Below are 115,343 nucleotides of genomic sequence, written 5' to 3'. Positions count from 1 at the left end.
TGTTCGCTACTCAAATTAAACGTTAGGAGGGAGTTCATGCTTAAATCGAACTATTTCATCCGTTGGTTTCCTGCCATGCTCGTCATATCTTTTGCTCTAATGATCCTTGCTACATGGACTCCTTCCATCTCTAATCGGATCGTTGAACAAGTACTACAGTATGCCTCTCTTGGATTGATTGCTTACTTTATTCTTACTGCTTATCGTAAGGAACAAACATTGGTCGTACCCAGACGAAAGTTTTGGCTGATCGCTTTAGGATCACTGGCTTTATCCTGCATCGGTTCCGTTCTTGAGACATTACATTTCTTCGATCCAGACTTTCCAGTTCCATCTATTTATAGCCTGATTTTATTTTCAATATCTCATTACGTATTCTTATACGCGATTTTTTACCGAATCATCACAAAACGGACACTCGGACAACACGTGCTCGCTTTCGTCGATGCCGCGATCATCGTCGTTTTCATAGCACTTGTTGCGTTTCATGTCCTCAATGAATTGACGAATCCGGGACTGCAAACTGTTCCTTATGCCATCATCGTCATTACGAATACATCACTCGGTTTATTCGTCTTCTTCTATTTCACGTTCATTCAAGAAACTCATTGGGTATCAAGGATGGCATTATTCTTATTGTTCTTATCCATTTTCATTCGCGGTATCTACGAAGTCTCAAGTGTTTATTTCCCGGACTTCTCAGCAAATTATCTATTGTTTTTCCCGATCTTGATCCGTTTGGCGCAAAGTGCAGCTATTTTATGGCATATTGATCATATTGAAGAAGGAACCACTCGAACGAAGGTCATTCCCCGTTCCTGGCTCCCTCTACTGGCCGTTCCTTTATTCATTCACTATATGGTGGAACAAGAAGGCGGGAAGCTCGATATCTTCATCATTTTAGTTTTACTAATCATTCGACAAATCTTGATTGCTCGTCAGCATAGGTTGATCGTTGCACAATTACACGAACGGAATGAACAACTCGCTTCACGCATCGAACATCGCAAACAACAAATCAAAGATAGTGAACAGCAAGTCATTCCACTCTTTCTCGGTCATCCTGACCCGATGATTCGACTCGATCAATCTGGAACGGCACTATACGCAAATTTAGCTGCCCAACGTCTGTTTCATTTACCCGACATGACGATTGAACATATACCTCGTACGATGCGTCACTTATTAGAAACACTTGAGACAGATATCGATGAGTATGAAGATGAACAACACAGAAAGTATGAGATCATTGATATTCCGATTCAGATTGCTGCCACCTCGATGGGACGTTTCACGATTTTACATGACGTCACTGAACGAAAGCTCCGGCAAAAAAGGATCGAATACCACGCCTACCATGACGCCTTGACAAGTATCGGAAACCGTCGTTCGTTGGAGCGAGATTTTTCAAACCATCTCCTCGAGATGAATTATCTTGCGGTAGTCGATTTAGACGGTTTTAAGCAAGTCAATGATACGTATGGTCATGAAGCAGGTGATTACGTATTGATCGAAGTCGCGAAACGATTGAGCGAGCATACGAATTCTTTAGAACAGGTGTATCGACTTGGTGGAGATGAGTTCGCGATCCTCTTACACGCCGATGATGAACTGTCCTTACGTCGAAAATGTAAATCCTTCTTACACTTTTTAAGACGTCCTTACGTTTATAAAGGACAATCCTTATTCGTTTCTGCAAGCATCGGTGTGACCGCGTGTCATAAGGCTGATCTTGAAACATGCTTAAAGCAAGCCGACCTTGCCATGTATCGCGTGAAACATCGGGATAAAAACGATGTCGCCCTATATCGAGCAGATTCATGAAAAAAACCTAGAATACGTTGACCATAATCAGGTCATGTATTCTAGGTTTTTTCAATTATTCTTCTGGTCTCGGTGAAATATTGCCTTCTTCGATATCGAGGAGTAAGTCAATCAATTCCGCACAAAATTCTGGATACTGACGAAGCAACGCGTCTTCTCCTACTTCATCCACGAAGTCCGTCAACAAAGCGAGGACTTCTGGTACCAGTGCGCGCGCTACTTTCATATAGGCAATCGCAAAGCGCCATTTCCCAGAAATGTAGAGCAGTTTTCCAATCAACAAATCACCTGGTTCGACTTCAATCTCAGACAAATCCGTTTGATACGTCTGTTTTGACATTAAATCAACGACACCATCCGCCTCGACTTGAAACAACGAAGGCATCGGGTCCGCTAATCCACGCAAGGCGCGGTAGAGGCTAGGCGATAACTCTTCTTTGACCTGCTCAAGAAAACGACCGTGCGGCGTTTTTCCTTGATCATCCGTCTCATAGAAGATTGCCCAATCTACGAATAAGTCCCGGAACAATTCAGCATCTTTTAAATACCAACGTCCCTCCGTCGCAATCTCTTCAATGAAAGCGACCCAATCCGTACTACGCGCTGTCGCTGCTTCTTGATACATCTTCTTCAAGGCTGCATTCATTTCCGCTTCAGAAACCGTCGTCGGAAACGGAATTACTTTTCGATCGTTCTTCATTTCGATCGCCCTTTCCGGTGAGGAGTAGCCGGTCGTTTAATCGTCTGAGGTGCTGTGAATTCACGTTTTGGAATGACTTCCCCACGATAAATTTCCATCGCTTCCATCTCGACGCCCATTTGCTTCGCAAGTGTTTTTAAGTGTTTTAAGTCTTGATCCGTAACAAGAGCAAGTACCATTCCGTTCGCGTTTCCACGTCCCGTCCGACCTGAACGGTGTACGAAATCGTCAAGCGACTCCGGCAAATCATAATGGACGACATGCGTGACTGCTTCGATATCTAACCCACGTGCCGCAAGACCTGTCGTGACGAGTAAAGGAAACTCTCCCTTTTTATAAGAACGCAATGTCTCCATCCGCTCTCGTTTGCCTTTTTCAGCGTCTAAAATCCGGTATTTCAATGAGAATTTACTCAACTCGCCATTCAATGGTCCGAGGAAGGAACGGTTATTAATGAATGTCAGTACTTTTGATCCTTGCATGTTCGCCAGACGACGTAACAATTCCGGCTTCTGACGACGTGAAGTCTCCAAATAACCGAATGTCACTTGTGTACTGACGGCACGCTCAACTCGAATCGTCTCAGGGTTGTTTGCAAGCGTCCGTCCCCATTCTGCTGTCCGTTCCGGTAATGTCGCGGAGACGAATGCTAACTGACGATCGCGTAGTGCACTGTTTGCGATTCGCGTCGCCGAGTCACTCATACCACTCTCATAGATTTGATCCGCTTCGTCCAAGACGATCAATTTCACCTTATGCATCTTCAGCTTCTTCGAATCGATCAACTCAACGAGACGCCCTGGCGTTCCAACAATGATTTGTGGTTTTTTCTTCAATCGTTCATATTGTCGTTTTAATTCAACACCACCAATGAATGCACCGGATTTGATACCACTTCCTTGAGCAAACAATTGAATGACTTGATGAATTTGCATGACGAGTTCCCGTGTTGGTGCCGTGATCACTACTTGCACGTGTGGTTCTTCTACTTCAATCTTTTCTAAAGCTGGAATGACATAGGCAAGCGTCTTCCCTGTTCCTGTCGGCGCTTCCGCCAGGACATCTTTTCCTTCGCGCAACAACGGAATCGCTTGTTCTTGAACAGGCATCAACTCCGTAAAGCGTGCGCGTTCCCATGCTTCCTGTAAAAATGGTTTTGTAAAGTTCATAACGATTTCTCCTACTCTCTTAATTCCATCATGCCGTTACGTATTCGACATGATCTCCTGATGCATCACGGTATCCCCGTAATGTCTGTGTATATTCATTTCCTGCGTCGAGCAATCGAATATGGAATCGAATCTCGCTTTCACCGGCTTCTTCTTCTAAAATTTCGAATCCTTGGATGACACGATCCTGTAATTCTGCAGCGAGTGCCGGGTACTCCGCAAGACTCGCATACGTCGCTTTTACGTCAACCGGACGACGAACAAGCGCAATCCAATACGATTCATCATAGCCGATAAAGTCTTCATAATCAAAATCATCTTCAAACCGAATCCAGAATCCATCATTTTCGAATTCCGTGATCATTCCCGTTCGCGTTGAACCGTCCGATCCGATTTTCAGCGAGACCCAGTCTCCTGACTGATACTCTCCTTGTTGTGTTAATGATACATACTCCATTTGGCACACCTCCACGTTCTATATTCCCTTTTTCATTGTCAACGATACGTCTTAAAAATACAAGGCACCGTAGCGTGACATTCCTCACAGTTTCAACTGTTCTAGTGAATCTTTTTCAAATCAACTCATACAGTTTCCAAAAAACCTTGAATTAGCAATCTAAAACTGTTTTTTTTAAACTATTTTCATATGAATACAGAAATAAAGAAAGCCCGTCATATCAACGTTTGTCCACTTGTTAAAACATTCACATGAACGTAAAGGGAATCACCCCTTCCTTTTGTTACACTATTCACATAAGGAACTGATGATTAGCTCAATATTAAAGGAGTGGTATCCATGTTATTAGAAAAAACGAGTGCTTGGACGAACTTTACGTCTGGTGAATGGGTAAAGACGATTGATGTCGCAGACTTCATCCGACTCAATCGCACGGAATATACAGGAGATGATCACTTTTTAGTCGGTCCGACGCAAGCAACGGAACGTCTCTGGCAACAAATTCTACAGCTGACGAATGAAGAGCGACAACGTGGTGGTGTGTATGCCGTCGATGCTAAAACACCATCAACGATCCTCTCGCATGATGCAGGGTATCTGAATCGTTCACTCGAAAAAATCGTCGGTTTACAGACAGACGAACCGTTTAAACGTTCGATTCATCCGAACGGTGGGATTCGGATGGTGAATGATGCCCTAGCTGCGTATGGCTTTGAAGCAGACGAGACCGTCACGAAAACTTTCAGCGAGTACCGGAAGACACATAACCAAGGGGTTTTCGATGCCTATACCCCTGAGATGCGCGCTGCACGTAAAGCCGGTATTATCACCGGATTACCTGATGCTTATGGTCGCGGACGGATCATCGGTGACTATCGTCGTGTTGCTTTGTACGGAACGGCACGCTTGATCGAAGAACGTAAGAAGGATTTAAAGGCACGTGGCGGGTTCTTATCTGAATCGATGATTCGCGACCGTGAAGAGATGAATGAACAGTTGCGCGCATTAACGGAATTGACCGAGCTTGGAGCTCGCTATGGTTTCGATCTCTCCCGCCCTGCAGAAACAGCACAAGAAGCATTCCAGTGGGTCTATCTTGCCTATCTTGCTGCCATCAAAGAGCAAAACGGGGCAGCCATGTCACTCGGTCGAGTCTCGACGTTCCTTGATATTTATGTCGAACGTGATCTTGCGGCTGGTCGCTTGACGGAAGAGACTGCACAAGAACTCGTCGATCATTTCGTCATGAAGCTTCGGATCGTTAAGTTCTTACGGACACCAGACTACAACGATCTGTTCTCAGGTGATCCGACGTGGGTAACGGAATCAATCGGTGGAATGAGTGAAGATGGACGATCAAACGTCACGAAAAGTTCATTCCGCTTCTTACACACTCTCTCGACACTTGGTCCGGCACCGGAACCGAATCTAACCGTTCTCTGGTCTACTCAGCTTCCACGCGGATTCAAGGAATTCTGTGCGAAGATGTCGATCGTTTCAAGCTCGATTCAATATGAAAACGATGATTTGATGTTACCGGTTTATGGAGATGATTACGGCATCGCTTGTTGTGTCTCCGCGATGAAGATCGGGAAACAGATGCAGTTCTTCGGTGCGCGAGCAAACCTGGCAAAAGCATTACTCTATACGATCAATGGCGGAATGGACGAGAAGCTCAAAATCCAAGTTGCCCCAGCTACACCACTGATGCTCGATGAAGTACTCGATTACGAAACCGTCATGGCGGCTTATGATCGTCAACTCGATTGGCTCGCAGAACTGTACGTCAACACACTGAATGTCATCCACTACATGCATGATAAGTATAGCTACGAACGGATTGAAATGGCTTTACATGATCCAGAAATCTTACGGACGATGGCATGCGGTATCGCTGGTTTATCGGTCGTCGCTGACAGTCTATCCGCCATCCGTTACGCAACAGTTCGTCCAATCCGAGATGCGGATGGGATTGCAGTTGATTTCAAGATCGAAGGCGAGTTTCCGAAGTTCGGGAATAACGATGAACGGGTGGATCAGATGGCGGTCGATCTCGTCACACTGTTCATGGAGAAAATCCGTAAACATCCAACGTATCGCAATGCCCTTCCGACGCAGTCTGTCCTGACGATTACTTCAAACGTCGTCTACGGTAAAAAAACAGGAAATACGCCAGATGGACGCCGTGCGGGTGAACCATTCGCACCGGGTGCTAACCCGATGCATGGACGTGACACTAGAGGAGCTGTCGCCGCACTGACATCTGTCGGAAAATTACCATATGAACATGCGCTCGACGGGATTTCCTACACGTTCTCGATCGTGCCAAAAGCACTTGGTAAGGATGAAGACACACGCATTCGCAATACAGTCGGATTACTTGACGGATATATGGGTGGTACGACTTCAAAAGGACACCATTTGAATGTCAACGTCTTTGACCGTGAGACGTTACTCGATGCCATGGAGCATCCAGAAAAATATCCACAGTTAACGATTCGGGTATCCGGTTATGCCGTCAACTTCATTAAACTGACGCGTGAACAACAGATCGATGTCATCAATCGAACGTTCCACGGTTCTCTCTAAAATGATGTGTAGTATGTGAAAGGAAGTGAGCAGGATGACCTATGGTATGATCCATTCCGTTGAATCATGTGGAACAGTCGATGGTCCTGGCATTCGATTCATCGTCTTTACGCAAGGATGTCCACTACGATGTCAATACTGTCATAACGTGGATACATGGGAGTTCGGTTGCGGACGGCGTGTCTCAGCAGACGAAGTCGTAAAAGAAGCGATCAGCTATCGCTCCTTTTTCGAGGCCACGGGTGGCGGAATCACCTTCTCTGGAGGTGAACCGCTCGCTCAGCCTGAATTCTTGGAGGCTGCTTTAACAGAAGCAAAACGCCATGGACTGCATACGGTCATCGATACCGCGGGATCCGTCGTCCCGAAAAACATCGATGCGATTCTCGATGCGACAGATCTAGTACTACTCGATATCAAACATATCGACGATGCCGCTTGTCGCGTCTTGACTGGACGGAGTAACGCCAATACACTCGCCTTCGCAAAACGCCTAGCCGAGCGAAACATTCCCGTCTGGATTCGCCATGTCCTCGTTCCAGGTATTACGATGTCAGAACATTTCCTCCGTCAGACCGGCGAGTTCATCCGGACGCTCGGAAACGTCGAGCGCGTCGAAGTACTCCCGTATCATCAACTCGGTGTCTATAAGTGGGAAAACCTCGGTCATGCATATCCGTTAACTGATGTGCTTCCCCCTTCATCAGAAGAAACGGATACTGCGCAAACCTTACTTGAATCGTACTTGTGTTAACGTTTCCAGTTTGTTACAATGACGGCATAGACTATGAACAGGAGGTACAACACCGAAATGAAGCAATCACTCGTACACGTCGCTTGATGAATGAAATCATCTCTTTCGCAATGCAGTTGCGGATGTCTGACGCTACGAGTCTGCTCTTTTTCGGTGTGACCAACCTCTGGCCAGCACCTTCTTTGAGTTACACTCCGGCACACCATCCGCTCGCTTCGGATGGTGTGTTTTTCATTTCATCTTATCGGAAATGAACACTAAAGGAGCTGCTTTTATGCCTACTGAAACACTTACGATCCAACACCTATCGATGGACTACGACGAACGACGTCTTTTCTCGGACGTTTCTTTTCATATTCATACCGGTGAACATGTCGCCTTAATCGGTCCGAACGGCATCGGAAAAACGACACTGTTACACTTGATCGCTGACCAACTTCAGCCGACTGACGGTTCGATCAAGCGTCATTACAAAAAACTCGGTCTACTATCACAACACTTCGTAGCGGGCGATCACACCGTTCTTGATGTCGTCGAACGAGCGGATGCGGTTCGTTATCAACTTCGCGCTAATGCCATGAATGGTGACTTGACGATCTATCAACAAGCACTCGATCAGGACGCCTTCTCGCTTGAAGCAGATGCAGCACGCGTCTTAAAAGAAGTCAAATTAGAGGAAGCACTCTGGACACACAAAGCATCCAGTTTAAGCGGTGGTGAACAGACGCGCCTCCAACTTGCCTGCCTGCTTCTGTCACGACCTGATTTCATCATTCTCGATGAACCGACGAATCATCTGGATCAAGAGACACTCGAGTGGCTCACGGAATGGGTCAACATGTCACGGACCTCGATTCTCTACGTCTCACACGAACGATTCTTCATCGACGCAACGGCTGATGCCGTCATTGAATTATCCGAATCAGGGGCAACGCGATACAGCGGAAACTATCAGTCCTATAAAGAACAAAAGGAACATCAAGCTCTGTCGCAACAACGAGCGTACGAAAAACAAGAACGCACCCGTAAAGAGCTGACACGCATGATTCAAGGATACCGGCAATGGCATCAAAAAGCCTCGAATCAAGCGAGTGAACGGGATCCGTATGCGAAAAAGAAGGCTGCTAAACATGCGACGAAGGTCAAGGCAAAAGAGCAGCAACTCGAGCGTCTACTCGAGGATCGTGTACAAAAACCACAGGTTGCACCGACTGTTCACGTCGCATTCGAACATGAAGCAATTCGTGCGAAACGACTGATTTCGTTCGAACGTGTCTCATTCGTGCATGAGACGAAACCGATCCTAAACGACGTTTCGTTTACGGTAGAACGTGGTGACCGAATTGCTGTCATCGGACCGAATGGAAGCGGGAAAACGACCTTACTGCGTCTCATCGAGGGCGAATATGCTCCTCATCAAGGGAACGTAATCCGTCATCCTCGATTGAAGACCGGCTATTTTTCACAAGCCCTTTCCCACTTACCGACATCCGGTACGTTGTTAGAGGCGTTACTTGAGTACGGCACGATGAGTGAAACGGACGCCCGGACGTTGCTCGCCTGCTTTTTATTCCGTCGCGATGATGTTTACCGGTCGATTTCCGACGCCAGTATGGGTGAGAAATGTCGGATCGCTTTCTTACGTCTGTATTTTTCTGGTGCTCACTTGCTTATTCTCGATGAACCAACGAACTATTTGGACCTTGCGACTCGTGAACAAATCGAAGCCGCCCTCGATGTTTTCCCTGGTGAGCTCATCTTCGTCTCTCACGATCGTTATTTTACCGATCGGCTGTCGAATCGGACGTTTGATTTAACGACTGGATTCAACGATCATCCGGTCGGAACGGCCACGGTACGAAACGCGCGCCGAAGTGACCCTGAAGCGATTCAATCCGACTTACATCGTCTTGATGCGTTGACGGGTAACGTGCCGTTCCATACAGAAACAAATGAATCACTTTCAAAAGAATAACGAGAAAAAAGCATCTGCATAGAAAAAGAGACTCCTTTTTCCGTTGCAGATGCTTTTCATATATCAATCGTATTATCGCTTTTGATACTTCACTTTCGTATGCGCTTGGGCCTGCTTGTGGATTTTTTTCCACTTTTCTTTCTCCGCCGCCTGCAACGCCACGTTTTGCTTGCGTTCCGCATAGGCGATTTCTCGTTTTAGCTTGACGAAGCTGTTCCAGCGCTCAGCAGTTAGTGTGCCATCTTCTAAAGCTATCCGAACGGCACATCCCGGTTCCTTATCATGTTCACAGTCTCGGAAACGACAGTTTTCAGCAAGCTCCTCAATATCGGAAAACGTCGACGATAAACCGTCACTGCCATCCCATAAGGCCAATTCTCGCATCCCCGGTGTATCAACAAGCAATAGACCGTTCGATAGTCGTTTCAGTTCGCGATGTGTCGTCGTGTGACGTCCGCGTTCATCGTCTTCTCGTACGCCACCCGTCTCCATTAACTGTTCTCCAGCTAAAGCATTGACGAGCGTCGACTTCCCGACGCCGGACGACCCAACTAACACGATTGTCTGCTTGATTTGTAACTGTTCACGCAACTCCTCTAATCCGTCACCAGTTAAAGAATCAACGGCAAGGATTGGTGTTCCGAACGCGATCGCTTCGACAGCCTGCAGTTCCGTTTCAATCGACGGCATCAGACTTTTTTTCGTCAGGACGATGATTGGTGTCACCCCTGCATCCCAAGCAACCGTTAAATAACGTTCCAGTCGACGGACGTTGAAGTCATGTCCAAAAGCCATGACGAGCAAGGCAACGTCGACATTCGCGCAGATGATTTGTTCCTCAGTCTCCGTTCCTGCCGCTTTTCGGGAAAATTGAGAAGATCGTGGTAAGACACGTTCGATTCGTCCTTTGCCTGGCTCTCGCTCTGTTTGGATGATCCAGTCACCAACCGCTGGCAATTCAGCTTTCGTTCCCGATTGAAAACGCAATTTACCAGACAGTTCGCTCAGCGATTCTCCTGTTTCCGTCATGACGCGATAATGTGTTTGATAGACGGCTGTAATCCGTCCTAATCGTTCTGTTCCTGTCATTTCGTAGACAGGTGGTGTACCCCATTCGTTCAAATGGTTTCCTCCTCTGATTTAAGGGAGGGAAACCCCTCCCTGGTTTCCGACACATGTTACTTGGTTTACGTTGATTGTTGCACTCATCAACATCACTCCTCTCGATTCGATTCCCTTATAGAGTATCACATGAATCATTGGTGCTGATAGCGCTTCCCTTAAAGTCAGACCTTCTCTCCGCCTTAAGCCCGAGAGCAAATACGGTCCAAAGAGTGTCGTAGGAATAGAAGGACTCCCGTATCATAAAGGTATCAACACAAGGGAGGCTTCCTCATGAAGCAATCGAAAGGAAAACAACTGGTGATGATTCTCGCCGGACTGGCGTTACTTGCCGTCGTCATCGGAACATTACCGCATATGATCGGACTTGGTTTAGGGGCGTTACTCGCGTTCTATTCGATCAGTAAGTTCATGCAGTCGAACAAATGGCCAGCGAAACTCGGCTTCGGATTCCTAGCAGCCATCGGAATCGGACTTGCCCTCTCGAACATCTGGGCAGTCATCGGAATCGCAGCAGCCATCGCATTGTACGTCGGTTACATGCGTATGAAACTACAACGTGTCAATGTTCAAGATCTCTTCAACCGTCGCCGTACATCAACGACACATTTCGAAGCAGACTGGAAAGACCTAGACGAAAAACGTTTCTAATCAAAATGTGTGACCCGATATCATTCGCCACTTCCAAGGAGGAATTTTTTCATGAAAAACGTATTTGATCAACTCAACGATTTTGCGACACAAATGATGACAGAAGTCAAAAAAGCAGCCGAACAGGGTGAAGTACCTGCTAAAAAGCTCGTTCGTCATATTCGATCTACAGAAGCTGATCTAAAAGAGATTGATCGACTTCTCGAGCGTCAACGGACATTACTGCAAGAATTAACGCATAAACAAGAAGAAGCGAAGGATTTAGCAGATAAACGCTTCAAGCAAGTCGAAATCGCAAACGAAGCCGGTGAACAACAACTGGCTGAGCGCGCAGCCATCGAATCGAAGCATTATGGGGAGCAATACCGCTTCTTCGAAGAACTCGTCGCTGAGACGAAACGCGAGCTGAATGAATTGGAACGTGAAGCCCTCGAGTTGAAGTTGAAGCTCGAAGATCTACAAAACAAACGGTACGAATGGATGATGCGCGAAAACGTCTCGAACTTAAAAAACAAGATGAACCAGGTGCTAGATCGCGAACCAAATGCTACTATAAAAGAAGAAGCACATCCGTTCACGGCGGAAGAGCCTGAAGCAAAACAACCAGCCGTTGATGAAGATGATATCGATGCGCGTATCGCTGAACTCGAACGCCGCATTCACCAATAAGCAATTAATGATGAAGGAGGCGTATGCCTCCCTTTGTCATGTTAGAAAGGAGATTGATCGTGCGACGATTAAGTACGAAACAACTGGTCGGTTACGTATCGATCCTGTTCGCCCTCGGTCTGTTCTATGACCTATTGTCTGGTGCAGGAAATGTATTGTTTGGTGTCTTATTTCCGTTCCTGCTGTATTATGTCGGGATTCATTTCCGACGACGTAATCATGAAAAATTAGCAATCCTCTTTTACATCGTCGGTACGATCATTCTTGCTGGCGTCGTCCTTAGTTCGGCTGCCATCGGTTTTGTCATTGCTGGTATCTTGCTCTATCTTGGGATCATTCTCGTGACACGACATTCTGTCCGCGAATTTTTATTTTCACGGATTGCTCCGCATCAATATGAAGAGGAAGGGATCAAGATTCAACCCGCTTACTCCTTCTCGACTCAAGCCGATGCACCGTACGTCTTACAGGATTTGAGCGAACAGTTCATCGTCAAGGATTTAGAAATCGATTTGACGCACGCCTATGTTCCAGAAGGCGAGACCTTGATCGTCGTCAGTGGTGTCGTCGGGGACGTCCGAATTCTTTTACCGTCCGGCTACGACTATACACTCGACACGTCAATCGGCTTCGGAAGCGTCAAGACGGACATCCGCCGGATTCCGACCTTCTTCAATCGACGCATTCAATTCCGGGCACCGGAATACGGTGAAGCGACGCGGAAGGTTCGCATTCATGTCATGCTCGGTATTGGCAACGTGGAGGTGTCTTCGATATGAAGCGTGATCAATTCCCGCTTGGTGTCATTGCACTCCAAGTCATGACGGGCTTTTTGACTGCCGTCATGACGACGTTGTTATTCTTAAGTACACGACAAGTCGATTGGCATGTCCTATTCGTCCGTCAACAAGATTTCCCTGTCCTTCTACTCGTCATCGGACTCTCGTTATTACTACCGCTTGCCATTGGTAGCATGCATTACTTTTTCTTGCGACGTGACTTCAAACGTGTCACGACTGCCATCATTGAACTCGAGCAAGGAAAAGATGTGACGATCGTTCCGGGTCCCTACTTTCATACGCTGACGCGCTTGTCGCGGATTGGAAAACGTATCGACGAACAAGTCGAGACCGTCCAAAAAATCAGTACACGTCCGCAACATGTTGAACAAGTAAGAGTTCAAGCCGTCACGGAGGAACGAAAGCGACTCGCACGTGATTTACACGACTCCGTTTCGCAACAGCTCTATGCCATCTCCATGATGACGACAGCAGCTAAACAGACGATTCTGTCTCAACCTGAAGCTGCAGCCAAACAGATCGAGATGGTCGAGACGATGGCGCAAACGGCGCAGTCTGAAATGCGCTCCCTCTTACTTCAGCTTCGCCCTGTCGAACTCGAAGGGATGACGTTACAACAAGGACTTTCGCAACTGCTCGAAGAATTATCTAGAAAGCAGTCCACACAATTGAGTTGGAAGTTAGAAGAGATGTCACTTCCACGACAAATTGAAAACGAGTTGTTCCGAATCGTTCAAGAAGGATTGACGAATGCATTACGTCACGCGAAAGCGTCTCATATGGATATCGAACTCCGACAATTCAACGAAACGATCATTTTAAGCATGAATGATGATGGTGTTGGATTCGTCGTTGATGAAAAAAAACTTGCCTCTTATGGCATTAATTCGATGCGGGAACGGACGGCTGAGATGGGCGGAACGATTCGTCTCGTCAGTGTTCCGGGACAAGGAACCCAAATCGAAGTCAAACTTAGAAAAGATCGGATGGTGCAAGTATGATACGCGTATTATTAGTAGATGATCACGAGATGGTCCGGGCCGGTGTGTCTGCTTTCCTTTCCACACAACCAGACATCGAGGTCGTCGCCGAAGCGTCGGATGGTCAAGCAGGAGCCTTGCTTGCGCTTGAACACCGACCGGATGTCATCTTGATGGATTTAGTAATGGAACCAGTCGATGGTGTCGAAGGAACGCGACTGATCCGCAAAGACTGGCCGGAAGCAAAGATTCTCGTCGTGACGAGTTTTCTTGATGATGAGAAAGTTTATCCTGTCATTGAAGCTGGTGCGATGAGTTATGTCTTAAAAACGGCTAGCGCCTTTGACATCGCAGAAGCGATTCGCAAGACGGCAAACGGTCAATCCGTCATGGCAGCACAAGTGACTGGTAAAATGATGGAACGTCTTCGTCGTCCTACGACACACTTACATGATGATTTGACGGAACGTGAGCAGGAAGTTCTTCAATTGATGGCTCGTGGTATGGCGAACCAAGAAATCGCAGACGAATTATTCATTTCCTTAAAAACCGTTAAGACACACGTCTCGAACATCTTATCGAAACTCGATGTCGTAGACCGTACACAAGCTGTCGTCTATGCCTTCAAGCATAATCTCGTCAAATAAGATTTAGCCCTTCATTACTTATTCCTTAAGCTCACGCAAATAAGGGGCTGACTCAAAAGTCAGTCTCTACAAAGATAAGGGAGGTAGATTGATGATCTGCCTCCCTTACCTCGTAATAAAAAGAATGACGCGTCACACGCAACTCCTACAGGAAAAAACGCTTTTATGCGTTGTCAGAGACGAACAAGACCCGCTTTCCCGCTTAAATGAAGCAGGAAAACTGGCTTGTGTCTCGCCTGAGGAAAGGGCGTGTACAGACGCGTCATTCTTTTTTTGAAGCCCCTTATTGCCTTACCAGAGTCTCCATCCGGGAGCTCCTGGAGGGGCATTTTCAATCATATGCCAAATCGGCACCGTGTACGCAAACGCAATCAAAGCGAACGTCACGAAAATCCATAGCTTCCAATTTTCAAAGAAGAGTGGCGTTGCCATCGCCTCTTCTTCCGTTTCAGCAATCGGAAATTCTTCCGTTCCTTTTGGCGCTCGGAATGCAAGTTGGAACATCGCATAGAGGAATAGCAGAATCGAGATGAATAAAATCGTTCCGCCGATCGCCATTGCGACATGATATGGAATCCAATCAGCGACGATGGAATCCTTGAAGTAGGTGGCTGGTCCCGTCCGTCGTGGATTACCGAGTAATCCTGAGATGTGCATCGCAGTCGACATGAAGAGCATTCCGATCGTCCAGGCAGCCGTTTGAATAAGTCCAAGACGATTCATTGCTGCTGTTAACGTTCGACCACGTAAGAGCGGGACAAGCCAGTAGGCTGTTCCGAAGAACGTCAGTGCGACGGCGGCACCGACCGTGATATGAAAGTGTCCCGTGACCCACAATGTGTTGTGAACGATGATGTTCAGCTGATGCGATGCATTAATGACACCACCTGCACCTGCTGGAATGAAGAATAACATCCCGATGAACGGTGCAAGGAAACGGACGTCGCGATATGGCATTTTCTTCACCCAACCAAATATGCCAGTTGCTCCCTTCCGGCGACCTGCTAGCTCAAAAGTCGCAAACATCGAGAAGGCAGTCATCAATGATGGAATGATGACGAGGAATGTCAAGACGACTTGGACATACTTCCAAAATGCAGAAATCCCCGGCTCTAACAATTGATGGTGAAAACCAACAGGGAATGAAAAGAGTAGGAATAACAAGAACGACATGCGTGCTAACGCGTCAGAAAAAATCTTCCCACCAACGATTTTCGGAATGACCGTATACCAAACGATATAAGCAGGTAATAACCAAAAATAGACGAGTGGATGACCAAAGTACCAAAATAGCGTCCGAGATAGTTCGATCCCGACCTTATCCGTCCAACCAAGAGATAAAGGAAGGAGTTGAAAGAGAATCGTTGCCGCTACGCCGAGTGTCGCAACCACCCATAACAAGGCAGTCATAATGCTCATGTAGGCTTGAAGCGGTGGATGAACACCAGGGTGTTCCCGCTTATAATCAGCATACATTCGGAACATGGCACCAGACGCGATCCACGTTCCGACGACGAAGATGACGAGTCCGATATAAAATACAGGATGTGCCTTGAGTGGTGCATAGAACGTATAGAGGACGGAAGCTTCACCTGCAAGCACCATCCACGTGACGAGGACGACACCAAGAATCATGAACCAGAACCCGACCCATCCGAGACGTCGCGGAAACTCTTCGAAGCGTCCGAACGATTGACCTAAAAATGAGAACAATAATCCGAAAATGAATAACGTCGTAAAGACGATTGCAAGCATCAATCCGTGAGCAGTCAGAAGCTCATAGTATCCGATTCCAGCGATTTCTGGAATGGCACCTGTCCGTACCATTGTTTGTAGTAATCCACATAGACCACCGATCAATAAGGCGACAAGTGAAAAACTAACATGTGCAAAGGCCAGTTTCGCTTCCTTGACTCCGATGACGGTAGCGGGTAGACCACGCTCCATCTCGAACTGTCTTAGTTTATTTGATATAGCATTCATCTTATTCCACCACCTTGATTTTCGTTGCCATCATATGATGGGCATTACCACAATATTCATTACAGACGACGAGATATTCGCCTGCTTCCTTGAACGTATACTCAATCGAATTAATATGTCCGGGAACGACCATCATGTTGACGTTCGTCTTAACGATTTCAAATCCATGAACGACGTCCTTCGATGTCACGAGAAAATCGACTGTCGCCCCTTTAGGTATGACCATATCTTTTGGTGTAAACTGAAAAGCTTGTGAAACGATGACCGCTTCGTATCGGTCATCATCAATCTTTTTTAGTCCTGGTTTATCAAACGGTTTCGTCTGATCGACTTTCGTCGGATCAATCAATGTCGCATCGGATGGTGGTTGATTGCCCGATGCAAAAGCGGATACACCGATGATGGTCAAGAAGACCGCTAGCATCGCTACTCCGAAGATCAGCCAAATTTTTTCTAAACGATGAATGTGCATCGTGATTCCCCCTTAACGTGATATGAACAATAGAAAGATTGAACTCCACATCCCGATGATGACACCTGCTACGATCAGGACGGCAACGAATGTTCCTTTTAGGTTCGATTCTGTCTTTTGACTCATCGTGATTACTCCTTTCCTACTCTGAACTTGTCTTTATTGTAAGAATTCAGCAAGTCTGGAAACTGTGATAAATATCACTTTAAATATGAAAATTCCGCACTTTTCATTTCGAAAACACACAGAAAATTCACATCTAAGCGAGCTTAGAAAAAACTTCTATACACAAAAATAACGCGAGACAGGAAAGTCCTGTTTCGCGTCGGGATGATTCGTACATCTTATTAAATTCGACAAACACCTGCTGGACATCCTTCACAATGACACAGATCCCGTAGATATTGCGGATCGTGAATGATGATTTCTTTTGCAGTCATCGAAATGATCCCTTCTTTTTTCCACTGAGAAAACATACGATTAACGGTCTCACGTGGTGCACCAATCAATTGACCAAACTCACCGTCGGATGGTCGCTTCGCAAGACGATACGTTTCTCCCACTTGTTCCCCTTCCATCGCAATCAAGCGAAGTAACGTCGAAGCTAATGCCCCTGGTTTTCCAAACAGTAGTAAGTCACGTAATTTCGTTTCCGTTTGCTTCCGCATTAATGCTTGCCATCGCATGATCTCAAGCGCAAAGGCACCGTCTTTTTTCATAAGCTCTTCTAATTGGTTTTTCGATAAGAATCCGATGATGCTATCTTCCATCGTTTCAATACTGTAGGAACTCGGAAAAGCTTCTCCTACATCAAATTCGCCAAACAAATCTCCTTTGAAATATAAAAACATGAGTAATGGACTGCCTTTTTTCGTCAACTTCGATAGTTTGACGCCTCCTTGTTTCACATAAAACAACTTATCGTTCATTTCCCCTTCCCAACAGACAATGGAATCCTTTTTGAACGTCGTTTCTGTCATGAAGCTCTCAAGCAACGTTCGCGTTTCGGGTGATAAGACGAACGTATTGGCTTCAGTCGTTCCACAAGTTAGCATATCCATTTCTCCTCTCCTCTTCTTCTGCTTTTAGTATAGAACATCACAGTCGAAAAGAATGGATTTTCAAAAGATTGTCAAACTTTGTTCAACATTTCACATTATTATTTTTAAAATGACCTGACGACTCTTTTAAGAATACAAAAGGAATCGTCAGGAGTGATGTCATGGATTTATATCATAGTAATGATGAACAATTCGATTGACTGCTTGACCCGGCGTCTGATCATACCAGTTCTGTTGGAACTTCTGCATGTGTTGACGACATTCTTCAAGTATCACATCAGACGTGATCCACTCCATCAACTGCTCCATCCGTTCTGTCTGGCGGACAGGTAGCGGTTTCGGATACTGATCCACGAGCCCTGGTAGTTGTCGGTATGTGTCGATATCCGGTGTATACAAGAACGCCGGAATGTTGAGGAGACAGCTTTCAAATGGAATGGAAGAATAATCAGTTACGAGCACATCTGTGATTAGCAAGTAATCATTGATCTGATACGTATCGTCCAAAAGATGGATATGGCTAGAACGATAGGTAGAAAGAGACCGAATCGTTGGATGTAATTTAACGAGAATCGTCCATCCCGCTTGAGCAAGTTGTTCGAACTGTTGAATCGTATGATCTTCTGTTCCTTTGTATTCCCGGTATGTCGGTGCATACAATAAGATCCGACGATCAGTCTTTACATATTGTTTTCTTAATTCCAGTGTTTTCTGCTTTCGTTGCTTCTCATCAAACCAATAGTCCGTTCGTGGCATGCCGAATGGTTTAAAGTGAGACCGTTTTAAGTCGTGTGGTGCCATGAACTGTGTCGCACAGCGCATCCCTGGTACGATGAAATCACCATATTCTTGATAAACTCGTCGAAAACGATTTCTTACTCGTTCTGATACGAACAGACTTTTGGAAGAGGTCAGTCCAAACTGCTTTAATGTTCCTGCCGCATGCCATAGCTGGATACGTCGTGTTCCTCGTCGCGTTGTTGCGACACTGAATTCTGCGACATAATTATCGACGAAGACCGTCCGGGAGGTCGCAAGCAAATACGCCAATCGGACGAATCGTAAACGACGAAAGCGAAGAGTCCGATCTGACTTCCACAGATCCGGCTGCTTCATGAAATGATGATCATATACCAGATACCGTTTCTCACTTGGCAATTCCTGCGCTAAGCGATCATTAACAGGTTTTGCGTTATCACCATACGTCATCCAAAACAAAGTGACTGGTCGAAGCGGTAGCCATCGAAAGACACCATAACAAATACGAAACAACAATAAATAGACCCATACGATACCTTCTCTAACCACTTTCATCCTGCCCTTCTACGAAGAAAGACCGCACGTCGATCGTGTGGTCTCCTCTTCAATCACTTCGAAGCTAATTCCGTTTTAATCTGGCTTGTAGAGATGCCTTCAGTCCGACTGAGGTAAACGACTTCACAGTGCTCCTTCAAGAAGTCGAACTCGCCTTTCCAGTCGTCACCCATGACGAAGAGATCAACATCATGTTTTTTCACATCTTCTACTTTTTGATCCCAGCTGTTTTCTGGAATAACTTCATCCACATAACGGATGGCTTCAAGGATCATCTTCCGATTCTCAAAGTTATGGTAAGACTGTTTATGTTTTAAACGATTGAATTCGTCTGTCGAAATCGCGACGATGAGGTAATCGCCCATCTCTTTGGCACGTTTTAAGATGTTGATATGACCCCAGTGCAATAAATCAAATGTTCCGTACGTAATAACCTTCTTCATGATTTTGCTCTCCCTTTTATCCGTAAATTCTCTTTATGATCGTCTTCATCGCCCGTTCTGAAGCCTGCCCATCATCCCATTGACAATACGTCTCTTGGAACGCTCGGAATGCTGACGCATACCGTGTGTGCCAATCATCCAACTGATTCAATTCTTCAAATAGTGCTGTCTCAGTGGATAATAATGGTCCCGGTGCCCCCTGTTCAAAATCGAAGTAAAATCCGCGCAACTGATCGCGATAATGTTCTAAGTCATACGTATAGAATAAAATCGGACGCGATAAATGCGCAAAATCAAACATGACAGAAGAATAATCCGTGATCAAAGCGTCTGACGCCATATAGAGCTCCGCGATATCCGGGTAGTCCGATGCATTTCGAACGGATGGATAAGCAGTGACGTCGAGACGACTTCCGACTAAATAGTGCATTCGAATAAGCAGGACATATTCATCCCCGAATCGCTTTTCAAATTCCTCTAACGAAAAGGGCAGCTCAAATGAATATTTCCCTTGACCTTCGAACGCATTATCTCGCCAAGTAGGTGCATACAGCAAGACTTTTTTCGAAGAATCAATCTCATAGTGGCGATAAACCGTTTCTTTGATTTTAGCATGCCGTGCCTCTTGATAAAATATATCATTTCGAGGGTATCCAATTTCTAGCATCTCACCTTCAAAAGCAAATGCCCGCCGAAAGATTGAACTAGAGTAGGCATTCGGGGAAATTAAGCCGGACCATTTTGCAGTCTCTTGCTTAAATCCTTGCTTGTACCGCTCCGTCGTCGTATTCGCCATTTGGACATCATCCATATCAAGCGCAAGCTTTTTGAGCGGTGTGCCGTGCCATGTCTGGAGATAATACGTTTTTTTCGGTTTGATCAACCAACCCGGTAACCGACTGTTTGATACCCAGACCCGTGACGTCGCGAGCAAATAAATCCAGCGAAACGTCAACCGATCTACCGTCTTGACGTCTCGTGGAAACGTAACACCTCGTTGTTTACTAAAAATCAACTCACATTCCGGATGCATCGTACGCATCAATTCGTAGATGGCACGCGGACTGTCACTATATTGCTTTCCGAGAAAACTCTCGAAAAGGACTCGATTTGATTTTTGTGGCAACCACGTAAAGACTTTCATGATGGTTCGCAGACTGCGTTCAATCAAGCCTGTTCGTTTCATCCACTGTTTTACTTGATCTTTCAAGTGAAGAGCTCCTTCTTAAGTCAATTAATCACAGCTCATCATAACAAAAAGCGCATCCATTTGGAATTGCTATTTGTTCGCATGTAGCGGAAAGGTAAATCGAACGCCGTCGTGTTTTTGACGATTCCTTTACGATGGCTGAACGTCTCGAAACTATACTTGCCATGATATCCACCCATACCACTCGCCCCGACTCCACCAAATGGTAGATGATGCTGTGCGACGTGCATCAATGTGTCATTGACACATCCACCACCGAATGAAATCCGTTCAAGGATACGATGTTCGACGGCTTTGTTCTCTGTGAACAGATAAAGTGCAAGCGGTTTGTCACGATCATTGACGAACGCGATGACCTCTTCGATTTCACGGTAGGTCAACACCGGCAGGATCGGTCCGAAGATTTCGTCTTGCATCAATGGAGCATCCACCGCTACATTCGTCATGACGGTCGGCGCCATCTTACGCGTTTCCGGATCGACTTGTCCACCGAATTCGATCGTCCCTTGCGACAAGTAACTGCTGAGGCGATTCAGATGATCGTCCGATACGATTTTGACGTAGGATGAGACGCCGACGCCATTCCCGTACTGTTTGAAGGCTTCTTCTTCAATCAACTGCAAGAAACGTTCTTTAACGTCCTCATGAATCAATACGTAATCCGGGGCGATACATGTCTGTCCGGCATTCAGCCATTTTCCCCATGCGATCCGCTTCGCTGCTAGACGAAGATCCGCATCCTTGTGAACGATTGTCGGTGATTTCCCACCCAGTTCAAGTGTGACCGGTGTCAAATGCTTCGCTGCAGCTTGATGCACGATTTTTCCGACGCGTGTGGAACCCGTAAAGAAGATATAATCAAAACGTTCGTTTAATAAAGCGCTACTGACTTCAGCATCTCCTTCTATGACGATTCCGAATCGTTCATGGAATGCCGTTTCAAAAACTTCTCGTAATACACGAGAGACGTTCGGTGTCAGCTCGGATGGTTTAAGGACGACCGTATTCCCCGCTGCAATCGCACCAATGACCGGAGCAAGTGCCAGCTGGAAAGGATAGTTCCATGGCGCGATGACAAGAACGTTGCCATAGGGTTCGTACTGGATTTCACTTTTTGAGCCGATATGCAGAAGCGGTGTTGCGACACGCTTTGGACGTGCTAGTCGACGGAGTTGTCGCTCCATCCGTTGAATCTCTCCATAAACGAAACCGATTTCCGTCGTAAAAGCATCATGCTGTCCTTTATTGAGATCTTGTTTTAATGCCTCATAGATCGCTGCTTCATGCGTTTCAATCGCTTGGCGTAAGAACGTCAGCATGCTTAAGCGAAAAGCTAGACTACGTGTTGCACCTGTTTGGAAAAAGTGACGCTGTGTCTCAAGGCGCTCTGAAAGCACTGTCTCTGTCATCGTTGTCTCCATCCGAGAATCTCCCCTTTAACTGATCTATAACACTGCCTTTATCTTACCATATCTCTTTTCGACTATGAAAAAAGACGGAGAGGCTTCTCCGTCTTGCTTCTTATAATTGAATCGCTGTTTCAAGCGCGACTTTCATCATATCGTTGAATGTCGTCTGGCGCTCTTCCGATGTTGTTTCTTCACCTGTCAACAGATGATCTGAAATCGTCAGGATCGTCAGTGCGTTTACTTTATGTTTTGCTGCAAGTGTGTAAAGACCTGCCGCTTCCATCTCGATTGCGAGACATCCGAAATCCGCCCATTTTTTGAAGTGATGGAAATCATCTTGATAGAACTGATCCGTCGTGAAGATTTGACCGACTTTTGCATCGATACCTTGTTCTTTAGCTGCTGTATATGCTTTATGCAGCAGATCAAAAGAGGCTGTCGGTGCGTAGTCTAGTCCATTAAAACGGACACGGTTCTGTGCCATGTCATGCGAAGCACTCATCGCGATGACGACGTCACGAACTTTAACGTCTGGCGTGATCCCACCGGCAGTTCCGACACGGATCAAGTTCTTCGCACCGTATGACTGAACGAGTTCGTTCGCATAGATCGACATCGATGGTACACCCATACCTGTTCCTTGAACCGAAACTTTTTTCCCTTTATAAGTACCTGTGAAGCCATACATGCCTCGAACTTCGTTATAAAGGACGACGTCCTCTAAAAACGTCTCAGCGATGTATTTAGCACGTAACGGATCTCCTGGGAGTAAGACCGTTTCGGCGATTTGTCCTTCAGCTGCATTAATGTGTACACTCATGTACGATTCCTCCTCGATAGTCGTTTAAATCGACAACAATTCACGAAACTCATTCGGTGTCATACCGAATTGTTTTTTGAACACTTTCCGAAAATACTTATCGTCCTGATATCCGACTTCAAGTGCGATTTCGTAAATGCGCGCGTCCGTCTCACTCAATAATTCCTTCGCCCGATTCAAGCGAATCGTTTGGATGTAATCAGATAAGTTAACGGAAAAACGCTGTTTGAAGCGTCGTGATATATACTCTCGGCTCAAGTAAAACCGTTCGCTCATGAATTGCAGTGTCAATTCTTCCGCATAATGCGTTTCGATGTATTTGGCGATTTGATCAATCGCTTCTCCTGATTCCACTACCGGATGGATACATTCCATCGCGCGGGACAAGGCATCATTGAGTACATCTGGATCAACCGGCTTCAATAAATAATCAAAGGATTGATGCAAAATGGCACGTCGCATATACGTATAATCATCATACCCTGTCAGCACGATCGTGACGACCTTTGGATGATGATTTTTTGTCCATTCTAGTAATGTTAATCCGTCGAGTCCAGGCATTTCGACATCTGTCAGCATTAAATCGATCGTTCCGGTATCCAGTAATCGTTTCGCTTCTTCCCCATGTTCCGCCTCGTAAATATGTGAGACCTGCCAACTGTCCCATTCTCCGAGCAATTTGACCGCTTCCCGTACATGTCGTTCATCGTCTACGATCAACACGTTCATGCCAAGTCCCCCTTCTCATATGGAATTCGAATCACGATTTTGAATCCTCCCTCTACCGCTGAAGAAGAGAGCGTCATATTTGCTTGCTCCCCGTAAAAAATCAAGAGTCGTTCATAAATATTATGGAGACCAATGCCGCTCGTCTCGAGATCTTCTGGGCTACGATGCATGCGCATTTTTCGATCAATCGCTTCAAGTCGTCCTGTTTCAAGAATGGCACCGCTATTCTCGATTTGAATAATGAGGCGTCCGCCATCCGTCCGGACTTTGTAAGCAAGATAGTTCTCCGTCGCTGCTAATTGCTGTCGAAAGCCGTGTTTGAAGTAATTTTCAGCGAACGGTTGCAAGATCATCTTCGGAACTTCAATGTCATTGAGATGCCACGGGACGTCAACAATATAACGGAACCGTTCCGGAAAACGTTGCTGTTGCAAACGAATATACGCTTGAAGATGATCGACTTCTTGTTTTAGGGTTACGATCGTCTGCTCATTATTCATCGAGTAGCGCATCATTTGTGATAATCCGGTGATCGAGCGGTACGCGATCTTCCGGTCTCCTTGTAACGTCGTCGTTCCGATCGATTGTAAGGCATTGAATAAGAAGTGCGGATTGAGCTGAGATTGTAATGCACGTAGCTCATTCGTCCGGTTTTCAAGTGCCAGTCGATACTCCCGTTTGATTAAACGATCAATCCGTTGAATCATGCGTTGGAACTGACGGTTGAGTAATCCAATCTCGTCATTCGTCGTCGCAACGAATGATGCTGATAAATCCCCTTGTTCGACTCGCCAGACGTTTGCTGTCAACTGTTTGATTGGTTTCGTGATCTGCATGGCAACGAGACTTGCGGCAATGATCATGACGAACAGTGAGACGAGACCGATCAAAACAAGAATCAATGCCGTTTCATTCGCCCCTTGGATGACTGACGCATACGGAATCCGTTTGACGAGTATGAGTGGAACACCATTCGTCATCGTCTTTGAGTAGACGATGAACGATTTTCCGACACGTAAACTCCCACTCTGCCCAGTGAATCGATCGACCGGTAGTTCCATCTCTGCTCCAGTCTGTGCCAATACACGCTGTTCTGTCATCAACCATAACGACTCTTCCGGATCATTCTCGAACAGTTTCAATTGTTGTTCGAATACACGGACTGGAATATCCACTGAAAGGAAGCCGAGTGGCTCATCTGTTTCGACACGATCGATACGATAACGAAAACTAACGACTTGTTTCTCATCAAGAATCATCGTGTGCACATTGTATGGTTCAATCGTGTGCGCTCCGTCAATCAACCAGCCACTTTTTTGTTTCATCAATCGAAAATAATCCGTTTCTTGCATCCAATCAAACGTTCCCCGACTCGTCGTTTTCATGTTGTAGACCGAATACTCCGAATAACCATTTAAGATGACGAAATGTAACTGCTCGATATCCTGACGTGATAAAAACAGACCTAACATCGCCCGCGAAACGACTCCATCAGATTCGTCTAATTCCTGATCTGCTCCGACGCGCATGATGTTCATCAACGAACGATTCGCATACAGACTTGTCGAGAGACGGCGGATATCCTCTATGTAATGGGTCACCTGTGTATTTCCTCGCGTCAACACGTTCAGGCTAGAACGTTCTGCCTGTTCAATGTTTTGGTGCCGTACATACAAGTAGGAGATCGATGTCGCGAGGGCTGTCGGAATCAAGATCGCTAGGACGACGAGACGAATCAAACGTGTCCGGATACTTTTCATGAAAGGCGCCCCCATCCTTTTTCTTGTAATCAATCGTATCATAACCTTGAATCCGCTTACATCATTTCCTGATATTCTCTTTCATGATTCCTATAAAAAATTCTTTTTTGTTTCGACTTGATTCCGAATGAATTTTACTATAATATCATCAATGTTCGTTTTTTAATCAATTTGTTATGAAGGTGGTCCTTTTACCCATGTTTAAACTTGCCGCACATCAAACAACCGTAAAACGTGAAATCCAAGCTGGATTCGTGACGTTCATTACGATGGCATATATTCTGCTCGTCAATCCGACGATTTTAGCAGATGCCGGTATCCCCCAAGCCCAAGCATTTTCTGCGACGATCATCGCGACATTGATCGGTACGCTCCTGATGGGGCTTTATGCGAATCTACCAATCGCAGTCGCACCCGGAATGGGACTCAATGCGTATTTTACTTATACACTTGTCGTTGGTGAGAAGATTCCATATCAGACAGCACTCTCAGTTGTTTTCGTTGCTGGTGTCATTTTCTTATTGTTATCACTCTCACCAATCCGTACGAAGCTGATTGAAATCATTCCGATGACATTAAAGCTTGCGATCACAGGTGGAATCGGTCTTTTCATTGCTTCACTCGGTCTCAAGATGTCAGGAATTCTCATCGCTAGTGAAGATACACTCGTCACGATTGGCGCATTGACGTCACCAGAAGCATTGATCACACTCATCGGACTATTAGTTGCAGCCATCTTGACGATCAAACGTGTACCAGGTGCTATTTTATATGCCATGATTCTCTCTGGATTGATTGCATTCCTGACAGGTGAATTGAAGTTTTCCGATTCCTTCGTTGCGTTACCGACTTTACCAGAAGGATTGATCATCACGAATCCGTTCAACGCCATTCAAGACGTGTTCCAATACGGTCTGTTCAGCGGTGTCCTCTCCTTCGTTCTCGTGACGATGTTTGATACGACAGGTACGATGGTCGCTGTCGGAGAACAGGCTGGATTGATTGAAGAAGATGGATCATTGAAAAACAGCGAACGTGCCCTATTATCTGATTCGACTGCGATGGTCGCTGGTTCATTGTTCGGAACAAGTCCCACAACCGCTTACGTAGAATCTGCAGCGGGTGTCGCTGCTGGTGGACGGACTGGACTCACATCCGTGACGGTCGGGATTCTATTCGCATTATCTGCCGTCTTTGGACCGTTCGTTCAATCGATTTCGAGCGTCCCTGCGATTACTGCGCCAGCATTGATTTTAGTCGGTGCCTTCATGATTCAAAATATCAAACAGATTCCATGGGATGATTTCAGCGAAGCTTTCACGGCTTTCCTCGTCATCTTGATCATGCCATTATCCGGTAGCATCGCAACCGGTATCGCATTCGGTTTCATCGTCTATCCAATCATGAAAGCTATCCAAAAAGAGCGTGTCCATCCACTCATCTATGTGTTCGCGCTTCTCTTCTTCATCCAATTATTCTTCTTATCATAAAAAAACATGCCTGTTCCGTCAGTTAATCGGAACAGGCATGTTTTTTTGAATCACTTCTTATTTTTTCATTTTATCCCATGTTTTCGTGAAGTCCTGCAGCATCTCGTCAGCTGTTTTTTGCTTACCAACATATGCTTGCATGATCGCTCCGAACTCGTTTACAGCACCATCCGGATACTTGAACCAGTTCCATGAGATCGTTTTTCCGTCTTTCGAGTACGCTTGAATATCATCTGCAAGCGGTCCTAGATCCTTCGCTTCGATTGATTTGAAGGCAGGGATGAATTTAAATTTATTGACCATGTAGTCTTTTCCTGTCTCAGACGTCGCCATCCACTCGAGGAATTTTTTCGCTTCTGCTTTGTTCTTCGAGTTCTTATTGACGACCCAGTTGTTTGGTACGCCAACAGGAAGACGGTCCATTTTTTCTTTATCATCATTGATCGGCATCGGGATGAAGCCCATGTTGATGTCCGGATTGACGTCCGTAATCAATTGTTGTGCCCAGTTCCCTTGTTGAAGCATCGCTGTCTTACCTTCAGCAAATTGGGAAACTTGTGTGTTGTAATCCGTCGTTAACGGATTTTTATTACCGTACTCAATCGTTAAATCAAATAGATTCATGAAATCCTTGAACTGTTTGTTATCTTCGAACTTTCCTTTTCCAGAATTCAAGTCTGCGATGAACTGATCTGGATCATCCTGCTGTGCGACCGGAATGTTCAACAGGTGATTACCGAGAATCCACCACTCCCCGTACCCAATCGAGAATGGCGTCACCCCGTCTGCCTTTAGCTTCTTTGAAGCTTCCGTCAATTCAGTTAATGTTTTCGGAAGTTCCGTGATACCAGCTTTTTTGAAGATATCTTTATTGTAGATAAAGCCATACCCCTCAAGGTTCATTGGCATACCATACAATTTACCATCAATCGTCATTGGCTCTTTTGATAGATCCGTTAGATCGCCGACCCACTTTTCATCTGACAAATCTTCTAACTTATCCTGCCATGTCTTTGCTTCCGTAAAGCCACCGTTGTTAAAGACATCTGGTTCATTACCTGAAGCGAACTGTGATTTCAGAGCCGCGCCATAGTCCGATCCACCACCGACTGTTTGCACGACGACTTTCGTTCCGGTTTCTTTTTCATACGCTTTTGCCATCTTTTCCATGTCTTTTGCGATTTCAGCCTTGAATTGGAATACGTTGAGCGTCTTACCGTCTTTTGAACCACTATCTTTCGAGTCATCGCTATTCAATGTACCGCCACCACATGCTGCCAAAGCGACGACCATCGCCGTCGTGACGACAGGTAATGCTGCCCATCTTCTTTTACGCATTCGGATTCCCTCCCTGATTTCGTTTCATTTCGTGCTACATCTTCACAATAAATGAAAACGCTTGCAATGAAGAGAGAGAAAGTTGTCCGGTGTGGTGGAAAATATTGAACAATCGTTATCCGAGTCTTTTCATCGGAATTGTTGTATCATGAAACTAGAGATTCTTTTATGAATAGGAGTTTGATGCCATGTCCTTGCAACTCACGATTTTATTGATTGGTATATTGCTGTTTGCTGCCGTCTGGACGACGAAGTTATCAAGTCGTCTGAATATTCCTGCTCTACTGATTTTTATCGCCCTTGGTATGATTGCTGGAAGCGACATTACGGGGTTCATTCGTTTTGACGATGCAGAACTGGCTCAGCTTCTTGGAACCGTCGCCCTCATCATCATCTTATTCGAGGGTGGTCTGCAAACGGTTTGGAAGGAAGTGCGTCATGAATTAGCCCCTTCCCTCTCGCTTGCGACGTTCGGGGTCTTCATCGCTACATCCATCGTTGCCGTTGCTTCCCATTATATTCTGGGCTTCAGTTGGGCGAATGCTTTTTTACTCGGGGCAATCGTTGGTTCGACGGATGCCGCTGCTATCTTTTCTGTCTTGAGTGGTCAGCCGATTCGACGGAAAGTCGGATCAACACTCGAAGTTGAGTCCGGTACGAATGACCCGATGGCCGTCTTTTTGACTGTCTTGTTCCTTGAGTTCGTGACAAACCCTGAAGAAGCATCGCTCTTATCGGGACTTGGATCACTCGTTTGGGAAATGGCGATGGGACTTCTGATTGGTTTGTTCATCGGATGGGCAGCTTCGACCTTGATCAATCGGATCGATTTGTCCTCTTCTAGCTTTTATCCGATCATGCTCATGTCGTTTGCTTTCCTGTCTTTCGGTTTAGCTGATACGTTCCATGCCAGTGGATTTTTAGCCGTTTATGTCACAGCGATCTACATCAGTAATCATGAACTCGTCTACCGACAGACACTCGTCCGTTTTACGATGAGTATGGCGCATCTTGCCCAAATCGGAATGTTCATCGTGCTCGGTCTACTCGTCTTTCCGAAACAATTGCTCGATGTCCAGGTCATCCTGTCTTCCATTGCGTTGGCGCTGATCTTAATTTTCATCGCTCGTCCTTTGTCAGTCTGGGTGAGTCTTCTTCCGTTTCGTTATTCGTGGCAAGAGAAGGTTTTCATTTCTTTTGCTGGTCTAAAAGGAGCGGTACCGATCATTCTCGCGACATATCCTCTCGTTGCGGATATCGAGAATGCATCGATGATCTTCAATATCGTGTTTTTCACAGTCTTATTATCAACGCTAATTCAAGGAAGTATGTTGACGTTCCTTTCCGAGCGGTTACGACTGAACGAAACACAGACTACTGCTATCCATACCGTCATTGAATTCATGTCAATCGGTAAACCGAATGCGGAAATCATTGAATTGACGTTACCGATGTCCCATCCATTCATTGGAACGACGATCTCAGAGATTGATTTGCCTCAGGAATTTTTGATCACGGCCATCATCCGTGATGATCAAATCATTACACCACGTGGAGACACTGCCCTAGAAGGCAATGATCAGCTACTACTCCTTACCCCAAAACATCGGATCAAGACACTGAAGCGATTCCTGTTTCCTCCCGCTTGATCTGTTCATGAAACAACGCAGTGGATCCTGAAGATCCACTGCGTTGTTTTTTTACATATTCATGAATCTTGTTGTTTCGTTTGTGTGTCTTGCTTCTGTTCTTTACGCTTCGCTTTAGCACGACGGTAGAGAACGTATCCACCAAGAATCACGACGATTCCACCTAAGATCCACCATAACTCCTGTTCTAATCCTTTTAGCATGGATTCAGCACGTTCTACTCCGAATCGTTCACCGACCCAGATGTAAAAGAAGGAAACCGGAAAAAGTCCAATACTTGAAGCGAGTAAATAGCGCTTGAACGAAAGACCAAACAAACCACACGGAATCGAGACGACCGAGCGCACGACGGGGAAAAAGCGGCCGAACAAAGCAGACCATGTTCCGTATTTCCCGACGATGCGCTCCCCTTGCTCAATTTCTTTTTCTTTAATCAGTAACCATTTGCCGTACCGGATAAGTATCGGACGACCTGCATAACGACCTAGAAGATAAAAGACCGTCGCGCCCATCAGACTTCCTAAAAAACCGACCAGAACAGCAGCTGTCCAGCTGACCGTTCCGTTCGACACATATAGACCGAGCAACGGTAAGCCCACTTCTGCCGGAATCAATTCTGTTCCAAGACCAACGATCATAATTCCTAAAAACAGCCAGAGATTGGATTCTCCGGCTGAAAACAACCATTCCAACATACGAGTAACCCTCCGTTCATCCTCTCGCTGGACGGAGGAGATAATAAATGATGACGACTAACGTCGTCCAGACGCCTGTGAAGATTCCGATAATCCCGACAATGAAGAAACCGAGTGCAACGATTGAGCCTGTCTGTTTATAATCCCGCCACATCGTCCGTAATCCTTTAATGTTGAACCAAAGGAATACGAGGAATAATACAGGGATGAGTAATCCTACGATCAATAAAGAAGACATGTCTTCACCTCTTTCTTATTTATTGTTATCCCCATTCTATCAGGAATCGACACGTCTTTCCTCCGCCTGAGGTCTTACGAACCTAAAAAAAGAACACGCTTCTGAATCGAAGCATGCCCTTTGCTTTATAAAGCATCCTGTTTTGACGCTTTCTTACTATATATATGTCAGAGCAAGTGGATGCCTTCCGCTTGGAGACTTTTACGCGTCTCTTCTGACCAGACAGAAGCTTGGACTTCACCGATGTGACGTTTTTTCAATAAGAACATCGCCATACGGGATTGACCGATTCCTCCACCCATCGTTAACGGTAGACGCTCTTCGAGCACACCTTGATGGAACGGGAACGCCAATTTATCCTCTTCTTGAGCAATCGCTGTCTGTTTTAAAAGTGCTTCACGATCAACGCGAATTCCCATTGAAGACAATTCGAATGCTCCGATTTCTGGGTGGTGTACTAAAATGTCACCGTTGAGTGTCCAGTCATCGTAGTCAGCCGCTCGACCATCGTGCTTCTCACCTGAAGCCAGTGCGCCACCGATTTGCATGAGGAAAACTGCGCCATATGCTTTCGTGACTTCTGTTTCACGTTCTTTCGTCGAAAGTGTCGGATACGCATCCTCTAGCTCTTGCGTCGTCATGAAATGAATCGTTTCCGGTAAGATCGCTGAAATGCCGTATTCCGCTTCCACTTCTTGCTCAACTTGACGAATCGTTGCATAGATCGCTTGTACCGTTTCTTGTAAATAAGCACTCGTCCGTTGTTCTTTCGTAATGATACGTTCCCAATCCCACTGATCGACGTGAATAGAGTGTGTCGCATCCAGCATCTCATCGCGACGAATCGCATGCATCAACGTGTATAAGCCTTCTCCTGCTTCAAATCCATACGTATGAAGCGCTTGACGCTTCCATTTTGCAAGAGATTGTACGATTTCAAGGTCTGCTGTGTGGTCCAAGGCATCGAAGCGAATGATGCGCTCTACGCCGTTTAGATGATCGTTGACACCGAGTGTGCTTTCTACGAACAATGGTGCTTCGACACGTGTCAATCCGAGTGTCGTCGAAAAGCGTTCTTCAAAGCGTTTCTTTACGAGTGTGATAGCTTCCTGTGTGTGTTTCATCGATACGAGTGTTGTCATGGTGGTGTTCCTCCTCAATTGTGTTTTGAAAAAGAAGCCATAAAAAAGAGCCCTTCTTTCCCAAGAATATGGGACGAAAGACTCGGTTCCGCGGTACCACCCATGTTAGCAACGATGTTGCTCACTCAAAAGACGAATCACTTCATCTTCGGCCATATGATAACGGACAGGCAACTCCGGCTACGCCTACTGACATTCGGGTTCGGGTAGCGACTCCGGGAGGTTCTTCGCATCTTGCTTCCGACTGGGCTCTCACCATCCCCAGCTCGCTATACGGTCGTACAAGGTGTTACTCTTCCCTTCAACGTCGTTGTTACAATTGAATTGAGAACATCGTACAACAGGTCGCAAGTGTTTGAAAAGACTTTTTTTCAAAAAAAATAAAAGTTGTCAGATTAATCTGACGTGTGAATCATGAAAAAAGCGTTCTCGCAGAAGCGAGAACGCGCTTACAAAAATTATTTGATCGACCCACTCGTAATTCCTTGAATGATCTGTTTTTGCAAAGCAAAGAAGAACAACAATAACGGAATGATCCCGAGGACGAGTCCGGCAAGTGCTAAGTCCCACTGCTTCGTATACTGACCGAAGAAATAGAACGTCGCGAGTGGAATCGTTCGTAAATCGACGTCTCGTAACATCAGCGATGGCAGTAGGAAATCATTCCAAATCCAAAGCGTGTTCAAGATGATAATCGTGACCGTGATCGGTTTGAGTAATGGGAACACGATACGCCAGAATACACCCCATTGTGAACAACCATCAATGATGGCCGCCTCCTCGATTTCTTCAGGAATCGACTTCATGAATCCATGGTATAAGAAGATTGATAATCCAGATCCAAAACCAAGATACATCAGAATCAATCCCCAATAACTGTTCTGCAATCCGAGATCACCAGACAGTTTCGATAAGGGAATCATGATCGATTGGAATGGAATGATCATCGCGGCAACGAATAAGAAAAAGATGATCGTCGACAAGCGTGTTTTCGTCCGGACGAGTTTCCAAGCCGCCATCGAACAAAAGATGATGATGACCGCGTTAGCGCCGACTGTAATGATGACGGAGTTTAAAAAGACTTTTCCGAAGTTCATGGCTTCCCATGCTTCCGAATAGTTGGACGTCATCCATTCTTTTGGTAGACCCGATGTATTCGTAAAGATATCTCCCTGCGTCTTGAATGAATTCGAGACGACGTAATAAAACGGAATCATATACAGAAGCCCCATCAATAAGGCTGCCAGTTCGACTGTTCCAAGACGGAATGAATAACGACCTCTCGTCTTTTTAGAGCGCTTCGGTTTCTCCTCTTGCGGAGTGGGTAACGGTTGTGCCGTACTCATGCTTCCACCTCCCGTTTTTTCGTCAGATAGACTTGAGTGACTGTAATCGCGGCGACAACAACGAAGAAGATGATCGCTTTCGCTGACCCGAGTCCAAGATTATTGTTCGTAAACGATTCTTTATAAATGTTTAAAGCAAGCATTTCGGTCGATTTGAATGGTCCACCATTCGTTAGGGATAAGTTCGTATCGAATAACTTGAAGGACCATGAAATCGTCAAGAACAAACAGATCGTGACCGACGGCATGATCAGTGGCAACGTAATGTTCCGTAACGTCGAGAGACGATTGGCACCATCGATTTTTGCTGCTTCAATCAGCTCTTGTGGCACGTTTTGTAGCGCTGCGATATAGATGACCATGATGTAACCGCCACCTTGCCAAATCGAAACGATGACGATACCCCAGAATCCTGTCCGGGCATCTCCTAACCATGGAAGTTCAAATATACTCCACCCTGTCAATTCACCGATCGATGCGAAGCCTTTGACATAGATGAACTGCCAAACGAACCCGAGGATCAACCCACCAATCAAGTTCGGCATGAAGAAAATCGTTCGTAAGAAATTACGCGTGCGAATATTTTGTGTCAATAAGAACGCCAAGATGAAACCAACGACATTCGTTAAGATGACGGCAACGACCGTATATTTCGTCGTCAACCAAAATGACTGCTGGAACTGCTCGTCACTCGTAAAGAGACGGACATAGTTATCAAAGCCGATCCAATTTAATTCTCCGGTTACACCGTTCCAATCCGTGAACGAATACATGACGCCATTGAAAAACGGTACAAGCACGATCACTGCGAATACAAGAAAGACCGGTCCGACGAAGAGCCAAAAATCAAGACCGCGTTTCCACTTCTTTTGTCCAGATGTCATTGTTTCATCCCTCCTCCACTCTACAGTACGTCTTTCTCTAGCACTTGAACACGTCACCATTTGACCCATTGGGTGGAAAATATTGAACGTTTTCTTTTGGCGCGTTCGCACTAGATACGCTACTATTAGAAAAAAGAGAGATCCAATCAAAGAGGGAGTCGATACCATGGAAAAGACCATTCGTTCAGACTTAGAAATCGCACAACAAACCGTCTTACGCCCGATTCGAGAAATTGCGAACCGAATCGGTTTGCAAGAAGAGGATTTTGATACGTACGGAAAGTATAAAGCGAAGTTGACAGACGGACTGTTGAACCGATTGGCAACGAAATCTGACGGTAAATTGATCCTTGTCACTGCCATCAATCCGACAGCCGCCGGTGAAGGAAAATCAACCGTCACTGTCGGACTCGGACAGGCGTTGCATCGGGCAAACCACAAGACGATGATTTGTTTACGGGAACCCTCACTCGGTCCGACGATGGGCTTAAAAGGTGGCGCGTGTGGTGGTGGCTATAGCCAAGTCCTACCGATGGAAGAGATCAATCTTCATTTCACAGGCGATATGCATGCGATCACATCTGCTCATAATACAATTAGTGCCTTGCTCGACAATCACCTGCATCAAGGTAACATCCTTGGCATCGATCCGCGTCGTATCGTCTGGAAACGCGTTCTTGATTTGAATGACCGTGCCTTGCGCCAAGTCACAATTGGTCTTGGTGGTCCTGCGCATGGCGTGCCGCGTCAAGATGGGTTCGATATCACGGTCGCTTCCGAGATCATGGCGGTCCTCTGTCTAGCAGACTCGATCACGGATCTCGAACGACGCTTGAGTCGCATCGTCGTTGCCTATACGTACGATCAACAGCCGGTTACGGTCAAAGATATTCAGGCGTCAGGAGCTGCGACGTTGCTTCTAAAAGATGCGTTTCGTCCGAATCTCGTTCAAACCGTCGAAGGAACACCAGCACTGATTCACGGTGGACCGTTCGCGAACATCGCACATGGCTGTAACTCTTTGATTGCAACGCAAACTGCACTGAAGCTAAGCGATTACGTTGTCACAGAAGCAGGATTCGGAGCCGATTTAGGTGCCGAAAAGTTCTTCAACATCAAATCACGGATTGGCGGACTCCACCCGGATGCCGTCGTTATCGTCGCTACGGTTCGTGCCTTGAAGATGCACGGAGGTGTAGACAAAACGCAACTCAGCGAAGAAAATCTCGCTGCCTTAACAGATGGTCTTGCGTTACTTGAAAAACACGTCGAGACGATGAGTCTATTCGGCGTTCCTGCCGTTGTTGCCTTGAACCGTTTCTTCACCGACACGGAAGCAGAACGGAACATGATCCTAGAATGGTGTCAGGATCGTAATATTCGTGTCGCGGAAAGTGAAGTCTTCAGTAAAGGGGGAGCTGGCGGTGAAGCACTCGTCACGGAAGTCATGCAAGCTCTTGAGGAACCGAGCCAGTTCCGCCCTCTGTATCCTGACGTCTTACCGCTTCGTCAAAAGATCGAGCGTATCGCAAAGCGTGTCTACGGTGCAGCCGACGTTCATTTTGAAGACAAAGCACTCCGCGAACTCGAACGGTGTACGGAGATGGGGTTGAATGAGTTACCGATTTGTATGGCAAAAACACCATTTTCTTTAACCGATGACCCTGCTCGTTATGGTCGTGTCGAAGACTTCACGATCACGGTCCGCGAAATCCGACCATCGGTTGGTGCAGGGTTCATCGTTGCATTGACTGGGAATGTATTAACGATGCCAGGATTACCCGCAGTTCCCGCCGCCTTCCACATGGGCGTTTCGGAAGACGGACAGGTATTCGGACTTTCTTGATGAGAGGATGAGTTACATGACGATTGATCATTCACATTGGATAGCCTCTGACGGCTATACTACGACATTGCATAGCCTCGAAGCCCATGATCCTAAAGGAGTCGTGATCGTCTTTCACGGGATGATGGAGCATGGCGCACGGTATGAGGAATTCGCCGAATTCCTCTATGCGCATCATTACCATACAATCATCGCAGACTTACGCTGTTTCGGAACTCGAGCAGCACAGCTTGGAACACTTGGACACCTTGAGCCGAATCAAGGGTTTAAACAATTGATGCAGGATGCAGAAGAACTCGTCTCTGACATCAAAGAGCGTTATCCGACGCTACCGGTGTTCATTTTTGGTCATAGTTTTGGTTCGTTGATCGCTCGCCGGATCGGTCAAACACTCGGTCATACGGTAGCCGGAATCATCGCGAGCGGCCCCCCGACGAGTACAGGTTTACTCAGTGATGTCAGTCAAAAACTCGTCGAACGTCAAATCCATCAGCTGTCAGCAACACATCCCGCTGAACGGTTTGGACAACTCGTGTTCGGTCGGTATAACTTGCGCTTCTTCCCAGCACTTTCTAAAAATGCTTGGCTCTCTTCGGATCCTCAATCCGTCATGCGCTATGATGCAGATCCATTGTCCGGTCAAACGGTCACGCTTGGGTTCTTCCACGAACTCTTGCATGCAACGAAGCTCGTCAACGCACTTGCTTCCATCTATCAGCATCCACGTCACTTACCCCTCTTATTGCTTGCTGGTGGGGATGACGCGGTCGCGTTCGACGGAAAAGGTATCCATCATTTGTTTGATATGTATAATCGTGTCCGTGTCGATGCTGTACAGCTGACGATTTATCGAGGGTTACGTCATGAGCTCTTCCATGAGTTCGAACGCATCCGCGTTTTTGCCGATATCGCGAGCTGGTTGAATAAACAAGTCAATCCTGCAGCTAAACAGTCATCTTCCCGTTCTTCTTAAGCCACATCGATCGATATAAAAAAAGGCAGCGGATCCTTGTGATCCGTTGCCTTTTGCACTTCTATCGTATCCTTCATTGAATCCAAGTCAGTGAAGAAATCATCGCTTCGATTTCTTCGATTTCAAGCGTCTCGCGTTCTGCGGAGTACGTCAATAAGACTAACCGTTCCCCGTCCGAATACGCGTAGATCCGTAAGAAGATATCTTCTTCTTTCCCATCTACTGCAAGCAACGCTTCTTTTGTTGAATTACGACGGACTTCAAGTGCTCCTGTTAGTTCGATGCCGAACTCTTCCACCAACAGATTGATTTCTTGTTCCGCCGCCTCATACGGTGTCAATTCTTCTGAATCGGACTCATAAATGGATAATTGGAGCGTACCCATTGCATTTTCATCCGTCGAATAAAAACTGACATATGTCTCTTCTTCTTGATATTCGAATACTTTTGGATATTCTAGCGTGATCCAATGATCGACTGTGTACTGTTTCATTTGAATTCCTCCATTCGTTGTATCTCTTCAAAGCGGATACCCGTCACAGCCATACGCTCGAATTGTCGAGCGAGTTGAGCAGAGACGAACATGCGATGCGTGCGCTCATCTCGCATAAGATGATGCGGACAAATCGAATCGCTGATTCGTCGCTCTGTCAAAAAATAGACGCGTCGTCTCGGGACCGGACGGAATACATCCGTCGTATGTAGATGTTCGATCCGACTGACAGATAAGAGATTGAGAAGATAGTACGGAACCACTCCGTCCTTCGTCTCAAGATGTACCTTGAGACATTGTACAGAAAAAGGCGCGTATGCTGCAATGACGCGTTGCACACGTTCCGAGACGAGCGGCAGATCGAATGTGTTTGGAAGGACATCCGGTAGCAAATCCGCATCTTGATTGATGGAAAAAGCAAGTACACCTACGTTATGGAACCACTCTCCTATCAATAAGCGATGACGATCGAATTGATGGTGACAGATCGCCTTCCATCCTTTTCCCATCGACTGTTCGCTCCAAACTCGCACTTCATTCACCAGACACTCTCTCCTCTACCCAACTTTACCCATATTGCAAATCAAGATTACCATTGGAAACGATTAACTAGTATTATTGTACACCGAATCTTAAAAGAAATTGCTTTTTTTCATAAAAGTTATGGAAATGCACTCTTTGCTATGCTACTATATTTCATGTAGCCGATACGCGGGTGTAGTTTAATGGTAAAACCTCAGCCTTCCAAGCTGATGACGAGAGTTCGATTCTCTTCACCCGCTCCAATTATGACATAACATAGGTCTAGGACCATTTCCCTCTAGAGGGCAGGCGACTCGCGACGTGCGAGTCGTCTTTTTTATTGATTCTGCTGATGATTCCAACGAATTTATGGGTATAAAACGATATAGATAGAGATTCGTAAAGGAGGATTCGTATGATTCAGATGAAAATGCCCGGCGTGACGATCTATCAAAGTACACTCATGAAAACGACTTCGACATTAATCGAGACGCCTGATTGTCTGATCGTCGTCGACCCTGGCTGGCTTCCCGATGAGATTGCAACGATTCGTCGAGACGTCGAAATCGTGCGTCGCGAACGACCATTATACGTCGTCTATACGCATGCCCATTTCGATCATATTTTAGGTGCCTATGCCTTTACGGATGCCATCGTCATTGCTTCGAAACCGTTCATCGATGTCGATCGACAAGAAGCGCTAAAAGCCGTCCAAGATTTTAATGATGAATTCTATATTGATTCTCCCGTCCTTTTCCCAGACGTGACACATGTCATCCATGAGTCTGAGACGATTTTAACGATCGGACAAACGAAGTTAATCTTCTTTTTGACGCCCGGTCATGAAGCGACTCATCTTTCCTTCATCGTCATGCCACTTCACTTGTTAGTCTGCGGCGATTACGCTTCAGACGTTGAAATCCCCTTGATCGAACACGATTCCTCTGAGTATTTGACGACGCTCGAGTTACTCGAGTCGTTCATTTATGAATATGAAGTCAAACTCTTGATTCCCGGACACGGTCACATTTGTGATGTCCGAACAGAGATGATCGAACGACTTCATCAGAGCTATGATTATATTCTTGCCCTCCGTGCCGGAAAAGAATCCGACTGGGCTCCGTCTTGGCAAACGACCCCTTTTATGAAACGTCTGCATGAAAAAAATAAGCGACAAGTCAAAAAAGAACAAGAAGAACGATTAGCCCGACGCCATTATGATTAACTTCGCTCAACCAAAAGACTCGGTCGCCAAATTGGCGACCGAGTCTTTTATGGTTATCCAAGTAATGTGACGAGCAACGCTTTTTGTGCGTGGAGGCGATTCTCAGCTTGATCGAAGATGACCGATTGCTTGCCATCGATGACGTCCTCCGTGACTTCCTCCCCGCGATGCGCCGGAAGGCAATGCAAGAAAATAGCTTCATCATTTGCTTGATTCATAATATTGGCATTAACCTGATATCCTTCAAATGCTTGCAGACGCATCGTCGCTTCTTCTTCTTGTCCCATACTCGCGAAGACATCCGTATACACGACGTCTGCACCACTCGCTGCTTCCTCAGGATCCGTCATGACGATGATGTTTCCACCCGTTTCCTTCGCAATGACTTGTGCCTCATGAACGATTTGTGGATCAGGAGCATACGCCTCCGGCGCACAGATGCGAACTTCCATTCCACTGAGCGCTCCACCAATCATCAGCGAATGTGCCATGTTATTTCCGTCCCCGATATATGTCAAAATCTTTCCGGATCGTGTTCCAAATGTCTCTTCGATTGTCAGCAAGTCAGCAAGGACTTGGCACGGATGGTGTAGATCCGTCAATCCATTGATGATTGGAATCGTACCATGTGCCGCAAGCGTGTCGACGATCTCATGACCGAACGTCCGAATCATCAGGGCATCGACGTAACGGCTCATGACTTGAATCGTATCTGAGAGCGGCTCCCCCCGCCCGATTTGCATATCTGCTCCACTTAGCACGATCGGATGTCCACCGAGTTCGACGACACCCACCTCAAACGATAGACGTGTTCGCGTCGATGCCTTTTCAAACAATAAGGCCACTTTTTTATGGCTTAATGCGTTTTGGTAGACACTCGGCTGATGCTTGATGTCTTTCGCGAGTGCCAACAGCTCCGTCAGTGCTTCCGGCGTCAGTTCCGCCATCGTCAAGAAATGCTTTAGTTGTTGCATCGTCTTCATTTTACTTCCTCCTTGATCGGCTCTGTCCATGTATGAAGTGGCTTCACAGCATAAGGGGACTTTTCTGTCGCTTGTAGATGATAATGTGCTAGTTCAGGTTCTGTCAGAACTTGTACCCCGGCAGCAAGCGCTGCTTCGCGACTCGCTTTTTCTTCTGTCACGTGCGAATAGAAAATCGCACATTGTGCCCAGTCAATCGTTTCATCTAATGCTACACCCGTTCCGAAAGCCTCTGTATCTGCTCCAGCAACGATGATGTCTCTCGTCGTCAAATGTCGTTTTGTCGTCTCGTCGAAAATGAAACGTTCCAGCGCCAGTCCGTCTGTCGTCCATTGCAACGTTTCACCTGTCGAACGCATGACGGGACCTGTTTTCGGATCAACACCCTGTAGTTTCAACGTTGAAAAAACAGGAGTCTTGACGGCATGGAAATCAAGTTTCGTCTGTTCCGTTGGTAGTGCGACCGCTTGACCGACCGCAGCTTGAACTGCCCACTGCAAGATCGGTTGACCTGTTACTTTGGCGACGATCGGTAACGTTCGGGAGGCACGCGGATTGATTTCCAGCACGTAGACTTGATCGTCATGCAAGACGAATTGGATATTGTACGCTCCTTTATAATCCATTCGTTGCCCGATCATCTGTGCGATTCGCTCGATTTCGCGCTGAACGGTAGCGCTGAGCGATACAGGTGGCAGAATCATCGTCGAATCTCCAGAGTGAACTCCTGCCTGTTCCAATTGCTCCATCAAAATCGGAACGTACGTCGTTGTTCCGTCCGTAATGCAGTCGACTTCGATTTCCTTTCCTTGGAGGTAGGCATCCACGAGGACCGGGAATGCTAATTCGGAAACGATCGTCTCTAATTGCTCTTGATCGTGGATGATATGCATTCCCTTACCTCCGATGACATAGGAAGGACGAATCATGACCGGGTAACCGATCGTTGTTGCGACTTCTATCATTTGTTCGTGCGTCGCCACTTCTTGTCCTGGAATACGATCGATACCAATGTCATCTAAAAATTGATAGAACCGCTCACGGTCTTCCATTTGATCGATGACATCTGCCGTCGTTCCGAGAAGATGATAACCGGCATTCTCCAAACCAGACGCAAGCGCAATCCCCGTTTGTCCTCCGAACTGGACTAAGACGTCTTGGCAATCCTCTGCTTCTAGCACATGCATGACGTCTTCAAGTGTCAACGGCTCGACATACAGGCGATCTGCGACTTCGAAGTCGGTCGAGACGGTCTCCGGGTTATTGTTGATCATGATTGTTTCGTAACCGGATGCTTGTAATGCACGTACCGCGTGAACGGAACAATAATCAAATTCGATTCCTTGACCGATCCGAATGGGTCCCGCACCGATGACAGCGACTTTCTTTTTCGTCGATGCTGTGACTTCTGTTTGACCACTCCAGTTTCCGTAGAAATAAGGAGTCGCACTCTTGAACTCTCCCGCACATGTATCAATCATGTGATAGACAGGAAGGATGCCTTTTTCTTTACGTGAGTGCTCGATGTCTACAGCACTAACGCCCGTCAGAAGGGCAATTTGTTCGTCCGTAAAGCCCATCATTTTTGTCTGTTTCAGAGAACTTTCATTCGATACATCGATGTTTTGTTGCTGCTCGACGAGGCGTTGAAGCACTTTGACGAATAAAGCTTGTACTTTCGTCTGTTCAACGAGTTCTTCGACGGTCGTCTCCTTGCGATCGAGTAGCGCGAGCATCGCAAGCAAGCGACGGTCCGTCGGCGCCTTTATTTCTTTCCACAATACGTCAGCCTCCGCTGTTTTCATCCATGTCGGATAAAGAGGCGATTGCTCGACTCCTGCACCGCGCCACGCCTTTTGTAACGCTTCTTCTAACGTCTTCCCCATCGCCATGCTCTCACCCGTCGCCTTCATTTGTGTTCCAAGCGTCCGGTTACTGCCGGTAAATAGATCGAATGGGAAACACGGCACTTTTGCCGTGATATAATCCATCGTTGGTTCAAAGCTCGCCATCGTTTCCTTCGTGACAGGATTGATGCAATCGTCGAGTCGCTCACCGAGCGCAAGACGTGTCGCTAATTTTGCGATCGGATATCCCGTCGCCTTGGAAGCAAGTGCCGAAGAACGACTGACACGCGGATTGACTTCAATGACGAAATAACGTTCTTCCGTCGGATGGATTGCGAATTGAATGTTGCATCCACCGATGACACCGAGATGCGATACGATTTTACGCGCTTCCGTCCGCAATTGTTGATTCATTCGATCCGAAATCGACTGAATCGGTGCAAAGACGACCGAGTCCCCGGTATGGACACCGACAGGATCGATGTTTTCCATGTTGCAGACGATGATCGTCGTATCTGCGCTGTCACGCATGACTTCGTATTCGACTTCTTTATAGCCAGCGATACTCACTTCAACCAAACACTGTGAAATCGGACTCGCTTGTAAGCCGTTCTGCGCTAACAGACGTGCCTCGTCCTTCGTCACTGCGATTCCGCCGCCCGTTCCACCGAGCGTAAAGGCTGGTCGGATGACGAGTGGTACCCCGTGTACTGCCATGAATTCCTCAAGCTCTGCTAACGACTCGATCGTTTGACTTTCCGGGAGCGGTTGCGCGAGTTCGATCATCTTTTGCTTGAATCGTTCACGATCTTCTCCGTCTCGGATCGTCTCAAGCGAAGTTCCTAGAAGTTCGACACCGTATTGTTCAAGTACGCCTGCTTCTTCGAGTGACATCGCAAGATTGAGTGCCGTTTGACCACCGACCGTCGCTAGGAGATGGGATGGTCGATCTTGTTCGATGATGGCCGTTGCTTTTTCAAGAGTCATCGCCTCAATATAGACATGATCTGCCGTGCTCGGATCCGTCATGATAGTAGCCGGATTCGAATTCATTAAGATGACCTCGCATCCCGCTTCTCGAAGCGCCTGACAGGCTTGTGTGCCGGAATAATCAAATTCTGCTGCTTGCCCGATGACGATCGGACCCGAACCGATGACGAGTACTTTCTGTTTATCCCACATATGCTACCTCCTGATGTAATACGCTATTTACGAATTGATCGAAGACGACCATCGCCTCTGTCGGTCCTGGACTCGCTTCTGGGTGAAATTGGACTGTCATGATCGGTAGTACCGGATGAATCAATCCTTCAACGGATCCATCATTGATGTGTTCGTACGCAAGTTCCATCTCAGACGCTTCGATACTTTTTACATCAACGGCATAACCATGATTTTGAGACGTCATGAACACTTGTCCGGATGCTAGATGACGTACAGGATGATTCGCTCCTCGGTGTCCGTGATGTTGTTTTAATAAGGTACAGCCGAAGGCATGAGCGAGAACCTGATGTCCCATACAAATACCAAGTGTCGGATAGCTCGTCGCCAGTTCACGGATTCCTGAAAGGAACGGGTCTAATTGTGTTGGATCACCAGGTCCATTGGAAAACAGCAGACCATCTGGAGCCAGCGCTTGAATCCGTTCCGGTGTCGTATTATATGGCACGACCGTTACACGCATATGGCGTTCAAGCAAAGCATCGATCATCGATTGTTTCACACCGTAATCGATACAGACGATGTGCCCCTGTTCGACTTCCGGTACGTATTCGATGTTTGAAGTCGTTGATACGGAAGCGATGTATGCTGTGTCGATTGAGGCAGTGACAGTCATATCTACTTGCGTCATGTCACCGAATTGATCGCCTTCCGTCCGTAATAGATGCACAAGAGAACGCGTATCGACTCCCGACAAAATCGGCACATTTGCTTCATCCAACCAACTCGCGAGCGATGTTCCTTCCCCGTCCTCAGCCAAAGTTTGAACGATGACACCAGCGACTTGAATCTGGTTGCTTTCTGACGCTTCCACTTGAATACCGTATTGACCGATCAACGGGTATGTGAAGACAAGAATTTGTCCTTGATAAGATGGATCCGTCAAGACTTCCTGATATCCTGTCATTCCTGTAAAAAAGACGACCTCTCCTTTGACTGGAGCTGTTCCTTGCCACGAACCGGTAAACGTCGTTCCGTTCGCAAGCGTTAGTTTTCCGGATTGTTTCATACGATGACCTCCTGTTGACAAACGAGTTGTATTTTTTCGATGGCGTGCATGAGTTCCTGTTCCGTTACGAACAATGATGGCAATAAGCGAATGACATGAGGCCCAGCCGAGACGACGAGAAGACCATTCTCACGCAAAGCGTCAATCAGCGGTGCAACAGGCATCGTGCACTCGATACCAATCATCAAGCCACGTCCACGAATAGAACTCACGATCGACTTGGGTAATTTATTTTCTAGTTGTTGACGTAAATATTCGCCTTTTCCTTGAACGTCTGCCATGACAGTGTCATTTAACAAGAGGTCAAGTGTTGCTTCCGCAGCTGTCATCGCGAGTGGATTTCCACCAAAGGTCGAACCATGCGATCCAGGTGTGAATACTTCCGCCGCCTCCTCCGTCGCGAGTAACGCACCAACCGCGAGTCCACTTCCAAGTCCTTTCGCAAGAGTGATGATATCCGGTACGAGGGGTGTCTGCTCAAATGCAAAACGAGATCCCGTCCGACCAATGCCGGTCTGTACTTCGTCGACGATGATTTTGACATCGTATTGTTGCGCCTTCCTCATCAACGCTTCTAGCCACGCATCGTCGGCGACGACGACTCCGCCCTCTCCTTGAATGATTTCGAGCCATACGGCAGCAGTTTGCTCCGTAATCGCTGATAGGCTCTCCATCTCGTTAAACGATAGATGTTTGAAGCCATTCACCATCTCACCGTATCCCGCTTTGATTTTCTCCTGTCCTGTTGCGCCCATCATCGCAAATGTCCGCCCGTGGAAAGATTGTTTAAATGTGACGACTTCCGTTTTCCCTGTCCATTTTCGAACGAGTTTGTACGCCGCCTCGTTTGCTTCCGCACCACTGTTACAAAAGAAGGCATGACTGAGATGACTGTCTTCCGTCAGTCGCTCGGCGACCCGCTCTTGTGCCGCGATTTGAAACAGATTCGACGTATGCCAAATTTGATTCAATTGTTCCTCTAGCCGTTGCTGAATATAAGGATGACGGTGTCCTGTGTTGCATACAGCGATTCCCATGATGAAATCCAGATACGTCTTTCCTGTCGCATCTTCTACAATCGACCCTTGTCCTTTGACCAATTCCACATCAGTACGTTGATAAGTGGGTAGTAGTGCACTCATGTAATTCCTCCTTGATTCGTGTCCCTGCAGCTAACGCATTTTTCCCAGACCGAATGACGACCTCTGGAATACCATGCTGAGTGGCCTGCATCATCGCTTCGACCTTCGGAATCATTCCCCCGTAGATTTCTCCCGACGCTATCGCAGCTTCGATGGCTGCAGACGTGATTTCTGATTGATAGTCACCGTTTACTTTTACACCCTCAACATCCGTCAACAATTCAAATCGGTCGACAGACCAAGCCTTCGCGACAGCAATGGCGCACGCGTCCCCGTTACTGTTCAATACACCTTGTTCTCCTGTGACAAGGGATGTGACGACAGGCACATAACCATTCGTACTCAACACCGTGAATAATCGTGGATGAATGTGCGTGATCTGACCGACTGCCCCGAGTCCTTTGACTTTTTTACCATGGACGCTTGCTCCGTCTAACCCGCTCATCCCGACGGCAGGAATCCCCGCTTGATTCAACTGCTGAACGATCCCGGATTGGACTTCCCCTGCTAAGATCCGTCGCGCCCCGAGTAAGACCCCATCCGTCGTTACACGGACACCGTTTCGAAACACGGGTTTGATTCCCTCTTGTTCACAGTAACTCGATAGAAGAGGACCACCTCCATGGACGATCAATAATTCGTTACCGGTTTCGACCCACGCTTTCCATTCCTCGAAATACTGCGCATCCAATTGCTCCCACACACTACCACCTAGTTTGATGACTTTTCGTTTCGTCATGTCCGGTAACTCGCATTGATTTTGACGTAATCGTACGTCAGGTCACAGCCGTAAGCGTGTCCTTGTCCTACTCCATCATGCAAATCAATGTGAATCTGTACATCCTGCTGTGCCAGTTCCTGCGATGCAACTGCTTCATCGAATAAGACAGGCATGTTCTGTTGCAACACCCACTGCGAACCAATTTTGATGTCAACGTTTGATACATCGAGTGGCTCCTTGATACTTCCGACAGCAGCGATGATTCGCCCCCAGTTCGCATCTTCCCCAAAGATGGCTGTTTTGACGAGAGACGATCCGACGACTTGTTTGGCGATCATTCGTGCTACTTCATCGGTTTGTGTTCCCGCTACCGTCACCTCGATCAACTTCGTCGCGCCTTCGCCGTCCCGCGCAATCTGTTTCGCTAAATCTTGACAGACCGTTTCGATCGCCTGTTCGAATGCTAACGCTTCGTCCGTGCCTTCAACGATCGTTGCGCCCCCTGCAGCTCCGCTCGCTAAAATCATGACCATGTCATTTGTCGAACTGTCTCCATCTACGGTAATGCAGTTGAACGTACGATGAATCGTCCGACGCAACAGTGTCTGTAAGACATCCGGTTCAATCGTTGCATCGGTCGTCAAGAAACCAAGCATCGTCGCCATGTTCGGATGAATCATCCCTGACCCTTTTGCCACACCACAGACTGAAATTTGGATATCCCCTTGCATGTATTGTTGACCAGCTGTTTTCGTACCAGTATCGGTCGTCAGGATCGCATGAGCAAAATCATCCGCGGCTTCCTTGTCATTTGTAGGCATCAGCTGTGGAATACCTGCCAGTAACGTATCAATGGCTAACGGTTGACCGATGATCCCTGTTGAAGCAATCGCGACTTGTTCTGGAGCAACATTTAAACTTTTCGCCATCGCTTGTTGCGACATATACGCATGGGATAACCCTAGTTCGCCTGTACACGCATTCGCGTTCCCGCTGTTGACGAGGACGGCATGAATACGTCCTTGTGACACCTGAATCGCTTGTTTCGTCACAGTGATTGGTGCTGCTTGCACCTGATTCGTCGTATAGACAGCTGCAGCGCTTGCTCCTGCTTCACACCAGATCAGACCTAAATCCTTCCGCTTTCGTTTCAGACCCACATGTATTCCCGATGCTTGAAATCCCTTCGGTGTCGTGATCGTCAATGGGGTCTCTACTTGTACTTGCCACACAGGCGTTCCTCCTCTTTTTTCTCTTGATTAAATGTAGATCGGCTGTTGCGTTAAACCGGATGTCTCATCAAAACCAGCTAGAATGTTGGCATTTTGAACGGCTTGTCCGGCAGCTCCTTTTTGCATGTTATCGATGACTGAAACGATGGTCATTCGCCCTGTCCGATCATCCTTATAAACGGTCAAATCACAGTGATTACTCCCGACGACGGATTTGATTTCCGGATCAGCCTGTTGGATTCGGACGAATGGTTCCGTTGCATACTGGTCCGTCAACCAGGATCGCCACTCCGTTTCCGATAAATCGATCAACGGCTGAACCGTCATAATCGCCATGATGCCTCGATTGATCGGTAGTAGTTGAGTCGAGAACGTAATCGGATGCGATGATCCGGTCCATTCGAAAAGCGCCTGCTCAATTTCCGGGATGTGCTGATGCTGATTCACTTTATACAAGCGAACGTTTTCGCTTGAATGGACATGATGTGTTTGTGCCGTCAACGTTTTCCCTGCTCCCGTCAGACCAGAAGAAGCTTGAATGATGATTTGAGATGGATCGATTTTTTTCTCTTTTAAGAATGGTGTTAGTCCAAGCAAAACTGCTGTCGCGTAACAGCCTGGATTCGCAATCCATTTGCTCGCTGTAACAGCTTGACGATTCCATTCTGGTAATCCATAAGTTGCTCTTTGTTGTAACTGGGCATCAATGGGTTCCTTGTCATACCACGTTGCATATGCTTCAGATGGAAGTCTCAAATCGCCACTTAAATCAATGACGTAACCGGACCAGTTTTGAAGTTGTTCTAAGTAATGCTTCGAAATCCCACTCGGTGTCGCTAAGAACACCATGTCCGTCTCGGTTTCCATCAAATGCTCCACCGAAAAGGAAGATAACGAGGAATATGTTTTTTTATTCATAAATGGGAATACGTCATGCATGGATTCCCCCGCCATCGAGTCACTCATCAAACAGATGATCTCAAATGAAGGATGTGATTCTAGTAGGCGAATCAGTTCAATTCCCGTGTATCCTGTTGCTCCGATGATGGTACATTTCATATCTGTACGCTCCCCTTCAAAGAATGTTATACCGATTTAAACACATGTATATTTATACTGTCAATTGAATTTTTATTAGTTTTTATACAAAAAAAGAAGCGTTGAAGCGATTGTCTTCTATAAGACAGTCCCTTCAACGCTTCTTTTATACGCATCTACTTAACGCTTTTCCGCACGTTGCGCTACGAGATGATCAATCCCAAATACGCCTGCACCCATGATCGCGACGACTACTACAAAAATCAATGTAAACATATGTATCCTCCTCATCGTTCACAAAAATGTCATTTGATACTTCTTATTGTGCAAGATTTGAGCTAAAAAAGAAAGCGTTTACGACAAAAAATCGTCACATTTCTATTTTTTTATATTTTTTATCGACACTCTTATGGTTGACGTCCTCCATAATATTCGTTAGTATTACGTTTGTTCAATGCTTTTGTGCATAAAAGCGTGTTAGTAACAGAGCGTTATCATACTTTCATATTCATATAAGGAGGTGGAAGCATGCGCATGTCATTCCGTGAATCCGCAGCTATCCTAGGAATCAGTATCATCATCTTATTGTCCGCGTTATTCGGTGCTAAAGCCGAACCGCATCTTGCCATCTTGTCTAGTCTTATTTTCGTCTCAGGATATGCCGTTTACCGCGGTTTTAAGTTCGAGGACGTCGAACACCATATGATTCAAGGTATTCGTGAAGCGATTAAACCGATCTTGATCATGTTGCTCGTTGGTATGACAATCGCGGTCTGGATGATGAGTGGCGCAGTGCCGACCCTTCTTCATTTTGGGTTATCTACCCTTTCAGCGACTTGGTTCGCACCGAGCGCTCTTCTGATCGCGATGGTCGTCTCGACCTTTACAGGTAGTTCGTTTACAACGATTGGTACGGTTGGTGTTGCCTTGATGGGCATTGCGATCGCACTGGGCGTCAACCCGGCACTTGCAGCAGGTGCCATCATCAGTGGAGCTTGTTTCGGAGATAAGATGTCACCTTTATCAGATACGACGAATTTCGCGCCCGGAATTGTCAATGTGTCTGTGTTCGATCATATTCGTTTCATGATGGGAACGACGATTCCTGCTATCACGATCACATTCATCTTATTCTTCATTTTCGGACGTAGTAGCGGAAATGTCGATTCGTCTGCTGTTCAAACGACACAACAAGAGTTAGCTCGTTTGTTCGACTTGTCACCTTGGACATTGCTTTCACCGTTGCTCGTCATGGTATTAGCATTACGTAAGATGCCGGTCGTCCCAACACTTGTTGCTGGCGTTTTAAGTGGATTGTTGTTAACAGGTCTTGTACAAGGAAACTGGAATATCTCGAACTGGATGGCCGTCATTCAGAACGGGTTAAAACTAGAATCTTCTAGTGAGACGGTCACATCCATCATTAGTAAAGGTGGATTGCAATCGATGATGTGGTCGGTGTCGCTCGTCATGCTCGCCCTTGCGTTCGGTGGTGTCTTACGTGGCATCGGTGTCATTGACGTGGTCATTGAACGGACCGTTTCTAAACTAAAACGTGATGGTAGCATCATTTCATCCGTCGCCTTATCGTCTATCGGTGTAAACTTGATGGCTGGGGAACAATACTTGTCCATCTTGCTTCCGGGTCAAGCATTCAAGAAAATCTTTGAAGAGCGTCAGATTGATCCGCGCTTCCTCTCTCGTTCACTCGAGGATGGAGGAACACTCGTCAATCCGCTTATTCCGTGGGGTGTTTCTGGGGCGTTCTTCGCTTCGACACTCGGTGTCCCAGTAACAGCATACGTTCCGTTCGCATTCTTTTTACTCCTTTCACCATTGTTTACGTTTTTACTCGCATTTCTTCGTCCAACGAAAATCGAAACAAAACAATCTCTCGCTTCTTGAGCCTATTTCATTTTAAAGATCCGATATGTCCTATCGGGTCTTTTTTTCTTTCCAATATCTCCTTTATTTCCTGTTAAATACGTCAGATTTAAGACGAAAACGGCTTGGAATCACGTTTTTTTAAAGAATCATGTGTAAAGATGAAATGAACTGGGAATATACCAAACATAAGATTAAAAATTACAGAGAATGATAGAGAGAGAGTACGTTCCTGATCGACCGAGGGATGACTTCGATGTAATTGTGGGAGGAGTTAATATGATCAAACGTGGTACGCTGGAGCGACTTGACGGCAAGTATGCTGTCCTACTATGGGAAAATGGTTCAAGTTTCATTCCACGACGTTATTTACCACCTGAAGCAAGGTTAGGCGATACGATTATTTTTGACGGTACAACCTATACGTTAGATGTCAGTAATTCATCACCCTCTTCCTTTCAAACATTTTCGTTTCGGCAAATGGGTTGATGATCGATAAAAAGCCATTCCGTATCATGCATTGACTATGGAGAAGGAATTTCTCTCATCAGTCTTTCATGAAATGAATGGCTTTTTCGCTTTATCTACGCACATATAGGGAGTGACCATCACACGATGGACAAGGAAAGTGATCAATATCGGATATTTCGATTCGTTCCAGTTCCGTCTGATCATGTGGGCATTCGTAAAGTGGTTGAACGACATCTAGTTGCAAAAATAGGGCACACCAAAATCGATTCGAAAATCGGTGACAAGTCGGACAGTGGTATAAATCCAATTGATACGGTACCCAACCATCCGCTAATTCCTCCTGATGGAGTTGATAGTGCTGAATTAATCGAAATCGATTCCAGTCGTCTACATACGTCCGCTGTAAAATCGGTTCATGCATCGACGGAACGAACCAAAGCGGGAGACCTGTCATGAACGCTTCGACCCCTTGCGTCAAGACAGCAGGAAATGTCGGCCAACCCTCTAGTTGACCGAGTTGGAATGTTTGTTGAAAGGAGCAGTTGCGGCATAGGAGTTCCATTGTCATCCTCCTGTTCGTTTCACCATCTCTTTTAACATCTGTTCCGTTACAGGACCGATGTGTTTCGAAAGAATCGTTCCTTTCCGGTCTAATACATATGTTGCTGGCATTGCTACGAGACGATAAGCATCTTCTGACGTTCCCTTTCGGTCATATAACACAGGGTATTCAACAGGTGTCTGCTTCAGAAAATCAGCAACATCCGAAACACGTCGTTCTGATGTCGTGACATTGATTCCGTAGACGGGTATATCTGTATGTCGTGCAAAGGCATTTAGTTCTGGAATCTCTTGTTTACACGGTGGACACCACGTTGCCCAAAAATTAATGACAAAGACATCATGATTGATTTCGTCTAGATCGACAGTTTTTCCTTCTTGACGCAAGGATAGATTCGGGGCTTTCATCCCGACTTCGAGACCACCTTGTGATGCTTGTTTTTGTTGTTGCTCCACTTTTTTTTGTTTTGCATCATATGTTTGATAACTTTGATAGGCAATGCCGATAATAGCAATCGCTAGGATCAGATAGATCAACGGTTTTTTCACATCTAACCCCCTCCTTCTTTGTTCAGTGTAGCAGACTTCCTCTTTTCGACTATCTACTTTTATCAACAAAAAAGCGAACTCTTCCGTCTTATACGCGGAAATGAGTTCGCTTTATTTTAGAGAATTCACGTTTTAACGAGACAAACGGTTAGTTAAAACGTGGTAATTGTTTTTTGACTTGACGGTTATCTTTAACGCTACCTACAGCTTCCGCTCCCCCTAAGGCCTCATTCAAGGATGTCTTTCCTTCCTTGACTTCTAGACGTCGATTGAATACCGATCGATTATCGACAGAAGCAACGAGGATCGATGCGACATCCGTTTCCGAAATCGTCGCGTCCTTCGTGTCCTTCAAATCTTCATCGGCTTCAATCAAGCCACGCCCTTCACCTGTTGTGATAGAAACTGGACAAATGATCGTATACGTCAAACCACTATGTTCAATCTGTTCCTCTGCTGCATTCTTAGCAGCATAGAACGGATAGACATCTTTCTTGAATTGCTCAGGTCTATCTGCACCATAAGCGCTCAGTAGCACGAAATGACGTACTCGCGCTTTTTTAGCTGCATCAATTGTTTTCAAAGCGACTGTTCGATCCAGCAGTTCGATTTCAGTTGCTTCGCCGTCTACTCCTGCGGTCGCCGCACAAATGACTGCATCCTGCCCTGCGACTCCGTGCTCAATGACTTTTTCGAGTTCTGTTTCGATATCGACGTAATGCGCCTTGACACCGAGTTTTTCGAATCGTTCCACCAGATGTTCATGACGAACGATGACCGTGACCTGATGACCCTTGGCAAGCGATTTGACGACGCGCGCTCCAATCGTACCGGATGCACCTACGACTAGTACTTTCATATGGGGGGTCCCTCCTCGATAAGTTAGTCACCTTCGTGGAATGTCTTGATGTCATGTCCAAAAATCGTCGATTTCAGAGATAACCTAAAACAATCCACCAAAGGAGCAACGTACATCAATTTATACCCGCAATGACCGGAAGGAAACCCCTCCCCTTTAGTTCTTCAATGTGCCATAAAACGTCGTATCGAGCTGATCACGTAGTTCTTGCAGTGCCTTCTCATTCGGTAAGTCATAGAAAATCCCGTTCAGTCGTTGGCTGACGGCTTCGATTTCATAATGTTTTCGTTCTGACATCAAGGCAATCGATAACCCTGCCGTTGCCATCTCGCGGACACTTAAATCAAGGTTCATCTCTTCTTTCATATACGTGTGCGCTGCTGGAATTTTCGACCATCCAGTCGGCTTCATCAAGTGTGTCGCGACGGCTTGGATGACTTCCGACTGACGATTCGCGCGCGCTCCGTCATTATCCGTTTTTCGATGTCTCGAATAGGCAAGTGCCATCGCACCATCCATATGATATTCCTTCCCCTTTTGGAATGAATACTGATTTGCTTTCCCACTCGCATCCTGCTCGGAGAACGTTCCTGTCGAGACAAGGTCGATTCCGCCGATTTGATCCACTAATCCGATGAAACTATCGAAGGAGATGACGATCTTTCCATCGATTTCTTCATCAAGTAGACCCGAAACAGCATCTTGCGTACATTCTTCTCCACCGAAGGCAAAGGCATGTGTGATTTTATCCTTCTTTCCATTCTCACAGGAAATCGGTGTATACGTGTCTCGAGGAATCGACGTCAACTGAATCGTTCGAGAAAGTGGAATGAATTGCATGACCGACAGGGAGTCTGAACGTGATCCACGCAACGATTCTCCAGGTCGTGCATCACTACCAATCAACAAGAACGTGAATGGTTGTGAAGCAAAAAGAACGAATGCGATGAGCAACAATAAAAATAGTCCAAGAAGCTTTCGTTTAAAACGACGTTTTTTCTTGATTTTTTTAGGATGAGCTTCGCGTGAAGAGACATCAGGAGTCTGCTGTACCGATTGCTCTGATCGCCCCGCCTTCCTCGAGCGTCTCGAGCGTTCCCGATTAGCAAACAACCGTGATCCGGCACTCCCGATCATCTGTGCGACCTGTTTAAGCATGCCGCTCCCGGAACGACGCGATGTACTTTTTCGATCTCGCGGTTGCTCTTCGACATACCGATGATACGTAGCCGGTTCTTGCTGCTTCTCAAAGGAGTCTTGAGAAAATGATTCGTCCGGCGCGTACGCTTTCGAAAAAGCTTCTTCTTGCCTAGCCTGCTCTTCTTGTCTAGCTTGCTCTTCTTCTTGTCTAGCTTGCTCTTCTAACTGCATACGTCGTCGCTCCAAGCGAGAGCGGTGTGGTTGATGTTCTGCCATTCAGATACCTCCGTATCAATCTTTTGCGATCTGTTTCTCTTTCAAGAACTCGCGGAGATACGTCCGTTTCGGTTCGTGCATCGAGGCAGCCATCTGTTTGACCCACCCTTCTGTCCGTTGACCACCGGTCCGTTCTCCGTAGTACGATGACGTTGACTCTTCGTATCCTGTCAGTAACTCACGCATCGTATCGTCATCAGTATACGTATTCCGGTGGAAGACCGCATCCATCGGAAGGCGGGGTTTTTTACCCGGTTGTTGATCCGGAAGACCGACCGCGACTCCGAATAACGGTACGACGTGATCTGGAAGTTGTAAGAGTTCGCTGACACGACGGGCATCATTTCGTAGTGAACCGATGTAGACCGTTCCGTAGCCGAGCGACTCAGCAGCTACGACTAAATTTTGAGCAGCGAGTCCCGCATCGACAGCCCCTACGACAAGCGCTTCCGTCGTCTCGATCGTCCGGCTCACGTCGCCTCCTGCTAGTTCTGCCGCTAACGTATGTTTGTGGTAATCCATACAAAAGACGAAGAAGTAACTGTTTTCTGCCACATATTGTTGACCACTTGCAACGTCGACTAATTGTCGTTTCAACCCTTCGTCTTCGACACCGATGATCGCATAGGCTTGCTGATAAGAGGATGTCGAGGCAGCCTGTGCGGCTTTTATGAGTGTTTCAATCGTTTCTTCGTCTAATTGATGTTGTTTGAATTTCCGGATTGACCGGTGGTTGAGTAAATGTTGAATGGTTTCATTCATGTGTAATCGTCCCCTTCTGTAATGAGTCTTCTTATTTAAGATAGTCGTCTCTGACTAAAAAGCGCAAATGAAGAGGTTCGGTTTATGAAAAAAGCGGGAATTGAATAATGTTGTACTGTGCTTTTCTTGCGAAGGAGGGCGATCATGAGAATACGGAAACTGCGACTCTTACTAGAACAATATGGCGATACGACCCTTCGCGATATCATCGTCGAAATCTATCGTCAACTCCCGAGACAAGTCATCGAAGAGAAAGAGTTTGACGCCATGTTGACACAGTTCATGAAGTATAAGGATTTGCAAAAAGAACAGGAACAACCGACCGTCGAACAGACGATTGCTCAGACGGAACGGTTTATTCAATTAGCATACGATCTCCAGTACCTTGAGCCGAATCCGATCGTACCGCTTCGCGAACAAAAGAATTGGTATATCACCGCAAAACGTCTGTTGAAGCATTTACGCCATTATGCTCATCGTAAAAACGGAACCCGGATTGCCTTTGAGGAATTTTTCTTTCTTCTTTCGTCGGCAGCCGGGGAAGAACCTTTATTTTTAAGTAATGATCCGTTTCGATTATTGAAAGTCTCGCAAGTCGATTTTTTTCAAGAATTAGTCGGCTATTATAAAAATGATAGTCATGGTGTCGAGTGGATGGAACGCGCGATCTATACAGCGTTGAAAGTTCCGATGGATGTCGATACCGAGCGCAGTGATCTTTTGCTTGCCGTACTTGCCCATTGCGAGAAACCAGAACATCAAGAAGCATACATCCATTGCTTGAATGCGCATGCAAAAAAACTACAGTCGCATGTTCGGATTGATACAGACGCTTTATCCACCTATCAAGAAATTCGTTTCGCAGAGCTACATGCTCTCATTTCCCTACGCGCGTTAGATCGAGCGGAGACGATGCTGTTCACAGAATATATACCATATTTTTCGCATCGCTCTACTCCGTTTCGCTATTACCTCGATCTCCTCGAACGCGCTGGACTCGAACAAGAACACGAACGAATGGCACGCGTTGGTCGAAAAAAGCGAATTCATTTCTAAGAGTAGATTCTTTTTAATCACACGTAGTAGACAATAAAAGGCAAGTGACGATGGAATCGTCACTTGCCTTTTATTAGTCAGATTCATCTTAATCGGAGGCATTGACGATGCCAAGTCCGACTGTTGCGAGTAGTGCAATACAAGCGAATAGGAATGCCATGTCGTTCGGTGAATCGAAGCCTTCATAGATCGGTTCCTTCCGATCAACGATGATATGATCCTCCGCGCCATGATTGCCATATGTCGTCGAACTGCTTACACCCGGTTCATCGTAATCACGTGCTTCGGCTACCAATGTATCCGCACTGAGTAAAAAGCCCGATAACCCGATGACGATCCAAAGATACTTCATGATAATTTTGCCTCGATTCTTTCTTATCTTCAGGAATCCATCTACTTTTTGTTTGAAACAGAAGATATAAATACCTTTTATTTCCTGTAATATAAAAGCAAGATATTTTCAACTTCACTTTGCTAAAGGAGGAACTTAATTTGCCTATTGTGTATTACGATCAATTGTCTCATGTTCAAAGGCGACACGTCCATCAACTTCTACAGTACCATCAAAAGGCATATGATTTTTCATTTTTTCAGCCGCTTGAAGATTACCAATGGGTCTACCTCGAATCCGGTCAGGTGAAAGCGACGCTCGGATATCATGTCGTGCATGACGTCGTTCACTTTATGAACAGCGCCTTTCATGACATCAAAGCCTTTCGTCGTCTGGCTATTTTGCTACACTTACATGCCGTTCGACAAGGATGCCGGCAGATACATGTACAAGTCTCTCCGCCGCATGATCTTTCTTTAACTTCGATTTGGAAAGAGCTTGGTTATAGTTTATATGCCGAACAGTTTCGTTTAATTGGACTCTCAGAAGGACAGCCTGCTACGCTACGTTTGAAAGCTGTTCATGCACAGAATCAAGATACTTATCTCGCACTTCGTAACGATGCCCTTCAAGGAACACATCACTTTTTTCCTTATCAGATATCTGATTTAGACAAGTTGATTCAACGAAAAGCGATTCCTTACTTAGTCTATGATAAGCAACTGATCGTCGGTACACTATTATTTCAAAAGCAGGGACAGAATATCCGTCTTCTTGAAATCACGTGCCTACCAGAGCTGAGACGTCAAGGATACGGTAGCCGCATCCTCCATGCATTTCAAGAAAAGTTACGACGTGCAAACATCCAAACGTTTGAAGTCTTTTTTCTCTCAACACAACAAGATGTATTACGCCTGTATCATCCCTCGATGTTTTGCGATATCCAGTTAACCTCTCATTGGCATACGTTCAGTACGGATCAACCTCCGTTAATCATTTAGGCGATTGACGATTCCCTTGTATTCAGGCAACACATACTCCTCATCCATTTCCCGAAAATCAACATGACCCGTTTTACGAAGCACTAGCCCCATCTCGTATAACTGTTCGATATAGGCATCTCCCCATGTCAAGGCAAGTCCGGGTTGGTGATTATGAAAAGCAAGCAAGGCATCTTCAATCATTTCAGAAGCAATGGATGCTTGCATCACACGGTTCAATAAAGATTGGAACAGTACGGTTTGTCGTCCGATCAGCGCATAAAACGGGAAATAATGTTTAGCATAAACAAACGTCGGCAAATAGGCATCCGCCTCAATCGTCTTTAGTAACAATGGTGAAGCGGGACGTTGTAATCGTTCTGCAAGTCCAACGGTCGCCTTGCATTCGCACAGCTGATCAAGCACTCGAACCGTCAACTCTTCTTCGATATCGAGCAATAAGACGAGATCCAGCAGATTCAATTCATGCGTCTCCATGAATTGATCACTGCGTTGAAGATGCATCGTATAAGTAAAGTCCAGCTTTTCAGCAACAAGTACCCACAACTCGGAATGGCGCGCCGCATATAGACCTACCGGAAAGTGAAGGGGTTGGCGGACGATCGATCGATGCCCTTCAAGTGTATAGACTTGATTGACGTCCAGACCGTATGCTAGCAGCATTTCGAGTAACTGCTGACGATTTTGACACGTGACGAGTGTTTGAAACAGACGATCGACTTCGACGAGTGGTTGTTTCATTTCAAGCGCTATTTTTAAATGAGCAGGTGAATCCTGCTCTAGCGCCCGCTTAATGAATTGTAAGGCCTGTTGTTCCGCATCGTTCAGTTGGGCAACATGTGTCCGAAACATTTCGATGTCAAGTTCCCGGAAGGCTTGTAACGCCGGTGCAATTGATTGATTTTTTATAAAGGGTTTCCACATGATTCCCTCGACCTCCTCATTCCAGTATCTCTTCGTAGTGTACGCAATATCCTACCGTCTTGAAAGCAAAAAATGGAGAATCTTCCGTCGTTTCAGGAAGATCCTCCATTTTTTATTTTTTACCGACTTTTAAATGAGCGTTTCGAAAGACGGCATCTTGTTTTCCTGTCTTTTCAACACTTGTTCCGACAGACCCCAGGTATTCGATTTCATCCTTTGGTTGAATGAACTCGTATGTGATGGCAGGTTCACCCCGAAGTCGAACGTGTATGATTTGTCGATGTCGTAAAGAGAATGATGCGCGCACTTCAAGAAAGGAGGAAGCTGATAAATCATGTTGCCGCTCTAAAATCGTCATCAACTCTTTTTCCGAGTCACGATAGTTTCCCTGCAATTGAGCATACGAAATACCGACTCCTAAAGATAGGATACCGATTAGACTAAGAGCGAAAATGACCAGCACTTTCTTCATGACTGATCCACCTCCGAAAAAAGTTCATTCTACTTATTCATCGGTTCATCCATCGTTGACGTGAAGTCTTTTTTCGAATCCTTTACGTGAAACTGCATGTCCACATGTGGAATATCATCTTCTAAATAAGGGTCGGATACGGTTTCGAAACCAAACGATCCGTAAAACCCTTCTAGGTGTGCTTGTGCCTGTAAGTAGATCGCAGCTTCTTTCTGCAAATGTACCATCGCTTTCTCCATCATTTGTCTCGCTAACCCAACCGATCGGTGATCACGATGAACAGCTACCCGTCCAATCGCTACTCCTTTTGTCGGATGATCATACATCCGAAGGCATCCGACGATTTGACCGCTCTCACTCCGTACGATTAGGTGTGTCGCTTGTTGATCTTGATCATCTAGCTCCGGATACGCGCACTCCTGCTCGACGACGAAGATATCCGTTCGTAATTTCAAAAGTGCATATAAGGTATCAGGTGTCATGTGATGAAAAGACTCGAATTCAAATTCGTACATAAAAAGCTCTCCTCTTTAGTTACGACAAAGTCGTGATAATTGTCCTGCGTAGATCGTGACGGGAATACCTCTAAAAATCGTATCTTTTTCCCAGTTCAGCCCGTTGGCACGAGCGACATTTTGCGAAGCACGATTATCGGGATGAATGATCGAGATGATTCGATCATGCCCTCGATTGAACGCCTCCATCATTAATCGTTTTGCTGCTTCGCGACCATAACCGACTTTCCAGTGCTTTGGTTCGAGCCAATAACCGACTTCTAACTCTTCTTTCCCATCCACTTCCTGCATCAATAATCCGGCAAAGCCAATCGGTTCATTCGTTTCTTTTATGAACAACAGTAAAAAACCAGTTTGTCGCTCATCCGAATATCGCTCCAACTGCCGTTCGAACCACTCTCGTGCCTCATCTTCACTTAAGGCAGTGCCTCCATTGATATAACGCATGACTTGCTCATTTTGGACAAGTGACTTATAAAAACTAAAATCCTCTTCTTCGAACGGTCGCATCCATAAACGTTCACTTTCCATCGTCATCGCCTCCTTCTATACTTCTCTTTTCCCGAGTTCTTTTCGCTTCATTCCTCTTCCTGATCCTGCTTTTCCTGTGACATTTTTCATTACTAATCGATGACATTCACTCCCTAGTGCTTGCAATTCCCGGCATAAGTCGGTATTTTGGGAACAGTATGTTGAACAACGACCGCACGATTAATGTTAAAATATATTTTGAGCGCATGAGCGCTGGGTAGGAATTCACGAAAAGGACTGAGACCATAATGACTGAACAAGTAATGACGGGACTGTATGAAGGCATTTCAAAAGAGTCCGTACTAATCAATGAACCTTTAAAATATCATACGTATACAAAAATGGGAGGAATCGCGGATTTATTCATCATCCCAACTTCTTATGAAGAAACAGCTTTTGTCGTCCGATATGCTTACGAACAAGGTATTCCCTTGACGTTGCTTGGAAACGGATCGAATCTTGTCGTACGTGATGGCGGCATTCGCGGCATTGTCCTCTCCTTTGAGAAGTTAACCGATATCTCGGTCGAAGGACATGAGCTCGTCGCTCAAAGTGGCGCAGCAATCATCGAAGCGTCTCGTGTAGCTTACGCGCATCAGCTCAGCGGTCTTGAATTCGCTTGTGGGATTCCAGGAACGATTGGTGGCGCATTGATCATGAATGCGGGAGCATACGGTGGTGAAGTCAAGGATTGTCTCCATAGCGCTACTGTATTGACACGACAAGGAGAACTATTGAACATTTCACATGATGAGCTCGAACTGGGATACCGGACGAGTTGCTTCTCAAAGAAAGAATACATCATCCTCGAAGGTCGATTTGCGTTAACAGAGGGTGACCCAGCATTGATCAAGGAAGTCATGGATGATTTGACGCATAAGCGAGAAACGAAACAACCACTCGAGTACCCTTCTTGTGGTAGCGTCTTTAAACGTCCAGAAGGCTATTTTGCAGGGAAGCTGATTCAAGATAGCAACTTACAGGGAACACGCATCGGTGGCGCTGAAGTGTCCAAGAAACACGCTGGTTTCATCGTCAACGTCGAGAATGCGTCAGCATCCGACTATATCGCGCTTATTCGTCATGTCCAAGAAACGGTTCAAGAAAAATTCGGTATCTTACTTGAGACAGAAGTGAAAATTATCGGTGAAGAAGCATAACAAGAATCTTACAAGAAAAGGTGAGTTCCGTATTCGGACTCACCTTTTTGTTCGTTTAGATTGACCAGTTTCCGTCACGCATGACTGATTCACGCGTTCCGTCTGCAAGTTCTCCTTCAATCGACAGATCCGCTGATCCAATCATGAAGTCGACATGCGTCATCGAGTCGTTCGCGCCTTGTGCTTCTAATTCTTCTGCTGAAAGGCTTGGACCATTTTCGAGACACGTCGAGTACGCACGACCAATCGCTAAGTGGCACGAAGCATTTTCATCAAACAATGTATTATAGAATAGGATACCCGAGTCAGAAATCGGCGAACGGTGCGGCACGAGCGCAACTTCTCCGAGATAACGTGCACCTTCATCAAGTGAAATCAAGTCATCTAATGCTTCTTGACCCTGTTTCGCTTCCGCTTTAACGATTTTTCCGTTTTCGAACCAGAGTGTGAACTCATCAATCAAGTTCCCACTATAGCTAAGCGGTTTTGTGCTCGAGACGTGTCCGTTGACACCTGTCTTTTTCGGTAACGTGAACACTTCTTCTGTCGGCAGATTCGCGATGAAATCAACACCATCTGCATTCGGACCACCGCCACCTAACCAAACATGACGTTCTGGTAATTCGATTGATAATTCTGTTCCTGGAGCTGTGTAGTGCAATGTTTTGTATTTCTTCTCTGTCAGGAATTTTGCTTTTGAACGCAGATTATGATCATGATCCGCCCATGCAGCGACCGGATCCGCTTGATCGGCACGTGTAGCCTTTAAAATAGCTGACCAGAGCTCTTCAACAGCATTCTCTGAATCAGGGAACACTTTCTTCGCCCAGCTTTCAGAAGGTGCTGCTACGACACACCAGCTGACATTGTCACTCATGACGAACTTCCGCCAATTAGCAAGAGCGACACCGGCTGCTTTATTCGCACGTGCGATTCGGCTCGAGTCCACGCCATTCAATAAATCTGGATCTTCACTGACGACCGATAAGAACGCTGTCTTTTCTTCTGCCAGTTGGTCGTAACGTGCTTTTAACCAATCCGGGAACGTATCAAACGACTCTTCCGGTGCATCGAAATAACGGATTTTCGTCATCTCATCATCTGACCACTGTACATATACTTGCGTAGCTCCTACTTCGTAGGCGACACGCGTGATTTCACGAACGAGCGGCAAATTTTCGATTCCTGCACGCACCTCGAGTTGTTGTCCTGGTTGTAGATTAATTCCCGTACGCACGGCTAAAGACGCGTATTGTTGTAATTCTGCTTGTGTCGGCATTATGTAATCCCCTTTCTTGTATCTTTATTTTCACGAAATAGTTGCAATTTTGCAAGAAATAAGGCGAAACTAGAAAGAGAAGAGAAGGAGGCATCACCATGGAATTCACACCCGGCGATTTTAAATCGGCTTATACGTATTTTCACCGACAGGCACTCGACCTCGTTGGTGATGAAAAAGCACAGCAAGAATTGTTAGTTCGAGCAGAAATCGGACTTGCGCACTTGACGCAAGATATCGCGTCTACAGAAAGCTCGGACATCGAACGCGAGGCAGAACTCGTCCTTTATTTTCAATTAAAACAACTGCTTGAAATGCTTCGTGCTCTCTATCAGAAAAAATTCGAAATGCATGCGGAGCAGGAACAATTGTTATTGACGGCCGTTCTGTACTTTACGTCTCCTGTTGACGCCTTACCGGACGATAACGTCCTCGGGCTCTTCGATGATGCACAAATCGTCGAGACGATTTACGAAGAACTGGCTGCAGACGTCGATCGCTTTCAACATATGGAATGAATGAAAAAAGCAGCTGTCGCGACAGCTGCTTTTTGATTATGCATTTTGTTTCGAAGCAATATGAACAGTTGTCGTGGATTGACGTGATTCATCTACTTCTAATTTTTCTTTATTCAGCCACGTATAGATCATTCCCATGAAGACTGCTCCACCAATGATGTTCCCAGCTAAAGCTGGCAACAGGTTATGCATCGCTCCGGCAAATGTGATCGTATCCGGATGTGGTACGACTAACGCAATGGAGAACAATGCCATATTGGCGATGACGTGATCAAATCCAGAAGCAAAGAATACTGCGACGAGTACCATCATCATCATGATCTGCGCCAACTCATTCTTCATGTTCTTTGGAATGAAAATCGCTAAACAGACCATCCAGTTACAGAAGATAGCTCGTGTGAAGATTTCCCACGTCGTATGGTGGATCTTCGTTTCTGAGACAGAAAATAACCAGTTGTTCATACCAAGCTCTTGGATGATTCCTGTTTGAGAAAAGAGTAGCGCAAACGCTAATCCTCCAAGTCCATTTCCAATCAGACAGATCAACCAGACCTTCATCGTATCCATCTTCGTCGTATAGCCGCGCATCGTCGCCGTCGTGAAATACATCGTATTTCCTGTGAACAGCTCTGCCCCACCGTAAACGATCAGGACGAGTGCCACTCCGAAGGTCAGTCCACCGACAAGTGTCGCAACAGGTGACTCCGCCATATATAGACCGTTAATTGCTTTTAAGGTAAAAATAATTGCAAATCCAATGAAAATTCCTGCTAGCATGGCACGAACTAAGTACTCGAGAGGACGCATTTGTAGCATGCGCGTCGACTTGATTGCTTTATTCCGTAATCCTTCTAATGCTTCTACCTCGTTCATCGTAGAAACCTCTCTTTCTTTTGTTCAACACTTCACAATGTTTGTTCATTTATTATCATACTTCCATCTTAAAAGATGTTCAAGTATTGAATAGACCTGTTTTATCGTTTTTATAAAAGAACGAGATGTAAACGATATCATTGTGTCGAGATTGTGAAAAATGCCTTTTCTTGCTTTATACAACTAATTAGTTTGAATTCGTAGTCGTGATGCGAAGCGTTCAAAGAACGTGTTTCGCCTTGATGCATCGAGCACATAACCATCAATGACAACCCGATTAAAGCGTCTAGAAGATGAAGTAGCTCGTTCGATATCGGTCGGAGTGTAGGCGTCGAATGTTTTCCGGTCCATCGTAAAATCTGCACCTGAATACGGATCCGTGTAGTGAATTTCAAGATCGGTTAAATCAGGAATCGTTGAAAATAAAACAAGCGTATGATGCATCAGAACTTTAGATAACCGAGCCTTCAAAAAATCCTGATTCACTTGTAGTGTTCCGGTATCGGTACCAATCCAAGCTTGTCGCTCTTTTCCTGTCACTTCATAGGCAAGACGTAACGATTCTCCTTCGACATCTACCTGTTTTAATTCTGATGAGAACGGAAGTTGTTCGGCTAATTGACGAACCGCTACCGTATTCATCATCGAGGCACCTACTTGTCTCGCTACAAGATCACCATCATGCCAAATGGATGATTGATTTTTTTCATTGGGTTGTTCGAAAAGACGAATCCCAACTAGTATTCCTAAGCAGATACAACCAAGAATCCATAACATTTTCTTCATTTTCATCACCTTCCTAAAAAAACGTACCCTTTTTCATCTTTTTTCATAAGAAGGGTTGAAATTTTATGCATATGAGCGTACTCTTGCATGCAGATACTCACAGAAGGAGGAGCATGAGGTCACTCATCATATTGCCATGACTACAACACACCCACAGAAAAAGAGAGTTGAAAAAATCAGTTTCTTAATCATTGGTACGTTGCTGTATTCCCTTTACATCAGCCTACTACTATCTCCAAATGATATCGGATCAGGCGGTATCATGGGGATCACGCTCATTATTCAAGAGCTCTTCCACACGCCAATTGGATTAACGCAATTGCTCTTAAACATTCCCCTCTTCCTTTTAGGTTTCCGTTTCCTACGCAAACGATTCATGTTCTTATCTGGAATTATCGTCATTGCTTCTTCCTTTTTAATTGACTGGATTCCGACTCAAATCGTTCCGGAATCTTTAAACGATCCACTCGTCGCTTCCATCTTTGCTGGTCTAGTCTCTGGTCTTGCAATGGCATTGATCTTCTTCGGTGGTGCTTCAACTGGAGGGCTTGATATTCTCGGAAAGTTTTTCTTTGCTCGTTTTCATAACTGGCCACTTCCTCGTATATTTCTGATGCAAGATCTTGTCATCTACATCCTTGTATGGTGGGTATTTGATCTTAAACACGTTATGTATGCTCTCATCATGAGCTTTGTTCGTGCCAAAGCCCTTCAGACGGTTTACAGTTTCTATTCTGCTTCTAAGCAATGTATCATCATTTGTGAGAAAGCAGATGAAATCAATGAAGTCATTACAAAAGAACTCGGTCGTGGTGTCACGATTCTCGATGCACGTGGAGGATATTCCAACCGAACGAAAAAAATGGTATATGTCGTCGTTCAAAATAATGAAATCGTCCGTTTGCAAGAAATCGTCTCTTCTGTCGAACCGAATGCATTCGTTACATTCTCGGAAATCCATACTGTCTTCGGCAATTACAAGGAACATTCGTATTCGTTTTAACACCAAGCGCAGCTTAGCTGTGCTTTTTTCATCTTCTTAAAACAGCTTCTCGTATTGCATCATCTTTCCTGCTTTTTTATGAGTATTATTCACTTTTTCAGTCATTATCCCTATTCAAAAAATAGACAGGCTTCACTTTTTTTACGATAGTAGTTAAGCTTATGACATGTCTTTTATTTAAAGGAATGATTGCATGCACTCTCTTTGGCGTCAGCGTATTCTGCTGATTTTCTTGGTCAGCTTATTCGCCTCTATCCCGATCATCTATGCGTTATCCGGTTATCGGACGATTGCAACGATGACCGAGCAAATGAAGGATCATGATATACCGTTAATCAATCAGGTAGATCAGTTGGTCGAACACAATCGAGATCGTGCTAATGCGGTTCGTGGTCTCTTATTGTATGAAGATAATCGTTATATCGAACAATATTACTTTTCAACGTCTAAAATCCATGATTTGCGCAATAGTCTGAACCAATCGTCGACTACTCCAGGGACGATTAAAGATCTTCTTCGCCGCAACAATGTCTGGGAGTCCGAAATTGAACGCGTGTTTGTTGTCTATGAACGTCAAAGTCCAACAGCCGCAAAACGTCTTGCTAGACAGTCGACTCAGACGACTCAAACGATTCTCGAAGACTTATCCCGTGTGAAAGATGATTTGTATAAAACGCTTCAATCCAAATTACAACAATCAGATACTTTAATCGCTACATATAAATGGATGTGTCTCGCTCTCTCCATCCTGTCCTTTTTATTGATTAGTGCCACGGTCTTTTTCTTCCACCACTTCGCTCCAAAAGGATCAGAACAATCGTCTTTAGAATAAACGAAAAGCGCAGCTAAAGCTGCGCTTTTCGTTTATTCTAAAGACTCATTCAGGCATTGCTTTTCCCTCTTGTACATGTTCCATCGCCATATGTACAAGCGATGACACATGATGGTCATCCAAGGAATAATAGACGACTTTACCGTCTTTTCGAAACTTGACGAGTCCTTGTTTCAACAAAGATCGAAGATGATGCGACGCTGTCGCGATCGAACAGTCGACAGAGGCCGAGACATCACAAACGCATAGTTCTTCTTCGATCGTCAGCGCATAAACGATTCGCAGTCGTGTCGCATCCGAAAGAATCTTAAATAGCTTTCCGATTTCAAGCGTCGGAATCGTATCAACGATATGTCCGATTTCAGACGCACGTTGTTCATCAATCGCAATCGTTTCACAACGGGGAATGTCCATGTCCGTCACCTCGTTTCTACTTATATTGCACCATGAGAAACGGGACATTGCAAGTTCAGCGCATTCGTCTGCGAATGAGCCAAAACACGAACCATCCTCCTACGTAATCTCCAATATCCCAGACAATTCGATTTTGATCGACAGCGCGTACGCCGATGTCAATGACTTTCGTGCTTTCTAATCGATTCGTATAACGTTGACGAAGTCGCGTCGGAATCGGTAGATGAAGAAGTGCCCGGTAATAAATATCTAAATGAGTATGTCCCCAAATTTCCGTCGCAATCGAGCTCGTTTTAATATACAACGGACGTTTGTAGCGTCTTTCATACTTTTCTTTCAATAAAAGGGCCATCTCATAAGATATACGATTAGGATGTGGAAATAAGACTTTTCCTAGATGGTAGATCCCCTGATTATCGACTCGAATGATTTGTGGTTCTAACCGATATCGAATCCAATAGCCGCGAAAACGGATCGTCTGCCATTTCAATACAATCACCTCTGAACGGATTATACCCTGTTCTGAAGTGATTGATGCCATTCACGCACAGCATCTGTCATTTGCTGCGCAGCGAGTTGCCGATCTTCTTTAGCAAAAATTTCTGAGATGACGGCATACCCTTCTAGCGGGATAGGCAGAGAGGAGACATTCGTTGCTGTGATTCCACCAATACCGATTAGGGGTAATCGTACAGCTTCCCGAATCGCCTGAAGCATCGTATGCGACATGGAATCAGCGTCCGCTTTGGATGACGTCGCAAATAGAGACCCCACGCCTAAATAAGATGCTCCGTCTCGTTCTGCTTCAATCGCTTGTGCAACGGTTGCTACCGACACACCAATCACGGCATCTGGTAAAAGGCGACGTGCTGCGGTTAAAGGAATGTCTTCTTGTCCGATATGCAAACCAGCTCCGACGAGTAACGCGATATCAATCCGATCATTGATGATCAAAGGAATGTCTTCCCGATCCGTGAGTGCTTTCAACCGAACTGCCTGATCAAAGAATTCCTTTCCTTGTGCTGTTTTTTCCCGTAGTTGCACGATCGTTGCACCACCTAAAATGGCTTCCTCAACGACCGTCTCGATCGCGACTCCAGGATGGTACCGACGATCCGTCACTGCATAGATGGAGTAATCAATTGACACGTTCTGTCACCTCCACAAGATCTTGTACCGTCATGAGGCTGATGGCATTGAACAACTCTCGTTTAAAATCACCAAGACCTTGCGCGGAGGCTGCTTGTTCTCCTGCTTTTCCCATGACGAATGTTCCGTGAACAGCCGCCTCAAACGCTGTATATCCTGCACCGAGGAAGCTCGCAATCAAGGAGGCCGTCATACAGCCAGTACCCGTGATATCTCCTAGACGAGGTGTTCCTACATGTAATTCCATTTCGCGCGTTCCATCCGTGATATAGTCGTTCGGACCTGTCACGACGAGGACAGATTTGTGTTTGCGAGCGAATGCACGAATACTTTCTCGATCCATCATTGCATCTCCCGCAGCATCGACTCCCTTAGTTCGCCCATCTTCCCCAAGTAACGTCTTGATTTCAGAAGCATTTCCTTTAATGACCGTACACCCGAGATCAATGAGTTCTTTAGAAAAGGCAGTACGTAATGTCGTTGCCCCTGCTCCAACTGGATCAAGAACGATCGGGACATTCAAACGTTCCGCTTCACGGGCTGCAAGTCGTTGAGCTGCTTGCATGTCTGCATCGATCGTACCAATGTTTAAGACGAGGGCTTGTGCGAGTCTAACCATCTCTTCTACTTCGCGAATATCTTCCGCCATGACAGGTGATGCTCCAACAGCGAGTGTGACGTTTGCGCAGTCGTTGATCGTAACCGTGTTCGTCAGATGGTGAATGAGTGGTTTGTGTTCAAGAATGGTCGTAAACATGTGTATCCCTCCAAAGTGAGTGAAAATGATGTGTCGGTCCAATACCTTGTCCGAGAGCAAATCCATGACGAATTGCCTCCGTGACATAGTTTTTCGCCTGTCGTACACTATCTTGTAAATCTTCTCCAAGCGCCATCCGTGCTGCAATCGCTGCAGATAAGGTACAACCAGTTCCATGAGTATGTTGATTGTCTAACCGTTCCGATGTGAAACGATGTTCCACTTCCCCATCAAACAACAAATCCGTCGCAGCTCCTGAGAGATGTCCACCTTTTAGTAATACTGCCCCTGTCTGTGTAGCCAATTGATGCATCGCCAGTTGCATTTCCTCTAGATTGGTCACTGATCGTCCTGTTAACCGCTCCGCTTCCGGTAAATTCGGTGTAACGAGTGTCGCAAGCGGCAGAAGTTCTGAAATCAATGCTTGTTCAGCTTCCGTCCGCAATAGGGCATGACCACCTTTAGCGACCATGACGGGATCTAATATGATAGGAACTGTCTGTTTGCCGAGATGTCTAGCAATGACACGAATCGTCTGCGCATTCGAGACCATCCCGATTTTGATCGCATCGACACGAATGTCTGAAAAAATCGACGTTAACTGGGCATCTACGATTTCTGGGGATAACTCTTCCACCGCTTGAACACCCAACGTATTTTGCGCCGTGACGGCTGTCAGGACGCTCATTCCATAAACCCCTAAAGCCGAAAAGGTTTTTAAATCTGCTTGAATCCCAGCTCCACCACCGGAGTCGGATCCTGCAATCGTCAGTACATGTTTCATGTTCTTTTCACCTTCCCATCGAGCAATGTAAGGGAGTCGTGACCGACAAAAAAAGCGTCGACCGCTGTAAAAAAGCAGTCGACGCTATACGAAAGCGTTATACACGCATTCCGGTATCCGTTCGGCTCAACTTTCCTACGCTGGTATTATCCAGTTCAGGTAATAGGGTCGAAAACAGATTGGTTTTCCTCTCAGCCGGATTCCTCCAGCTCCCCTAGTTGCTCAAGTATTCGTTTCGCCTTAACTGTAGCATAGAGAAGAAAAAAAAACGAGCCGAAGCCCGTTTTGATTACAGATATGCTAATGGATTGACTGCATTTAGAGGAGAAGAGGCACTGTATTGATATCCTCCGACATGTAGTTCGAAATGTAAGTGTGGTCCTGTTGAATTCCCTGTACTACCAAGTGTCCCGACTTGCTGACCTTGAGAGACCGTTTGTCCTGCACGAACCGATAATGAACTCATATGTGCGTAGACAGTCGTGTACACTTGTCCATCGAGGAAGTGAGAAATCATGACATGATTACCGTAAGGTCCACCACCTGATGCTGTAATGACCGTTCCAGCTGCTGCAGCGACGATTGGAGACCCGACCGAACCACTGAAATCAACACCGTTGTGAAACGTATAACCGTTCGCGCCGCTTGCTGGTCCGAATCCTTGCGACACTCCACCAGAAGATGGTCGAACGAATTTCCCTCCACTCGAAACAACGGGCGGGGCAACAGAATCAGTTGATTCTGAACTCTTACCTGCTTGTTTTGCTGCTTGAGCATTCGCTTTAGCGGCTTTTTCGGCTGCCGCTTTCTCCGCTGCTGCTTTTTCAGCCGCTGCTTTAGCGGCTGCCTTCGCTGCCGCAATTGCACGTTCTTGCGCTTCGAGAGTCGCTTGAAGTTCTTTTGCGTCTAATAGTTCTGTCGTAAACTTCGTCTTTCCTTTTCGTAATTTCTTCAGCGTAGCACTACGTTCTTTCATTTGAAGCTTTAACGCTTTCTTTTGTTCAATCAATACTTTCTTTTCTTGCATTTGCTCCGCTTTTTTCTCAACGAGCGCTTGTTTTGCTTCTGCTAATTTTTGTTGCGTTGCGATGTAATCCGAAATCATTTTATCGTCTTGCTCAGCGATTTTTTTTCCCGCCATGACACGGCTGAATAAATCACCTAAATCCTTCGATCCAAAAATGACTTCTTCCCATTTAATCGAGTTTCCATCGTTTTCTTGGAAAACACGTAAGCGATCACCGAGTAGTTCTTCCTGTTTTTGCAACATTTCTTCATAACGGACGATGTCTGCCTTTAACTCATCGATTCGAACGTTCAACTGTTCGATTTGTTTATTTTTTTCAGAGACTTGGAAAATCTTTTCGTTGATTGCTGCGTCAATTTGATTGATTTGACGTTGCTCTTTTGAGATTTTAGCTTCTTGTTTTTTGATCGCTTTTTCAAGTTTACGTTGTTCAGCAGCATTTTCAGCCTTTTTTTCTTTAATGGTCGCTGCTGCGATTGGTTGCGTTCCTGTTATAAGTAATGCTCCTAAAACAATGGTAGAAATTAGTTTTTTTAGCATATATCGTTTTCCTCACTTATGTTTTTTCATATTTTATTATAGTATTCAAGTTTCTCTCATATCTGAAATAGATTATAGCACCGTAATCGTTTCAAAAAAATTTCATTTACATTTCAAATGAAAACGGTTTTTTGTAATATACGATTTGTTTTTTGAAAATGACAAAAAAAAGAACCGTTGCATATGCAACGATTCTTTACGATTAAAACATCGACATTGGATTAACTGAGTTAGCTGGACCTGTTGCACTGTAGCTGTATCCACCAACGTGGATTTCGAAGTGTAAGTGTGGACCTGTTGAGTTTCCTGTGCTACCACGTGTTCCGATTTGTTGACCTTGGCTGACGCGTTGACCTGCACTAGCGTTCAATGAACTCATATGTGCATAGACTGTCGTATATGTCTTCCCGTTCAATTGGTGAGCAATCATGATGTGATTCCCGTAAGGTCCGCCACCTGATGCTGTAATGACTGTACCAGTTGCAGCTGCCACGATTGGCGTGCCAACTGGACCACCGAAGTCAATCCCGTTATGGAACGTATAACCATTTTCTCCGCCTGCAGAACCATACCCTTGTGTCACAGCACCAGCAGTTGGATGAATGAAGAGTCCGCCTGATGATGGTGATGGTTTAGGTGTCGCTGGAGCTGACGGCGCTGGAGCTGGCGCAGTTGGTGCTGGTGTAGATGGTTTTGGTGCCGATTGTTTCGTCGAACCAGAAGGTTTTGCTGACTGCGCTGCCTTCTCTTGTGCTGCTTGCTGAGCTGCTGCTTCTTTAGCGGCTTGCTCTTCTGCTTCTTTTTGAGCTGCTGCTTGCGCTGCTTCAGCTTCTGCTCGTGCTTTTGCTTCACGTGCAGCTTGAGCTTGACGTTCTTTTTCGATTCGCGCTTCACGTTCACGCGCTGCTTTTTCAGCTGCAATCGCTTTTTCTTGAGCAATCAAAATTTGCTGGACTTCTTTTGCATCCATCAATTGTGTTTCGAACTTTTCTTTTTTCTTACGTAGTTCTTTTAAGCGTTTGTTCCGCTCTTTTAATTGTGATTCAAGATCCGCTTGTTGACGTTTTAATTCTTTTTTCTCAACTACCAACTGCGCTTTCTTTTCTTTTACTTCTTGCTGCGCATCCGCTAATTGCTTTTGCGTATTCTGGTAATCCGTGATCATTTTATCATCTTGTTTTGAAATGGATTTCCCTGCCATGACACGGCTTACGAGATCACCAACGTTTTTAGCACCAAAGATGACTTCTTCCCATTTAATTGAGTTTCCATCATTCTCTTGCATGACACGAAGACGATCACCGAGTAGTTTTTCTTGGCGTTTTAGTTTCGCTTTATATTTCTCGATTTCTTTTCCAAGTTCAACGATTTCACGTTCTGTTGCTTTGATTTGACGATCCTTTGTTTCGACAGCAAAGATTTTTTCGTTCAACGCTTCGTCTAGTCGATTGACTTCTTGTTGTGTTTTAGAGATTTTTTGACCTTCTTGATTAACAGAAGACTCTAAGTTTTTTTGCTTTTTAGCATTGTCTTGTTGCTGTTGTTCGTTTTTGGCTTTCTGTTCACTTAAATCGTCAGCTGCTGCAAAATGAGGTGCTGATGAAAGAACCAGTGCGGAAACGATGAGCGACGCGAACGTTTTTTTCATGTAGTATTCCCTCTTTTTCTGTAGTGTATGTTTTATGATTTATCGTAGAGTATTTAAGTTAAATTTAAATTCTGTAATAGTTTTTCTTTTTTATAAGAACGTTTTTGATTATAGCATTCATTCCTCTTCCATAATATTTCAGTGATATTTCATTTTAAATAAATCTTTCCTCTTCTATGTAATAGAAACATTTGGAAGGTAACTCATCGTTGCAACTTTGGAGTGTTTTTGGGAAACTGAAGCGAACAGAAGGAGGATATCATATGAAATTAGACCACACTGGAATTGCCGTTCGCGACATGCAGGAAGCCATTTCATTTTATACAAACGTACTTGGAGGAACCTTAACAAAAGAGTACTCGAATTCTGCGCCTGGTGTCGCTTCTAATATTGCGGTCATCGAGTTCGATGATGCGCACATCGAGTTGTTGACGCCAACAAGTCCGGATAGTCCGATCGCTCGTTTTTTGAAACAACGCGGGAAGGGTGTCCACCACATTGCTTATCGGGTAGAGAATTTAGATCAAGCGATTGAAGAAGCAAAACAACAAGGCTTAACATTTTTAGAAGATACGTATCGAACGACGCCGTTCGGACGACGACTGATTTATATGAATCCTCGTCATTCACACGGCGTCATTACGGAACTCTGTGATTATCCGGAGAACCCATAAAAAATCAGCACTGCAACGTTGCAGTGCTGATTTTTTCGTTTCATGGTATTAACCGAGTTTGGCTACGATTTCCCGATTGAATGCGGGAATATCATCCGGTTGACGGCTTGAGACGAAGTTATCATCGACGACGACTTCTTCATCTGTGAAATCCACACCAGCATTTTCTAAATCGATTCGAATCGATTTATAACCTGTCATTTTTCTCCCTTTGACGATTTTTGCGTTAATCATCAATTGTGGTCCATGGCAGATCGAGAAAATTGGTTTTTTCGACATATCGAATTCTTCGACAAATGAGACGAAACGCTGGTCTTCTCGAAGTAAATCCGGTGAAAATCCGCCTGGAATCAGGAGAGCATCATAGTCTGCTGCTGAAGTCTCATCAATTGAGAGATCAACGGTTACTTTTGCCTCTTCCTGCTTCCCAACGAGTTCTGCACCTTTTTTGGCACCAATGACAGTGATTTCGTGCCCTGCTTCTTTTAATGCATCAACCGGTCCTGTGAATTCGACATCTTCAAAATGATCGGCGAGTACAACGGCTACTTTTTTAGACATGTGATTCATCCCCCAAGTTGTTTGATTTAAATCGGATCTTCTCCACGATCACGAGGAGAGACCGGATCATCTGGCATCTCGTCTTTACCTTTTAGGATTTCCTTTTGTTGCTCCTCTGTCAGTTTCCGTTCTTTTTCAGACAGTCGATCCCGTTCATCTTCCAATTTTTCATTTGGACGATCGGTTTCTTTCGGTGCCATGGGAAAACCCTCCTTTTATGATTCATCATTTATAATGAATCGACGACTTTAACAGAAAGATCTACATCGATATTTCCGCGTGTTGCTTTCGAGTACGGGCAGAAGTTGTGTGTTTTCTCAAGCAACTCTTCTGCTTCCTCTTGTGATACGCCAACGACTTCGACGACAAGTTTCGCTGCAATTTTCACACCGTTATCCGCTTCATCCTGTAAGAGGCTGACTTCTGAATTCGTCCGCGTCTCGACTCGTTTTTTTGCTTGGCGCGCCATTAAATTATAGGCACCATCAAAACAAGCGGCATATCCTGCTGCGAATAACTGTTCCGGGTTTGATGTCGGAATGTCTTCCTTGCCTTTTGTTCCTGGCATGACTAAATCGAGATTGATGACGTTATCGTCTGAAGCGACTTTCCCGTCGCGACCACCGACTGCAGATGCACGTGAAGTAAGAATGACGTTTGACATGATAGAAAACCCCTTTTCCTGTTGAATTAAAAAATGCTTTTTTTGCCACATAGACAGTAATACCCGTCAGTGAGGGAGATAAACACAAGAGGTGTCTATCACCTTAGCTGATTCATTTTTTTAATAGACAAAAAAAGACGATGAACTCGAAGTCCATCGTCTTGCACATTCTATTTCTTATCCGATATCTTCTGTTGCAGTTTCTTCTCGATCAGGCAATTGAAGATAAATTGATTTGACTTGATGATTATCGACTTCCATGACTTTGATCGTGTATTCCTGATAGCGGAATTCTTGGCCACTCGACACTTCCGTATCCTGTGCCATGACCCAGCCACCAATCGTATCGATGTCTTCTTCTTCGATTCCTAGGTTAAAGCGTTCATTTAGGTCATCAATCAAGACACGGCCTGAGATCCGGTATAATCGCTCATGAATTTGTTCGATATCTGCTTTTTCATCCTTATCGAATTCATCACGAATTTCTCCAACGATTTCTTCCAAGATGTCTTCCATCGTGATGACACCAGCCGTACCACCATACTCATCAATGACGAGTGCCATTGGCGTCCGTTCCACCTGCATTTTCAACATAGCGTCTTGAAGCGGTGAATACTCGGATACAATCGGCAAGTTGTGGATGTAATAGCTTAATGCTTTTCCTTTGTTAGCCATATGATCCGTAAATAATTGTTTTGCATTGATGAAGCCAAGGATTTTATCCTTATCTCCTTCTTCCGCTACTGGGTAACGTGTGAACTGATACTCTTCAACGAGACGAATGATGTCCTCCATCGATGCATCGTTCGAAATCGTGATTAAGTCCGTCCGCGGTAACATGATATCTTTCGCGATCCGCTCATCGAACGAGAAGATGTTCTGCATGTAGGAAAGCTCAGTCTGGTTGATTTCTCCACTCTTATAACTCTGTGTCATGATGATTTTAATCTCTTCTTCAGAATGGACTTCTTCGTGTCCCGCTGGCTCGACACCAAATAACCGAAGGATGATTCGTGCTGAACCGTTCAATGTCCAGATGAAAGGTTTCATGATTTTACCGAACCAATAAAGTGGTGGCGCGAGTAGCATCGTGATGGCTTCCGTTTTTTGAATCGCCAAAGATTTTGGAGCAAGCTCTCCAAGTACGACATGAAGAAACGTTACAATCGAGAATGCAAGAACGAACGAAATGATTGTCGAGACGGAGTTCGGAATATCAATTTCTTCGAACAACATACCGAGAATCGCACCTACCGTTGATTCTCCTAACCATCCGAGACCAAGCGCTGTCACGGTAATTCCAAGTTGACAGGCCGATAAATAATAATCCAAATTCTCAAGTAGCCTCTTCGCCACTTTCGCAGTCTTGCTTCCTTCTGTAATCAACTGATCGATTCGAGACATTCGCATTTTGACGACCGAAAATTCGGCAGCTACAAAAAAAGCTGTTAAGACGATGAGTAGTGCAATGACGAGTAGCCGAATGATGATCGTGGTCGTGTCGAATGTCTCCATTGAGTGTGTACTGTCCAATCGTTTCCCCGAAGAAAGGGGATTCACCTCCATTAATATAAAGCCAGATGCCGAGGCATCTGGTGGTTTACAGCAAAAAGAAGCTTCAGACTTTCAAAGCTTCCCTACTTTTTCATATTCATACTATAACGGAACTTTCATAAAATGTGTACTTGAAGACATCATTTCAGACCGTCAGACGACATAGAGAATAAAGATTACGATCATGAGTAACATCGCGATTCCTTTTAACAAGGCACTTGATAAGATACCAAGGACTGTTCCGATCCCGACTGAAACCGAGATTTGCCATGTCTTTTTACTAATGATTTTTTCCGTCAAGATGGCAAAGACGAACGGGAAAATTAATAATCCGATACCCGGCAAAATAAATGGTCCCGCAATCAATCCGACTGTCGTTGCAATCTTAGCCGCTTGTGAGCCTCCCCGTCGATCGACGGTGTAGGCGCTAACGAGGTAATCGAGTGTAAATAAGAGAATGATGAAAATCGCTTGAATCACCCAAAAACTAATCGATAGTTCAGAGAACCCGAATCCGAATCCATAAATCAAAAAACCAACTACTAAAATCGGCGCACTTGGGATGATCGGATACACGAGACCTGCAAAAGCGACTAGAAAACAGACGACGATCAGACTCCATAACAAGATTGTCACTTTCTATTCCTCCCTTCTTTTGATTCTCTTGCCCTTTTTACGTCGAAGGGGAGACAAAAGTTTCATTCAACGCCCGATGGATTTGATTTTGTAAAAAATCACGATCCCAATCGTTCATTGTTTCAAAACGTACTTCCGAACAAATGTATGGAATGAATCGTTGAATCGTTTCATAGTGAGCAGGTAAGGCTTGCCGCTTCATCGTTCCAAGCGACTCAAGCATCGTTGCAAGAACTGAAATATCTTCTGCTCCGTAATGTCGTAGTTGATAAAACGTCGTGTATAACAATTGTTGGTAAGTTTCCCTGACGACAATGTGTTGCTGGTCCTTTCCAACAACTAGTACCCCATCTGGTATTACGGCATACTGTCGCATTAAGTCTCCAATAATCCGAACCGCATGTCTCGCTGTATTCGGATCATTGATTCCTGGAGAAATCGCACGTAAAGCAACTTCACTTAATTTTTCAAGAACAAACGCAAAATCCTGTTCTGAAGATTTCGTCGGCCCAATCAAGATACTTTCATTGATATCCCGGCAAGTTGCCCGTCCGATGGCTTCTCCCTCTGTTACAAATGAGCCGACGGTTCGATCAATATATACCACTTCTTCATGATCAAAAGCATCATAATCGACTGCTTGAATATATCCGGTTCGAGTTGCCTGAATAATATAAGGATGATTTGTTGTCTTCTTGCTCTCAGTAATCTTTTGTTCTCCTGATTCTAGATGTTCGACTTGTCGTTTCAATAATTCGTTCCCTTCTTCGTGTAATCGATCGAGTAATGTCGTCACGCGAATCGACTGGCTGACGATATGAATGAATGCGACGAATGCCACAATCGATATCAATACGACGAGAACGGCTACTGTCGAAGCGACGACGCTCGTCTTCAAAGCCGGACGAAGAAAAAAGAGCATCGTCATCGAGTAACTGACCGCTCCAATGAATATGCCGAAAATGTGTTGCACTTGCCGATTCTCAATGAAGTTAGGCAATGTCCGTGGTGAGAATTGTGATGAATAGGTCGTCAATACGACAAGAATGGTTGAGAATGTGAACGTCATCATGGCGAGCAGTCCGGTAAAGACAGAACTATGGATTGTCTGCGCTAAGCCAAGCGTCGTTTGCCAGTCTTTTGGAAACCAGTTTGATATATACACATCTAACCACGTCACGATTCCCGTCAAACCAATCCCAATGAGACCATATAACAATGGCCACCACCAATTGATTTCTCGAGACAGGACTTTCAGCTTCTTCAAAATAAAATCCCTCCTTTTTATAGCACTATATTGATTGAATTCCTGATTTAAAGCGCTTTAAAACCCGTCTGACTGACTGACTTTGAGCAATATGTTTGGTCGAAGTGCACGGATGTGTTTTACTTCTTTTCATAACGTGAATAACTTAATTGTTATGAAAACGAATGGGAGATGAAATGATATGGCTCAACAAAACGAAGCAACATTGCATACAGATTTCACGAAGATTTATATTGATGGTCAGTGGCGCACAGGCGCAAGTGACAGCAACATGACGAACACGAATCCTTTCACGGGTGAAGAGCTTTTTACGATCTCTGCAGCAAATCAACAAGATTTAGATGACGCTTATGAAGCGGCTCAAGTCGCTCAAAAAGACTGGGCGAAAGTTCCTGCTTTAAAACGTCAAGGTCTCATCGAAAACTTCTTGAAAGTCTTGTACGAAGAGAAAGAAACGATCATCGAATGGTTAATCAAAGAGTCCGGAAGTACACGCATCAAAGCGGAAGGTGAATTCCTTGCTTCTGTCTTGATCGTCAAGGAAGCTGCGACATTCCCACTTCGGATGCACGGTGAAATTCGTCCATCGGTCGTACCAGGCAAAGAAAACCGGATTTACCGTAAAGCACTTGGTGTCATCGGTGTCATCAGTCCATGGAACTTCCCGTTCCACTTAGCTGTACGGTCGATCGCTACTGCCATTGCCATCGGGAACGCAGTTGTTGTTAAACCGGCTACGGACACACCTGTTTCAGGTGGATTAATTTTTGCTAGTCTATTTGAAAAAGCTGGATTGCCAAAAGGTGTCTTGAATGTCATCGTCGGTCGCGGTTCAGAAATCGGTGATGCTATCGTCGAACATCCTGTACCACGCTTGATTTCATTCACAGGGTCAACTGAAGTTGGTCGTCATATCGGTGAACTTGCTGGTAAACACCTGAAGAAAACAGCGCTTGAACTTGGCGGAAACAACGTCTTCGTCGTACTTGATGATGCTGATCTCGATCGTGCGGTCGAATCTGCTGTCTACAGCAAGTTCTATCACCAAGGTCAAATTTGTATGTCGACGAACCGAATTCTCGTCGCTTCTTCGATTCATGATGAATTCGTTGAGAAATACGTCGCTCGTGTAAAAGAGCTACAATACGGTGATCCATCACATGATCGGACACAAGTCGGACCACTCATCAACCAATCACAAGTTGAACGGATTCTTGAAGATCTCGAGAAAACAAAAGCTGCGGGTGCAACCGTTCGTGTCGGTGGTGAAGCAAAAGATAACGTCATCGCACCTACTGTCGTCACTGGTGTTACGAATGATATGCCACTCGCTAAAAATGAAATCTTCGGACCGGTCGCTGTCATCATCCCGTTCGATACGGATGAAGAGGCACTTGAAATCGCGAACTCGCTTCCATACGGATTGAGCGGCGCTGTCCATGGTTCTTCAATTGAACGCGCGACTGCCTTTGCGCTTGAAGTCGAGACGGGTATGATTCATATCAACGATCAATCGGTCAACGATGAGCCACATATGCCATTTGGTGGTGAAAAAGATTCAGGACTCGGTCGCTTCAACGGCGAGTGGGTACTTGAAGAATTCTCGACTGTCCAATGGTTGTCTGTCATGCACGATCGTCGTCAATACAAACCATTCTTTGAGTAATATAAGAGTAGGGTTTTCCCCTATTCTACATAATTTTGTTAAGGAGTGATTTCACATGCCGTTATTACGATTCGACGTCATTGAAGGACGTTCAGAAGAAGAGTTGAAAACGTTACTCGACACCGCACACGATGCGATGGTCGAAGCATTTGATGTGCCGGAGCGCGATCGTTATCAAATCGTGCATACGCATAAAGCGCATGAGATGGTCATTCAAGATACAGGACTCGGATTTGAACGGAGTAAAGATATCGTTCTTATTAGTGTGACGAGTAAAACGCGGACGGAAGAGAAAAAACAACGTCTCTACCAATTACTCGCCGAACGCTTACAAGCAAACTGCGGACTCGCACCGACTGATTTGATGGTGTCGATCGTCGAAAATGATGCAGCCGACTGGAGCTTCGGTCTTGGCGAAGCACAGTTTTTAACGGGTAAACTATGATCGTCTGTAAGTAGAACAAAAGGGAAGTATGTTATCGGTAATTTCCGGTAACATACTTCCCTTTATTTGTTCTTACTTCATTAAACAAGAGCGAACCTTCACATGACTTGCTCCTTCGTTTCTTCCGCCTTCTCCCGTGGATTTTCCCGTTGCAGCGGTGCTTTCCAACTAAATTGATCGGGTTCTGGAACAAAGTCAAGGCCTCCTGGATGGAACGGTTGGCACCGTAACAATCGACGCGTCGTCAAATAACTACCTTTTACCGAACCATGGCGTTCAATCGCCTCCATCCCGTAATGGGAGCATGTTGGATAGAATCGACATGTGGCTGGCTTCATGGGAGAGATGACTTTCTGATAAAAACGAATTCCTCCCATTAAGACACGTTTCATAACGTCCCTTCTTTCCTCTTTTTTTCTAGTGTAACGCATCTGTCCATCATTTTCAGATGTTCTGCCTTATACTAAAAGCAGATTTAAAAGAAGGATGTGTTGAGATGAAGGCATTAACTTTCCACGAATTCGGAGGTTCTGATGTATTACGCTTCGAAGACGTACCAACGCCAACAATCACTGAACAGGAAGTTCTGATTGAAATGAAAGCGATCGGTCTGAATTTTGCAGACATCTATCGCCGAAAAGGAAACTATCATTTAGAAGGACAGCCTCCCTATATTTTAGGTTACGAAGGTTCAGGTATCATCACTGCGGTCGGTACAGCTGTTTCAACGTTCCACGTAGGTCAACGAGTTGCTTTTGCGGACGTTCCGCTTGCGAATGCTGAGTACGTCGCAGCACCCGTCGATAAATTGATTCCGCTTCCTGATGGTATCTCATACGAAACAGCAGCTTCTGTCTTATTACAAGGGTTAACAGCGCATTATTTAACTCGAGATAGCTATCATGTCCAACCGGGAGATGTCGTCTTAGTGCATGCAGCTGCCGGTGGCGTTGGTCAGTTGTTGACACAGCTCATTCGTTTACTTGGCGCAACTCCGATTGGATTGACGTCTTCTCCTGAGAAAGCACAGATCGCTAAAACTGCGGGCTGTGAATCTGTCTATTTATATTCTGAGAACTGGGTCGAGCACGTGCTCGCGCAAACTTCTGGTAAAGGAGTTGATGTGGTCTACGAATCCATTGGTTCTACCTTAATGGATAGTTTCCATGTCACAAAAGTCCATGGAACGGTTGTTTTCTATGGTATGGCAGGCGGCGATCCCGTATCTGTCGACCCTCGCTTCTTGATGGATACATCCAAAACATTGACGGGTGGTGACCTTTGGAACGTATTAACATCTTCTGAAGAACGAATCCGTAGATCTGGTGAATTATTTGATTGGATTCTATCCAATCATCTCACCCTGTCTTCTCCTACAACATTCAGATTATCTGATGGCAAAGCAGCACATGACTTTTTAGAAAGTCGACGCAGTACAGGAAAACTACTTTTGCTTCCTTAACTCGTTTTTCCAAGACGGCTCCCTGCGAGTCGTCTTTTTTATGTGAAATTAGAATTATCGATTGATTTTTTTTAATGAAGAGAGTAAAGTAAATCTCATCAAAACCTAAAACCCAAATAAGTTTTGAGTTTTAGAAAGGGGATTTGTATTTATGTTTCGCTCAGAATGGAAGAAATTGAAGAGTCCGATGATGATTGTTGTCATTCTCGCCCTCATCCTCGTACCGTTTCTCTACAACTCCATCTTCTTATCTGCATTCTGGGACCCATACGGTCAAACAGAAGATATCAAGGTCGCTATCGTCAACGAAGACAAGGCGACGAAGTTTAAAGGAGAGAAAGTCGACATCGGGGATCAATTCGTCGACAAACTCAAAAAAAATGATGATTTTGATTGGCAGTTCTTATCTAAGGACAAAGCCGAAAAAGAATTACGTGACGGCAAAATCTATATGACGGTCGTCATCCCGAAGAACTTCTCTAAAAATGCAACGACACTACTCGATGATCATCCGAAGAAGATTGAGTTGGAGTATTACTTGAATCCAGCCAAAAACTACTCGGGCACACAAATTTCGAGTACGGCTGCAAAACAATTAAACGAAAAGATCCGAAAATCCGTGACGAAACAATACAGTAGTGCGATCTTCGGTGCGTTAAAGAAAATCGCAAACGGTATGGAAAAGGCATCGGACGGTTCTTCTAAACTAGAAGATGGCAACCATAAAACAGCGGATGGTGCCAAAACACTAGCAACGAATCTTGGAAAACTTGCGGATGGAAGTCTGACACTGTCCGAAAAACTTGGCGAAGCCAATCAAGGTTCGAAAAAACTCAGTGACGGCGTCACGACACTCGACGAAAAGACTGCCCTCTTCGCCCAAAAAACGGGTGAGTTGTCTTCTGGGTTGAACACGCTAGACGAAAATGGTGGCAAATTACAAGCCGGTGCTGCACAACTAGAAGACGGAGCAACGAAACTCAGCGGTGGCTCGACACAAGTCCGTCAAGGGGCAGAACAACTGGCTGCAGGTACGGCTCAGCTTAATGAAAAAATCCCTCAATTGACGGATGGATTAAATCAATTGGATGAAAAAGCACAAGCTGCCAACGCCTTTTTAACGCAACTTAATCAAGATGCTGAAAAAGCGAAACAAGATTTACGAGCACGTCGTGAAGCCCTTGAAGCAAACGTTGCGCAACTAAAAGAAGTCATTTCTGCTTCTGAACAGTTATCGGATGAAGAAAAACAAACGTTACTCGGTTCTATCGGTTCATTAGAAGAAAACATCCAAAATCTCGCCGCCCAAGAAGGCGCGATTGATCAGAGTCTTGCTCAAGCAACGGACGCGACGAAAAAAATTGGTCAACTGGCTGCAGGTGGTCAACAAGTCGAATCAGCTGTATCACAACTGAACGCAGGTCAAGTGAAACTCGTCGACGGTGCGAAACAAGTCGAGTCTGGTGCACAACAATTAGCAAGTGGTCAACAAACATTCAATGAAAAACTCGGTCAATATACTGCAGGTGTGCATAAAGCCGCAACAGGTGGCGCACAACTGGCTGACGGGGCTAATCAGCTTTCAGATGGCACACATCAACTCCAAACAGGTGCTAGCGCGTTAAATAACGGGTTAGGACAGTTGGCTTCTGGTTCAACTACGATTACGGACGGAATCGGCAAAACGACCGATGGGGCTTCGAAAATCGCGGATGCCAACACAAAACTTGAAGATGGTGCTAAAACATTGAAGGATGAGCTCAGCAAAGGGGCTAAGGATGCAACCGTCAAGCCGACGAAAGAGCGGGATAATATGCTCGCAGAACCCGTCGTCTTAAAAGAACATGACTATTCGACGGTCAACAACTACGGTTCTGGTTTATCAGCTTATATCCTTAGTATTGCCTTATTCGCAGGTGCCTTGATGTTCTCGTCTGTCTATCAGATTCGTCCAGAACATGGTGAAAGTCTGACATGGCGCTTCCTTGTCGGTAAATTATCACTCATCTTACCGATTGGAGCCTTACAAGGTGTCGCAGCGGCTACAGCCATCGTTTATGTCCTGGATGCTGATGTCGCGAGTGTTCCTGCGCTCTATGGATTCGCTGCCTTAACAGGTATGACGTTCATTACGATTCTGTTCACGCTCGCGATGCTACTCGGTCGCGTCGGACAGTTCCTTGCCTTCCTACTACTTCTGCTTCAAATCGGCGGTAGTGGTGGTACGTTCCCAGTCGAGATGACGCCAAGCTTCTTCCAAGCCATCCATACGTTCTTACCAATGACGTATTCAGTCGGCGGATTCCGTGAAGCTCTTGGACTTGGTGTGACAGACGCCCTCATCTCAAACAGTCAAGTCCTTGCGACCATCTTAGTCGTCGCGTTGATCATCAGCTTCGTTGGAGGGCTCGGAGCCAAGCGAATTTTACTCTCAACGAAAGTGAGACGAAAACAACATGACACAGTCTGATAAAGAAACATTGATACTGGACTCAGCGATGGCTTGTTTTTCTGAACTTGGTTATAAAGGTACGACGATTGAGCGTGTCGCCCGACGCGCTCATGTCGGGAAACCGACCGTCTATCAATTGTTCGAAAGTAAACTCAACCTGTTCGAATCACTCGTAACACGTGTGCTGCAAGAGATGAAAGAAGAAGCAGAACGCGCTTACGTCGAACATGCGACGGTAGAAGAAAATAAGCAAGCAATGATCGACGCTATCGTCTATCATCAGCAACAACATTTGTTCATTCTTCAAATCATCGAAGAAACACGTAATCTCAAATTACAAGAAATGCAAGAACTACGGACACGGATCGAACGGCATGTCGTCGAATATCTTAAAACGCTACTCGAGACTCGCCTTGGACAAGATGATCGTGACGTACCAGTCGATGTCACCGCCTTTCTGATTTTCCGGACGTACATTGCGTTAATTGCCGAATGGCCATTGATTGCTCGACCGTTAGAATTAGATACGATTCGTCGTGCCATGCTACGCATTTTATGAATCAAAAAACCGCCGATCAGCTGATTGGCGGTTTTTCATATTCTTGATTCTTTTCTAAATTCCGTGCCGTTTGACTAGAAGCAACTGTTTTTTCATCCTTCAGTGTGCCAAACAACCAATCCCCTACCGGATTCGATACACCAAACCAATAGTGTTCATTTTTGAAATGATGTAATAGATGCGTCTTTTTCATCCATTTTCCAAAGCGTGTTCTCGGTTTCAGCGGAACGTGTGCCACGTAATGTTTCCATTCATACACAAGCAACATGACGATCAATCCACTCGCGGCTGCAGCTGTCGAGACGACAGATTGTGTCAGAAGATAGGTCAGAGCCGCAAAGAAACCAAGGTTCGGCAAGGAATACCAGACAGGTAAAAACAACAGATGCAGTTCATTCGGATGCGCATGATGATCGTAATGAAGTCGTTTCAACAATTTTCGTCCAAGCGCATTTTTAGGTGGTGGTAAATGGAACAAAAAACGATGCGTCAGGTATTCACTGAAACTAAAGACGATCAGTCCAAGACAAAAGAACAGTAAAATCGACCAATGAAAAGGCTGAGCAATGGTATAACTACTTATTCCAATCAGTAGTACGAGCATGATCAAAATATCCGGAAATAGAAAAAAACGGCGATAGATGTCTGACATAGATGCCCTCTCCTTTCTTTTTTCGTTACAGCGTCTAATCGTACGTTCATCGATTCGTCATGTTTTTTACTTCAAGTCGTGTAATCATTCTCACTCTTTCCCTTATACTAAATAGGGAATGGAGTGATGATCGCTTTGAGTTTATCGACCGGAATCATCTTCGTGTTACTCGCCTATACACTCATGTCGCTCTACGACATGTGGCAGGTATATCGGACTACTAGCAAGCTTTGGATGTTTGTATTATTTCTTGCAACATTGATCAGTCTCATCGTTGCCTTTTTTGTGGCCCCTGTCCTTGCGCTATTCTTTTACTGGCCACGCCATCCATTGAAACGAAACATCGGTATCGTGTTACTGATTGTCGTGTGCCTCATCTCAATTACGACGAAGCTATCTGCTTAATCGACTTCCTTCATGAACTACTCATGAAGGTTTTTTCATGTCCTACTACCGAAGAAGAGACGGCGCATCAACTCACGTTCCGGCATCTCCGTCGTATTGAGGACGTCTAAAAATGGTCGATCATCATATGGAATCTTCAGGATTTCTGAACGGACTTGATCCTTCTCCCAATCGATAATTGCTACTGGAGCAATAGCTGTTTCCTGACATCCAAGTGCACCTGGATTAATAAAGAGCGTTTGCTCTGTCTCGACTTGTTGCGCTGGATGATGATGACCGAATCCAATGATCCGCGCCTCACTTCCAGCAAACAGGACGGATAAGTTTTCTTTCGTTCCATCCACCGCTTGCTTTAACGGCTCTTCACCAATCTTCTTCGTCTGGTCGGCATAAGCATAGTGCGTCAGGTGCATCGTTTGTTCCTGATGCATGATATTTAAGACACGCGGTAATCGTTCCAAATACTTTTGATTTTCTTGCGTCAACGTATCCGCAATCCATTGGTGGTGCTCTTTAGCATGGCGGTAACTATCGGGATAGTTCTCCCCACGGATTAAAGCAAGGACACATTCATCATGATTCCCAGAAATCGTTTGAATATCAGGTCGTTGCTTCAATAGATCAATGACTTCATTATGCTCTGGTCCAATGCCGACAAGATCACCGAGACAATAGACGGCATCGATATCTGGTTGTTGATCAAGATAGGACAATACCGCACGTAATGCTGATGCATTGCCATGAATATCTGTAAAAAGCATCACTTTCATGTAAACGCCTCCATTGTTGTTACATTGGGATTTCCTGATGATACCGTGAATTCCTGTCAGATTTCAGGAAAAAATAAATTGTCAGAAAATATTGATTATTATTCAAGAGCGTGTTAGGCTTAGAAAAATTCACAGAGAGGGGCACGATCGAATGATTCCGACGCAACAGCCATTTAACCAAGTTGGACGACTGATTATTCTATGCATGAGGGACTGAAAACTTTTCCGATGATGAAACGGAAATGATTTTTGGGCCCTTCTTTCGATGCATCGAATGAGGCGCCCGCACAGAATGAGTGGCGCCTATCCCAAAAACGGATAGGCTTTTTTCATGGCAAAAAATAGAGATAGATAGAGAGGATGACAACGTTGAAAGAATATGCGATGGATCGAATGGTAAAAGTATCAGCTGGAATGGCAAATGCCGTTCTTGTAACACTCGGTGTCGGACTCCTGATTGAGACGCTCGGAAATCTTCTACATATCCAAATGTTACTGACGATTGGTGGTGTCGCAAAAGTACTACTCGCACCTGCGCTTGGTGCCGGTATTGCCTTTCAGCTCGGAGGAAACACACTTGTCCTGTTCAGCGCGATGATCGCAGCGACGATCGGTGGTGCCGCTCTTCAATCGACTGCTTCTGGACTCGTTCTTGTACCCGGTCAGCCAATCAGTGCGTTACTCGCAGCTGCTGTCGCTGTATACGTCGGAAAACGCATGACTGGAAAAACGAAATTTGACATGATGGTCATCCCGATGAGTGCTGTCCTTGCTGGCGGCGTGACTGGAATCGGTGCTGCTGCCGTCACGACACCACTCCTTACAAAATTCAGTGCCATGATCACAGCATCCGTTGAATCATCTCCAATCGCAACTTCTCTTGTCATTGCACTCATCTTTAGCGTCTTATTGATGTCTCCTGCTTCGTCCGCTGCACTCGCTATCGCTTTGCAACTTGATCCTGTAGCAAGTGCCGCTGCACTGATTGGCTGTTCCGCTCAATTCGTCGGCTTTACGTTGATGGCATACCGTCAGACGGATCCAGGTGGTTTGATTGCTTCATTCTTTGTAACACCTAAAGTACAATTCCCGAATATCGTTAAAAATCCACGTCTTGTCGTTGCACCGTTTCTCGCAGCGATGATTTCAGCTCCTGTCGCGACGCTTCTACTCTCTTTGAAAGTACCGTACGAACTCGCAGGACTTGGATTAAATTCGATGATTGCCCCACTCAATATCTTCGTCAACCAAGGTCCTCAGGCGTTCCTCGTTTTCTTCTTGACTGGTGTCGTTCTACCTGGTGTCTTGACGCTCGTCTTCTATCGATTGACGACTGTCGCAGGGTGGACGAAGCGTGGCGATCTTCATCTCGAAATTCAATAAAACAATTTACCTCCCTTCCAACTATTCCTGATTGATTTCGGGAATAGTTTTTTTAACGCAAAAAAAATCGCCCCTTCGAAAAGGAACGATTTCGGTATGATTCTGACTGGGCTCGAACCAGCGACCTCTACCCTGTCAAGGTAGCGCTCTCCCAGCTGAGCTACAGAATCATGCTGTGTTGTTACTGGGTATGTTTTTATTATAGCAGCATATCGAAAAGTGTAAAGCCTTTTTCATAAAAAAATTATCTTTTTTCAAAAAGATCTTTTTAAATAAAAACAGTTTTAAAGTTGCGGGTTCTATGAGTGTCCTCTACTATGTAAATAAGCACATATAAAAAGAAAGGAGCGTTCATATGAACTTTTTAACCCGATTTAGTTTGAAGAACTCGGTTGCTGTCTTCATCATTGCAATCCTATTGATTTTAGGAGGCGTGTATTCCTTCTCACAATTAAAAGTCGACCAGTTCCCGGAAATCGAGTTTCCTCAGATTTCAATCGAAGCGGTTTACCCTGGTGCATCACCTGACGATGTCGATAAACAAGTCGTCTCAAAGCTTGAAACTTCTCTAAAAGGAATTGAAGGGGCTACCAAGCTAACAAGTTCTTCTTATGAAAGTATCGGTATCTTAAACATCGAATTCCCGTTCGATACTGATATGGATAAGGTCGAACAACAAATCGATGCTGCCATCCAAGATGCGAATCTACCGGAGGAAGCAACGACGAAATTGAATCGTTTGTCATTTGGTTCATTCCCGATCTATAACATCTCTTTCTTTAGTAAGGATGGTAAAGACATCGAAAAAATCCTAAAGGAAGATATCGAACCTGAACTTAATAAGATTCCAGGAATCAACAGCGTTTCGGTTGGTGGCTATAAGGATGATCTCGTTCAAATCACCGTCGATAAGGAGAAAGCGACGGAAGCGGGTCTCTCGCTCTCGAGCATCAAGGAACAAATCAATGGAAAGTATGTCTCGTTCCCATCTGGTCAGCTATCAGAAAACGATTCGAAAATTCCGATTCGCGTTGAGGAAAAACTAGAAAATCTAGATAAACTCAAAAATCTACAATTGACACCTGCTGCAGGTGCGACTAGTTCATCAAGTAACGGTCAAACAGGTGGTTCATCTGCTGGCGGTCCACCACAAGGTGCAACGCAAGGTCCACCAAGTACAACAGGTGGAGCAGCTGCAGATCAGGCGTCTGAACCTGCAGAACCGATTCGCCTAGAGGATATCGCAAAAATCGAAGCCGTCTCACAACAAAGTGAAAAAACGCGTTACGATTTAAAAGATTCCTTATCGATGGCAATCACGAAAAAACAAGATGCCAATACAGTCGAAATCGCAGATGAAGTCACGAAGATTCTCAATAAATATGACGACCAAGTCGACTATACGATTGGGATTGATTCAGCGAAGGATATCGAGGAGTCCGTTGCGACACTCGTCAAAGAAGGATTACTTGGTGCCCTCTTCGCATCACTCGCTGTTCTGTTATTCTTGCGGAATATCCGCGCGACGATCATCGCCATCGTCTCGATTCCATTATCATTACTCATCGCCGCTATCTTCTTGAACTGGCAAGATATCTCCCTGAACATCATGACACTTGGTGGGATGGCTGTTGCAGTCGGTCGTGTTGTCGATGATAGTATCGTTGTCATCGAGAACATCTTCCGGCGCGTCCGAAAATCCGAATCCGGTATGACGGATGAGATCATCGAACAATCGACAAAAGAGATTCTAAAAGCAATCACGTCATCTACGCTGACGACCGTCGTCGTCTTCCTACCGATTGGATTTGTCGGTGGTATTACTGGTAAGTTCTTCTTACCGTTCGCTTTGACGATTATTTTCTCATTACTTGCTTCACTACTCGTTGCGATCACGATCGTACCGATTCTCGCGAAGTTTGCATTCAAGAAGGTACCAGCGGAAGAAAAAGAAGGCGCTCTCCAACGTTGGTATGGCAAGCTGATTGAAAAATCACTCTCGCACAAGGCGATCATCTTGGTCGTATCGTTCATCCTTCTCGGTGGTTCCCTTGCGATCGTACCGCGTCTCGGCTTTACGTTCATTCCGAACGAAGCATCGAAGACCTTGACGGCATCGCTTGAACTTCCGGCTGCCACATCACTTGAAAAAACAAGTGACGTCTCGTTTGAGATGGAAAAAATGTTTGATAAAGAAAAAGCCATTGCTGACGTGACGACTTCTGTCGGAGCGCGTGACTTCACGACAGGCTTACGTCTCGATAATAAAGCAAGTTACTTCTTGAATCTAAAAGACGGTGTAAACGTCGAGAAAACGATCAAGTCACTTGAAACACAGATGGAAGACATCGCTCAAGATGAAAACGTCGATGTCAAAATCAGTGTGGCTGAACTATCAACAGGTGGTCCTCCGTCGAATAACAACGTCGATGTCGACTTGTTCTCGAACGACCTCGAAGCCCTTCAAGAGGCGGCAAAACTCGTCGAGGATAACATGTCGAAAAATAATGATTTGAAATATATCACGAACAACTTCAGCGAAAAACAAAAGCAGTATCTCGTAGAAATCGATCCTGAGAAAGCAAGTGATCGCGGACTATCTGGTTTCCAGATTCTCGGTACCGTTAACGATCAAACGAAGCCAGTTACGGTCGGAACGCTCAATCTCGACAATAAGGATCAAGACGTACAATTATCTTATGAAGAAGGACTCGTCTCGAAAGAAGATCTCGAAGACGTCCAACTCTTCTCAGCAAACGGTCCTGTCGCATTGAAAGATGTCGCGAACGTCAATGAAGTCGAGACTTTCACATCGATTCAGAAACTCGACGGAAAAGTATATGCTCGCGTATCTGGACAAGTCAAAGGAGACGACGTTCAAAACGTATCGAATTCCGTAAAAGCTGACGTCGAAAAAATCGATTTACCAGACGGTGTCTCATTGACAAGTGGTGGCGGAAATGACGATACGGTTGAAATCTTCCAATCACTTGGAATTGCGATCGTCGTTGCAATCGGACTTGTTTACCTGACAATGTTGATTACGTTCGGAAAAGCTCGGATTCCATTCATCATCTTGTCTTCTCTGATCTTTGTTCCGATCGGTTCACTCGTCACGCTCTTCCTTGCGAATGAACCATTGTCTGTCAGTGTCATGATCGGCTTCCTGATGTTGATCGGAATCGTCACCACGAACGCAATCGTTCTCGTAGACCGCATCGGTCAAAACGTCGGACGTGGTATGCCGATTCGCGAATCATTGATTGAAGCTGGTAAAACGCGATTACGCCCAATCCTGATGACCGCATTTGCAACAATCATGGCATTGGTACCACTCGCATTAACCACTTCTTCAGGAACATTGATCTCAAAAGGTCTTGCCTTGACGGTCATCGGTGGATTAACGACCTCTACGTTGTTGACACTTATCATCGTTCCTGTCGTCTATGAATTGTTCTTCTTCAAAAAAGCAAAAAAAGAACGTACGACTAAGTAAATGCACATGAAAGAAGCCTATCGCTTGGATCGCGATAGGCTTCTTTTCATTCTATCAGGCTTACGACTCTAACTGTTCATCCGTTCGTTCCAACGTACCATCATGTTGCGCCACTAATCCGTCGAGGACGGATGGTTCAAACTCTTCACCGATCGCGATGATTCCTGTTTGCCCAGGCGGAATGACGCCGAGTGTTCGTTTGAATGTTTCTTGGATTTCTTGATTTTCCTTCATGTCTTTCGATCCACCAATCAGCATACCCGTCATCGAACCAAGCAAGATGCCAAACGGTCCACCTAAGATACCAACGGCCATTCCGATCAATGAACCTTTGACGGCACGATTCGATCCACTTAGGTCTACAGCATCTTCAAACGAAAAAGCACCATTCTCATTTCGCTTGATGACGGCAATCTGTTCGAAATCGACTTGACCTCGCGCATGATATTTCTTCAATTCACTGAACACTTGATAGGATGTCGCTTCTTCTTTGAACGTAAACGTCATGATGTGATGTTTCGCATCTTTTTTTGCCATTCGTTCCACCTCTTTCACCTGAGACGAATAACCGACTAAGCCAACATCCTCTATTTACCATGTTTTTAAGGAGTCGAAACCTTTACTGGTTTCCATGGTGCGAGGTGGAAATACTCCTCCATTGTTAATCCACTGACTTTTAGACGAGCGGCAAGCGTTGCTCCGACATACCGATAGTGCCAGCTCTCATACGTATACCCCGTCCAAGATTCTTTACCAGATGGATAGCGGAGATGGAAACCGTAGCGGTGAGCATTCGCAAACAACCATTTTGCCTCTTTTGTTTTGGAAAAGCTAAACGTGGCGTATTTTGTTGAATCAGCGCCTCCGATATCAAACGCAAGACCTGTTTGGTGTTCACTTTTCCCAGGTTCTGCACTATACGTACTCGCCTTCTCATAACCATCCCGCGCAACATATTTATCAAACAACGTTTTTTGATAGGCATAGGAGCGATATGTACTAAACGCAACGAGCGTAATTCCCTCTTTTTTAGCCGCTACACGCATTTTCTCAAACGCTGCTCTTGCTTGTTGATTCTCACCAGGAGCGTACGTCGCGCGGAGCGCTAAGTTCTTATTCGCGATGAGGGTCTTACCGATCCGTTTCCCACCGATTTGTTCATCCGTCAGTAGGTACTTCGTACTCGCATAACCAATCTTCGTACCATATTGTACTTTTGACCACGTACCGACTTTTGAAAGTTCCGTCACATAGATCCCCGTCGGAATAACCGCAAGACTCGGTTGATCAATCGATGCTCCTTTACGCAAATGAAGAGATGTCTTTGCTTGCCGATAAGTAGAAGTCGATGCTTCGACTGTTGGTATATACACTGATGTACAGGCCGCTGTTAATGTCAACGTCGTGATGAGTGTCGTGATGTATTTCATGAATCGTATATCTCCTTTAATGCATGTTCTAATCTGCATCCATATTTTAGATTAGAATACCATTCTTTTTTTCAAACAGGGTTCTTTCGGAATGCTTGTCATGAAAATGAAGTATTTCTGAAGTTTTCTAAATGTAGCTTAAGGACGAATTACAATGGGTAAATAACGATGTATGCGTTTTCGAAACATGATTCTGATGTAGAAAGGAGTAGCGTACGTGTCACTTTGGGAATGGATTTTCAGTATTGGTAGCATCTGCTGGATTGGTGAGATGATTCGTTTCCGGAATCGCTCCGAGTCTAAGTCAGGCGCAGCAGAACAAGTGAGTTTTTATTTGATTTTCCTTGTCCTAAGCGGAACGATCGTCTGCGCTTTCCTCTTTGCGAATGAAACCGTTTCTTCTGTCATGCGCATCTCTTCATGCATTTTGTTATGGTGTGGTGTTTCCTTGCGCTTATGGGGAATTCTCCACTTAAAGCAACAGTTCACTCGTCATGTCGTCGTGGCGTCTGGTGATCAGCTCGTCAGTAGCGGTCCTTATCGCTTTTTACGTCACCCGTTATACAGTGGATTGTTGTTGATTACGATGAGCTTCCCCCTGTTCACCGGTCAGTCCGGACTCTTCATTCTCTCTGGACTTCTGATGTTCATTTTCTTGCTCTACCGGATTCGAATCGAGGAAGCGATGTTAACGAAAGGTTTTGGACCTGCCTATACGGTATGGGCTGCGAAACGAAAACGATTGATTCCATTCATCTACTAAAGGAGAAGTGATTCATTTGAAGAAACGCGCAATTGTCATTGGAGCAGGTCTTGCTGGTATGTCTGCTGCCATTCGTTTGGCTGGAGATGGTTATGCAGTCACGATGCTTGAAAAGAATGCAAACGTCGGAGGGAAACTGAATCAACGGAGTGGAAAGGGATTTACTTTCGATACCGGTCCTTCCATCTTAACGATGCCTTGGGTACTCGAACAACTCTTCTCAAGCGTTCATCGTAACTTGGATGATTACTTAGAAATCGAGCGCATTGAACCGCAATGGCGTACATTCTTTGAGGATGGAACAAAAATCGATGTCAAAGGTGACTTACCTGGAATGCTTGAAGAAGTCGAACAAGTCTCGTCACGGGCTGATTTCGTTGAATTGTTCCGGTACTCCAAACAAATGTACGACTTGTGCCTCGACAGTTTTTATAAATACAGTCTCGAAGATTTAAAGGACTTAAAAAAATACCATACGATGTCTGATTTATTAAAGATGGACCCGATGAATACGGTCGCGACCGGAACAAAGAAACATCTCAATGATCCGTATCTCGAACAGCTGTTCAACTATATGGTCATGTATGTTGGTTCCAACCCGTATCAGGCACCTGCTGTCTTCAATCAGATGATTTACGTTCAAATGGGACTCGGCATCTATTATGTCAAAGGTGGTATGTACCAAATCGCGCGTGCCATGAAACGGTTGCTTGATGAGCTCCGTGTCACGGTTCATCTCAACTCACCCGTTGAACAAATCGTCCTTGAAAATAAAAAAGCGGTTGGCGTCTTATCAAACGGAACGTTTCATGCAGCCGACATCGTCGTTTCAAACCTTGAGGTCATCCCGACTTACGAACGGATCGTACCGGAGAAAAAAGCCCGAAAACAGGCAAAAAAATTACAAGCGTCGTTTGCCCCTTCCGTTTCAGGTCTTGTCCTGCTGCTCGGTGTAAATCGTGAGTATCGCGGGCTAGCGCATCATAATTTCTTTTTCTCGGAAAATCCAGAGCGTGAATTCGCCCAAATGTTCAAAGAAGGTACCCCTCCTGAGGATCCGACGATTTACGTCGGAGTCTCGTCAAAATCCGACGCCTCCCAAGCTCCTGAAGGGAAGGATAACTTATTCGTCTTGACACACGTTCCACCGCTAACACTTCAAAAAGGTGAGGTCGACTGGGATGCGTACCGTGAAGTCGTTCTCGATAAACTGGAGCGGATGGGACTTCATGGACTTCGAGAATCGATCGAGTTTGAATATCGCTTTACCCCAGAAGATTTGAAGGAATTATACGGTCCAAACGGTGGATCGATTTATGGTGTCGCAGCCGACCGGAAGAAAAATGGTGGATTCAAGATTCCATCGAAGAGTGACTTGTACGAAGGACTTTATTTCGTCGGTGGTTCGACACACCCAGGCGGCGGTGTACCGATGGTCACATTGTCCGGTCAACTGACGGCTGACTTGATCCGAAAACATGAAGGTGCTGTTCCTACACCTTAAGATTTCTCCAATTACAAAAGAGACGGAAACTGATTCACGCATCAGTTCCGTCTCTTTTTTACTTTGTATTCGTCAAAAGTGGTACGACGTGAATGTCCGCCTTTTCTCCTGATTTCACATCCATTCGACATACGGCTGGCATCGGTAAGGACTTCCAAAATGCGTAATCGAATGTCGGATCAAATGTTTCTAAAAGTAGCACCATGATATTTCCGTGTGTTCCAAGAACGACTGTTTCGTCAGGATGCTTCTCCACTAATTCGTCGATGAATGGTCGAATGCGTTGCGACGCTTCTTTGTTCGTTTCGCCTCCATACGGATTTTCATTCGGATGTTGCCATACATATGTGACCGCTCCTTGAAAATCGTCAAGCTCTCCCGGTGCCAACAATCGCTCTCGTAGTTCCTCTACCTCAATGATTGGTTGTTGACGTGCCTCCGCGAGCGGTGCAATCGTCTCGATTGCCCGTTGATACGGGCTACTGTAGAATCTGTCGATTGGAATCCCTTTAAACGTTTCAAGTAAACGTATCGCATCTGCCTGTCCTGCATCGGAAAGTGACCGCTTCCGTTCATCTGGTGAATATGTCGAGTGTGCGTGCCGTACGAAATAGAGTGTCGTCATGTTTTGATTTTCCCCTTTATTGGTGTGTCCAGCGGTATCCGATTCCGCGAACTGTTTCGAGATGCTGTTCAATCGGAAAACCGCAAACACGTAGTTTTTCTCTTAAATGTCTGATATGCGAGTCGATCGTCCGCTCGTCTACAGACGCTTCCGCTCCCCATAACATCGTCGTTAGTTGATCGCGCGTCCAAACACGTCGTGGAGAATCTAAAAATACACCTAACAACTCAAATTCCGTTTTCGTTAACGAAATCTTTTGTTGGAGGTAACTACAACGATAGCTTTCCCGGTCATAGGATAGACCATCATACTGTTGCTGTAATAAAACTTCCATTCGCCCGATCAGTTCCCCTTCTTGAATCGGTTTTGATATGTAATCATTCGCTCCTACTTCTCGTGTCCGAATGATGTCTTCCCGTTGATTCCGAGCCGTAACCATCAAGATCGGGATGTTAGAGTGTTCTCGAATGAGACGACAACATGTCCAGCCATCCATATCCGGCATCATGACATCTAGTAAAATCAGGTCGAATACGTGCTGACGGCAGAGATCAAGAGCTTGTTGCGCAGAATCCACAAGCTGACACGTGTACCCATACGGCTGAATATACAGTTTGAGCAGTTCAAGCATTCTTGGTTCATCATCTACGATCAATACATGCGGCATTTTATTTCTCCTTCCACTGCAGTGTCACTTGTGTTCCATGTCCAAGTTGACTCTTGATGTTCAATTCTGCACCATGTGTCTGAGCAATTGCTTCAACGATGGAGAGTCCGATTCCAGTTCCTCCATGTTTTCGAGAACGAGATGCTTCCGTTCGGTAGAGCCGTTTCGTTACATGAGGTAAAGATTCTGCAGCGATCCCTTCTCCTGTATCTTCGATTTGAATGAAAGCCCCTACTGCGTTGACACCATAACGAACGATAATTTTTCCCGACGTCGTATGTCGCCGTGCATTTTCAATGATATTCACGATCATCTGACGGAGCTGCTGAGCGTCACCCATCACTTCTAATCGCTCACCTTCTATCTCGAACGAAACATTTTCTTGTTCGATGTCTGGACGCATCAATCGTATCACTTGATGAATCAAGTCTTCGACATCGACAGGTTTTCGCTCCATCATAAAAGCATTGGCGTCAATTCGTGCTAGCCAAAACAATTGCTCAATCCATTCATTCATTTGCTGACTTTCTTCTCGAATGATCGTAATGTAGCGTTGTTGTTCATCCGGCGTCAACGTTTGGCGTTCGAGAATATCCGCGTATCCCTTTATATATGTCAATGGTGTTCGTAGTTCATGAGATACGGTTGCTAAAAATTCGGATCGTTCCCGATTCAAAAAATCGAGATCTTGTTTTAATTGCTGAATCGAACACGCCAATTGTCCCAGTTCATCTTTTCGATCAATCGGCAACTCTCCACCTTCCCCATCCAATAGACGCGCTGTCGCTTTTTCCATCTGAATCAACGGACGAGAAATGAGTCGGGTCGTCCAAATGCTTGCCGCACCTGCTAATAAAAGCGCTAGCAGACCCACTTGGAGAAACTGCTGTTTCAACGGATCAAGTACGTGATCTACGATTGCTTTAGAAGCGAACATGAAGACATGACCACGATGTTCCCCGTCAATGTTGATGGGACTGTCCGTCATTAAAAAGTCACGCATCGTCACGATTTTTCCTTGTTGACGGTAATCAAAATCCGTATGCTCTAACATGCTCTTCATCTCATTCGACAAAGGTCGTGACGCTTCGAGTTGTTTTCCATCTGCATCAGTGATCACCACAGTAAACGATGAATCTGCTTCCATCATGCTGACATGGCGCATCGTCGTTTGGTCATAGGAATCGACAAGGACATCACGGTGTGTATTTCCTCGGTTCAGTAAACCGTCTACTACTTCCTGCGTTCGTGTTTGAGACAACTGATAATACAATGTCCCAAACAACACACTGCCACAAATTAAAAATGCCGCAAGCACGATTCCTCCGACTGAGTATGAAATACGACGCATGACGATTCCTCCTTTTTCTCTCCACTTTTAGTATAGCTAAAAAAAACGCGATCGACGCAGGCAAACGAAACTGTCACCTCATCTGCACACGATTTGCATATACGCTGGGTATAGTAAAGAAGACTAGTGACTTCAGGAGGGTTTTATATGAAAAAATCATTGACATTAACCGCACTTGCTCTTAGTTCTACGCTTTGGCTCGGTGCATGTGGATCCGCCAATAACGATGGAAGTAATAGTGACTCACACGATATGTCTCATGGAGATATGATGCATTCGAGCGACGGAAAGCTACCATCCGGTTTAAAGGAAGCCAGTGATCCGACTTATCCGAAAGGAAGCAACGTCACGTTGACGACGGATCATATGGACGGTATGGACGGAGCTAAAGCAACGATTGCGGGAGCTTACGATACCGTCGTCTATGCGATCAGTTACAAACCGACTACTGGTGGAAAGATGGTGAAAAATCATAAATGGGTCATTCAGGAAGAACTCGATCCCGTTCCAACTAAACCACTGCAAGTTGGTGATGAAACGACTGTCAAAGCGGATCATATGAAAGGTATGGATGGAGCAAAAGCGACGATTGATGAAGTAAAGGAAACGACGGTCTACATGGTGAACTATGAACCGACGGACGGTGGAGAGATGGTGAAAAACCATAAATGGGTCACAGAGGATGAGATAAAGAAATAATAAAAAAAGCCCGCTTTTCCTATAAAGGAAAAGCGGGCTTTCGGTATGATTCTGACTGGGCTCGAACCAGCGACCTCTACCCTGTCAAGGTAGCGCTCTCCCAGCTGAGCTACAGAATCATGTTTGCAGTACGTTATGTACTTGCTAGGACATGTATTAATATATCAAGAAACTAAAAGGCTGACAAGTCTTTTTCCGAAAAAAAATAAAAAAATTTAAAATGGGGGAATCAACCCCGCTTCCCCCATTTTGAATGACTTACAGGAAGGTTGATACTCGATCAATCGGTAAACGTAGTGCCGGACGTTTTTTCGCATCTTCAACCGCTTTTCCGACAGCAATTAGCATGACCGGTACATACCGTGACTCGGTGATGAACGTTTCCGCAAAACGTTGATGATCAAATCCACCCATTGCGAGTGTTGATAATCCACGCGCTTCTGCCGCAAGCATCAATTGCATCGCAGCAAGGCTCGCATTCGACATAGCCGCGTCGCGTCCATACGCCTCACTTTGATAAGCGCCTTCTACCTGTGCCTTGATCGAATCAAACAGATCCTCTGTCATGCCACCTGCTTCCACTGCTGGCCCGTACACCGGATTGTAGTTTCGATTAGCTTGAACATCACCTAAGATCGCAATGACTGCTGAAGCCGAAGTGATAGCCGGCTGATTGTATGCGATCGGTGCAAGCTGCTGCTTCGCTTCTTCCGAATGAAAGACCGTGAAATGCCAGTGTTGCAAATTCCAAGCACTCGGCGCGGCTGTCGTCCATTCTAATAGTTCTTCTACTTCCTGTTTTGAAAGCTTGAACGTTTCGTCGTAATGACGAACGGAACGTCTTTCTGTTAAGACACGTATTGTATCAAGTGTTGCCTGTGTCATGTGTAAATCCCCCTTATCATTATCAGATTACTTAGATATCGTAGCATGTCTCTTTTTCATTGTCCTCTATCAGTACTTCAAATGAATTAACTGTTATAAAACAATAGTTGACATTCAATTTCTGTACTAATACAATAAAATCAAGAAAAAAGATCATTGCGTTTACTTTGAAGGAGGAAAAACACATGGAACAACCCCTTTACCAAGAAGCATCTGCTGCATTCTATCGTGAGCTTCCCGTCAAGACGTGTGCCCATTGCGGAAAAGAGATGGATGAACAATGTGAATCCTATCAAACGGAATGCGATGAGTGTGCTGTAACAGAACACTAATAACACATGAAACAATCACTTACTTAGTGGTTGTTTTTTTATTTCTTTTAAACTCTTTCTAAATAAATCGATATTTTTTAGAAAAATCGATTTTCCGTCATCTTTTTGTCATCTGTTTGTTACAAAAGAAACAGTCAGAATGTTACATTATCTGTATATGATATTTTTTGACAAAAGGAGCGACAGACAACGATGGATCCATTTACCTCAAGCCACGCTAGCGAACTCGGTCCACGACCGCGTACAAAAAAAAGAAAGTTTTTCCCTCGATTTTTCTTACTTCTCACACTTGTTTTTCTCGGAGTTGGGGGATATGTCGCTTATCGATACGTTTTTACTCCTGAACAGCAATCCATTACGACAGGTAAATCCATTACTGAAGTACCTGTCGTCAATATGGAAAAAGCACGCGTGGAAAAATGGAATGGTGTGACGAAAAAAGTCGCTTATTTAACATTCGAGGATGGTCCATCCGCATTAACACCGGACTTACTTCGAACATTGGATCAACTTCAGACTCGTGCCACTTTCTTTTATCTCGGATCACAAGTAGATGCTTTTCCGCAAGAAGTCAAAGCTGCTGCTAAAGCTGGACACTATATCGGATTACACGGGGAAACACACGATTACGATACATTGTACGAAAAAGGAAAGTATGTCTCAGAGATGCAAAGTGTTCAGAAGAAAATCCATGAGTTGACGAAGCTAACACCACATTTGACACGACCACCTTATGGCTCTGATCCCGGCATCACGAAAAAAATGGCATCTGCCATTCATTCAGCAGACTTCCGTGTGTGGGACTGGTCAATCGATTCAATGGACTGGTATTACAAAGATAGTGCAAAAGAAGTAGCGAATACGGTCATTCGGCGAGCAGAGCGTCCGTTTGAAATCATACTCTTACATGAACAACCACAAGCCATCAAGGCACTTCCAGCCATTGTTGCCGGACTTCAGAAAAAAGGCTATCAATTCGCGATTTATGATGAAGATTTCCATATTCCGTACAACTTCGCGCAACACTCGAATTTATAAGGAGTTACTATCCAGATGAAAAAAACATTCGTAGCAGTACTGTTCCTGTCGAGCTTTGGACTCGCTGCCTGTTCCAACGATTCACCAGCCTCTCTTCATGAACAGCTAGAGCAACAAGTGAAAGGTGAAGAGAAGGCATTCACGCTAGCTGATCAACGTGCTCGTAAGGATGAAATTTCAGTTAATACGTACCAAGCCGTTCTTGATGCAGGTGCTGAAGAAATCAAACGCTCTCAAAATGAACGAGAGGAATTAGAAGCCTTAAATGACGAACGGCTTGCTTTATTGAAACAAGAAGAAACGTTACGTAAGGAAACGTACGCTGCACTCGATCTTGAAGAATTGAAGGATGCTGTCAACCAACTTGATGGTAAAGCAAAAACAGAAGGAACTGCCTTAGTGACAATCATCAAGGAACGCCAGCAGACATTTCAAACGTTCTCGAAAACGTATCGACAAGCGATGGACGCTGAAAAGAAAGTGCTTTCACGCTTGACGAAAAAACCGGATTTCGTTAAGATTGATGAGTCAACAGCGGATTTAAATCGTTTAACACGGAAAGCTACCGCGTCATTAAAGAAGTGGAATGCGCTGACCGTTCAGTATAATCAAACGAAAACCCAGCTGTATCGTTTGCTCGACACATCAACTCAATAAATCACACAGGTTGCAACCAAACCCTGTCCAAAAAACCTGGACAAGGCCCTGTTGCAACCTTTTTTGTGTGGTTTTTATTAAAAATGGAGGGAATTTATTCATGCATCGTTCAAAAGCAACCTTATTCGTTCTGATTGGCGCTATCAGTTATGGTGTCCTCTCAACGATCGTCAAACTCGCTTATGCCGCTGGATTTAACTCAGCAGCCGTTTCAGGTAGTCAATTTTTCTTCGGCTGGCTCATGATTTTCGGACTTGCCTTATTTACGAAAAATCTTCGTCTCGATCTCAAGACAGCTGGTCTGCTCATGCTGATCGGTATCTCAAGTGGTACAACCGGTTATCTGTACTATCAAAGTCTTCAGACTGTATCCGCATCCGTTGCGATCATTCTCTTATTCCAATTTACTTGGATCGGTGTCGTCATCGATGCGCTCGCATTCAGACGTTTACCTACTCGCGCGCATTTCCTGTCCGCGATTCTACTGATTGGCGGAGCCATTCTTGCGAGTGCCGCTTACTCGAGTCCACTCGATTTACGTGGAACATTATTCGGTCTTGGAGCAGCTGTCAGCTTCTCAATTTTCTTACTCGCTAGTGGACGCATCGCCAATCATTTACCCGTCATCAAGAAAAGTTTTTATATGATGACAGGTGGTCTTGCTTTCGTCATGACCATGTATCCACCGACGACATTCTTGTCCTCTGCGAACTTCGAAAATGGACTTCTGTTATACGCGATTCCGCTCGGTCTGTTCGCGTTGATTTTACCACCACTCTTATTTGCTGCTGGCGCCCCTCATCTTTCCCCAGCAAGCGTTTCTTTACTTGGAGCGGCTGAACTACCGACAGCAGTCATCTGTTCTGTCTTAATTTTAGGAGAACATCTGATGAGTTCCCAATGGATCGGGATCGTCATCATCTTGATCGGAATCTTTTATCCAATCTATCGCTCAAGCAAAACAGCAGCTGTTGCGAACGTACAGCAAAACGACCTTTCCTGAGCTCAGGAAAGGTCGTTTTCTTTACTTCTGTCGTTTCATCGCATCCGCAACGAACTCGACGTCCGTGCCGATGATGATTTGCACGCTAGTCGCCCCCATCTTCATGACACCTTTTGCTCCAGCCGCTTTAATCGCTGCTTCGTCAATGATGCTTGGATCTTTGACTTGAAGACGTAAACGTGTCGCACAGTTGTCAATCGACGTGACATTTTCTGTTCCTTTTAGTCCCGCAAAGATGCGTGCTGCTTGTTGCTCATATTTATCGTCTGAATCTGTCAAAACGACTCCCGTGTCTGTGACGAGCGATTCATCTTCACGACCTGGTGTCTTCAGATCAAATTTCGTGATCATGAAGTAGAACAGGAAGTAATAGACGACCGCGAACGCGAGACCAACCGGGATGAGAAGTAATGGTTTTGTGGCAATCCCGAAGTTTAAGGCGTAATCAATGAAACCAGCCGAGAAGGAGAAGCCATGTAAAATACCGAGTAAGTTAACGATTGCCATCGATAGACCAGTTAAAACCGCATGAATGACATATAAAACAGGTGATAAGAACATGAACGAGAACTCGATTGGTTCCGTGATCCCTGTCAAGAAGGACGTCAGTCCAAGACCAATCATCGCTCCAGCAACTGCTTTTCGATTTTCTTTACGCGCAGCCATAACGATCGCAAAAGCTGCAGCCGGTAAGGCGAACATCATGATTGGGAAGAAGCCTGCTTGATAAATCCCAGCTGTCGGATCTCCAGCGAAGAAGCGCGCGATGTCACCGTTCGCGACCGTACCATCTGCTTTTTCATATGAACCGAAGACGAACCAGAAAATATTATTTAAGACGTGGTGTAAGCCGACAGGAATCAAGAGACGGTTAAAGAATCCAAACAGAGCAGCGCCTCCTGCACCAAGACCAACCATCCATTCACCAGCACCGTTGATGCCTTGCTCGATGAACGGCCAGACATAACCAAAGATGAAAGCAAGTACGAGCATGACCGCTGATGTAATGATTGGAACGAAACGACGACCACCAAAGAATGCTAACCAATCCGGTAACTTAATGTTATAGAACCGATTGTATAGAAGTCCTGCGACGATACCCGCGATGATTCCACCGAATACCGCCATATTAACGGTCGAACCGAGTGTCGCCTGATTCGCGATCGAACCAAGTGTCGCTCCGTCGACCTTAGTCGAGGAATCATTGACGATCGCAGCGATCGCATCATACTTCGCCTGAATCTGTGCGCTGGAATAATCCTTGTTCATCGAGTCGACGCCATTTTTTAAGACAAGATACCCGATGGCCCCAGCAAGACCCGCTGCTCCACTCGCATCGATCGATAGACCAATCGCGACACCAATGGCAAAAATCAATGGCAGGTTATCAAAAATAGCCCCTCCTGCTGCTACCATCAACGGAATATCAAGCATATCCGCCGAACCTAACCGGAGCACGATTCCCGCAGCCGGTAGTACTGCGATTGGTAGCATCAAGGCTTTACCAATTCGTTGTAGAAACTGCAACATACCTTTCACCCTTTCCTGAATAAAACGATAATGACAGAACAATGTAAACGCTTTTACGTTTTTTATTATTCCACATAAACAACTAAATGACTAGACCTTTATACAAATTATTTCTCATCTTTTTAGGTGATATAAAATTTCATTATAGCAGACACTAAAAACCGGACTAGAGTGATTACTCAGTCCGGATTTATTTATTTATTTAGTTAAGACAGTATTAGCGACGATTCGTATCTTCGAAATTTTGTTGGACGTTACCGACGGTTTTCTTCGCCTCACCTTTTACTTGATCTTTTTTACCTTCGCGTTCTGTTGATTTATCACCTGTTGCTTTCCCGAGCGCTTCTTTCGCTTTACCTGCTACTTTATCGACGAGACCATCTGCTTTTTTATTGAGACCACTGTTGTTTGACATAACCATTACCCCCGTTTAAAAGTTTTTTTTGCGATAGTTGTCTGTTCCCTTGTCACTGATTTTCAAACGTTTCCTGAAGAAAAACCAACACTCATCCAAACAAAAACAACAGTGAACATCTCGTCCACTGTTGTTCGATGAATCTATTCATTTACTGGGCGACGGAAACACCTAACACTTGTTCAATCCGTTCGAACGCCCAATCCAATTCTTCTTTTGTAATGACGAGCGGTGGTGCAAAGCGAATGACTGTCTCATGTGTTTCTTTACAGAGCAAGCCTTTTTCTTTCAACGCTTCGCAATATGGTCGCGCTGCTTCTGTCAACTCAACACCAATGAATAATCCACGACCACGTACTTCTTTGATCATCGGGTTGTTGATTTGTTTTAGTTTCTCCATGAAGTACGTACCGAGTTCGAGTGAACGTTCCGGTAACTTTTCGTCTTCTAATACTTCAAGTGAAGCAATCGAGACGGCACACGCAAGTGGATTACCACCAAATGTCGAGCCGTGTGAACCTGGATTAAAGACAGAAAGGACATCTTTATTCGCGGCAACACACGAGATTGGGAATACACCACCACCCAGTGCTTTACCAAGAATGTACATGTCTGGTGTTACCTCGTCCCAATCAGAAGCAAACCATTTACCGGAACGACCGAGTCCAGACTGAATCTCATCCGATACGAGCAACACATTCTGCGCACGACAAACTTCTTGTGCGTCCTTCAAGAAACCATCATAAGGAATTAAGATGCCCGCTTCGCCTTGAATCGGTTCCAAGATGAATGCCGCTGTATTTTCAGTGATCGCCTGTTTTAATGCCTCAAGATCGCCATATGGAATCGTCTTGATTCCAGGAAGAAGCGGTCCAAATCCCCGTTGGTATTCTGCTTCCGTCGACATCGAGACGGCTGTCATCGTCCGACCATGGAAGTTTCCTTCACAAACGATGATTTCAGCATCACCTGGAATTTGTTTGACTTCATATGCCCAGCGTCGTGCTGCTTTTACTGCTGTCTCGACAGCTTCCGCACCTGTATTCATTGGTAACACCATGTCTTTACCCGTCAATTGTGCTACTTTTTCATAGAAAAAGCCAAGTTGATCATTGTGGAAAGCACGTGACGTCAATGTAATCTTGTCTGCCTGACGTTTTAAGGCGTCGATGATCTTTGGATGACGATGTCCTTGGTTAACGGCTGAATAGGCACTTAGCATATCCATATAGCGACGTCCTTCAGGATCCGTAACGAAGACACCCTCAGCCTCTGAGATGACGATTGGGAGTGGATGGTAGTTATGTGCTCCGAACTGTTCTGTCTGTTGAATGATTTTCTCTGTTTGATTCATCGAAATTCCCCCTCATAACTCTTTAGAAAACGCTTTCAATGTTATTATAGCAGATTCTTTCACAGAATCTTCATCTAAAAAGTATCCGAGCGAAAGGATTCTAATGCGTAAGAATTGAATATATTGGGAAAAGACAAGAGAAGTGAACCGTCATCTCTTTTCAATATAAAGGAGCGTGCGCACGTAATGGACCGTTCGACCATTGATTCCTATGAAGTCGTCATTCAAGAATTCCCTTTACCCGCTTTCATATTGAATACTGACTTGACCATCCGCTCTTGGAATGAGCTAGCCGCACAGCAATGGGGCTGGACACAACAAGAAGTCGTGGGTCAGACTGTTCCACTTCTTGAACGGGAAGACATGGCATTCAGCCAGCAGATTTGGCATGCCTTCTTGGAGCGCCGTCAATCCGTCCAATTACCGAATGCCTCCTTATTGCATAAGACGGGCACTTCTGTAACGTCAACTCTCCTTTTGTCTCCTTTACTTGATGATACAGGAACTGTCATTGCCGCTTTTGCTTGCTGTATCCCTTCAGCTGAGCAACAAACGAATATGAAACCACTCTTCCAAGGATTGATGGATTTGCGTCATGCCTTCGATCAGATTGCTTCTGTCGCCGTCTTCGACGCACGAGGAACGATCACGTACGTGAATGATCAACTCATCGATGTGACAGGATATTGCTCTGAGATGCTTCTCAACCAGCCTTGGTCACTCATCCTAGATCCATCCAGTCCCGTCGTTTCGGGGATTCGTGCACAACTTCGTGAACGAAAAGCATGGTCTGGTCGCCTTAGCCTCACTTCGCAAACGGGCGAACGAAAACATCTCCAAGCGACGCTCATTCCGATCTATGATGCGAACGGCGTTCGCTTCCAACATTTGTTCATCGGGAACGACATCACGGAAACAACAGCACTTGAAGAAGAACTCGATTTTTTAGTACATCATCATGAGATGACGCATTTATTAAATAAACGAGGATTTTTACGCGAAGGCGAAGCATTATTCCGTTCTGCCGCGTCGCATGATCCGATTGCGCTCATCTTGTTCGATATCGATCGTTTCAAAGTCATCAACGATTCGTTTGGAACACATGTCGGCGATCAACTACTTCAAGCGATGGCAACACGCCTTTTGCAACATACGACAGGTGTACTCGCCTTTCATCCGACGAGTGATCTATTTGGTGTCTTGTTACCTGCACCGTCGAGCAATCTGCTTTTCCAATATGCTCGAAAACTACAACAAGCACTGCAGCGTCCTTATTATATCAACGGTCATTCATTGATCGTTTCTTGTACGTTCGGGATCACGGTCTATCCGTCCGAAGCCAAAACATTGGAAGATTTATATCGCCGGTCGGAAACAGCTCTATACGCAGGAAAATCGATTGGTACTGGAACGATCCAGTATTTAACGCACGAGATGGACACACAATTCACACGGAAAATCCAACTCGAGCGCTCCCTTTTCACAGCACTCGAAGATCAATCCCTTTATCTTGCTTATCAACCAATCATTGAACTTCAGACACAAGCCGTCAAAGGCTTCGAAGCGTTATTACGCTGGAATCACACGGCACTCGGGAGCATTCCACCAGATGAGTTCATCCCACTCGCTGAAGAAGCTTCACTGATCACACCTATCAACAACTGGGTCATCATCGAAGCATGTGAACAGCTCGCAAAATGGCAACAGACGATTGACCCTGAACTGACGATCGCAATCAATATCTCACCGCATCAGTTCCAAAGCGACTCCTTTATTCGAACGCTGCAACATATCGTAACGGAGCGACTCGTTTCACCATCTTCCGTTACGCTGGAGATGACAGAGAATATTGCAATCTTACAGACACAACGAACGGTCGAACGCATGCACCTCATCAAGTCGCTCGGCTTCCGTTTATCAATCGATGATTTCGGTACTGGTTATTCTTCTTTACAGTATCTCAGTGCTTTTCCAATCGACGAATTAAAAATCGATAAAGTATTCATTGATGGTCTGGCGACAAATGATCATGCTTTGCTCGATTCCATCATTCAACTCGGTCGCAATCTAGAGTTGAATCTTGTCGCTGAAGGTGTTGAGACAGAACACGCGTTAGATTATCTAAAAACGACATCATGTCAGCATATGCAAGGATTTATTTTCTCTGAACCTCTATCTGTACAGGATGTCGAAAAGAGATTCTTAACACCTTAATCAAAAAAGAAGTCACGGTGGATAACAATCACCGTGACTTCTTTTGCATAGAGTTTCTTACAATTGAATTTCTCCTACAACCATTCCGTAAACAGCTACTCCTGCTAAGACAACGAGAATCATACTGGCAATCCACTCATAACGTGACATGCCCGTCCGTTGCTGTTCTCGCTCTGCTAACGCATATGCGAGAATCCCTGGCGCATAGACTAATGCCGCGATGACGATGTACCAGATACCCGACGCATAGACGAGCCAAATTGAATACGCTGATGCGATGACAGAGAAAAGTAACATTTTCTGATTGCGCTCTTCTCGCGATGTCCGAATGCTATACAACGCTGACAATAAATATGGCAATAACGCACAAATCCCAGCGATACTCGACAGGACAAGATAGGTTTGTGCTGAGAAGAGTGCGATTCCAGCGACGACCTGTGTCGCGATTTGTGTAATCAACAGCGCACCGACTGGAGCACCTTTCCGGTTCGTTTTTGCGAATGCTTTCGGAAATGCGCCGTCTTTTGCAACGAGATACGAAATCTCCGATGCGAGAATCGTCCATCCGAGAAGTGCGCCGGATAGTGAGATAATCAAACCAATCATGATGATCGTCGCACCGACCGGTCCGATCGCTGCCTCTAATACATACGCCATCGTCGGTTCTTTTAATCCAGCTAGTTGTTCTTGACTGAGCACTCCGAGTGATAAAACGGAAATTAAGATATAGATGACAAGAACGCCAACAAGTCCTGTTACTGTCGCCTTCCCGACATCACTTCGGTTTTTGGCACGGCTTGATAAGACGACAGCACCTTCGATACCGACGAAAGCCCATAGTGTGACGAGCATCGTTCCTTTTACTTGATCAAAAATCGAACCGAGTTCTGTTCCCTCTCCCCAGATATCCAAATTAAACGTTTTGATATTAAAAGCAATTCCTACTAGAAGAATGAAAATCAAGATTGGAACGAGCTTTGCGATCGTCGTAATCAAATTGACCAGCGTCGCTTCCTTGATTCCGCTCGAGACGAGCCAGAACAATCCCCAGATGACGACTATACTCATCAAAAGAAGGAATATTCGATTTTCTGCTGCGAAAATCGGGAAGAAATAACTAATCGCATTGAACACGAGCGTGATATTCGCAACTGTTCCGATCCACGCCGATACCCAGTATCCCCAAGCGCTGTTAAAACCGACGAAACGTCCGAACCCTTCACGCGCGTAGGCATAGATACCGCCTTCAAGCTCTGGTTTACTATTGGCGAGATGTTGGAATACTAGCGCGAGCATGATCATGCCAATCCCCGTTATACTCCACCCGATGAGGATAGGCCCTGCACTTGCACTTTGGGCCATTGCACCAGGAAGGTTAAAAGCTCCTCCACCGACCATGGAACCGATGACCATTGCAGCGAGCGCAAAGAATCCGATTTTTTGTTGATTCATGATGAGACACTTCCTTTTTCGTATATCTATTACATCTTACGTATATTCATTCGAAAGACACAAAAGTCATTATAACAAATCACCTTTTAAAGTAAAGAAAGGATTTGAGACAAATGAACTGGATTCATGTATTTCAGCTCGAAGACCTTCTAAAACTCCTGTTAGCCGCTACGCTTGGAATTTTCATCGGATTCGAGCGTGAAATCAAAAATAAACCGGTTGGTATACGCACTAGCCTCGTAATTACCCTGATCAGTTGCTTGTTAACCATCGTTTCCATCAAATCGGTCTTACTCTACCATGACATGGCGACGAATGTTCAGATGGATCCGATGCGTCTCGTCGCCCAAATCATTACCGGAATCGGTTTTATCGGCGCTGGTGTCATCTTACGTCGACCGCATGATATCGTCAGCGGATTAACGACTGCCGCTATTATTTGGAGTGCAAGCGGGATTGGAATCGCTGTCGGTGCAGGTTTCATCTGGGAGTCGATTTTTCTCGTTCTCTTTCTCTTCCTCTTACTGGAAGGTTTAACTCGGATGATGGGACGTATCAACAATAGTCGGTTCGAAGCAAATGTCCTCGTTGCGCATCTCTTACTTCCTTCCGGACTTGATCCGACGGACATCGTTCTTGCTCTTGAGCGTAAAGGTGTCCGTATTACGAATATGCGTTTACGTGGTAATCCCGTTCGATTGACGTTACGAATGTATTCCCCGCATAAGCTGACCTTATTCCTACTTTATGACTATTTGAAATCGCTTGGAATTGAGGATATAGACCTTGATCAGTGAGAATTATCTGAAAATTTATGTTGCATTTTTAATCACTTTCACTTAAATTAACAATATGTTCACATTTTTCTGAAATATTTAACACTAACTCTCGGGGGGTCATCGTTCCATGAATAAACCATCGAAAATCGCTTTTGCTGGACTTTCCAGCATCGCGCTTCTTGCTGTCGCTGCATGCGGGCAAGGAAATGACGAAAACACAAGCGGATCAGATTCGAAAAACAAAAAAAAGGAAGTCACACTCGTTTCGACGACGGATGTACCTCAGCTAGATCCGACGAAAACGACGGACTCGACTTCCATCATCGTCACGAACAACGTCTTTGAAGGGCTATATCGTCTTGATGGAGATAACAAACCAACACCTGGAATCGCGGAAAGCGTCGAAGTGTCGGAAGATAAAAAAACATACACATTCAAACTGCGTAAAGATGCGAAGTGGTCAGATGGATCAGCCGTCACAGCAGATGATTTCATCTATGCTTGGAAACGCGCACTTGATCCGAAGACAGCAGCAGAATACGCGTACATTTTACAAGATTTAAAGAACGCCAACAAAATCATGGCTGGCGACGCTGAACTTGATGAGCTCGGTGTCAAGAAAGTCGACGATCAAACACTTGAAGTCCAACTTGAAGCTCCAGCACCTTATTTCCTTGGTTTGACAAGTTTCCCAACTTACTTACCATTAAAACAATCATTCGTCGAAGATAAAGGCGATAAGTTCGCGACAAGTGTTGATACAATGGTCTTCAACGGACCTTTCGTCCTCGATAAGTGGCAAGCAAATGCTGGCTGGACATACAAGAAAAATCCAAATTACTGGGATAAAGCGAATGTCAAGATGGATAAAATCGATGTCAAGGTCGTCAAAGAAATCTCAACTGGCGTCAACCTGTTCGAAGCGAAAGAAGTCGACTTCGCACCAATTACGTCTGAGTTCGTTTCGCAGTATGAAAAATCAGATGATTACAAGACACGTCCAGATGCTCGGATCAACTTCCTTCGCTTTAACCAAAAGAATAAAGCTTTGAAAAATAAGAACATCCGAAAAGCGCTCGCGCTTGGTTTTGAAAAGCAAGGGATTACAGATGTCATCCTAAACGATGGATCAAAACCAGCAAACTTCATCGTCGCGAAAGACTTCACGTTTACACCAGATGGGGAAGACTTCCGCGCGAAATATCCAGATCTTCAAAGCTACGATGCTGACGCCGCGAAAAAAGCTTGGGATGCTGGCTTGAAGGAACTTGGTGTGAAAACAGTTGAACTCAGCATGCTCTCACGAGATGAAGATGCCTTTAAGAAGGTTTCTGAGTACTTAAAAGGAGATCTTGAGAAGCACCTGCCTGGTTTGACGATCAAAATCAAACAACAACCATTCAAAAACTTCCTCGAACTCGAATCGAAGGGAGATTACGATATCTCTGCGGCTGGTTGGGGACCTGACTACCAGGATCCAATGACGTTCCTCGATATGTGGTTAACGGATGGAAGCTTCAACCGGATGGAATACTCGAACAAAAAGTTCGATGATCTCATTAAAGGAGCAAAACAACAAGCAGATGAAGCGAAACGTTGGTCGGACATGCAAGAAGCTGAAAAAATGCTGTTGACAGAAGACTACGCCATCGCACCAATCTACCAAAAAGGGGAAGCTTACTTACAACGGACAAACATTGATAAATTGTACCGTCACCCATTCGGTGCCGATATGAGCTTTAAATGGATGGAAGTAAAATAACCCTTTAAAACATTGATGAACAAGTAGCGGACCTCGTTCCCTACTTGTTTTTTTATTTCCAGACGACATTCTCAAAAAACAACAAAGACCCCTTCTGACGGAGCCATCGGGGGTCTTTACTGTGCAATTTGTTTGTAAAAAGCAATCTCTTCATCCTGTCCTTCCTCAACTGCTCGGAAGAATTCAGCGAAGTATGCATAAAGAACGGTGCGTTCCTCATATGTCGGTCGAGCTTGACGAATGACGGAGAATGCAAGATTTCGCAACTGACGTTTCGTTCGTCGATGTGTCGGTAGGGCATGAAATTGACGCGTGAATGAACGGTAGACATCCGCAATCAAGGCTTCATGTCCTTCAAAATAGGTCTTATCCATAATGATGATCTCCTTTCTAACCTTGTTGTCCTACTGTTTTCTACGACCCTTCTAGATAAAAGTTTCATAGAAAGTGAGATTTCTCACAAACGATATAGAACTTACTATAACAAGCTTTCCAAAATGATTCAACATCCAAACTATTAAGTTTCATTAAGGAATTTTAGCTGTTTTGTAAAGTGGCTTTTTTTGATTTTATCGTAACTCGATTGATAGAAAAACGGTCTGAGTCCCGGAATGAGACTCAGACTCGCGACGGACATCAGTCTGCTTGTACTGAAATATGCTGAAAGTGTTTTACGTCGAATAATCCACTGTCGGTCAGCTTCAACTCCGGAATGACCGGTAAGCAAAGGAATGACATCGTCAAATAGGGATTAAAGGAGCGATCCGCCTCTAACACATCGAGGGCATCATTCAATGCTTCGAGTGTATCTCCAACTTCTTGGAAGGGACGATTCGTCATCAGTCCAGCGATTTCAAGCGGTAACTCAGCAAGTACCTCTTGCCCATTGACAGCAATGACTCCTCCACCCGCTTGGACGAGACGTTCCGCAGCCAGTTGCATTTCCTCATCCGACGCGCCAACGATGACGAGGTTGTGCGAATCATGGGCAACAGTCGCCGCAATCGCTCCGCGTTTCATCTTGAAACCTTTGACAATCCCGACTGCCGAGAAGGATGTGCCGTGATGCCGTTCAATGACAGCGATCTTTAAGAGATCCTGCTCCGGCACAGGCATGAAATGCCCGTCTTGAAGTGGAACGTCGAGAATCAAGTGCTCGGTGACGATGCTTTTTGGAATGACTCCGATCACATGCGCCCGTGCTGATTCAAGTGGCAGCGCAAATACTTCCGGCGTAATCGGTTTTGTATTCAATGCACCTCGTAACGATTCTGGAACATGCGCGCGCCGTACTGTTCGGGTCGTTTTTCCTGCTCGTGCGACACACTCACCTTGAATATAAACCTCGTCAATCACGACGTTATCGGCATCGGATAACAGGACGAAGTCCGCCCGGCGTCCCGGCACGATAGCTCCACGATCGTCCAGACGATAGGCATTCGTCGCATGCAACGATGCCATCGCATATGCTGTCTCGCGTTTAATCCCATGACGAATCGCATAGCGGATATTATAGTCGATCGTACCTTCGCGTAATGTATCGTCCAAATGTTTATCATCCGTACAGAAGAGGAAACGGCTCGCATTGCTTTCCGTCACAGCATCGAGTACTTCTTTTAAGTTTCGAGCTGCCGAACCTTCCCGTACTTCGACATACAGACCACGACGTGCTCGGGCGATCGCATCTTCCTTACTGACAGATTCATGATCCGTTCGAATTCCGGCGACACCATAAATGTTAATTTCGCGTGGTCCGAGTCCCGCCGCATGACCATCGACCAGTTTTCCTGCGTCTTCGATCTGTTTAATTTTTTTGAGCATATCGTGATCGGCTCGTTCGACCGCTGGATAATCCATGACTTCTCCCAAACCATGGACACCAGGATGATCGACGAACGGTGCAAGTGCCGCCGCATCAAGAGATGCTCCCGCGTGTTCAAACGAAGTGGCCGGTACGCAGCTCGGTAGCATCATGCGGACATCAAGGGCGAGACCTTCAGCATCGTCTAGCATGAAGGATAATCCTTCCGCTCCTTTGACATTCGCGATCTCATGCGGATCGGCGATGATCGTCGTGACACCTAATGGTAGAATCGCTTGCTCATACTCACTCGGTGGCACCATCGATGATTCAATATGGACGTGGGCATCGACGAAACTTGGTGCGATGAAAAGTCCTTCTCCCGGACGATTCTCGATTCCCTCATACCCCTCTCCGACAGCAGCAATATAGCCTGAATCAATCACTACATCTGCTGTATATGTCTCACGTGTCATGACATCAATGACTGAAATATTCTGATAGACGACGGCTGCTTTCTCTTTTTTTGCAGCAATCGCGATCAATCGTTCACGCACTGTTTGTTCCATCCTGTCTCCTCCTGTTGTAAGCGTATTTTTACCATCTTACAATTAGTTTGGAAGCTGTTGCAATTTATTTTTTGTAACGTCAAGATGAAAGAGTATCGATTTAATGTCTGAGGGGGAAAAACGCATGAAATATCGTGTCGGTTCACTTGTTCCAAACATCGATCCATCCGTTTATTTAGCAGACGGATCTAAAGTCATCGGAGAGGTCACGATCGGAAAAGACTCATCTGTCTGGTTCAATACGGTCATACGCGGAGATGAAGGTCCGATTCACATCGGGGAACGCGTCAACATCCAAGATGGTTCGATGATTCATCAGTATGAAGGATATCCGACCATCATTGAAGATGAAGTGACGATTGGTCATATGGCGATGATTCACGGCGGAATCATTCGAAAAGGAGCGTTAATCGGAATGTCGGCGACGATCCTCGATGAAGCCGAAATCGGAGAAGGAGCATTCGTTGCTGCGGGGAGCCTTGTTCCGCCAAAAATGAAGGTACCTGCCGGCGCGATGGTCATGGGTGTTCCTGCAAAAATCGTCCGGGATATCAGTGACCATGATCGATTCATCATGGAACGAACAGTCCGAAAATACGTGAAACGAGGTCAGCAGTATGCTGACAGTTGTGAAGCTATTACAGAGGATATGACAAGTTTGTGAGAACGTTTACAAAGTTCACAGGTTCTTAATACCTCCCCTCTTCCGTCTTTACAATTCTTTCGTACACTAGAGGTGTAAGAGATGAATCAAGACACAGAGAGGGGATTTTACATGATTCCAGTATACGAAGAACGCATCATGTCTGATTTGTTTTCATCTACGAATAACCCAAGTTACGGTTTGCCGACGTTACCCGAATCAGAAACAGATTGGTTGACAGTCGAGATTCAAGCACGTATCGTTAAAGATGCCGAGCACCGCCTTGGAACATTAAACCGAGAGGAAGAACGTGTATGATTCAGCAACGCACTGTTCGCGCTTGGCTCGCTAGTCGCATCAAAAAATAATTTAATCACTTGATTACGTATTTTCCAAAACGATATAGCGCGTCAGCGCGCATACCAAAAGAGCCGAAGCGGATTCCCGCCTCGGCTCTATCTGTTTATTTTGAAATTAATCCTTCTTCGATCAAGAAATCACGCGCGACTTTTTCAGGACGCTGTTTCTCGACATCTGCTTTGTAATTCAA

General features: G+C 45.3%; 117 protein-coding genes, 3 tRNA genes, 1 riboswitch and 1 other annotated feature (2 of these 122 cut by a window edge). Of the genes, 46 read left to right on the top strand and 74 right to left on the bottom strand.

All coding sequences use genetic code 11. The annotated features are described in order from the left end of the window. Together KNQ08_RS17050 and KNQ08_RS15410 are read left to right on the top strand one after the other, a co-directional pair. On the top strand, window positions 1–26 hold the 3' end of the coding sequence (locus KNQ08_RS17050; RefSeq protein ID WP_214806275.1) for a diguanylate cyclase domain-containing protein. 1,816 nt of this gene lie to the left of the window's left edge; only the last 26 of its 1,842 coding nucleotides appear in the window; the start codon falls outside the window, past its left edge; its stop codon occupies window positions 24–26. A gap of 10 nt (window positions 27–36) precedes the next feature. Beyond that, the gene (locus KNQ08_RS15410; protein WP_214806273.1) at window positions 37–1,824 is read left to right on the top strand and encodes a GGDEF domain-containing protein; all 1,788 of its coding nucleotides are present in this window, start codon (window positions 37–39) and stop codon (window positions 1,822–1,824) included. 55 nt (window positions 1,825–1,879) lie between these two features. On the opposite strand, the gene KNQ08_RS15405 is transcribed toward KNQ08_RS15410, so the two are convergent. Genes KNQ08_RS15405 through KNQ08_RS15395 form a run of 3 tightly spaced genes read right to left on the bottom strand, consistent with a single transcriptional unit; the run spans window position 1,880 to window position 4,150 of the window. Further along, on the bottom strand, window positions 1,880–2,524 hold the full coding sequence (locus tag KNQ08_RS15405) for a hypothetical protein (RefSeq protein ID WP_149426868.1): 645 nt from the start codon (window positions 2,522–2,524) through the stop codon (window positions 1,880–1,882). Next, window positions 2,521–3,693, bottom strand: coding sequence for a DEAD/DEAH box helicase (locus KNQ08_RS15400; protein WP_023467266.1), 1,173 nt, complete (start codon window positions 3,691–3,693; stop codon window positions 2,521–2,523). The genes KNQ08_RS15405 and KNQ08_RS15400 overlap by 4 nt, the downstream gene beginning before the upstream one ends. 28 nt (window positions 3,694–3,721) lie before the next feature. Beyond that, window positions 3,722–4,150, bottom strand: a complete 429-nt coding sequence (locus KNQ08_RS15395) for a hypothetical protein (protein WP_023467265.1) — start codon at window positions 4,148–4,150, stop codon at window positions 3,722–3,724. A gap of 339 nt (window positions 4,151–4,489) precedes the next feature. On the opposite strand from KNQ08_RS15395, the gene pflB reads away from it, so the two are divergent. The 4 genes from pflB (at window position 4,490) to abc-f (ending at window position 9,468) form a co-directional block, all read left to right on the top strand. After that, a complete protein-coding gene (gene pflB / locus KNQ08_RS15390; RefSeq protein ID WP_149426866.1) occupies window positions 4,490–6,739 on the top strand; it encodes a formate C-acetyltransferase in 2,250 nt (749 codons plus the stop codon). A 34-nt stretch (window positions 6,740–6,773) separates the two neighbouring features. Further along, window positions 6,774–7,493: a pyruvate formate-lyase-activating protein gene (pflA, locus tag KNQ08_RS15385; RefSeq protein WP_149426865.1), complete on the top strand. Its 720-nt coding sequence runs from the start codon at window positions 6,774–6,776 to the stop codon at window positions 7,491–7,493. Window positions 7,494–7,579: 86 nt separating this feature from the next. Then, window positions 7,580–7,747, top strand: coding sequence for a hypothetical protein (locus KNQ08_RS15380; RefSeq protein WP_158408684.1), 168 nt, complete (start codon window positions 7,580–7,582; stop codon window positions 7,745–7,747). A 20-nt stretch (window positions 7,748–7,767) separates the two neighbouring features. Beyond that, window positions 7,768–9,468: a ribosomal protection-like ABC-F family protein gene (gene abc-f / locus KNQ08_RS15375; RefSeq protein ID WP_214725288.1), complete on the top strand. Its 1,701-nt coding sequence runs from the start codon at window positions 7,768–7,770 to the stop codon at window positions 9,466–9,468. Between the two features lie 72 nt (window positions 9,469–9,540). On the opposite strand, the gene rsgA is transcribed toward abc-f, so the two are convergent. Next, window positions 9,541–10,557 carry a ribosome small subunit-dependent GTPase A gene (gene rsgA, locus KNQ08_RS15370; RefSeq protein ID WP_167507601.1) on the bottom strand — a complete coding sequence of 339 codons (1,017 nt, stop codon included), beginning with the start codon at window positions 10,555–10,557 and terminating at the stop codon, window positions 9,541–9,543. Window positions 10,558–10,863: 306 nt separating this feature from the next. Between rsgA and KNQ08_RS15365 the strand changes: the two genes are divergently transcribed. From KNQ08_RS15365 to KNQ08_RS15345, 5 genes are read left to right on the top strand one after another with little or no spacing between them, the layout of a single operon-like run. Continuing rightward, window positions 10,864–11,241 (top strand): lmo0954 family membrane protein, encoded by a 378-nt coding sequence (locus KNQ08_RS15365; protein WP_023467260.1) that lies wholly within the window; start codon window positions 10,864–10,866, stop codon window positions 11,239–11,241. A gap of 51 nt (window positions 11,242–11,292) precedes the next feature. After that, window positions 11,293–11,910, top strand: coding sequence for a PspA/IM30 family protein (locus KNQ08_RS15360; protein WP_029340865.1), 618 nt, complete (start codon window positions 11,293–11,295; stop codon window positions 11,908–11,910). Window positions 11,911–11,948: 38 nt separating this feature from the next. After that, complete coding sequence (gene liaF, locus KNQ08_RS15355; RefSeq protein WP_251055875.1) at window positions 11,949–12,689, top strand: cell wall-active antibiotics response protein LiaF; 741 nt, start codon at window positions 11,949–11,951, stop codon at window positions 12,687–12,689. Further along, complete coding sequence (locus KNQ08_RS15350) at window positions 12,686–13,711, top strand: sensor histidine kinase (RefSeq protein ID WP_034785901.1); 1,026 nt, start codon at window positions 12,686–12,688, stop codon at window positions 13,709–13,711. Before liaF ends, KNQ08_RS15350 begins: the two co-directional genes overlap by 4 nt. After that, window positions 13,708–14,337: a response regulator gene (locus tag KNQ08_RS15345; RefSeq protein ID WP_023467256.1), complete on the top strand. Its 630-nt coding sequence runs from the start codon at window positions 13,708–13,710 to the stop codon at window positions 14,335–14,337. The genes KNQ08_RS15350 and KNQ08_RS15345 overlap by 4 nt, the downstream gene beginning before the upstream one ends. A 291-nt stretch (window positions 14,338–14,628) precedes the next feature. Here KNQ08_RS15345 and KNQ08_RS15340 read toward each other — a convergent pair whose 3' ends face one another. From KNQ08_RS15340 to KNQ08_RS15290, 11 genes are all read right to left on the bottom strand, one after another. Then, on the bottom strand, window positions 14,629–16,320 hold the full coding sequence (locus tag KNQ08_RS15340) for a b(o/a)3-type cytochrome-c oxidase subunit 1 (RefSeq protein WP_023467255.1): 1,692 nt from the start codon (window positions 16,318–16,320) through the stop codon (window positions 14,629–14,631). Window position 16,321: 1 nt separating this feature from the next. Next, window positions 16,322–16,792: a cytochrome c oxidase subunit II gene (locus KNQ08_RS15335; RefSeq protein WP_050678241.1), complete on the bottom strand. Its 471-nt coding sequence runs from the start codon at window positions 16,790–16,792 to the stop codon at window positions 16,322–16,324. A 12-nt stretch (window positions 16,793–16,804) separates the two neighbouring features. Then, a complete protein-coding gene (locus KNQ08_RS15330; RefSeq protein ID WP_023467253.1) occupies window positions 16,805–16,918 on the bottom strand; it encodes a hypothetical protein in 114 nt (37 codons plus the stop codon). A 221-nt stretch (window positions 16,919–17,139) separates the two neighbouring features. Continuing rightward, window positions 17,140–17,853 carry a Crp/Fnr family transcriptional regulator gene (locus KNQ08_RS15325; RefSeq protein ID WP_251055876.1) on the bottom strand — a complete coding sequence of 238 codons (714 nt, stop codon included), beginning with the start codon at window positions 17,851–17,853 and terminating at the stop codon, window positions 17,140–17,142. 159 nt (window positions 17,854–18,012) lie between these two features. Then, complete coding sequence (locus KNQ08_RS15320; RefSeq protein WP_251133735.1) at window positions 18,013–19,125, bottom strand: CDP-glycerol glycerophosphotransferase family protein; 1,113 nt, start codon at window positions 19,123–19,125, stop codon at window positions 18,013–18,015. A gap of 95 nt (window positions 19,126–19,220) precedes the next feature. After that, window positions 19,221–19,610 carry a glycerol-3-phosphate cytidylyltransferase gene (tagD, locus tag KNQ08_RS15315; RefSeq protein ID WP_050678243.1) on the bottom strand — a complete coding sequence of 130 codons (390 nt, stop codon included), beginning with the start codon at window positions 19,608–19,610 and terminating at the stop codon, window positions 19,221–19,223. A gap of 16 nt (window positions 19,611–19,626) precedes the next feature. Next, window positions 19,627–20,796 (bottom strand): CDP-glycerol glycerophosphotransferase family protein, encoded by a 1,170-nt coding sequence (locus KNQ08_RS15310; protein WP_214725383.1) that lies wholly within the window; start codon window positions 20,794–20,796, stop codon window positions 19,627–19,629. Window positions 20,797–20,858: 62 nt separating this feature from the next. Then, on the bottom strand, window positions 20,859–22,241 hold the full coding sequence (locus tag KNQ08_RS15305) for an aldehyde dehydrogenase (protein ID WP_149426861.1): 1,383 nt from the start codon (window positions 22,239–22,241) through the stop codon (window positions 20,859–20,861). Between the two features lie 100 nt (window positions 22,242–22,341). Then, window positions 22,342–23,049, bottom strand: coding sequence for a purine-nucleoside phosphorylase (gene deoD, locus KNQ08_RS15300; protein ID WP_023467244.1), 708 nt, complete (start codon window positions 23,047–23,049; stop codon window positions 22,342–22,344). 24 nt (window positions 23,050–23,073) lie between these two features. Then, window positions 23,074–23,778, bottom strand: coding sequence for a response regulator transcription factor (locus KNQ08_RS15295; RefSeq protein ID WP_149426860.1), 705 nt, complete (start codon window positions 23,776–23,778; stop codon window positions 23,074–23,076). Then, window positions 23,775–25,538 (bottom strand): sensor histidine kinase, encoded by a 1,764-nt coding sequence (locus tag KNQ08_RS15290; RefSeq protein ID WP_214806271.1) that lies wholly within the window; start codon window positions 25,536–25,538, stop codon window positions 23,775–23,777. Before KNQ08_RS15290 ends, KNQ08_RS15295 begins: the two co-directional genes overlap by 4 nt. Before the next feature lie 197 nt (window positions 25,539–25,735). Between KNQ08_RS15290 and KNQ08_RS15285 the strand changes: the two genes are divergently transcribed. Further along, complete coding sequence (locus KNQ08_RS15285) at window positions 25,736–27,028, top strand: NCS2 family permease (RefSeq protein ID WP_149426858.1); 1,293 nt, start codon at window positions 25,736–25,738, stop codon at window positions 27,026–27,028. A gap of 57 nt (window positions 27,029–27,085) precedes the next feature. On the opposite strand, the gene KNQ08_RS15280 is transcribed toward KNQ08_RS15285, so the two are convergent. Continuing rightward, the gene (locus KNQ08_RS15280) at window positions 27,086–28,366 is read right to left on the bottom strand and encodes an ABC transporter substrate-binding protein (protein WP_149426857.1); all 1,281 of its coding nucleotides are present in this window, start codon (window positions 28,364–28,366) and stop codon (window positions 27,086–27,088) included. Window positions 28,367–28,554: 188 nt separating this feature from the next. On the opposite strand from KNQ08_RS15280, the gene KNQ08_RS15275 reads away from it, so the two are divergent. Next, window positions 28,555–30,015 (top strand): potassium/proton antiporter, encoded by a 1,461-nt coding sequence (locus KNQ08_RS15275; protein WP_058703667.1) that lies wholly within the window; start codon window positions 28,555–28,557, stop codon window positions 30,013–30,015. A 59-nt stretch (window positions 30,016–30,074) separates the two neighbouring features. On the opposite strand, the gene KNQ08_RS15270 is transcribed toward KNQ08_RS15275, so the two are convergent. The 5 genes from KNQ08_RS15270 to KNQ08_RS15250 all read right to left on the bottom strand — a co-directional run bounded on the left by KNQ08_RS15270 (window position 30,075) and on the right by KNQ08_RS15250 (window position 34,320). After that, window positions 30,075–30,710, bottom strand: a complete 636-nt coding sequence (locus KNQ08_RS15270; RefSeq protein ID WP_149426856.1) for a DedA family protein — start codon at window positions 30,708–30,710, stop codon at window positions 30,075–30,077. A 16-nt stretch (window positions 30,711–30,726) separates the two neighbouring features. Beyond that, window positions 30,727–30,948, bottom strand: a complete 222-nt coding sequence (locus KNQ08_RS15265) for a hypothetical protein (protein WP_058703665.1) — start codon at window positions 30,946–30,948, stop codon at window positions 30,727–30,729. A gap of 167 nt (window positions 30,949–31,115) precedes the next feature. Next, window positions 31,116–32,090, bottom strand: a complete 975-nt coding sequence (gene asnA / locus KNQ08_RS15260) for an aspartate--ammonia ligase (RefSeq protein ID WP_035398809.1) — start codon at window positions 32,088–32,090, stop codon at window positions 31,116–31,118. Window positions 32,091–32,156: 66 nt separating this feature from the next. Then, window positions 32,157–32,404, bottom strand: a binding site (T-box leader). A gap of 144 nt (window positions 32,405–32,548) precedes the next feature. Beyond that, complete coding sequence (locus tag KNQ08_RS15255; RefSeq protein WP_058703664.1) at window positions 32,549–33,436, bottom strand: carbohydrate ABC transporter permease; 888 nt, start codon at window positions 33,434–33,436, stop codon at window positions 32,549–32,551. Further along, window positions 33,433–34,320, bottom strand: a complete 888-nt coding sequence (locus tag KNQ08_RS15250; protein ID WP_023467232.1) for a carbohydrate ABC transporter permease — start codon at window positions 34,318–34,320, stop codon at window positions 33,433–33,435. Before KNQ08_RS15250 ends, KNQ08_RS15255 begins: the two co-directional genes overlap by 4 nt. 166 nt (window positions 34,321–34,486) lie before the next feature. Here KNQ08_RS15250 and KNQ08_RS15245 point away from each other — a divergent pair, with 166 nt between their 5' ends. Beyond that, the gene (locus KNQ08_RS15245; RefSeq protein ID WP_149426855.1) at window positions 34,487–36,166 is read left to right on the top strand and encodes a formate--tetrahydrofolate ligase; all 1,680 of its coding nucleotides are present in this window, start codon (window positions 34,487–34,489) and stop codon (window positions 36,164–36,166) included. A 16-nt stretch (window positions 36,167–36,182) separates the two neighbouring features. Next, window positions 36,183–37,139 carry an alpha/beta fold hydrolase gene (locus KNQ08_RS15240; RefSeq protein ID WP_251133734.1) on the top strand — a complete coding sequence of 319 codons (957 nt, stop codon included), beginning with the start codon at window positions 36,183–36,185 and terminating at the stop codon, window positions 37,137–37,139. 73 nt (window positions 37,140–37,212) lie between these two features. On the opposite strand, the gene KNQ08_RS15235 is transcribed toward KNQ08_RS15240, so the two are convergent. Both KNQ08_RS15235 and KNQ08_RS15230 read right to left on the bottom strand, forming a co-directional pair. Then, a complete protein-coding gene (locus KNQ08_RS15235; RefSeq protein ID WP_023467229.1) occupies window positions 37,213–37,632 on the bottom strand; it encodes a hypothetical protein in 420 nt (139 codons plus the stop codon). Further along, entirely contained in the window at window positions 37,629–38,174 is a 546-nt protein-coding gene (locus tag KNQ08_RS15230) for an imm11 family protein (RefSeq protein WP_244290094.1), read from the bottom strand. Before KNQ08_RS15230 ends, KNQ08_RS15235 begins: the two co-directional genes overlap by 4 nt. A 169-nt stretch (window positions 38,175–38,343) precedes the next feature. Here KNQ08_RS15230 and KNQ08_RS15225 point away from each other — a divergent pair. Together KNQ08_RS15225 and KNQ08_RS15220 are read left to right on the top strand one after the other, a co-directional pair. Continuing rightward, window positions 38,344–38,417: transfer RNA gene (locus tag KNQ08_RS15225), tRNA-Gly, on the top strand. 152 nt (window positions 38,418–38,569) lie between these two features. After that, entirely contained in the window at window positions 38,570–39,379 is an 810-nt protein-coding gene (locus KNQ08_RS15220) for an MBL fold metallo-hydrolase (RefSeq protein ID WP_058265756.1), read from the top strand. Between the two features lie 53 nt (window positions 39,380–39,432). On the opposite strand, the gene argF is transcribed toward KNQ08_RS15220, so the two are convergent. From argF to argC, 7 genes are read right to left on the bottom strand one after another with little or no spacing between them, the layout of a single operon-like run. Next, entirely contained in the window at window positions 39,433–40,362 is a 930-nt protein-coding gene (gene argF, locus KNQ08_RS15215) for an ornithine carbamoyltransferase (protein WP_214772533.1), read from the bottom strand. Then, complete coding sequence (carB, locus tag KNQ08_RS15210; RefSeq protein WP_214806267.1) at window positions 40,359–43,391, bottom strand: carbamoyl-phosphate synthase (glutamine-hydrolyzing) large subunit; 3,033 nt, start codon at window positions 43,389–43,391, stop codon at window positions 40,359–40,361. Before carB ends, argF begins: the two co-directional genes overlap by 4 nt. Continuing rightward, the gene (locus tag KNQ08_RS15205) at window positions 43,381–44,439 is read right to left on the bottom strand and encodes a carbamoyl phosphate synthase small subunit (RefSeq protein ID WP_214806266.1); all 1,059 of its coding nucleotides are present in this window, start codon (window positions 44,437–44,439) and stop codon (window positions 43,381–43,383) included. Before KNQ08_RS15205 ends, carB begins: the two co-directional genes overlap by 11 nt. After that, entirely contained in the window at window positions 44,436–45,581 is a 1,146-nt protein-coding gene (locus KNQ08_RS15200; RefSeq protein WP_214806265.1) for an acetylornithine transaminase, read from the bottom strand. Before KNQ08_RS15200 ends, KNQ08_RS15205 begins: the two co-directional genes overlap by 4 nt. Continuing rightward, window positions 45,547–46,320, bottom strand: a complete 774-nt coding sequence (gene argB / locus KNQ08_RS15195) for an acetylglutamate kinase (RefSeq protein ID WP_058265752.1) — start codon at window positions 46,318–46,320, stop codon at window positions 45,547–45,549. The genes KNQ08_RS15200 and argB overlap by 35 nt, the downstream gene beginning before the upstream one ends. Continuing rightward, window positions 46,317–47,534, bottom strand: coding sequence for a bifunctional glutamate N-acetyltransferase/amino-acid acetyltransferase ArgJ (gene argJ / locus KNQ08_RS15190; RefSeq protein ID WP_214806264.1), 1,218 nt, complete (start codon window positions 47,532–47,534; stop codon window positions 46,317–46,319). Before argJ ends, argB begins: the two co-directional genes overlap by 4 nt. Window positions 47,535–47,561: 27 nt before the next feature. Then, complete coding sequence (argC, locus tag KNQ08_RS15185; protein WP_214806263.1) at window positions 47,562–48,593, bottom strand: N-acetyl-gamma-glutamyl-phosphate reductase; 1,032 nt, start codon at window positions 48,591–48,593, stop codon at window positions 47,562–47,564. A gap of 507 nt (window positions 48,594–49,100) precedes the next feature. Between argC and nhaC the strand changes: the two genes are divergently transcribed. Then, window positions 49,101–50,477, top strand: coding sequence for a Na+/H+ antiporter NhaC (gene nhaC / locus KNQ08_RS15180; protein ID WP_064300825.1), 1,377 nt, complete (start codon window positions 49,101–49,103; stop codon window positions 50,475–50,477). A gap of 258 nt (window positions 50,478–50,735) precedes the next feature. Continuing rightward, window positions 50,736–50,945 carry a DUF3006 domain-containing protein gene (locus KNQ08_RS15175; protein ID WP_023467214.1) on the top strand — a complete coding sequence of 70 codons (210 nt, stop codon included), beginning with the start codon at window positions 50,736–50,738 and terminating at the stop codon, window positions 50,943–50,945. 91 nt (window positions 50,946–51,036) lie between these two features. Here the strand turns inward: KNQ08_RS15175 and KNQ08_RS15170 are convergent, their stop codons facing one another. The 5 genes from KNQ08_RS15170 to nfsA form a co-directional block, all read right to left on the bottom strand. Further along, a complete protein-coding gene (locus KNQ08_RS15170) occupies window positions 51,037–51,489 on the bottom strand; it encodes a hypothetical protein (RefSeq protein WP_149426847.1) in 453 nt (150 codons plus the stop codon). A gap of 2 nt (window positions 51,490–51,491) precedes the next feature. Then, window positions 51,492–52,037, bottom strand: a complete 546-nt coding sequence (locus KNQ08_RS15165) for a TlpA family protein disulfide reductase (RefSeq protein ID WP_064300827.1) — start codon at window positions 52,035–52,037, stop codon at window positions 51,492–51,494. Between the two features lie 148 nt (window positions 52,038–52,185). Then, window positions 52,186–52,896, bottom strand: coding sequence for an NAD(P)H-binding protein (locus KNQ08_RS15160; protein WP_058703648.1), 711 nt, complete (start codon window positions 52,894–52,896; stop codon window positions 52,186–52,188). Window positions 52,897–53,052: 156 nt separating this feature from the next. Beyond that, on the bottom strand, window positions 53,053–54,312 hold the full coding sequence (locus KNQ08_RS15155) for an LCP family protein (RefSeq protein ID WP_251133733.1): 1,260 nt from the start codon (window positions 54,310–54,312) through the stop codon (window positions 53,053–53,055). A gap of 15 nt (window positions 54,313–54,327) precedes the next feature. Then, window positions 54,328–55,074 (bottom strand): oxygen-insensitive NADPH nitroreductase, encoded by a 747-nt coding sequence (gene nfsA, locus KNQ08_RS15150; RefSeq protein ID WP_064300829.1) that lies wholly within the window; start codon window positions 55,072–55,074, stop codon window positions 54,328–54,330. A gap of 144 nt (window positions 55,075–55,218) precedes the next feature. On the opposite strand from nfsA, the gene KNQ08_RS15145 reads away from it, so the two are divergent. After that, window positions 55,219–56,130, top strand: a complete 912-nt coding sequence (locus KNQ08_RS15145) for a hypothetical protein (RefSeq protein ID WP_214772516.1) — start codon at window positions 55,219–55,221, stop codon at window positions 56,128–56,130. A gap of 88 nt (window positions 56,131–56,218) precedes the next feature. Here KNQ08_RS15145 and KNQ08_RS15140 read toward each other — a convergent pair whose 3' ends face one another. Next, a complete protein-coding gene (locus KNQ08_RS15140; RefSeq protein ID WP_214772514.1) occupies window positions 56,219–56,482 on the bottom strand; it encodes a hypothetical protein in 264 nt (87 codons plus the stop codon). Window positions 56,483–56,631: 149 nt separating this feature from the next. On the opposite strand from KNQ08_RS15140, the gene KNQ08_RS15135 reads away from it, so the two are divergent. Then, window positions 56,632–57,462 (top strand): GNAT family N-acetyltransferase, encoded by an 831-nt coding sequence (locus KNQ08_RS15135; RefSeq protein WP_353049231.1) that lies wholly within the window; start codon window positions 56,632–56,634, stop codon window positions 57,460–57,462. Here the strand turns inward: KNQ08_RS15135 and KNQ08_RS15130 are convergent. From KNQ08_RS15130 to KNQ08_RS15115, 4 genes are all read right to left on the bottom strand, one after another. After that, on the bottom strand, window positions 57,451–58,386 hold the full coding sequence (locus tag KNQ08_RS15130) for a hypothetical protein (RefSeq protein WP_214772510.1): 936 nt from the start codon (window positions 58,384–58,386) through the stop codon (window positions 57,451–57,453). The two genes, KNQ08_RS15135 and KNQ08_RS15130, sit on opposite strands and share 12 nt — an antisense overlap. 112 nt (window positions 58,387–58,498) lie before the next feature. Beyond that, window positions 58,499–58,858 carry a hypothetical protein gene (locus KNQ08_RS15125; RefSeq protein WP_050678267.1) on the bottom strand — a complete coding sequence of 120 codons (360 nt, stop codon included), beginning with the start codon at window positions 58,856–58,858 and terminating at the stop codon, window positions 58,499–58,501. Window positions 58,859–58,887: 29 nt separating this feature from the next. Then, window positions 58,888–59,373: a GNAT family N-acetyltransferase gene (locus KNQ08_RS15120; protein WP_214772508.1), complete on the bottom strand. Its 486-nt coding sequence runs from the start codon at window positions 59,371–59,373 to the stop codon at window positions 58,888–58,890. Window positions 59,374–59,388: 15 nt separating this feature from the next. Further along, on the bottom strand, window positions 59,389–59,904 hold the full coding sequence (locus KNQ08_RS15115; protein ID WP_214772506.1) for a GNAT family N-acetyltransferase: 516 nt from the start codon (window positions 59,902–59,904) through the stop codon (window positions 59,389–59,391). 248 nt (window positions 59,905–60,152) lie between these two features. Here KNQ08_RS15115 and murB point away from each other — a divergent pair, with 248 nt between their 5' ends. Then, entirely contained in the window at window positions 60,153–61,064 is a 912-nt protein-coding gene (gene murB / locus KNQ08_RS15110; protein ID WP_035398835.1) for a UDP-N-acetylmuramate dehydrogenase, read from the top strand. A gap of 55 nt (window positions 61,065–61,119) precedes the next feature. Here murB and KNQ08_RS15105 read toward each other — a convergent pair whose 3' ends face one another. Then, window positions 61,120–62,343 (bottom strand): aminopeptidase, encoded by a 1,224-nt coding sequence (locus tag KNQ08_RS15105; RefSeq protein ID WP_035398837.1) that lies wholly within the window; start codon window positions 62,341–62,343, stop codon window positions 61,120–61,122. 98 nt (window positions 62,344–62,441) lie between these two features. On the opposite strand from KNQ08_RS15105, the gene KNQ08_RS15100 reads away from it, so the two are divergent. After that, window positions 62,442–62,861: a YkvA family protein gene (locus tag KNQ08_RS15100; protein WP_023467198.1), complete on the top strand. Its 420-nt coding sequence runs from the start codon at window positions 62,442–62,444 to the stop codon at window positions 62,859–62,861. A 36-nt stretch (window positions 62,862–62,897) separates the two neighbouring features. Here KNQ08_RS15100 and KNQ08_RS15095 read toward each other — a convergent pair whose 3' ends face one another. Then, complete coding sequence (locus tag KNQ08_RS15095) at window positions 62,898–63,734, bottom strand: formate/nitrite transporter family protein (protein WP_214772504.1); 837 nt, start codon at window positions 63,732–63,734, stop codon at window positions 62,898–62,900. A gap of 183 nt (window positions 63,735–63,917) precedes the next feature. Then, window positions 63,918–64,520 carry a hypothetical protein gene (locus tag KNQ08_RS15090; RefSeq protein ID WP_149426838.1) on the bottom strand — a complete coding sequence of 201 codons (603 nt, stop codon included), beginning with the start codon at window positions 64,518–64,520 and terminating at the stop codon, window positions 63,918–63,920. Window positions 64,521–64,656: 136 nt separating this feature from the next. Between KNQ08_RS15090 and KNQ08_RS15085 the strand changes: the two genes are divergently transcribed. Both KNQ08_RS15085 and KNQ08_RS15080 read left to right on the top strand, forming a co-directional pair. Then, window positions 64,657–65,523, top strand: coding sequence for a YitT family protein (locus KNQ08_RS15085; RefSeq protein WP_029340819.1), 867 nt, complete (start codon window positions 64,657–64,659; stop codon window positions 65,521–65,523). A 193-nt stretch (window positions 65,524–65,716) separates the two neighbouring features. Then, window positions 65,717–66,355 carry a CHASE3 domain-containing protein gene (locus KNQ08_RS15080; RefSeq protein WP_214806262.1) on the top strand — a complete coding sequence of 213 codons (639 nt, stop codon included), beginning with the start codon at window positions 65,717–65,719 and terminating at the stop codon, window positions 66,353–66,355. Between the two features lie 45 nt (window positions 66,356–66,400). Here KNQ08_RS15080 and KNQ08_RS15075 read toward each other — a convergent pair whose 3' ends face one another. The 7 genes from KNQ08_RS15075 to KNQ08_RS15045 all read right to left on the bottom strand — a co-directional run bounded on the left by KNQ08_RS15075 (window position 66,401) and on the right by KNQ08_RS15045 (window position 72,674). After that, a complete protein-coding gene (locus KNQ08_RS15075) occupies window positions 66,401–66,769 on the bottom strand; it encodes an ArsR/SmtB family transcription factor (protein WP_050678101.1) in 369 nt (122 codons plus the stop codon). 55 nt (window positions 66,770–66,824) lie between these two features. Continuing rightward, window positions 66,825–67,073, bottom strand: coding sequence for a hypothetical protein (locus tag KNQ08_RS16915; protein ID WP_251133732.1), 249 nt, complete (start codon window positions 67,071–67,073; stop codon window positions 66,825–66,827). A 206-nt stretch (window positions 67,074–67,279) separates the two neighbouring features. After that, complete coding sequence (gene thiE, locus KNQ08_RS15065) at window positions 67,280–67,918, bottom strand: thiamine phosphate synthase (protein WP_214806261.1); 639 nt, start codon at window positions 67,916–67,918, stop codon at window positions 67,280–67,282. Next, on the bottom strand, window positions 67,908–68,675 hold the full coding sequence (gene thiM / locus KNQ08_RS15060) for a hydroxyethylthiazole kinase (protein ID WP_214806259.1): 768 nt from the start codon (window positions 68,673–68,675) through the stop codon (window positions 67,908–67,910). Before thiM ends, thiE begins: the two co-directional genes overlap by 11 nt. Beyond that, window positions 68,656–69,459 (bottom strand): bifunctional hydroxymethylpyrimidine kinase/phosphomethylpyrimidine kinase, encoded by an 804-nt coding sequence (thiD, locus tag KNQ08_RS15055; RefSeq protein WP_214806257.1) that lies wholly within the window; start codon window positions 69,457–69,459, stop codon window positions 68,656–68,658. Before thiD ends, thiM begins: the two co-directional genes overlap by 20 nt. Before the next feature lie 115 nt (window positions 69,460–69,574). Then, window positions 69,575–69,685, bottom strand: a riboswitch (TPP riboswitch). 63 nt (window positions 69,686–69,748) lie between these two features. After that, window positions 69,749–71,026 (bottom strand): murein hydrolase activator EnvC family protein, encoded by a 1,278-nt coding sequence (locus KNQ08_RS15050; RefSeq protein WP_195865892.1) that lies wholly within the window; start codon window positions 71,024–71,026, stop codon window positions 69,749–69,751. 202 nt (window positions 71,027–71,228) lie between these two features. Then, window positions 71,229–72,674, bottom strand: a complete 1,446-nt coding sequence (locus KNQ08_RS15045) for a murein hydrolase activator EnvC family protein (RefSeq protein ID WP_214806255.1) — start codon at window positions 72,672–72,674, stop codon at window positions 71,229–71,231. Window positions 72,675–72,937: 263 nt separating this feature from the next. Between KNQ08_RS15045 and KNQ08_RS15040 the strand changes: the two genes are divergently transcribed. Further along, entirely contained in the window at window positions 72,938–73,348 is a 411-nt protein-coding gene (locus tag KNQ08_RS15040; RefSeq protein WP_214806253.1) for a VOC family protein, read from the top strand. A 48-nt stretch (window positions 73,349–73,396) separates the two neighbouring features. Here the strand turns inward: KNQ08_RS15040 and KNQ08_RS15035 are convergent, their stop codons facing one another. From KNQ08_RS15035 to KNQ08_RS15010, 6 genes are all read right to left on the bottom strand, one after another. Then, window positions 73,397–73,909: a type 1 glutamine amidotransferase domain-containing protein gene (locus tag KNQ08_RS15035; protein ID WP_214806251.1), complete on the bottom strand. Its 513-nt coding sequence runs from the start codon at window positions 73,907–73,909 to the stop codon at window positions 73,397–73,399. Between the two features lie 26 nt (window positions 73,910–73,935). Next, the gene (locus KNQ08_RS15030; protein ID WP_214806249.1) at window positions 73,936–74,109 is read right to left on the bottom strand and encodes a hypothetical protein; all 174 of its coding nucleotides are present in this window, start codon (window positions 74,107–74,109) and stop codon (window positions 73,936–73,938) included. A 29-nt stretch (window positions 74,110–74,138) separates the two neighbouring features. Then, window positions 74,139–74,573 carry an organic hydroperoxide resistance protein gene (locus tag KNQ08_RS15025; RefSeq protein ID WP_035412467.1) on the bottom strand — a complete coding sequence of 145 codons (435 nt, stop codon included), beginning with the start codon at window positions 74,571–74,573 and terminating at the stop codon, window positions 74,139–74,141. Between the two features lie 177 nt (window positions 74,574–74,750). Next, window positions 74,751–76,088 carry a hemolysin family protein gene (locus tag KNQ08_RS15020; RefSeq protein ID WP_214806247.1) on the bottom strand — a complete coding sequence of 446 codons (1,338 nt, stop codon included), beginning with the start codon at window positions 76,086–76,088 and terminating at the stop codon, window positions 74,751–74,753. A gap of 192 nt (window positions 76,089–76,280) precedes the next feature. Further along, window positions 76,281–76,763, bottom strand: a complete 483-nt coding sequence (locus KNQ08_RS15015) for a DUF456 domain-containing protein (RefSeq protein WP_214806245.1) — start codon at window positions 76,761–76,763, stop codon at window positions 76,281–76,283. 37 nt (window positions 76,764–76,800) lie between these two features. Continuing rightward, window positions 76,801–78,030, bottom strand: coding sequence for a DUF2254 domain-containing protein (locus KNQ08_RS15010; protein ID WP_214806243.1), 1,230 nt, complete (start codon window positions 78,028–78,030; stop codon window positions 76,801–76,803). 181 nt (window positions 78,031–78,211) lie between these two features. Between KNQ08_RS15010 and KNQ08_RS15005 the strand changes: the two genes are divergently transcribed. Both KNQ08_RS15005 and KNQ08_RS15000 read left to right on the top strand, forming a co-directional pair. Beyond that, complete coding sequence (locus tag KNQ08_RS15005) at window positions 78,212–79,696, top strand: aldehyde dehydrogenase family protein (protein ID WP_023467170.1); 1,485 nt, start codon at window positions 78,212–78,214, stop codon at window positions 79,694–79,696. A 55-nt stretch (window positions 79,697–79,751) separates the two neighbouring features. After that, the gene (locus tag KNQ08_RS15000) at window positions 79,752–80,141 is read left to right on the top strand and encodes a tautomerase family protein (protein WP_029340806.1); all 390 of its coding nucleotides are present in this window, start codon (window positions 79,752–79,754) and stop codon (window positions 80,139–80,141) included. Window positions 80,142–80,239: 98 nt separating this feature from the next. Here KNQ08_RS15000 and yidD read toward each other — a convergent pair whose 3' ends face one another. Next, complete coding sequence (gene yidD / locus KNQ08_RS14995; RefSeq protein ID WP_214806240.1) at window positions 80,240–80,533, bottom strand: membrane protein insertion efficiency factor YidD; 294 nt, start codon at window positions 80,531–80,533, stop codon at window positions 80,240–80,242. A 104-nt stretch (window positions 80,534–80,637) separates the two neighbouring features. Between yidD and KNQ08_RS14990 the strand changes: the two genes are divergently transcribed. The 3 genes from KNQ08_RS14990 to KNQ08_RS14980 all read left to right on the top strand — a co-directional run bounded on the left by KNQ08_RS14990 (window position 80,638) and on the right by KNQ08_RS14980 (window position 84,614). Beyond that, window positions 80,638–81,603: a quinone oxidoreductase family protein gene (locus KNQ08_RS14990; protein WP_214806238.1), complete on the top strand. Its 966-nt coding sequence runs from the start codon at window positions 80,638–80,640 to the stop codon at window positions 81,601–81,603. 151 nt (window positions 81,604–81,754) lie between these two features. After that, the gene (locus KNQ08_RS14985; protein WP_029340804.1) at window positions 81,755–84,073 is read left to right on the top strand and encodes a YhgE/Pip domain-containing protein; all 2,319 of its coding nucleotides are present in this window, start codon (window positions 81,755–81,757) and stop codon (window positions 84,071–84,073) included. Beyond that, a complete protein-coding gene (locus KNQ08_RS14980; RefSeq protein WP_029340803.1) occupies window positions 84,060–84,614 on the top strand; it encodes a TetR/AcrR family transcriptional regulator in 555 nt (184 codons plus the stop codon). The genes KNQ08_RS14985 and KNQ08_RS14980 overlap by 14 nt, the downstream gene beginning before the upstream one ends. Window positions 84,615–84,630: 16 nt before the next feature. On the opposite strand, the gene KNQ08_RS14975 is transcribed toward KNQ08_RS14980, so the two are convergent. Further along, the gene (locus tag KNQ08_RS14975) at window positions 84,631–85,266 is read right to left on the bottom strand and encodes a sterol desaturase family protein (protein ID WP_214806236.1); all 636 of its coding nucleotides are present in this window, start codon (window positions 85,264–85,266) and stop codon (window positions 84,631–84,633) included. Window positions 85,267–85,392: 126 nt separating this feature from the next. Between KNQ08_RS14975 and KNQ08_RS14970 the strand changes: the two genes are divergently transcribed. Continuing rightward, window positions 85,393–85,671, top strand: coding sequence for a hypothetical protein (locus KNQ08_RS14970; RefSeq protein ID WP_214806234.1), 279 nt, complete (start codon window positions 85,393–85,395; stop codon window positions 85,669–85,671). A 35-nt stretch (window positions 85,672–85,706) separates the two neighbouring features. Here the strand turns inward: KNQ08_RS14970 and KNQ08_RS14965 are convergent, their stop codons facing one another. After that, window positions 85,707–86,441 carry a metallophosphoesterase family protein gene (locus KNQ08_RS14965; RefSeq protein ID WP_214806232.1) on the bottom strand — a complete coding sequence of 245 codons (735 nt, stop codon included), beginning with the start codon at window positions 86,439–86,441 and terminating at the stop codon, window positions 85,707–85,709. A 360-nt stretch (window positions 86,442–86,801) separates the two neighbouring features. On the opposite strand from KNQ08_RS14965, the gene KNQ08_RS14960 reads away from it, so the two are divergent. After that, window positions 86,802–87,824 (top strand): PTS sugar transporter subunit IIC, encoded by a 1,023-nt coding sequence (locus KNQ08_RS14960; protein WP_029340800.1) that lies wholly within the window; start codon window positions 86,802–86,804, stop codon window positions 87,822–87,824. Between the two features lie 97 nt (window positions 87,825–87,921). On the opposite strand, the gene KNQ08_RS14955 is transcribed toward KNQ08_RS14960, so the two are convergent. Further along, window positions 87,922–87,994: transfer RNA gene (locus KNQ08_RS14955), tRNA-Val, on the bottom strand. Window positions 87,995–88,179: 185 nt separating this feature from the next. On the opposite strand from KNQ08_RS14955, the gene KNQ08_RS14950 reads away from it, so the two are divergent. Continuing rightward, on the top strand, window positions 88,180–91,320 hold the full coding sequence (locus KNQ08_RS14950) for an efflux RND transporter permease subunit (protein ID WP_214806230.1): 3,141 nt from the start codon (window positions 88,180–88,182) through the stop codon (window positions 91,318–91,320). Between the two features lie 60 nt (window positions 91,321–91,380). Here the strand turns inward: KNQ08_RS14950 and KNQ08_RS14945 are convergent, their stop codons facing one another. Continuing rightward, window positions 91,381–91,857: a hypothetical protein gene (locus tag KNQ08_RS14945; RefSeq protein ID WP_023467153.1), complete on the bottom strand. Its 477-nt coding sequence runs from the start codon at window positions 91,855–91,857 to the stop codon at window positions 91,381–91,383. Window positions 91,858–91,922: 65 nt separating this feature from the next. Further along, complete coding sequence (locus tag KNQ08_RS14940) at window positions 91,923–92,750, bottom strand: M15 family metallopeptidase (RefSeq protein ID WP_149426824.1); 828 nt, start codon at window positions 92,748–92,750, stop codon at window positions 91,923–91,925. A gap of 217 nt (window positions 92,751–92,967) precedes the next feature. On the opposite strand from KNQ08_RS14940, the gene KNQ08_RS14935 reads away from it, so the two are divergent. Beyond that, window positions 92,968–93,513 (top strand): methyltransferase family protein, encoded by a 546-nt coding sequence (locus tag KNQ08_RS14935; RefSeq protein ID WP_058703732.1) that lies wholly within the window; start codon window positions 92,968–92,970, stop codon window positions 93,511–93,513. Between the two features lie 16 nt (window positions 93,514–93,529). Continuing rightward, window positions 93,530–95,017, top strand: coding sequence for a phytoene desaturase family protein (locus KNQ08_RS14930; RefSeq protein ID WP_069940308.1), 1,488 nt, complete (start codon window positions 93,530–93,532; stop codon window positions 95,015–95,017). A 58-nt stretch (window positions 95,018–95,075) separates the two neighbouring features. Here KNQ08_RS14930 and KNQ08_RS14925 read toward each other — a convergent pair whose 3' ends face one another. The 3 genes from KNQ08_RS14925 to KNQ08_RS14915 are packed head-to-tail and all read right to left on the bottom strand — an operon-like array spanning window position 95,076 to window position 97,660. Beyond that, window positions 95,076–95,642: a histidine phosphatase family protein gene (locus KNQ08_RS14925; RefSeq protein WP_149426823.1), complete on the bottom strand. Its 567-nt coding sequence runs from the start codon at window positions 95,640–95,642 to the stop codon at window positions 95,076–95,078. Window positions 95,643–95,658: 16 nt separating this feature from the next. Beyond that, entirely contained in the window at window positions 95,659–96,309 is a 651-nt protein-coding gene (locus KNQ08_RS14920; RefSeq protein ID WP_023467148.1) for a response regulator transcription factor, read from the bottom strand. 1 nt (window position 96,310) lies between these two features. Beyond that, window positions 96,311–97,660, bottom strand: a complete 1,350-nt coding sequence (locus tag KNQ08_RS14915) for a HAMP domain-containing sensor histidine kinase (protein WP_214806228.1) — start codon at window positions 97,658–97,660, stop codon at window positions 96,311–96,313. A 147-nt stretch (window positions 97,661–97,807) separates the two neighbouring features. Here KNQ08_RS14915 and KNQ08_RS14910 point away from each other — a divergent pair, with 147 nt between their 5' ends. Continuing rightward, window positions 97,808–98,359, top strand: a complete 552-nt coding sequence (locus KNQ08_RS14910; RefSeq protein WP_133208512.1) for a YdhK family protein — start codon at window positions 97,808–97,810, stop codon at window positions 98,357–98,359. 46 nt (window positions 98,360–98,405) lie between these two features. Here KNQ08_RS14910 and KNQ08_RS14905 read toward each other — a convergent pair. Both KNQ08_RS14905 and KNQ08_RS14900 read right to left on the bottom strand, forming a co-directional pair. Then, window positions 98,406–98,478: transfer RNA gene (locus KNQ08_RS14905), tRNA-Val, on the bottom strand. Between the two features lie 139 nt (window positions 98,479–98,617). Continuing rightward, on the bottom strand, window positions 98,618–99,244 hold the full coding sequence (locus tag KNQ08_RS14900) for a nitroreductase family protein (RefSeq protein WP_214772480.1): 627 nt from the start codon (window positions 99,242–99,244) through the stop codon (window positions 98,618–98,620). Window positions 99,245–99,429: 185 nt separating this feature from the next. On the opposite strand from KNQ08_RS14900, the gene yhfH reads away from it, so the two are divergent. From yhfH to KNQ08_RS14880, 4 genes are all read left to right on the top strand, one after another. Further along, window positions 99,430–99,576 (top strand): protein YhfH, encoded by a 147-nt coding sequence (gene yhfH / locus KNQ08_RS14895; RefSeq protein ID WP_064505459.1) that lies wholly within the window; start codon window positions 99,430–99,432, stop codon window positions 99,574–99,576. A gap of 411 nt (window positions 99,577–99,987) precedes the next feature. Next, entirely contained in the window at window positions 99,988–100,614 is a 627-nt protein-coding gene (locus KNQ08_RS14890; protein WP_353049204.1) for a polysaccharide deacetylase family protein, read from the top strand. Window positions 100,615–100,629: 15 nt separating this feature from the next. Continuing rightward, window positions 100,630–101,271: a YkyA family protein gene (locus KNQ08_RS14885; protein WP_214725346.1), complete on the top strand. Its 642-nt coding sequence runs from the start codon at window positions 100,630–100,632 to the stop codon at window positions 101,269–101,271. A gap of 100 nt (window positions 101,272–101,371) precedes the next feature. Then, entirely contained in the window at window positions 101,372–102,274 is a 903-nt protein-coding gene (locus KNQ08_RS14880; RefSeq protein WP_214772474.1) for an EamA family transporter, read from the top strand. A 21-nt stretch (window positions 102,275–102,295) separates the two neighbouring features. Here KNQ08_RS14880 and nagE read toward each other — a convergent pair whose 3' ends face one another. The 3 genes from nagE to KNQ08_RS14865 all read right to left on the bottom strand — a co-directional run bounded on the left by nagE (window position 102,296) and on the right by KNQ08_RS14865 (window position 105,573). Further along, the gene (nagE, locus tag KNQ08_RS14875; protein ID WP_023467140.1) at window positions 102,296–103,804 is read right to left on the bottom strand and encodes an N-acetylglucosamine-specific PTS transporter subunit IIBC; all 1,509 of its coding nucleotides are present in this window, start codon (window positions 103,802–103,804) and stop codon (window positions 102,296–102,298) included. Between the two features lie 217 nt (window positions 103,805–104,021). Beyond that, window positions 104,022–104,219, bottom strand: coding sequence for a CsbD family protein (locus KNQ08_RS14870; RefSeq protein WP_149426819.1), 198 nt, complete (start codon window positions 104,217–104,219; stop codon window positions 104,022–104,024). 151 nt (window positions 104,220–104,370) lie between these two features. Then, the gene (locus KNQ08_RS14865) at window positions 104,371–105,573 is read right to left on the bottom strand and encodes an ornithine--oxo-acid transaminase (RefSeq protein ID WP_029340787.1); all 1,203 of its coding nucleotides are present in this window, start codon (window positions 105,571–105,573) and stop codon (window positions 104,371–104,373) included. Window positions 105,574–105,759: 186 nt separating this feature from the next. On the opposite strand from KNQ08_RS14865, the gene KNQ08_RS14860 reads away from it, so the two are divergent. Continuing rightward, window positions 105,760–107,787, top strand: a complete 2,028-nt coding sequence (locus KNQ08_RS14860) for a sensor domain-containing protein (protein ID WP_149426818.1) — start codon at window positions 105,760–105,762, stop codon at window positions 107,785–107,787. 57 nt (window positions 107,788–107,844) lie between these two features. On the opposite strand, the gene KNQ08_RS14855 is transcribed toward KNQ08_RS14860, so the two are convergent. After that, window positions 107,845–109,242 (bottom strand): basic amino acid/polyamine antiporter, encoded by a 1,398-nt coding sequence (locus tag KNQ08_RS14855; protein ID WP_208796388.1) that lies wholly within the window; start codon window positions 109,240–109,242, stop codon window positions 107,845–107,847. A 110-nt stretch (window positions 109,243–109,352) separates the two neighbouring features. Here KNQ08_RS14855 and KNQ08_RS14850 point away from each other — a divergent pair, with 110 nt between their 5' ends. Together KNQ08_RS14850 and KNQ08_RS14845 are read left to right on the top strand one after the other, a co-directional pair. Continuing rightward, window positions 109,353–110,036, top strand: coding sequence for an MgtC/SapB family protein (locus tag KNQ08_RS14850; protein WP_149426816.1), 684 nt, complete (start codon window positions 109,353–109,355; stop codon window positions 110,034–110,036). Between the two features lie 109 nt (window positions 110,037–110,145). Further along, entirely contained in the window at window positions 110,146–111,780 is a 1,635-nt protein-coding gene (locus KNQ08_RS14845; RefSeq protein WP_214806224.1) for a peptide ABC transporter substrate-binding protein, read from the top strand. A gap of 116 nt (window positions 111,781–111,896) precedes the next feature. Here KNQ08_RS14845 and KNQ08_RS14840 read toward each other — a convergent pair whose 3' ends face one another. Then, window positions 111,897–112,154 carry a hypothetical protein gene (locus tag KNQ08_RS14840; protein WP_023467133.1) on the bottom strand — a complete coding sequence of 86 codons (258 nt, stop codon included), beginning with the start codon at window positions 112,152–112,154 and terminating at the stop codon, window positions 111,897–111,899. Window positions 112,155–112,416: 262 nt separating this feature from the next. Then, window positions 112,417–114,150, bottom strand: a complete 1,734-nt coding sequence (gene ade / locus KNQ08_RS14835) for an adenine deaminase (protein WP_214772472.1) — start codon at window positions 114,148–114,150, stop codon at window positions 112,417–112,419. 124 nt (window positions 114,151–114,274) lie between these two features. On the opposite strand from ade, the gene KNQ08_RS14830 reads away from it, so the two are divergent. Further along, complete coding sequence (locus tag KNQ08_RS14830; RefSeq protein ID WP_050678069.1) at window positions 114,275–114,814, top strand: gamma carbonic anhydrase family protein; 540 nt, start codon at window positions 114,275–114,277, stop codon at window positions 114,812–114,814. A gap of 111 nt (window positions 114,815–114,925) precedes the next feature. Next, entirely contained in the window at window positions 114,926–115,111 is a 186-nt protein-coding gene (locus KNQ08_RS14825; RefSeq protein ID WP_050678068.1) for a hypothetical protein, read from the top strand. 145 nt (window positions 115,112–115,256) lie between these two features. On the opposite strand, the gene KNQ08_RS14820 is transcribed toward KNQ08_RS14825, so the two are convergent. Then, window positions 115,257–115,343, bottom strand: partial view of an ABC transporter permease/substrate-binding protein gene (locus KNQ08_RS14820; RefSeq protein WP_029340779.1) — the 3' portion only. 1,497 nt of this gene lie beyond the right edge of the window; only the last 87 of its 1,584 coding nucleotides appear in the window; its start codon lies beyond the right edge, outside the window; it ends in the stop codon at window positions 115,257–115,259.

The organism is Exiguobacterium sp. s46 (assembly GCF_018618875.1).
Lineage (GTDB): Bacteria > Bacillota > Bacilli > Exiguobacteriales > Exiguobacteriaceae > Exiguobacterium_A > Exiguobacterium_A abrahamii.
Note: the sequence above shows the minus strand (reverse complement) of the source record. Positions and strands in the feature narration are given on the sequence as shown.

Bases quoted from the DNA above. Each gene is read 5' to 3' on its own strand.
- KNQ08_RS15410 (WP_214806273.1), top strand. From the start codon at position 37: ATGCTTAAATCGAACTATTTCATCCGTTGGTTTCCTGCCATGCTCGTC.
- KNQ08_RS15405 (WP_149426868.1), bottom strand. From the start codon at position 2,524: ATGAAGAACGATCGAAAAGTAATTCCGTTTCCGACGACGGTTTCTGAA.
- KNQ08_RS15400 (WP_023467266.1), bottom strand. From the start codon at position 3,693: ATGAACTTTACAAAACCATTTTTACAGGAAGCATGGGAACGCGCACGC.
- KNQ08_RS15395 (WP_023467265.1), bottom strand. From the start codon at position 4,150: ATGGAGTATGTATCATTAACACAACAAGGAGAGTATCAGTCAGGAGAC.
- pflB (WP_149426866.1), top strand. From the start codon at position 4,490: ATGTTATTAGAAAAAACGAGTGCTTGGACGAACTTTACGTCTGGTGAA.
- pflA (WP_149426865.1), top strand. From the start codon at position 6,774: ATGACCTATGGTATGATCCATTCCGTTGAATCATGTGGAACAGTCGAT.
- KNQ08_RS15380 (WP_158408684.1), top strand. From the start codon at position 7,580: ATGAATGAAATCATCTCTTTCGCAATGCAGTTGCGGATGTCTGACGCT.
- abc-f (WP_214725288.1), top strand. From the start codon at position 7,768: ATGCCTACTGAAACACTTACGATCCAACACCTATCGATGGACTACGAC.
- rsgA (WP_167507601.1), bottom strand. From the start codon at position 10,557: ATGACAGGAACAGAACGATTAGGACGGATTACAGCCGTCTATCAAACA.
- KNQ08_RS15365 (WP_023467260.1), top strand. From the start codon at position 10,864: ATGAAGCAATCGAAAGGAAAACAACTGGTGATGATTCTCGCCGGACTG.
- KNQ08_RS15360 (WP_029340865.1), top strand. From the start codon at position 11,293: ATGAAAAACGTATTTGATCAACTCAACGATTTTGCGACACAAATGATG.
- liaF (WP_251055875.1), top strand. From the start codon at position 11,949: ATGTTAGAAAGGAGATTGATCGTGCGACGATTAAGTACGAAACAACTG.
- KNQ08_RS15350 (WP_034785901.1), top strand. From the start codon at position 12,686: ATGAAGCGTGATCAATTCCCGCTTGGTGTCATTGCACTCCAAGTCATG.
- KNQ08_RS15345 (WP_023467256.1), top strand. From the start codon at position 13,708: ATGATACGCGTATTATTAGTAGATGATCACGAGATGGTCCGGGCCGGT.
- KNQ08_RS15340 (WP_023467255.1), bottom strand. From the start codon at position 16,320: ATGAATGCTATATCAAATAAACTAAGACAGTTCGAGATGGAGCGTGGT.
- KNQ08_RS15335 (WP_050678241.1), bottom strand. From the start codon at position 16,792: ATGCACATTCATCGTTTAGAAAAAATTTGGCTGATCTTCGGAGTAGCG.
- KNQ08_RS15330 (WP_023467253.1), bottom strand. From the start codon at position 16,918: ATGAGTCAAAAGACAGAATCGAACCTAAAAGGAACATTCGTTGCCGTC.
- KNQ08_RS15325 (WP_251055876.1), bottom strand. From the start codon at position 17,853: ATGGATATGCTAACTTGTGGAACGACTGAAGCCAATACGTTCGTCTTA.
- tagD (WP_050678243.1), bottom strand. From the start codon at position 19,610: ATGAAGAAGGTTATTACGTACGGAACATTTGATTTATTGCACTGGGGT.
- KNQ08_RS15310 (WP_214725383.1), bottom strand. From the start codon at position 20,796: ATGAAACGAACAGGCTTGATTGAACGCAGTCTGCGAACCATCATGAAA.
- KNQ08_RS15305 (WP_149426861.1), bottom strand. From the start codon at position 22,241: ATGGAGACAACGATGACAGAGACAGTGCTTTCAGAGCGCCTTGAGACA.
- deoD (WP_023467244.1), bottom strand. From the start codon at position 23,049: ATGAGTGTACACATTAATGCAGCTGAAGGACAAATCGCCGAAACGGTC.
- KNQ08_RS15295 (WP_149426860.1), bottom strand. From the start codon at position 23,778: ATGAACGTGTTGATCGTAGACGATGAACGACATGTACGGGAAGCGGTC.
- KNQ08_RS15290 (WP_214806271.1), bottom strand. From the start codon at position 25,538: ATGAAAAGTATCCGGACACGTTTGATTCGTCTCGTCGTCCTAGCGATC.
- KNQ08_RS15285 (WP_149426858.1), top strand. From the start codon at position 25,736: ATGTTTAAACTTGCCGCACATCAAACAACCGTAAAACGTGAAATCCAA.
- KNQ08_RS15280 (WP_149426857.1), bottom strand. From the start codon at position 28,366: ATGCGTAAAAGAAGATGGGCAGCATTACCTGTCGTCACGACGGCGATG.
- KNQ08_RS15275 (WP_058703667.1), top strand. From the start codon at position 28,555: ATGTCCTTGCAACTCACGATTTTATTGATTGGTATATTGCTGTTTGCT.
- KNQ08_RS15270 (WP_149426856.1), bottom strand. From the start codon at position 30,710: ATGTTGGAATGGTTGTTTTCAGCCGGAGAATCCAATCTCTGGCTGTTT.
- KNQ08_RS15265 (WP_058703665.1), bottom strand. From the start codon at position 30,948: ATGTCTTCTTTATTGATCGTAGGATTACTCATCCCTGTATTATTCCTC.
- asnA (WP_035398809.1), bottom strand. From the start codon at position 32,090: ATGACAACACTCGTATCGATGAAACACACACAGGAAGCTATCACACTC.
- KNQ08_RS15255 (WP_058703664.1), bottom strand. From the start codon at position 33,436: ATGAGTACGGCACAACCGTTACCCACTCCGCAAGAGGAGAAACCGAAG.
- KNQ08_RS15250 (WP_023467232.1), bottom strand. From the start codon at position 34,320: ATGACATCTGGACAAAAGAAGTGGAAACGCGGTCTTGATTTTTGGCTC.
- KNQ08_RS15245 (WP_149426855.1), top strand. From the start codon at position 34,487: ATGGAAAAGACCATTCGTTCAGACTTAGAAATCGCACAACAAACCGTC.
- KNQ08_RS15240 (WP_251133734.1), top strand. From the start codon at position 36,183: ATGACGATTGATCATTCACATTGGATAGCCTCTGACGGCTATACTACG.
- KNQ08_RS15235 (WP_023467229.1), bottom strand. From the start codon at position 37,632: ATGAAACAGTACACAGTCGATCATTGGATCACGCTAGAATATCCAAAA.
- KNQ08_RS15220 (WP_058265756.1), top strand. From the start codon at position 38,570: ATGATTCAGATGAAAATGCCCGGCGTGACGATCTATCAAAGTACACTC.
- argF (WP_214772533.1), bottom strand. From the start codon at position 40,362: ATGAAGACGATGCAACAACTAAAGCATTTCTTGACGATGGCGGAACTG.
- carB (WP_214806267.1), bottom strand. From the start codon at position 43,391: ATGTGGGATAAACAGAAAGTACTCGTCATCGGTTCGGGTCCGATCGTC.
- KNQ08_RS15205 (WP_214806266.1), bottom strand. From the start codon at position 44,439: ATGAAACAATCCGGAAAACTAACGCTTGCGAACGGAACGACGTTTACC.
- KNQ08_RS15200 (WP_214806265.1), bottom strand. From the start codon at position 45,581: ATGAGTGCACTACTACCCACTTATCAACGTACTGATGTGGAATTGGTC.
- argB (WP_058265752.1), bottom strand. From the start codon at position 46,320: ATGACGAAACGAAAAGTCATCAAACTAGGTGGTAGTGTGTGGGAGCAA.
- argC (WP_214806263.1), bottom strand. From the start codon at position 48,593: ATGAAATGTACCATCATCGGAGCAACAGGATACACGGGAATTGAACTG.
- nhaC (WP_064300825.1), top strand. From the start codon at position 49,101: ATGCGCATGTCATTCCGTGAATCCGCAGCTATCCTAGGAATCAGTATC.
- KNQ08_RS15175 (WP_023467214.1), top strand. From the start codon at position 50,736: ATGATCAAACGTGGTACGCTGGAGCGACTTGACGGCAAGTATGCTGTC.
- KNQ08_RS15170 (WP_149426847.1), bottom strand. From the start codon at position 51,489: ATGGAACTCCTATGCCGCAACTGCTCCTTTCAACAAACATTCCAACTC.
- KNQ08_RS15160 (WP_058703648.1), bottom strand. From the start codon at position 52,896: ATGAAAGTACTAGTCGTAGGTGCATCCGGTACGATTGGAGCGCGCGTC.
- KNQ08_RS15155 (WP_251133733.1), bottom strand. From the start codon at position 54,312: ATGGCAGAACATCAACCACACCGCTCTCGCTTGGAGCGACGACGTATG.
- nfsA (WP_064300829.1), bottom strand. From the start codon at position 55,074: ATGAATGAAACCATTCAACATTTACTCAACCACCGGTCAATCCGGAAA.
- KNQ08_RS15145 (WP_214772516.1), top strand. From the start codon at position 55,219: ATGAGAATACGGAAACTGCGACTCTTACTAGAACAATATGGCGATACG.
- KNQ08_RS15140 (WP_214772514.1), bottom strand. From the start codon at position 56,482: ATGAAGTATCTTTGGATCGTCATCGGGTTATCGGGCTTTTTACTCAGT.
- KNQ08_RS15130 (WP_214772510.1), bottom strand. From the start codon at position 58,386: ATGTGGAAACCCTTTATAAAAAATCAATCAATTGCACCGGCGTTACAA.
- KNQ08_RS15125 (WP_050678267.1), bottom strand. From the start codon at position 58,858: ATGAAGAAAGTGCTGGTCATTTTCGCTCTTAGTCTAATCGGTATCCTA.
- KNQ08_RS15120 (WP_214772508.1), bottom strand. From the start codon at position 59,373: ATGTACGAATTTGAATTCGAGTCTTTTCATCACATGACACCTGATACC.
- KNQ08_RS15115 (WP_214772506.1), bottom strand. From the start codon at position 59,904: ATGGAAAGTGAACGTTTATGGATGCGACCGTTCGAAGAAGAGGATTTT.
- murB (WP_035398835.1), top strand. From the start codon at position 60,153: ATGACTGAACAAGTAATGACGGGACTGTATGAAGGCATTTCAAAAGAG.
- KNQ08_RS15105 (WP_035398837.1), bottom strand. From the start codon at position 62,343: ATGCCGACACAAGCAGAATTACAACAATACGCGTCTTTAGCCGTGCGT.
- KNQ08_RS15100 (WP_023467198.1), top strand. From the start codon at position 62,442: ATGGAATTCACACCCGGCGATTTTAAATCGGCTTATACGTATTTTCAC.
- KNQ08_RS15095 (WP_214772504.1), bottom strand. From the start codon at position 63,734: ATGAACGAGGTAGAAGCATTAGAAGGATTACGGAATAAAGCAATCAAG.
- KNQ08_RS15090 (WP_149426838.1), bottom strand. From the start codon at position 64,520: ATGAAGAAAATGTTATGGATTCTTGGTTGTATCTGCTTAGGAATACTA.
- KNQ08_RS15085 (WP_029340819.1), top strand. From the start codon at position 64,657: ATGACTACAACACACCCACAGAAAAAGAGAGTTGAAAAAATCAGTTTC.
- KNQ08_RS15080 (WP_214806262.1), top strand. From the start codon at position 65,717: ATGCACTCTCTTTGGCGTCAGCGTATTCTGCTGATTTTCTTGGTCAGC.
- KNQ08_RS15075 (WP_050678101.1), bottom strand. From the start codon at position 66,769: ATGGACATTCCCCGTTGTGAAACGATTGCGATTGATGAACAACGTGCG.
- thiM (WP_214806259.1), bottom strand. From the start codon at position 68,675: ATGTTTACGACCATTCTTGAACACAAACCACTCATTCACCATCTGACG.
- thiD (WP_214806257.1), bottom strand. From the start codon at position 69,459: ATGAAACATGTACTGACGATTGCAGGATCCGACTCCGGTGGTGGAGCT.
- KNQ08_RS15050 (WP_195865892.1), bottom strand. From the start codon at position 71,026: ATGCTAAAAAAACTAATTTCTACCATTGTTTTAGGAGCATTACTTATA.
- KNQ08_RS15045 (WP_214806255.1), bottom strand. From the start codon at position 72,674: ATGAAAAAAACGTTCGCGTCGCTCATCGTTTCCGCACTGGTTCTTTCA.
- KNQ08_RS15040 (WP_214806253.1), top strand. From the start codon at position 72,938: ATGAAATTAGACCACACTGGAATTGCCGTTCGCGACATGCAGGAAGCC.
- KNQ08_RS15035 (WP_214806251.1), bottom strand. From the start codon at position 73,909: ATGTCTAAAAAAGTAGCCGTTGTACTCGCCGATCATTTTGAAGATGTC.
- KNQ08_RS15030 (WP_214806249.1), bottom strand. From the start codon at position 74,109: ATGGCACCGAAAGAAACCGATCGTCCAAATGAAAAATTGGAAGATGAA.
- KNQ08_RS15025 (WP_035412467.1), bottom strand. From the start codon at position 74,573: ATGTCAAACGTCATTCTTACTTCACGTGCATCTGCAGTCGGTGGTCGC.
- KNQ08_RS15020 (WP_214806247.1), bottom strand. From the start codon at position 76,088: ATGGAGACATTCGACACGACCACGATCATCATTCGGCTACTCGTCATT.
- KNQ08_RS15005 (WP_023467170.1), top strand. From the start codon at position 78,212: ATGGCTCAACAAAACGAAGCAACATTGCATACAGATTTCACGAAGATT.
- KNQ08_RS15000 (WP_029340806.1), top strand. From the start codon at position 79,752: ATGCCGTTATTACGATTCGACGTCATTGAAGGACGTTCAGAAGAAGAG.
- yidD (WP_214806240.1), bottom strand. From the start codon at position 80,533: ATGAAACGTGTCTTAATGGGAGGAATTCGTTTTTATCAGAAAGTCATC.
- KNQ08_RS14990 (WP_214806238.1), top strand. From the start codon at position 80,638: ATGAAGGCATTAACTTTCCACGAATTCGGAGGTTCTGATGTATTACGC.
- KNQ08_RS14985 (WP_029340804.1), top strand. From the start codon at position 81,755: ATGTTTCGCTCAGAATGGAAGAAATTGAAGAGTCCGATGATGATTGTT.
- KNQ08_RS14980 (WP_029340803.1), top strand. From the start codon at position 84,060: ATGACACAGTCTGATAAAGAAACATTGATACTGGACTCAGCGATGGCT.
- KNQ08_RS14975 (WP_214806236.1), bottom strand. From the start codon at position 85,266: ATGTCAGACATCTATCGCCGTTTTTTTCTATTTCCGGATATTTTGATC.
- KNQ08_RS14970 (WP_214806234.1), top strand. From the start codon at position 85,393: ATGATCGCTTTGAGTTTATCGACCGGAATCATCTTCGTGTTACTCGCC.
- KNQ08_RS14965 (WP_214806232.1), bottom strand. From the start codon at position 86,441: ATGAAAGTGATGCTTTTTACAGATATTCATGGCAATGCATCAGCATTA.
- KNQ08_RS14960 (WP_029340800.1), top strand. From the start codon at position 86,802: ATGACAACGTTGAAAGAATATGCGATGGATCGAATGGTAAAAGTATCA.
- KNQ08_RS14950 (WP_214806230.1), top strand. From the start codon at position 88,180: ATGAACTTTTTAACCCGATTTAGTTTGAAGAACTCGGTTGCTGTCTTC.
- KNQ08_RS14945 (WP_023467153.1), bottom strand. From the start codon at position 91,857: ATGGCAAAAAAAGATGCGAAACATCACATCATGACGTTTACGTTCAAA.
- KNQ08_RS14940 (WP_149426824.1), bottom strand. From the start codon at position 92,750: ATGAAATACATCACGACACTCATCACGACGTTGACATTAACAGCGGCC.
- KNQ08_RS14925 (WP_149426823.1), bottom strand. From the start codon at position 95,642: ATGACGACACTCTATTTCGTACGGCACGCACACTCGACATATTCACCA.
- KNQ08_RS14920 (WP_023467148.1), bottom strand. From the start codon at position 96,309: ATGCCGCATGTATTGATCGTAGATGATGAACCAAGAATGCTTGAACTG.
- KNQ08_RS14915 (WP_214806228.1), bottom strand. From the start codon at position 97,660: ATGCGTCGTATTTCATACTCAGTCGGAGGAATCGTGCTTGCGGCATTT.
- KNQ08_RS14910 (WP_133208512.1), top strand. From the start codon at position 97,808: ATGAAAAAATCATTGACATTAACCGCACTTGCTCTTAGTTCTACGCTT.
- KNQ08_RS14900 (WP_214772480.1), bottom strand. From the start codon at position 99,244: ATGACACAGGCAACACTTGATACAATACGTGTCTTAACAGAAAGACGT.
- yhfH (WP_064505459.1), top strand. From the start codon at position 99,430: ATGGAACAACCCCTTTACCAAGAAGCATCTGCTGCATTCTATCGTGAG.
- KNQ08_RS14885 (WP_214725346.1), top strand. From the start codon at position 100,630: ATGAAAAAAACATTCGTAGCAGTACTGTTCCTGTCGAGCTTTGGACTC.
- KNQ08_RS14880 (WP_214772474.1), top strand. From the start codon at position 101,372: ATGCATCGTTCAAAAGCAACCTTATTCGTTCTGATTGGCGCTATCAGT.
- nagE (WP_023467140.1), bottom strand. From the start codon at position 103,804: ATGTTGCAGTTTCTACAACGAATTGGTAAAGCCTTGATGCTACCAATC.
- KNQ08_RS14870 (WP_149426819.1), bottom strand. From the start codon at position 104,219: ATGTCAAACAACAGTGGTCTCAATAAAAAAGCAGATGGTCTCGTCGAT.
- KNQ08_RS14865 (WP_029340787.1), bottom strand. From the start codon at position 105,573: ATGAATCAAACAGAGAAAATCATTCAACAGACAGAACAGTTCGGAGCA.
- KNQ08_RS14860 (WP_149426818.1), top strand. From the start codon at position 105,760: ATGGACCGTTCGACCATTGATTCCTATGAAGTCGTCATTCAAGAATTC.
- KNQ08_RS14850 (WP_149426816.1), top strand. From the start codon at position 109,353: ATGAACTGGATTCATGTATTTCAGCTCGAAGACCTTCTAAAACTCCTG.
- KNQ08_RS14845 (WP_214806224.1), top strand. From the start codon at position 110,146: ATGAATAAACCATCGAAAATCGCTTTTGCTGGACTTTCCAGCATCGCG.
- KNQ08_RS14840 (WP_023467133.1), bottom strand. From the start codon at position 112,154: ATGGATAAGACCTATTTTGAAGGACATGAAGCCTTGATTGCGGATGTC.
- ade (WP_214772472.1), bottom strand. From the start codon at position 114,150: ATGGAACAAACAGTGCGTGAACGATTGATCGCGATTGCTGCAAAAAAA.
- KNQ08_RS14830 (WP_050678069.1), top strand. From the start codon at position 114,275: ATGAAATATCGTGTCGGTTCACTTGTTCCAAACATCGATCCATCCGTT.
- KNQ08_RS14825 (WP_050678068.1), top strand. From the start codon at position 114,926: ATGATTCCAGTATACGAAGAACGCATCATGTCTGATTTGTTTTCATCT.